Origin of the sequence: Nonomuraea sp. NPDC048882, from assembly GCF_040649755.1 — a bacterium.
Classification (GTDB): Bacteria; Actinomycetota; Actinomycetes; order Streptosporangiales; family Streptosporangiaceae; genus Nonomuraea; species Nonomuraea maheshkhaliensis.
This window is the reverse complement of the sequence record NZ_JBEZGB010000023.1, coordinates 54,893-138,317: the sequence shown is the minus strand read 5'-3', so window position 1 is coordinate 138,317 and position 83,425 is coordinate 54,893. Positions and strand designations below refer to the sequence as shown.

Genomic DNA, 83,425 nt, shown 5'->3' with positions numbered 1-83,425 from the left:
CCAGCCGCGATTACCAACCTCAGGCAAACCCCAGCAAGACGAAACCCCCGAACCCGTAGGTTCGAGGGTTTCCGATGTCCTGAGACATCACAATGGTGCCCCGGGTGGGATTCGAACCCACACTGTACGGGTTTTGAATCCGTTTCCTGCTGCCAGTTGGGATACCGGGGCTTAGATCCGGAAAATCCGGATTTGCCCATGATGCACGCACCTGAAGCTTAGCCCAACGTGGGGCCACATCGGTCCGGCGTGGATCTAATCTACCGGACGTCTGTACTCTTCTGCTCGTGAGTACGCAGCGGCGAGTAGTGATCGCGGAAGACGAGGCGCTGATCCGCCTCGACCTCAAGGAGATGCTCCAGGAGGACGGCTACGTCGTCGTGGGCGAGGCCGGAGATGGTGAGCAGGCGATCCGGCTGGCCGCCGATCTGAGACCCGATCTCGTGATTCTGGACGTGAAGATGCCGGTGCTCGACGGCATCTCGGCGGCCGAGCGGATCGTGGCCGACCGGATCGCTCCCTGTCTGATCCTGACCGCGTTCTCCCAGCGTGATCTGGTGGAGCGGGCCCGTGACGCGGGGGCGATGGCCTATCTGGTGAAGCCGTTCACGAAGGCGGATCTGGTGCCGGCGATCGAGATGGCGGTCAGCAGGCACGAGGAGATGGTCGCGCTGGCGGCCGAGGTGTCGAGTCTGTCGGAGCGGCTGGAGACGAGGAAGCTGGTCGAGCGGGCCAAGGGGCAGTTGATGACGCAGCACGGCTGGAGTGAGCCGCAGGCGTTCCGGTGGATTCAGAAGGCGTCGATGGATCGGCGGTTGAGCATGCGTGAGGTTGCTCAGATCGTTATCGACGACGCGGCGGAGCGATCGTGAGGGAACCTGCCGTCGTCAGCACGGCTCAGCGCAGTACGGCCGTGAGTACGTCGGCGCCCAGTGCCGTCAGGTCGGTGAGGTTGACGCTGTAGCGGACGTAGCGGCCGTGCCGCTGGGTCGTGAGCAGGCCCGCGCGGCGCAGGACGGCGAGGTGGCGGGAGACCTCCGGGGGCGTGAGTTCCCAGGCGTGGGCCAGTTCGCCGGTGGTGTGGGGGCCGCGGGCCAGGGTGCGGAGCAGGCGTAGCCGCACGGGATGGGCGAGTGCCTCCAGGCGCAGCGTGACGGTTTCCAGCGTGACCGGTTTCGGCGGGCTCGCCTCGGCGACGGGATACTGCACCACGGGCGGCCATCCGGGCGCGTGGATGGCCACCAGGTGCGGGCGGCCGAAGACGCTGGGCAGGAAGGTGATCCCGGTGTCGTGGGCGGTGGTGGCGTTGTCCTGGAGTTTGTCGACGACGATGTGGTGGCCGTCGGGTGTCAGGGTGAGGGCGTCGGAGATCGACGTGAGTGCGGCTGCGATGCCCTGGTGCCGCAGCAGGTCGTTCTTGACGCGCACGTCGGTGGTGAGCTGGGGGGCGACGCGTGCCCAGGTGGCGTCGAAGAAGGCTTCTGCGCACTGTTCGAGGGTGTGGCGCACCCGTGCCCGCACGGCGGCGGGGTCGGCGAGCAGGCGTTCCGCGAAGGTCTCTTGGAGGGTGCCGCGGGCCTGGGCCAGGTGCAGGGCTCGCTCGCGGGCGGTGGCGTCGGTGAGGGGTGAGGGTGCGGTGAAGTGCACCCGGTTGCTGCCGCAGGTGGTGACGAGTGCGGCGGTGACGTAGGTTTCGTCGTCGATCCGGTCCACGTCGTCGAGTTCTTCTGCGAGGGTGGGCCGGGGGTGGGCGGGGACGAGGAAGTCGGCTCGTGAGGAACGCCAGAGGAACTCGGCCTCCCGCAGCCGTTCGGCGAGTTCGGGCCGCAGCCCGGCCCAGACGTCGCCGGCCCAGCCGGCCACTTTCGGGTGGTGCCCGGGCTCGGCCAGGACGTGCAGCATCGCGGTCAGCTCGGCCAGCGGGGAGGCGGCGAACCGCAGGCGCCGCGGCGGCAGGCCGCTGATGTCGATCCTCAGCGTCACCCTCCCATCATCGCTGGTCGGAGGTGCGGTGGCGGCATCGGTTGACGGTCTCCGTCAATCGTCGGGGCTGGTCCGGCGGGCGGACGCACTGTTGACGCCATGGCTACCACCACCACGCGGGCCCTCGTCCGTGCCTCAGGAGGCCCCCGCTATGCCGTCGCCCTCGGGGTGGACGCGCTCGGCACGGGCCTGCTGCGGCCGTTTCTGCTGCTCTACGGGGTGACGGTGCTGGGGCTGTCCGCGCCGGCCGCCGGGGTCGCGATGACGGCCGGCGTCGTGACGGGGCTGGTGTGTGTGCCGGCGGCCGGGCGCTGGCTGGACCGGGGTGCGCGCAGCGCGGTCGTGGCGGCGTCGATGTTGGTACGGGTGCTGGGTGTGGCGTTGCTGGTGGCCACCCCGGTGGGGAACGTGGGGTTGTTCGCGGCGGCGGCGTTGTTCCTCGGCATCGGCAACCAGGTGTGGCCGGCGGCCCATGCGGCGCTCGTGGCCACGGTCGCCCGGGGGCGGGATCGTGACGCCGCCCTCGCGGCGGGCCGCGCGCTGCGTAACGCCGGGCTGGGTGCGGGGGCGTTGCTCGCCACCGCGTGCCTGGCGGGCGGCGCCACCGGGCTGCGGGTGCTGGCGGCCGGCACCGGGCTCGCCTATCTCGCCGCGGCGGCTCTGGCGTGGTCGGTGCGTGTACGCGCTCGTCCGGCCGCAACCACGGATGGGGGGGACGACGAAGCGTCCGGGATGCGGGTGCTGCTGGCCGCCAACGTGATCTACGTCTTCTGTCTCAACGTGCCCGAGATCGCGCTGCCGCTGGTCCTGGTGACGCAGTTGCACGCCTCGCCGGTCTGGCCGGCGGCCGTCTTCGTGGCGAACACGGTGTTGGTGATCACCTTGCAGGTTCCGGTCACGGTGCTGCTGTCCCGCTTCCGCCGGCGGACCGTGCTGGCTCTCGCCGGTGTGGTGCTCGCCGCGTCCTACCTGGGCTTCCTCGCCGCCATGTCGCTGGGGGACGGCTGGGGCGCGCCGGCCGTCGCCGTGGTGTCGGTGGTCTGCACTCTCGGCGAGATCGTCTATGCCGGCAGTGCCACCGCGCTGGTCACCGCGCGTGCCCCGGCGCGGGTCCTGGGACGTGCGCTGGCCCGTTTCCAGCTTTCGACGGGCTTCGGTCTCGCCGTTTCCCCGGCGGTCATCACGGCTCTGGCGCCGTACGGTCCTGCCGTGCTGTGGGGCGGGCTGGCCGGTGCGACGCTGCTGTCGGCGTCCGCCGTCGCCGTCGAGCCGGATCGGGGAGCCGGATCGGGAACCCGGGAGCGGTCCGAGCATGACCGGAGTTGACCGGGCCGGTCAGCGCCGGCGGCGCCGGTCGGCCTAGGCCGGGCCGGTCGCGGCAGGAGGTCAGAGTCGCTCGGGGGTCGCTCGGGGCTCGTGACCTCACCCTTTTGCGCCGGCGCCCTCAGGCGACATCCGCGGGTTGCGGCCGGGCCTGCTCGCATTTTTGTCTAGATCCGGAAATATCGGATCAGGTCATCCCATATCGGGGGGTGTCCGTAACTCTCATGAAACATATCATTACTATGGGTGTTTAGGACATTACGAATCGGCATAAAAGCCTCAGGAGAACTCCCCACAACCGCCCAAAAGAGGCATGCTGAGCTCGGAAAACTGGCGAAGGTGATCGTCACTTCGCTGAGATAGGGGGAGTCTCTTTCATGATGCGCATTGCTCCAGCGGGGCGCTTGCTGGCCGTCGCGGCCGCGGCGAGCCTGGCCCTGACGGCCTGTGGTGGTGGCGGCGACACGGCCGCCGAGCAGTCCGGCACCGCCGCGCCGTCCACGGCGGCCTCCTCGGCGCCGGCGGCTGCGGGCGACGGCACGCTGACCATCGGCACGGTGCTGCCCCAGACGGGTTCGCTGGCCTTCCTCGGCCCGCCCGAGTTCGCGGGCGTCGACCAGGCGGTCAAGGAGATCAACGAGGCCGGTGGCGTGCTCGGCAAGCCGGTCGAGAAGCAGCACACGGACTCCGGCGACACGACCACGAACATCGCCTCGCAGTCGGTGGACAAGCTGCTGGCGCAGAAGGCCGACGCCATCGTCGGCGCCGCCTCCTCGTCGGTGTCGGAGTCGATCATCGACAAGATCACGGGTGCGGGCGTCGTGCAGTTCTCGCCGGCCAACACCTCCGACAAGTTCAGCACGATCAGCGACAACGGCCTGTACTTCCGTACGGCGCCGCCGGACAAGCTGCAGGGCCGGGTGCTGGGCGACCTGATCGCGGCCGACGGCAACGACACCATCGGCATCATGGCGATGCAGGACTCCTACGGCTCGGGGCTGGCCGACCAGGTCACCAAGACGGCCGAGGAGGCCGGGGCGAGCGTCGTGGAGCGGGTGGACTACGACCCGAAGGCGGCCGAGTTCTCCGCCGATGTCGCCAAGATCAAGGCCAAGAACCCGAAGGCGATCGTGCTGATCGGTTTCGAGGAGGGTGCCAAGGTCGTGGCGGAGCTGGTCAAGCAGGGCCTGACCGCGGACAAGCACAAGTGGTACATGGTGGACGGCAACATGTCGAACACCAACTACCTGAAGATGCCCAAGGGCACCCTCAAGGGCGTCAAGGGCACGATCCCCGGCGCCGAGGCCCCCGACGCGTTCAGGAAGAAGCTCCTGGAGCTCAACCCCGAGCTCGACGACTTCACCTACGCGGCCGAGTCGTACGACGCGACGAACCTGATCGCGCTGGCCGCGGAGGCGGCCAAGGACGACACCGGCAAGTCGATCGCGGCCAAGCTGCCCGAGGTGAGCAAGGGCGGCGAGAAGTGCAAGAGCTTCAAGGAGTGCGCCGACCTGCTGAAGGCGGGCAAGGACATCGACTACGACGGTGTCAGCGGCCCGATCGAGTTCAACGAGGCCGGTGACCCGGCCGTGGCCACGATCGGCGTCTACGAGTACGGCGACGACAACAAGTACCCCGGCAAGGCGCTGGAGTACCGTACCGGCAACATCGAGGGCTAGGAGCCGAGCCCGCAGGCGGCCATCGCGTAGGCGATGAGCCGCTCCTGCAGCGGCTTGGGCGGCGTGACGATGACCACGCGCTCCTGCCCGCCGTCCACGGCGGCCCGCACCGGGAACTGGAAGGCCTTCTTGGCCTCGGCGAACGCGTGCGGGTCGCACCGGCCGGGGGTGAGCTCGACCGGCGCCTCCAGCCGTCGCGCGCCGGCTTTCAGCACGCCCATCGGCCTGTTTCGCGGGGTGGCGATGTAGTGGGTGGTGCCGCCCATGTCGTTCAATGAGACCTCGCCCGGCCCGCGCCTGGTGACCACCAGGCTTCCGCGCATGACCTTGCCCGACTCCTTCCAGTCCGGGCCGAACTCGATGCTCACCGCCTGCTTGATGAGGAACTCGGAGCATTCGTCGCGCAGCAGCCTGGCCAGCAGGGGGTCGGGGTGCGGCACGTCGAAGACGACCTTGTGCGGCTGCTGCGAGCCGGTGGCGACGTGGGCCACGACGGTGGCGGGGCGGAGCTCGGGCAGGTCGCCGGGGGAGCAGTTGGCGGCGCCGTACGGGATGGGCAGGTCCGTGCGCTCGGTCTTGCCGATGACGGCGTCGGCCCGTCGCGGCGGGAGGGTCTTGAAGGACTCCGTGACGAGCTGGACGTCAGCGAAATAAACACGTGTTTCACTCGTATTTCGGACAGCCACTTGAAGCACGTGCACCGGCTCGTCGGAACGCCATTGGGCCAAGGAGACCGATACGCCGGGAGGCGGTCCGGCCTGCGCGGGCGACGGCAGGGCAGAGGATCCCTGGGCCGAACCGCAACCCGCGGCGAGGACGGTCAGCGCCAGGAGGGGTGTAATGCGCTTCACCCGTCGCACATTAGGCGTCCTTACGCAGGTCCGTAAGTTGAGGAGTGATTACGACTCCGCATCCAAGTGCCGACAGTTCCCACGGGGACCTAGTTACAGTCCTTCACCATTTTGTACGTTTCCGTCATTCGATCGGGAACGCTCGGCGGTGCTGACGGATCCCGGCCTGGATTGAAGGAGACACTTCATGATCCGCATTGCTCCCGTGGGACGGGCGCTGGCTGTCGTGGCCGCCACGAGCCTGGCCCTGACAGCCTGCGGCGGTGGCGGCGGCGACACCGCCACGCAAACGTCCCAGAGCGCTGCGCCGGCCTCGTCCGCGCCCGCGGCGCAGGGCGACGGCACGCTCACCCTCGGCACGCTGCTGCCCCAGACCGGTTCGCTGGCATTCCTCGGCCCGCCCGAGTTCGCGGGTGTCGACCTGGCTCTCAAGGAGATCAACGAGGCCGGCGGCGTGCTCGGCAAGCCCGTGACCAAGTACGACACGGACTCGGGCGACACGACCACCAACATCGCCTCGCAGTCGGTGGACAAGCTGCTGGCGCAGAAGGCCGACGCCATCATCGGCGCCGCCTCCTCGTCGGTGTCGGAGTCGGTGATCGACAAGATCACGGGCGCCGGTGTGGTGCACTTCTCGCCGGCCAACACCTCCGACAAGTTCACCACCATCAGTGACAAGGGCCTGTACTTCCGCACCTCGCCGCCGGACAAGCTGCAGGGGCGTGTGCTTGGTGACCTCGTGGTGGCCGACGGCAACGACACGGTCGGCATCATGGCGATGCAGGACTCCTACGGCACCGGTCTGGCCGACCAGGTCCAGAAGACCGTCACCGACGGCGGCGCCGAAGTGGTCGAGCGCGTCGACTACGACCCGAAGGCGGCCGACTTCTCGGCCGACGTCGCCAAGCTCAAGGCCAAGAACCCGAAGGGCATCGTGCTCATCGGCTTCGAGGAGACGGCCAAGGTCGTCCAGGAGCTCGTCAAGCAGGGCCTGCCCGCCGACAAGCACAAGTGGTACATGGTGGACGGCAACACGTCCAACACGAACTACATCAAGATGCCCAAGGGCACGCTCGACGGCGTCAAGGGCACCATCCCCGGCGCCGCGGCCCCGGAGGAGTTCCAGAAGAAGCTGCTGTCGGTCAACAAGGACCTTGAGGACTTCAGCTACGCCCCCGAGTCCTACGACGCGGCCAACCTGATCGCGCTGGCCGCCGAGGCCGCCAAGAGCGACGCGGGTGTCGACATCGCGGCGAAGCTGATGGAGGTCAGCAAGGGCGGCGAGAAGTGCACCAGCTTCAAGGCCTGCGTCGACCTGCTGAAGGCCGGCAAGGACATCGACTACGAGGGCGTCAGCGGCCCGGTCGAGTTCAACGAGGCCGGTGACCCGGCCGTCGCCACCATCGGCATCTACCAGTACGGCGACGACAACAAGTACGCCACCAAGGCGCTGGAGTACCGCACCGGCAACATCGCCGGCTAGTCGGTCACCAGAACCACCCCAGGGGCCCGGTCGTCCGCGACCGGGCCCTTTCGCGTGCGCTCAACGCACGGCCCGGCCGCACATCGAGCGCACACGCGGCCCCACACGCGGCCCCACACGCGGCCCCACGTGCGCTCCTGCGGGCCTCAGCGGCAGCCGGCCACGATCCGGTCGGCCGCCTGCCGGTAGCGCTTCAGCAGCGCCACCTGCCGCTCCCTGGGCACGTCGTTCCTGGACAGGCCCGCGGTCGTCGTCCTGACGGTCTCCACAGCCTCCTGGAGCGAGCCGGGCAGCCTGGGGCCGAACTCCCGCGTCGTGCCGTGCACCTCCGCCAGGCGGCCCGTCAGGGCGTCCTCGAACGTCTGCCGCTCCTCCCGGCCGGCCGGCTCCAGCATGAGGCCCGCGTACCCGATGGAGGAGACCACGCGGGCGCACGGGCTGTCGGCGGGGTCGCCGCCGGTGCTGAACTTCTCGGCCGAGGAGGCGTCGTCCTGGCACCCGACGAGCAGGACGGGCAATATGAGCGCGACTGTCGCCAAACGTTTCACATCGGGTATTAAAAACAGCGAAGGGGCCCCTCGGGAGGAGCCCCTTCGCCTTCTCGACCGTTTCGTTACCCGCGAACTACCCGCGAACTACCCGCGAAACTACCGGCGAACTACCGGTGCACGCGGTCTTGCGTCATGCCTTGGCCAGCGTCCCGAGGTAGAGCTCGATGACCTTGGGGTCGTTGGCGAGCTGCTGGCCGGTGCCGGTGTAGGCGTTGCGGCCCTGGTCGAGCACGTAGCCGCGGTGGCAGATCTGCAGGCAGCGCCGCGCGTTCTGCTCCACCATGATCACCGTCACGCCGGCCTTGTTGATCTGCTGGGCCTGGATGAACACCAGGTCCTGCAGCTTGGGCGACAGACCGGCCGACGGCTCGTCGAGCAGCAGCACGGAAGGCTCGGTCATCAGGGCCCTGGCCATGGCCACCATCTGCCGCTCACCGCCGGACAGGGAGCCGGCGCGCTGTTTGCGCCGCTCCGCGAGCGCGGGGAACAGCTCGGCCACGAACTCGAAGCGCTCCTTGAACTTCCCCGGCACCTGGTAGGCGCCCATCTCGAGGTTCTCCTCGATGGTGAGGCTGGGGAAGACGTTGTTGGTCTGCGGCACGTAGCCGACGCCGCGGGAGACCAGCGAGTGCGCCTTCATGTTCGTGATGTCCTCGCCCTTGAGCAGGACCTTGCCGCTGCGGATGTTGACCAGGCCGAACATGGCCTTGAGCAGGGTCGACTTCCCGGCGCCGTTGGGGCCGATGATGCCGATCAGCTCGGCCTGCTTCACGTACAGGTCGGAGCCGTTGAGGATGTTGACGCCCGGCAGGTAACCGGCGATCAGCTCGTCGCAGCGCAGTACCGCGTCCTCGGCCCCGGCCAGGTGGGCGGAGCGGTCGGTGACGGCCGCCTTCGACTCGGCCGGCTCTTCGGCGTTCACTTCTGCGTCTCCTCCTCGATTTCGGCCTCCAGAGCGGCCTCAGCCTCCTGCAGCTGAGACTCCAGCTCGGTGTCCGAGAGCGGAGCGTCGTGGTGGGCGCCCAGGTAGGCGTCGATCACGCGCTCGTCCGACATGATCGTCGAGGGCGGGCCCTCGGCGATGACGGCGCCCTGGGCCATGACGATCACCCAGTCGCTGATGTCGCGGACCATGTCCATGTCGTGCTCGACGAACAGCACCGTCATGCCCTGCTCGCGCAGGTCCTTGACGTGACCGAGCAGCGACTGCGTCAGGGCCGGGTTGACGCCCGCCATGGGCTCGTCGAGCATGACCAGCTCGGGCTCGACCATGAGCGCGCGGGCCATCTCCAGCAGCTTGCGCTGGCCGCCGGAGAGCGATCCGGCGAAGTCCTCGCTCTTGGCGTCCAGCTTGAAGCGGACGAGCAGCTCCTCGGCGCGCTGGGTGATCTCGTCCTCCTGGCCGCGCCAGAAGCTGGGGATCATGGCCCGCCAGAAGCTCTCGCCCTTCTGCTTCTGGGCGCCCAGGCGCATGTTCTCCAGCACCGTCAGGCGCGACAGCGCCTTGGTGAGCTGGAACGTGCGCACCATGCCGTTCCTGGCGACCTTGTGCGCGGGGACGCCGTTCATGGACCGGCCGTTGAACGTCCACGCGCCGGAGTCGGCCGTGTCGAAGCCGGTGAGCTGGTTGAAGAAGGTGGTCTTGCCCGCCCCGTTGGGGCCGATCAGCGCGGTGATGGAGCCCCGCTGGATCTCGACGTGCTCCACGTCGACGGCGGTCAGGCCGCCGAAGCGGCGCACGACCTTGTCGACCACGAGGATGGGGTCGGGCTTGGGCACGCCCGGCTCGCGCGGCATGTCCTTGAACGCGGCCAGCGCGGACGCCTTCTTGCTGGCGGTCATCGTGTCATCGGGCATTGATGGCGATCTCCCTCTTGTCCCCGAAGATGCCCTGTGGCCGGATGACCAGCAACAGGATGAATCCGAGACCGACCAGGGCGTACCGGATGGGGCCTACCTGGGTGGTGGTCATGAACGGGATGAGCCCGTTGCGGACCAGCTCCGCGAGGGTGTTGCCGACGAAGACGAACAGCACCCAGAAGACCATCGCACCGACGACGGGCCCGAAGACGCGGGCCGCGCCGCCGAGGATGACGATGGTGTAGGCGAAGAAGGTCATCTCGGTGCCGAAGATGTCGGGCTGCACGGCGCCGTTGTAGAGGCCGTAGAAGAAGCCGGCCAGGCAGCCGATGATGCCGCCCAGCATAAGCGACTGCATCTTGTACGAGAACACGTTCTTGCCCAGGGCGCGTACAGCGTCCTCGTCCTCGCGGATGGCCTTGAGCACGCGGCCCCACGGGCTCTTCATCAGCAGGTAGACGACGAGGCAGCTGAGCAGCACCACGGTCCAGCCGACGGTGAGGAACCAGATGACGCGCTCGTCGAAGCCGAACGGGCCGACGCCGTAGTGGCCGGGCGGGAACGGGTTCATCGCGTAGAAGTCGCCGGTGAAGCCGCGCCGGCCGTCGGAACCGCCGAAGATGTCCTTGAAGTACACCGAGCGGAACACGAGCCGGACGATCTCCGCGGCCGCGATGGTGACGATCGCCAGATAGTCGGCGCGCAGCTGCAGCGTCGGGATGCCCAGCAGGAGCGCCAGGATCGCCGCTGCCGCCAGGCCGATCACGATGCCCATCCAGAACGGCAGGTTCATGACGGTGACGGCGACGGCCAGGCCGTAGCCGGCCACGGCCATGAACGCGGCCTGGCCGAAGTTGAGCAGGCCGGTGTAGCCGAAGTGGATGTTGACGCCGATCGCGGCAAGGCCGTAGACGACGGACTCCCAGCCGATGGCGGCGTGAACGGTGGTGGTGATGATCGTGAGCCAGTCCATGGTTACCCCCGTCACCCGATCCGCTCGCGGCGGCCCAGGATGCCCTGCGGCCTGAAGAGAAGCACGATGATCAGTACGGCCAGCGCGCCGACGGACTTCAGCTCCGGCGGCACCCACAGGGTGGACACCTGGATGAAGATGCCGACCACGAGCGAGCCGACCAGGGCGCCGAAGGCCGTGCCGAGCCCGCCGAGCGTGACGCCCGCAAAGATGAGCAGCAGGATGTCCTGGCCCATGGTGAACTTCAGCGACTGCGACAGGCCGAGCATGATGCCGGCCAGCGCGGCGATGGCGGAGCCCGAGGCCCAGATGATGCGGATGATGCGGTCGACGTTGATGCCGGAGGAGGCGGCCAGGGCCGGGTTGTCGGCCACGGCGCGCGCCGCCTTGCCGGTGCGGGTCTTCATCAGGGCGATGCCCACGACGATCAGGACCGCCAGCTCGATGCCGATGGCCCAGAGGTTCTTGGGCGCGGCGCTGATCGGGCCGATCTCAATGCCGGCCTGGGTGTTGTAGTCGGTGTAGCTGTCGGTCTGCGCGCCGAAGAAGAACTGGATGAGGTTGCGCAGCAGGATCGCCATACCGATCGAGATGATCATCATGGCGATGGTCCCGGTGCCGCGCTTGCGCAGCTGCCCCCAGAACAACCGGTCCTGGCCGTAGCCCAGGGCTCCCGAGACGATGATCGCGATGATCGCGGCCGGGATGAGCTGGAGGCCGAATCCGACGTTGAAGGCGTAGGCGATGACGGCTCCGAGCGTGATCAGCTCGCCGTGGGCGAAGTTGGTCAGGCCGGTGGTGCCGTAGATGAGCGACAGGCCGAGCGCGCCGAGGGCGATGATCAGGCCGAGGTTGACGCCCTCGAAGGTCAGCTGGGCCGCCTGCTCCCAGAACGTGCTCTGCCCGGTGTCCTCAGGGGCCGCCCCGGGAGCGGCCTTGGGCTGCAGCGCGAAGAGCACGGTGGAGCAGTTGTTCTCGTAGACGGTCGGCGTGCGGACGTTGCTGCCGCCGCGGACCTCCGAGTTCGCCGGCAGGCTGCTGGGGTCCAGGGTGACCTTGTACTTCCCCGGTTCGTCGACCTGAACGTCCCACGTGCCTTGTGCGTTACTCGTTACCTCCTCGACGGGTTGTCCGCCTTCGGTGGTGACAGAGATCTTGGCGCCGTTCACTGGCTGGCCTTGGAGTTTGAGTGTTCCCCTCAGTCCCTGACAGTCGGCCGGATCCGCATGGGCGGGCACGGCCAGCAGGAAGATGAGTCCACCCAGGAAGGCCGTGAACGCGATCACGGCTCTGCGCAATGGTGCTCCCTCGAAAGTAAGTCAAGGCGGGGTTGTACCCCTCCATCTCGACACGCGCATCGCAGGCACAACTGGGATGCAATGGCGGGAGCCTATTCTGGTGCCGCCCGTTTCAGTATCGTTCGTCACCAATTAGAGACATGTGTGTGTCACTGATGTGAGCAAACGTCGAGCCAGGTCAGGGGCTAAATCGAGCTTGACGCCTGGCGCTTCGACGGAACGAATCGGTAACGATCGCGGGGGAACGCGACGAGCCCGCGGGGTGGCCTTTGGGGCCGTGTCCGGTCTCATCCCTCTACGTGCGCGGAAGACCTCCGCGTACGCGGGGCCGGACACGTTTTCTACTAAGCCTCCCCGCGGGCTCTGGTGAAACAACCGTAGCGACCCGCGGGGGGCATGCGCAAAGGGTCGGTGAAAGTGACGTAAGGGTCAGCGGTCACGCAACATGCACGTGAGCCGCGCCGTGCAGACCCGCCGCCCCTGATCGTCGGAGATCTCGATGTCGTACGTCGCCAAAGTACGGCCTCCGTGCAGCCTGGTCGCGATCCCCGTGACGTGGCCCGAGGTCGCCGAGCGGTGATGGGTGGCGTTCAGCTCGATGCCTACGGCGATGCGGTCGGGACCGGCGTGCACGGCCGCGCCCACCGAGCCCAGCGTCTCGGCCAGCACCGCCGAGGCCCCGCCGTGCAGCAGCCCGTACGGCTGGGTGTTGCCCTCGACCGGCATCCGGCCCACGACCCGCTCGGGGCCGGCCTCGAGGAACTCGATGCCCATCCGGTCGGCCAGCGTGCCCTCGTGCAGGTCGTTGAACAGGGAGGCGTCGAGCGGATGGTCCAGGGGGTCGGTCTGCGTCAAGGGGACGCCTCCACTCTTTCGAGCTCAGGTTTTCTGTCGCAGACGCAGACTAGGCTGCGTACGTGCCGAAGAGTGAAGTGACCCCCAGCCGCCCGTGCCTGCTGCTGCTTGACGGGCATTCCCTGGCTTATCGCGCGTTCTACGCGCTCAAGGACGCCAACCTGATGACCACCGACGGTCAGCACACCGAGGCGGTCTACGGGTTCACCTCGATGCTGACCAACATCCTGCGCGACGAGCGGCCCACACACGTCGCGGTGGCCTTCGACCGGTCGGAGCCGACGTTCCGGCACGAGGAATACGCCGACTACAAGGCAAACAGGAGCGAGACGCCCGAGGACTTCCGCGGTCAGATGCAGCTCATCTACGAGCTGCTCGACACGCTGCGCGTGCCGCACCTGTCCAAGGCCGGCTTCGAGGCCGACGACCTCATCGCCACGCTGGCCGCCCGCGCCGCCGCCGAGGGCATGGACGTCCTCATCGTCACCGGCGACCGCGACGCGCTGCAGCTGGTCGACGAGCACGTCACCGTGCTGATGACCCGGCGCGGCATCAGCGACATGACCCGCTTCACGCCCGAGGCGGTCGAGGAGAAATACGGCCTGACCCCCACGCAATACCCCGACTTCGCCGCCCTGCGCGGCGACCCCAGCGACAACCTGCTGAGCATCCCCAGCGTGGGGGAGAAGACCGCGGCCAAGTGGGTGCGCGAGTTCGGCTCGCTGACCGCGCTCGTCGACCGGGTCGACGAGGTCAAGGGCAAGGTCGGCGACAAGCTGCGCGAGCACGTCGCCCAGGTGCTGATGAACCGGCGGCTGACCGAGCTGCTGCGCGACGTCCCGCTGGAGGTGGAGCTGGGCGACCTCGTCCAGGGCACCTGGGATCGCGAGGAGATCAACAAGCTGTTCGACACCCTGCAGATCCGCGGCGAGCTGCGCGAGCGGGTCTTCAAGGTGCTCGGCACCGGCGAGCAGGAGCCCGAGCAGGGCTTCGAGGTCGAGACCGTGCTGCTCGGCCCCGACCGGGTCCAGGGCTGGCTGGCCGCCCTGCCCGAGGGCCGCGCCGGGCTCGCCTTCAAGGGCGTCTACGGCAGCGGCACCGGCCGCATCGACGGCATCGCCATCGCCTCGCCCGACGGCACCGCCGCCTACATCGACCCCGTCAAGCTCACCGAGGCCGACGAGGCGGCCCTGAGCGCCTGGCTGGGCGACGAGATCAGGCCCAAGGCCGTCCACGACGCCAAGGGCCCCATCCTGGCCCTGTGGGCACAGGGCATGGAGCTGCGCGGGCTGAGCTGCGACACCGCGCTGGCCGCCTACCTCGCCATGCCGGGGCAGCGCACGTTCGCCCTCGAAGACCTCGCCCGCCGCTACCTCCACCGCGACCTGCGGGCCGAGGAGGAGCCGAGCGGGCAGGCCGCGCTGTTCGGCGACGACGAGGACGCCCCGGCCAAGGACCTCGCGCTGCGCGCCCACGCCGTGCTGGAGCTGGCCGAGAGCCTGGAGACCTTCCTGGCCGGGCGCGGCGGCACCCAGCTGCTGGCCGACGTGGAGCTGCCGCTGCTGTCGGTGCTGGCCGAGATGGAGCGCGCGGGCATCGCCGTCGACAGCGCCTACTTCACCGGCCTTGAGGCCGAGTTCGGCGCCGCGGTCAAGCACGCCGTGGAGGAGGCCCACCGCTCGGTCGGCGAGCAGTTCAACCTGGGCTCGCCCAAGCAGCTGCAGGAGATCCTGTTCACCCGGCTCAATCTGCCCAAGACCAAGAAGATCAAGACCGGCTACAGCACCGACGCCGACCAGCTCGCCTGGCTCGCCACCCAGACCGAGCACGAGCTGCCGACGATCATGCTGCGCCATCGCGACCAGCAGAAGCTGCGCACCACCGTCGAGGGCCTGATCAAGGAGATCTCCGACGACGGGCGCATCCACACCACGTTCAACCAGATCATCGCCGCCACCGGCCGGCTGTCGTCAGAAAAGCCCAACCTGCAGAACATCCCGATCCGCACCGCCGAGGGCCGCCGCATCCGGCAGGGCTTCACGGTCGGCGAGGGCTACGAGACGCTGCTGACCGCCGACTACAGCCAGATCGAGCTGCGCATCATGGCTCACCTGTCCGGCGACGAGTCGCTGATCGCCGCGTTCGAGTCCGGCCACGACTTCCACCAGGCCACCGCCGCCCGCGTCTTCGACCTGCCGCCCGAGCAGATCGACGGCGAGCTGCGGGCCCGCATCAAGGCGATGAACTACGGCCTGGCCTACGGGCTGTCCGACTTCGGGCTGTCCGGGCAGCTCAACATCCCGGTGGCCGAGGCGCGGGCGCTGAAGGAGGAATACTTCCAGGAGTTCGGCGGCGTGCGCGACTTCCTGCACGCCATCGTCTCCCAGGCGCGCACCGACGGCTACACCGAGACGATCATGGGCCGCCGCCGCTACCTGCCCGACCTCACCAGCGACAACCGCCAGCGGCGCGAGATGGCCGAGCGGATGGCGCTCAACGCGCCGATCCAGGGCTCGGCCGCCGACATCATCAAGGTCGCCATGCTCCACGTGCACCAGGCGATCCGCGAGGAGGGGCTGGCCTCCCGGATGTTGCTGCAGGTGCACGACGAGCTCGTGTTCGAGGTGGCGCCGGGCGAGCTGGAGACACTCAAGCAGCTCGTCCGCGACCAGATGAACGCCGCCTACACCCTGCGGGTGCCGCTGGAGGTCTCGGTGGGCGTCGGGCGTACGTGGGAGGACGCGGGCCACTGAGCCCGGGCCGCTGAGCCACTGCGGCGCGTAGGCGGGGTGCTGAGGCCGCGGTGGCACGGCGGCGGGTCTTCGGGGCGGGACGGCCGGGCGTGCGGCCTCTGCACTAGTCTGGAGCGGATTTCACCGATAGGCCGGGAGTTCTGTGCGGCTACCAGCTTCCCTCATGCGCATCATCGGGCTGGCGAACGTGGTGGTGATCTCGGTCGCCATCGTCGGGCTGAGCCTCTTACCCGGCGAGCCGCGGCCGCACGCCGAGCCCCGTGAGACGGCCACCGTCGGGGGCGGCGACGGCGGCGCCCGGCCGCCCGCCACGCCCACCCCCGTCGGCCTGCCGCCCGGCGTGGTCTCCACGCCGGAGTTCGCCCGGCAGGTGCACGCCAACGAGGCGGGGCTGGTGCCGGTGCTGATGTACCACCGCATCCTGGCCAAGCGGCTCGCCTCGCTCGACCGCACGCCCGCCCAGCTCAGGAAGGAGTTGGAGAAGCTGGCCAAGCGGGGCTACGTGCCGATCACCGCCAGGGAGTTCGTCCGCGGCGAGATCTACGTGCCGGCGGGCAAGTTCCCGGTCGTGCTGACGTTCGACGACGGACATCCCAGCCACTTCGGGCTGGACGCCCACGGCAACCCCCGGCCCGACACGGCCGTCGGCGTCATCCACGACGTCGCCTCGCGTTATCCCGGCTTCCGGCCGGTGGCCACGTTCTGGGTCAACAAGGAGCCGTTCGGGCTGCGTGACCACGACTCCCAGGCGGCCGCCGTACGGTGGCTGACCGAGCACGGCCACGAGGTGGCCAACCACACCTGGACCCACCCCAACCTGCGGATGCTCAAACGCAAGAAGGTCCGCGAGCAGATCGTCAGGATCGAACGGCTGCTGAAGAAGCTCGGCGCGCCGCCCTCGGAGACCATGGCCCTGCCGTACGGATCCATGCCGCGAGGCAAGAAGTCCGCCAGAAGCGGATCATGGGACGGTACGAGGTATGATTTCGCGGGCGTGTTCCTCGCGGGAGCCGAGCCGTCACTTTCGCCCTACGCGAAAAAGTTCGACCGTGGTGCGATCCAGCGCATCCAGAGCAACGGCAAGAAGGGCGAGTGCCGCAAGTGGTGCTCGCAGTACTGGCTCGACTGGCTGGACAGGCACCCTGGTGAGCGCTACGTCAGCGACGGCGACCCGGACCGGATCTCCATCCCGGAGAAACGGCGCGGTAATATCGTCGCCAAGCGAGGGCTCCAGGTCATCGCCTACTGAGTCCTCCCCGGATTGACCCAGTGGCGATGGTCTCATATGCTGATCGCTGCGCTGTGGGCTCGCGCGCGCCTCAGACGGAGCGGGCTCGCGCTCGGTCACGTCGATGTCGTAATTCCTCGGCTTGATGCGGAAGAGGGCCTGCCGCGCATCCGCCACATCGACATCCTGTCCGCGTTCGGAGCAATTCCACACATGACGTCCAGCACTGAGGCCACCTCGAGCACCCCGCAGGTAGCGGTCAACGACATCGGGTCCGAGGAAGCCTTCCTCGCGGCGATCGACGAGACCATCAAGTATTTCAACGACGGCGACATCGTCGAGGGCACCGTCGTCAAGGTCGATCGAGACGAGGTTCTTCTCGATATCGGCTACAAGACCGAGGGAGTCATTCCCTCGCGCGAGCTTTCGATCAAGCACGATGTCGATCCTGCTGACGTCGTGGAAGTCGGAGAGCACGTCGAAGCCCTCGTCCTCCAGAAGGAGGACAAGGAGGGCCGGCTGATCCTGTCCAAGAAGCGCGCTCAGTACGAGCGGGCCTGGGGCACGATCGAGAAGATCAAGGACGAGGACGGCATCGTCACCGGCACCGTCATCGAGGTCGTCAAGGGCGGCCTCATCCTCGACATCGGCCTGCGGGGCTTCCTGCCCGCGTCCCTCGTCGAGATGCGCCGGGTCCGCGACCTGCAGCCGTACGTCGGCCGCGAGCTCGAAGCCAAGATCATCGAGCTCGACAAGAACCGCAACAACGTGGTTCTGTCGCGCCGCGCCTGGCTGGAGCAGACGCAGTCCGAGGTCCGCCAGACGTTCCTCAACACCCTCCAGAAGGGGCAGGTCCGCAAGGGCGTCGTCTCCTCGATCGTCAACTTCGGTGCGTTCGTGGACCTCGGCGGCGTCGACGGCCTGGTCCACGTGTCCGAGCTGTCCTGGAAGCACATCGACCACCCGTCCGAGGTGGTCGAGGTGGGCCAGGAGGTCACGGTCGAGGTCCTCGACGTCGACATGGAGCGCGAGCGCGTCTCCCTGTCGCTCAAGGCCACCCAGGAAGACCCGTGGCAGCAGTTCGCCCGCACCCACCAGATCGGCCAGGTCGTGCCGGGTCGCGTCACCAAGCTGGTGCCGTTCGGCGCGTTCGTCCGGGTCGAGGAGGGTATCGAGGGCCTGGTCCACATCTCCGAGCTGGCCGAGCGCCACGTGGAGATTCCGGAGCAGGTCGTCCAGGTCGGCGACGAGATCTTTGTCAAGATCATCGACATCGACCTCGACCGTCGCCGCATCAGCCTCTCGCTGAAGCAGGCCAACGAGGGCGTCGGCACCGAGGTCGAGTTCGACCCGACCCTCTACGGCATGGCGGCCACGTACGACGACCAGGGCAACTACATCTACCCCGAGGGCTTCGACCCGGAGACCGGGGAGTGGCTCGAGGGCTTCGACAAGCAGCGCGAGGAGTGGGAGCGGCAGTACGCCGAGGCCCAGACCCGCTTCGAGGCCCACAAGAAGCAGATCGAGGAGGCCCGCAAGGCCGAGGCGGAGGCCGGCGAGGCCGCTCCCTCGTCCTACAGCGGCGAGACGCAGGCCCCGCAGGGCGGCTCCTCCTCGTCGGCTCCGGCCAGCGGCGCGCTCGCCTCTGACGAGGCGCTCGCGGCTCTGCGCGAGAAGCTCGCGGGCGGCCAGAGCTGAGGTCCCTGACCTCGGCCGCCTGAGGCACCGCTAGAAACGAAAGGCCCCGCATTCGTGCGGGGCCTTTCGCGTATTCCTGCCGGATCTTCTCTCGCGTGCCCGTACGGGAACGTGCCGAGCCTTTGCGTGCCTGTCGCATGCCTGTTGCGGTGCCCGCACGGGAAAATCCGCCGCGCGAAGACGGGTAACGCGGAAGCAGGCTTTCCGCAAGGTCTTCTACCGTCACCGGCATGAACGAGATCAAGCCCTTCCGTATCGATATCCCGCAAGCCGACCTCGACGACCTGCGCGAACGGCTGCGGCGCACCCGGTGGGCGGCGCAACTGCCGGGCGGCTGGAGCAGGGGCGTGCCCGTGGCGTACCTGCGGGACCTGGCCGACTACTGGGCCGACGGGTTCGACTGGCGCGCCCAGGAGACCAGGCTGAACGCGTTCGCGCAGTTCACCACCACCATCGACGGCCAGCCCATCCACTTCGCGCACGTGCGCTCACCTGAGCCGGACGCGCTGCCGCTGATCATGACGCACAGCTGGCCGAACTCCGTCGCCGAGTTCCTCGACGTCATCGGGCCGCTCACCGACCCGCGCCGGCACGGGCTCGACCCCGGCATCGCCTTCCACGTCGTGGCCCCGTCGCTGCCCGGCTTCGGCTTCTCGCCGTTCCCAGAACCCGCCGACGAACGGCCGTGGAGCATTGACCGCGTGGCCCGCACCTGGGCGGAGCTGATGCGCCGGCTCGGGTACGAGCGCTACGGCGCGCACGGCAACGACGCGGGCGCGCTGGTCACCCCGCGGCTGGCCGCCCTGGCCCCCGAGCGCGTGGCCGGCTCGCTCATCACGGCCGGGCTCGGCATCCCCACCGGCGACCCGGCGCAGCTGGAGGGGCTCTCCGACGAGGAGCTCGCCGAGCTGAAGGAGCTGACCGCGTGGATGGGGCAGGGCAGCGGGTACGGGCCGTACCTGGCCGCCAGGCCGCAGACGCTCGCGTACGGGTTCGCCGACTCGCCGGTGACGCAGCTGGCGTACCTGGTGGAGAGGTACAAGGAGTTCGACGGCTGGGGGCCGGGGACCGAGCCGATCGACCGGGACCTCGTGCTGACCAACGCCGCCCTGTACTGGCTGACGGAGACCGGCGGCTCCTCGTCGTGGACGTACTACGAAGGGGCGGCCGGGCTGCCCGCCGACCAGCGCGCCGTGCCCACCGGGGTGACACACGGAGGGCCCGCGGCGATGCGGCGGATCGCGGAGCGCGGGAACGACATCGTCTACTGGGGAACGGCGCAGAGCCCCAGCCACATGGTGGCCATGGCGGCACCCGGGCCGCTGGTGGACGGCATACGCGCATTTTTCCGGATAGTGCGCTGAGGGGTGGCGAGATTTTACCCACCGCTCTTTGCAAGGCTCTGACCTGCGAGGTTGTCTCCTGGGAGACTGTCGTCCTGCTGTTGGTCACGACTTTCTCGGGGGCTACGCGGTGGGTATGGTTCAGCGATCTCTCCGGGCAACACCCCTCCGGCCACTCCTTCTGGCGGCGCTGACGACGGCCCTGACGACGACCCCGGCAACGGCCCCAGCCACCAAGGTCACGGTCGGCACCGCCACGGCCACCACTGCTACGCCCGGCACTGTCACGGATCGGGAGCGTTCCGGACAGGTCGGGCCGTGGCTCATGTCGGTCGGAGTTACCGCCAATCGGGCGGAATCCCGGCAGGTGGGGCAGCGGCTCATGCCGATCGGGACTGGCACCGGTCACGGGGATTCCCGACAGGTCGGGCAACAGCCTGTACCGGCCGCCACCGTCGTAGCCGCCGCTCCTGCGGTCGGCACTGCGACGGCTGCGATTGGAACCGTCACAGCCGCCGGCACCGCCGGCACCGTCTCCACGGCCGGCACCGTCTCCACGGCCGGCACCGTCTCCACGGCCGGCACCGTCTCCACGGCCAGCACGGCCAGCGCCGCCACCACGGCCCCGCCGCCGACCTCCGGTGCGGTGACCCGCAATCACGGGTCTTCCGGGACGGGGGTTCGCGACCAGAGGCTCTCCAGTGGTGAGGTCCGGGACTACGGATCCTCCGGCGTGGGGGTTCGCGATCGAGGGTCCTCCAGCCGTGAGGTGCGGAACTCCGGGACCTCCGGCGTGGAGGTTCGCGATCGAGGGTCCTCCAGCGGTGGGGTGCGGAACTCCGGGACCTCCCGCGCGGAGATTCGCGATCACGAGTTCTCCCGGGCGGAGGTGCGTGACGTGGGGTTTTCCGGGCGGCAGGTGCGTGCCTCCGGGCTTGCCGGCATGCCCGTGGTGGCTGGGCTCGTTGGTGTGCCCGTGGTGGCCGGGCCTGGGGGAGCGCGGCCGTGGGTTTCTCCTTCGCCGCCGCCTTCGGGTCGTTTCGTGGGCGACGGGAGCGGGGTGGTGTGGCGGGACTGTGGTGACGGGTTGCAGTGCGCGAAGCTGTCCGTGCCTGTCGACTGGGCCGTCCCACGCGGTCCCCGTACCGAGGTCGATGTGGCCAGGATGTCCGCGCGTGACCCCGCCCGCAGCCTGGGCCCGCTGGTCGTGAACATCGGTGAGGACTCCACCGTCCAGGGTGTGCGTGCCAGGCCCGACACCGTCAGCGAGCTGGCGCGGTGGTTCGATGTCGTGTTCGTCGAGGGGCGCGGGTTCGGTGACCGGGGGAGCGCCGCCATGGTGCGGTGCTCCGTGCCGCCGCCCGATCCGCGCCGGATCCAGCTCGTTTCCGGCCCGGCCGCCTGGCGCGCCTACGCCCGCGACAACGCCGCCTACGACCGCAGTTGCCGGGTCGCCGCCGGTCCCGCGTACGCCGGCTTCACCTCCTGGCAGGTGGCGCACGACCTCGACGCCCTGCGCGCCGCGCTCGGTCAGGACCGGCTGCGGTACTTCGGCAGCGCGTACGGGGCGGTGTACGGGCGGGCGTACGCGGAGTTGTTCCCGCGCCGGGTCGGGCGGATGTACCTGGAGGGGCTGCCCGACCACCCCGGGACCGGCCTGGGACGGCGGCTGATCGCCCACGCCCGCGCGGCCGAACGCCGGCTGTCGGCCTTCGGCGACTGGTGCGCCAACCAGCCGGGCTGCCCCCTCGCGGACGACGACGCCGTGGCGGTGCTCGACGACCTCCTCGAACGAGCACCGTCGGCCGCGAACCCGTCCGGCCGGCTGGGCCAGGCGGGTCCGGGGCACGGGGTGGGTGTGGTGAGCGGCTACCAGGTGGTGGCCGCCGTGCTCGCCGGGCTCACCCCGCAGCGCTGGCCGGAACTGGCCCGGGTGCTGGCGGCGGCCGAAGCGGGTGACCTGCGCGCGCTGGCCGCGATGGCGTCCGTGTCACGCCCGGCGGAATCAGGGACGGTGGCCCGCTCGACGTGGTGTCACGACTTCATGCCGGTCGTGCCCGGCTACCGGCGCTTCCTGGCGATGGAGTCACGCCTGCGCGCCGTGGCTCCGCGCGTCGGCTGGCTGACCGGCCGCCACGAGCTCGCCCGCTGCCTGGGCCTGTGACCCCTCCCACCCCGCCCCGCGACACCGGCCACAGCGATGGACGACGGTCAGGGGAGTGCCACCGGGCGCGAGGACTCCACAGCGCGGGTGACGGCACCCGAAATCGAGCGCCCTACGGTGCGGGTGCCGGCCGGAGGCGACGGCTCTGCGGTGCGGCGGGTGACGCCTGGAGACGAGGTCTCCGTGATGCCGGTGACGTCTGGCGGCGAGGGGCCTGCGTCGCCGGGTGCGGCGGCTGAGGGTGAGAGATTCGTGGTGCCGGTGGTGGCTCTGGGGAGGTCGTCGGTGCTGGTCGGGATCGGCAGGCTGGATGCGGGCAACCCGCCTGCCGCCGCTGCCAGGGCCGCCAGGCGGATCCCCGGGGCGAGGGTGTTGTGGCACGGCGACGGTCAGGACGCGTACCTGCTGCAGGGGGCCGGCAAGCTGCGTGCCGCCTGCCTGCGTGCCCGCGTCCACGACTACCTCGTCAACGGCGTGCTGCCCAGGCCGCGCACCCTGTGCCCCGGAGAGCTCACGGCCGGGCGCTTCCACTGAGGTGAGCTCGCGGCTGGGCGCATCCCCCTGGGATAGGGTGCTGGACGTGGTGATCGAACGGGCGGTGGCGGCGGACGCGGGCGAGATCCTCACCCTGCAGCGGGCGGCGTACGTCAGCGAGGCGCAGCTCTACGGCGACCCCTACATCCCGCCGCTGGTCGAGTCGCTGGAGCAGGTGCGCAAGGTCATCGAGAGCGCGGTCGTGCTCAAGGCGCTCGACGGAACCCGGATCGTCGGCGCGGTACGCGGGCAGTTGTCCGGCGCGACCTGCCTGGCCGGCCGCCTCGTCGTCGCTCCCGACCGGCAAGGTCAGGGGGTGGGCACGGCGCTGCTGCACGCGTTGCATGAGCAGGTGCCGGAGGCGACGGCGTTCGACCTGTTCACCGGTCACCTGTCGGAGGGAAACCTGCGGCTCTACCGCCGTCTGGGCTATCGGGAGACGAGCCGCGAGCGGATGGACGACCACCTGACGATGGTCTACCTGCGCCGGACGCCGGATGGAGCCCTTCCATCGCGGTGACGTCGACCCAAGTCGCGCCCTTGATCAAGCCCTACGCTGCGGCGGCCTAAGCCGTCTGTGAGCGGGCCCTTTCGCCGCACCGACCACGGGCTCCACGCCGTCCGTGAGCGAGCCCTTCCGTCGTCGCAGCGATCACGGCCTACGTCGTCCGTGATCGACCCTTCGTGATGGACCCGTGTGCCCCGAGGGTGGATAGGCTGCAACAGTGCTGAAAATCGGGCTTACCGGCGGCATCGGCTCCGGCAAGAGCGAGGTGTCCAAGCGGCTGTCGGCCAAGGGCGCGATGGTGATCGACGCCGACAAGATCGCGCGTGAGGTGGTCGAGCCCGGTACGCCGGGCCTGGCCCGGGTGGTGGCCACGTTCGGTGAGGAGGTGCTCCGACCGGACGGCTCGCTCGACCGGGAACGGCTCGGCTCCGTGGTGTTCGCCGACTCCGAGCGGCTGGCGGCGCTCAACGCGATCGTCCACCCGCTGGTCGGGGAGCGGGTGGCGCAGTTGCAGCAGGAGGCCGACAACGACACGATCATGGTGTACGACGTGCCGCTCCTGGTGGAGAACAACCTGGCGCCGATGTACGACGTGATCATCGTCGTCGACGCGCCGGACGAGCTGCGTATCAGGCGGCTGGCCGAGTATCGCGGCATGCCGGAGGCCGACGCCAAGGCCCGCATCGCCGCCCAGGCGAGCCGGGAGGACCGGCTGGCCGCAGCCGACATCGTGATCCCGAACGACGGCCCGCTGGAGGAGCTGGACGATCGGGTCGAGGACGTCTGGGCCGAGCTGGTACGTCGAGCCGCCCGCGGTTGACCGGATCTGGGCCGGGTTCGCTGCACCGGGCCGCCTGCGCCGGAGCGAGTCTGGCCGTGCCGTCCGCCGGTTGACGGGATGACTTTCTTCCATGACCATCGGAAAGATCGTCCGACAAGGTTCGTGGAAGGACCCGCCGATGCCGCGCCCAACGCCCTGGCGTGCCGCCTTACTCGCCTTGACCCTCACCCTGAGCGTGATCGTCCCCGGGCTTCCGGCCACCGCGGCGACGCAGTCGTTCCGGAACCCGGTCAACCCGTCGGCGGACCCGAGCCTGATGTACCACGCGGGCAACTACTACGTGGCCACCACGCGCGGCGACCGCATCGGCGTCTGGCGCTCGCCCAGCCTGGCCACGCTGCTGGCCGCCCCCGAGCAGGTCGTCTGGCGCGACAGTGACGGCAGCCGCAACACCCAGATGTGGGCCCCGGCCTTCCGTCACGTCGGATCGCGCTGGTACATCTACTACACCGCCTCCGACGGCGTGGACGCCAACCACCGCATGTACGTGCTGGAATCGGCCGGCGACGACCCCATGGGCCCGTACGCGTTCAAGGCCAAGATCGCCGACTTCGGCGAGTACGCCATCGACGGCGAGCCCATCACCCACAACGGCCAGTCCTACTTCGTCTGGACGGGGCCGGGACGCGGCATGGGCGGGCCCGCGCAGCTCTACATCGCCAGGATGAGCAACCCATGGACGGTCACCGGCGGCCGGGTCGCGATCCCGGCCGACGGCGGCTGCGCGGAGGTGCGCGAGGGGCCGACGCCGCTCTACCGCAACGGCAGGACGTTCCTCACCTACTCCACCTGCGACACCGGCAAGCCCGACTACCAGCTCTGGATGAAGAGCATCGCCGACGGCGCCGACCCGATGGTGGCGGCGAACTGGCGGCAGCACGCCGGGCCGGTGTTCTCACGGAACGACGCGACGGGCGTGTGGGGGCCTGGCCACCACTCGTTCTTCCGCTCGCCCGACGGCACCGAGGACTGGATCGCCTACCACGGCAAGAACACGAGCACGTACACCTACGACTTCCGCACCACCCGGGTGCAGCGGTTCGGCTGGAACGCCGACGGCACCCCGAACTTCGGCCGGCCGCTCGCCGCGGGCGCCACGCAGCAACTGCCGTCCGGCGATCCCGGCGCGGCCACGTCGGTGATCAACGACTTCGATCCGCAGGTCGTCTACGCCGGCTCGTGGCAGTCCGGGTCGGGCTGCGGCAACCAGTGCTTCTGGAGCAACGACCACTGGAGCGGCCAGGCCGGCGCGACCGCGACGGTCAGTTTCACCGGCACCCGCGTGGCGCTGCTGAGCGTGCGCGACCGGGGCAACGGCATCGCGGCCATCTCCATCGACGGCGGCCCTGAGCAGCGCGTCGACTACTACAGCGGCATCCGGGTGGGCGAGCAGCTCAACTACCTGAGCCCGGTGCTGGCGCCCGGCGCGCACACGCTGCGGGTGCGGGTGACCGGCGAGCGCAACCCCGCCTCGGGCAGCACGGTGATCAGCATGGACCGCATCGAGGTCTTCTGAGCGTTCAGAAGAGGGGTTCTGAGCGCTCGGAAGGGGGATTCTGAACCCTCAGAAGGGGGAGTCGAGCGGCACCTGCCGCACCCCGGGCAGGTAGGGGTCGAGCTCGCCCAGCTCGAACCGCGACATCCCGACGACGTGCCAGAACTGCCCGGCGAAGTCGCCCTGCACCTTGTAGCGGCCGTCGGGCGCCAGGGCGGCCCAGCCCTCGGCCAGGCCGAGCAGGGTCGCCCGGCGTTCGCCGCCCTCCCAGAGGATGACCACGCCGTCGTCGCCGGCGCTGGCCAGCAGGTCGGACGCAGGGCTGTAGGCGACCGACAGCACCCGGCGGGCGTGCCCGGCCAGCGTGTGCCGGGGGCGGCCTGTGGCGGTGTCCCAGACGCGTACGAGCAGGTCGTCGCCCCCCGTGGCCAGGTGCCGGCCGGAGGCGTCGAACGCCACGCTCCACAACCGCCCGCCGGCATGGGTGAGCGTGTGCAGCAGGCGCGGCTGCCACGGCTGGCCGGGGCGCAGCTCCCACAGCAGGGCCCGGCCGTCGTTGCCCGCGCTGGCGAGGTGGCGGCCGTCGGGGGAAAAGGCCACGGAGTAGACCCGGTCGGTGTGCCCCTCCAGGGTCGCCACCCGGCCGCCGGAGGCGACGTGCCAGAGGCGGACGAGCTTGTCGTCGCAGCCGGTGGCCACATAGCCGCCGTCAGGGCTGAACGCGATCGAGCGCACCCGCCCCCGATGATCGGTGAGGTGGCCCGCCAGCCGCCCCGTCGGGCGGTACCAGATGCGCACGCTGTCGTCGTCGTTGGCCGTGGCCAGCAGGTCGCCGTCGGGGCTGAACGCCTCGGCCCACACGTGCTCGGTCTCGGCGTGCAGCTCGCGCTCGTAGTCGCCGGTGGCGGCGTTCCAGAAGTGCACGCCGCCGTCGTTGCTGGCGGTGGCCAGCGTCGGCCCCGCCGGCGAGAACGAGGCCGAGACCAGCCGGTCGGCGGTGCCGGTGAACTCGCGCAGCCGCCGCGCGGTGCGCGGCTCCCACAGGCGCACGATGCCGTCGTTGCCGCTGGTGGCCAGCATCGTGCCGTCGGCGCTGAACCTGACCGAGGAGATCCGCCGCCCGTGGCCGCGCAGCACCCGCTGGCACTGGCCGCTGTCGGGGTCCCACAGGCGCACGGTGCCGTCGTTGCTGCTGGTGGCGAGCTGGCGGCCGTCGGGGCTGAACGCGAACGGCCACACCGAGCTGCGGTGCCCGGTGAGCTCGATCTGCCGGCCGCCGCCGAGCCGCTGCAGGCGTACGGAGCCGTCGGAGTCGCCGGTCGCCAGCACCTGCCCGTCGGGGCTGAAGGCGACCTGGTAGACGGCCGCCGCGTGGGTGAGGTGCACGCCGCGGGACTCGCCCGACGGGTCCCACAGGCGGACGCTGCCCGCCGTGTCGCCGGTCGCCAGCAGCGAGCCGTCGGGGGCGAAAGCCACGCAGTAGACGCTGCCCAGGTGGCCGTGCAGCTCGTGCAGCAGGCGCCAGGTGGCGGTGTCCCAGAGCCGGACGGTGCCCGCCTCGTCGCCGGTGGCCAGCAGCGAGCCGTCGGGGCTGTGGACGGCGCGGTAGACGCTGCCCCGGTGCTCGCCGAGGGTCTCGCGCACCTTGCCCGAGCGCAGGTCCCAGACGCGCACCACGCCCGCCGAGTCGCCGATGACCAGCGACGAGCGGCCGAAGGAGGCGGTGAAGACGGGGGCCTGGTGCCCGGCCAGCTCGTGCACGAGCCGGCCGGTGGCGCTCTCCCACACGCGGACGACGCCGTCGCCGCCGCCCGCGGCCACCAGCTCGCCCGAGGCGTCGAAGCGGACCGGCCAGACGCCGTCGGGGTGGCCGCGCAGGCCGCGCAGGGGCTCGCCGGTCATCGCGTCCCACAACAGCACGTTGCCGTCGCTGGCGCCGGTGGCCAGCAGGCCGCCGGCGAACGTGACCGCGTACACCCGGCCCTGGTGTCCCTGCAGCGTGCGCACCGGAGCGCCGCCCGCGCACAGGAGCACGCCGCCGTCCTCGTTGCCGATCGCGAGCGTGGAGCCGTCGGGGCTGTAGGCGATCGGCTCGGGCAGGCGGCTGGTCTGGAAGTGGTAGCCGTACGGGACGCCGATGCCGGCCGGCGCGAACTGCACCTCGACCGGCTGCCCCGGCACCACTGCCGCGCCCGGCAGGTGCGGCAGCGTGCCGGTCACGTCGATCAGCGCGGCCCGGTGCCAGCGGGCGCCCTCGACCGCGGCGTCGCTCAGGTCGACCCGCGCCAGCCGCGCCCCCGACAGGTCGGCGCCGCGCAGGTCGGCCCCGGTGAGCTGGGCGCCGTCGAGCCGCGCGCCCACCAGCCTGGCCTCGCGCAGGGTCGCCCTGGACAGGTTGGTGCCCGCGAGCGTCGTCTCCGACAGGTCGGCGCCGGTGAGGTCGACCTCCCGCAGGTCTCTGGCCGACAGGTCCTCGCCCTTCAGGTTGGCGCCGCGCAGGTCGGTACGGGCGGGCGTGCGCAACCTGGCGGCGACCTTGACCGCGTTGGCCTTGGCCAGGTCGTCGGGCTGAGGATTGGCCACCCAGGCGCGCAGCGCGCGTACGTCGGCCAGGTCGCACAGGAACTCCACGGTCAGCGCCGACAGCGGCCGCAGCGACAGCAGGACCGGGTTGTCCAGGGTGGTGGCGATGTGGCGGGCGATCAGCCACTCCATCACCGACGCGTGGATGAACCCGAACATCCCCTCCTCGGTACGGACCAGCAGGCTGCCCGAGCCCATCCGGAACGCGGCGTGCGCGGCCGAGAGCTGCCCGTCGGCCAGGTCGGTCAGCGTCTCGCCGATCTCGGTCAGCTCGTCCACGCCCAGCAGCGCCTCGCCGCTCTCCCACAGCCGCACCGCCAGCGCCGTCACCACCCGCCACAGCTCCTCGACGGTCAGCGCCACGGCCGAGCCGGGGACGCGGGCGCGCCGCTCCTCGAAGGCCAGCCACGAGGTGAGGATCTCCTCGTACAGCAGCGCCGGGCTGATCGTGTGGCGGGCCTCGGCGACCGTGCGCAGCCGGTCGGCGTCGAGGTCGGCGATGAAGCTCAGCATGCGCGGGTTCTGGGCCAGCGCGAGCAGGTCCTCGATCTCGGCCATCAGCGACATGCGGGCGCCGGCCTCATCGCCCTCGGCGAACCTGTTGGCCAGGTAGGAGCGGATCTGGTCGTGCGTGAAATCCTCGACGCCCAGGACCCGCCGCTGCGGCAGCACGCCCACCATCTCGCCGAGCGAGGTCAGCACCTGGCTGTGCGACTTGAAGTGCTGGGTGCGGCTGGCCACCACGATCTTGGCTTTGTCGTCGGCCGCCGCCAGCAGCGTGGACAGGTGGTCGGCCGCGCGGTCGTAGGTCAGCCGGGTCACCAGCTCATCGAACCCGTCGAACAGCAGCACGATCCGGCCCTGCCGCAGCAGGTAGCGGAACGCCTTGAGGTCGATGACCTCCTCGCCGTGGCTCGCCAGATGGGCCGCGACCAGCGCGTCGACCGAGTGGGCCTTGTCGAGGGCGCGCAGCTCGATCAGGATCGGCGTCAGATGCGGCAGCTCGGCGGGGATGCGGCGGGCCAGCTCGCGCAGCGCGAACGTCTTGCCGTGGCCGAAGTCGCCCAGCAGCAGCAGGAACCGGCCGTGGTCGGCGGCCAGCAGGCGCATCAGCTCGTCGGTCAGGCCGTGCTTGACCTGGCTGCCGGGGCGGTCGAGCTCGCGGTAGCGCTGCGGCACGTACAGGTGGGGCGGGTAGCGGCGGTCGTTCGTCAGGCGGGCGGTCTGCTCGCTGACGTAGCCGCTCAGGTCGAGCAGCCCCTGGAACTCGGTGAAGCTGCGCAGCCGCACGCCCTTGCGCATCAGCTCGTCGCGCAGCGCGCGGGAGGCGGGCGGCCCCTGGTAGACCAGCTCGGCGGGCAGGCCGGCGGCGTGGGCGCGCCGGGCGAAGTCGTTGGCGGCCTCCTCGGCGGCGTCGCCCGCGTACGCGCCGATCATCGTCTGGCGGACGAACCCGTCTTCCGGGTGGGTGACCACCAGATGGGTGTCGAACCTGCGGATTCTGGCCCGCTCGTGCCGGGCCTCGCAGACCTCGGTGATGCGGTCGAGCAGCAGCTCCACCGGGCTCGGCTCGCGCTCGGCCGCCCTGGGCGCGGGCGCGGCGGCGGGCGGGCTCTGGCCGGTGAACGTGGTCCCGGCGGCCCGCCAGCGGGAGCGGAGCAGCTGGGGACGCCCGTCGGGCTGCCCGTCCGGCCGCCAGAGGCGCAGCCCGTCGGGGCCGATCTCGACGACCTGGTGCCGCCCTGAGCGCGGCGCGGCGATCCGGCCTTCGGCCCCCTCCCCGGTGCCGCCGTGGAGGAGCAGGTTGAGCCGGTGGCCCAGCAGCCGTTCGAACGTCTGGAGGTCGCGCAGCTCGCCCGGCGGATGGCCGAGCACGCCGAGACGCAGCCAGGCGTCCTCCTCGAACTGCCGCAGCCGCTCGGCGAACCACGCTGCCTGGCCCTCCCCGAGCAGCGCGTACGCGTCACGCTCCAGATGGCTCATCGCCATCGTCGAGTTGAGCCCCGCCACGACCACCTTCAGATCGGGGACCTCGAACAGCGTCCACGGCTGCGCGGCGTCGAACACCCGGTCGTCCAGCCCCTGGTAGACCTCGCCGAACAGGGTCGCGAAGTGGCGCCACTTGGGCCAGTAGGGGGGTTGCGGGCTGACGTCGTCGGCCTCGCACGTCATGAAGTACGCGCTCGCGGCGGCCTTGGTCACGTCGCGCGGGCCGGGCAGCAGGATCAGCCGGTGCGGCTCCAGCCCGATCAGCAGCCGCAGGTCGGTGATGAACCGGGTCGCCTGCCCGAACTGCCCGAGACTGCCCGACTCGGTCAGGTCGCCGCTGACGACCATGAGGTCGGGGCGGGGCATGCCGCGGTCGTACATGGCGGTCAGATCGGCCCAGATGCGCGCCTGCATGTCCTCTGGCGTGAACGGGTCACCGGGGTCGGGCAGCGCCCGGCCGAACCTGGGGCCGCCGATGTGCAGCACGCTGATCGACTCGCGCCCGCGGTCGTCGCCCGCCGCCGCCGGCGGGAACTTCGGCGCGGTGACCGGCGAGCGCCGCGCCCTGGCCCGCTCGGCGGGCGGCGGCAGCGTCGGCGGGGACGGCGGCACCCGGGAGCCGTCGGGGAAGGCCGGCGCGGCCTCCGGCTTGGCCCGGCCGGACATCGCCTCGCTGACCCGGCTGAGCAGCTGCGCCCTGGCCTGGCCTGGGTCGGTGACGCCGAGCAGGTCGACCCACGTGATCGTGGACAGCAGGCCCTCGACCTGGACGTCCTCCAGCCTGATCGTGACGAGCTTGTTGGACGGGTTGTCGGGGTCGGCGCGCAGCGCGGCCTGCCACTCCATCCGCCCGTAGCGGGAGCCGAGATAGTTGCGTGAGAGCACGGCCACGACCAGCTGCGCCTCGCTGACCCCGCGGTCCATGAAGTCGATGAAGTTGGTGCCGGGCACGAAGTCCCACGCCTGGATCATGGTCTTGTAGCCGGCCGCCTCCAGCTCCCAGGCGATCCAGGTCGCCCATGCCGTGTCGGCGGGGGAATAGCTGACGAAGATCTCGGTCGGCCTGCCGTCACGTGCCATCTGCCCAGTATCCCCCGGGGATGCGGGCACGGGATCGGCATTTTTCCCGGCGGTGGTGCTCGGGTGTCGCGGCCTCCTGGCGGTGTGCCGTCATCCTCGGGTATCGCGCCTCCCGGCGGTGTGCGATCATCGTCGGGTGTTGCGGCGTCTCGGCGTGCTCGACCTGGTCAGGGTCGGGCTGCTGCTTCTCGGTCTGGTCTTCGTGGCGACCGGGCTGCTGCCCTGGGCCGAGGCGGTCGAGAGCCTCACCGAGATCGGCCCGCTGCTGGTCTTCCTGGTCGCGATCATCCTGCTGGCCGAGCTGACCAAGGAGGCCCAGGTCTTCGACGCCATCGCGGCGAGGATGGCGGTGCTCGGACGCGGCAACTACGCCGCCCTCTTTTTTCTTTGTACCGCTTTCGCGTCTTTTGTCACGATATTTCTGAACTTGGACACGACGGCGGTCCTGCTCACCCCGGTCATGCTCGCCCTCGCCCCCCGGGCCCGCATCGCCGCCCTCCCCCTGGCCATGACCACGATCTGGCTGGCCAACACGGCCAGCCTGCTGCTGCCGGTGTCCAACCTGACGAACCTGCTCGGCATCAAGAAGATCGGCCTCGACGCCCAGGAGTTCGCCGCCCGCATGTGGGCCCCCCAGCTCGCCGCCATTGCGGTCACGATGGCGTTCCTGTGGGCGTTCTACTGGCGCCGCGGCGAGCGCCGCGACCTGCGCTACACACCGCCGATCCTGGAGCCCGTGGCCGACCGCGCGCTGTTCACCGCCGCCTCGGCCGGATGCCTGCTGTTCATCGCCCTGCTGCTGTTCAAGGCGCACGTCGCCATCGCCGCCACCGCCGCGGCCGCCATCGTCCTGGCGGCCTTCCTGCTGCGCGCCCGCGAGCGCCTGACCTGGAGCCTGGTGCCCTGGCAGCTGCTCATCTTCGTGACCGGCCTTTTCCTGGTCGTGCCCACGCTCAGCAACCACGGGCTGTCCGCCCTGATGAGCTGGATGATCGGTGTCGAGGGCGACCCCTACCGCGCCGCCGCGGTGGGCGCGGGACTGTCCAACCTGATCAACAACCTGCCCGCCTACCAGGCCGTCCAGCTCGTCATCCCGGCCACCGACCGGGACCTGCTGCTGGCACTGCTCGTCGGCACCAACGTCGGCCCGGTCATCACCCCGTGGGCCTCGCTGGCCACGCTGCTGTGGTTCGAGTCGTGCCGCCGCCACGGGGTCAAGGTCCCGATGCGGCGCTTCCTGCTCACCGGCGCCGGGCTGGCCGTCGTCGGCCTGCTCGTGACGGTGTGGACGCTGGTCCGGTTCGGCTGATACGGGTTCAGGCGGCGGCCGGCTCGTAGGCGACGGCGACCGCGTCCAGGGCCCAGCGCATCCGGCGCACGTACGTCTCGGGGTGGTCGCCGGCCTCCTGCGCCACGTACGCCGCGCACCAGGCCGGGTCGCCGCCGCACGCGCACAGCCGCTCGTCCACGGCCGCCCGGATCCGGTAGGCGGACAGCTCGTCGGACGGCTGCAGGGTGGTGGCGAAGAGCACCTGCGCCAGCTCGGTCGTGGTCATCATGTCGGGCTCCTCTCCGCGTGGTGCCGTTGGTGCGGCACTCTCTAATAAGACGTCGAACGGCGGCGGAACTCATCGACAAAAGGCACACATTATCCGTGCACTTTTCCTCACCCCAGAAGGGAGAGAAGTGCAGGCATGGTGCCGGGGTGTGCCGCGACGAAGCTGCGCGTCTGCGAGACGTCCACACACTCCTCGTACGGCCCGCCGTCCAGCTCCCGGATCTCGGCCCCGGCCTCCAATGCCAGCAGCGCCCCCGCGGGCAGGTCGACCACCCCGGCCCGGTAGCCCACGACGCCGTCGATGTCGCCGCGCGCCAGCATCGCCCACGCCAGCAGCGGCGCCCACAGCTGCAGCACCCGGCGCGCGTTGAGGTCGAGCGCCGTCCTCAGCCGCCGCAGGGTGGGGTCGTCCCTGGGGATACCGTACCCCTGGATCCAGGCCAGCAGCGGCCCCTGCGGGTGCGGCCGGTGCACGGCGGACAGGCGCGCGCCCGACGAGGCCACGGCGCCCCGCCCTCGCACGGCCGACCACGTGCACGCCGAGACCGGGTCGTGCACCACGCCGAGCTGAGGCAGTCCGTCGCGGCACAGCGCCAGGCCCACCACGTAGGCGGGCAGCCCGATCGCCACGTTGTTGGTGCCGTCGAGCGGGTCGACCAGCCACGTCCACTCGCCGCCCGCCGCCCCGACCAGCCCCGACTCCTCGGCGATCACCGTGTGCGACGGGTACGCCGTCAGGATCCGGTCCAGCAGCAGCCGCTCGGAGGCCAGGTCGAGATCGGTCACCACGTCACCCGCCTCGCCCTTGGCCCGCACGCCCAGCGCCCCCCGCGTGCCCTTCAGCAGCAGCGCGCCCGCCGCCTCCGCGGCCTCGACAGCGATCTTGCGAGCGTGGTCCAGGTCCATCGCAGTGCCCTCTCAGGTCAGGTGCGCGGTGATCAGGCGGACGGCCGCGGCCGTCTCGCCGGGGTCCAGCGGCTGCCTGGACACGTGGTGGGCGCCGCCGTCGAGCGGGCCCAGGGACAGGTCGCGGCTGCCGGGGCGGCCGCTGCCGAGCGCGATCGTGGCCGCCTCGCCGCCCTCCGGGACGACGCTGCTGTGGAAGAGGCCGGCGGCCAGCGTGTAGGTGTCGCCGGGGCCGAAGACCTCCACCAGGCCCGTCTCGTGGCGCACGGTGCGGGGGGTGGGCGAGATGCGGTCGCCGTCGGCCCCGCTGACCACCTCGTAGACCCGGTGCGTGGCGTCCGCGCGGGCGTCGGTGACCACCGCGTGCACGTTGCGCATCTGGCCGTAGAGCACGTGGCTGACCAGGTCCCAGCTGTGGCAGTGGATCTGCGACGTGGTGCTCTCGGCGTGCGCGAGCGAATCGGACCACAGATGGAGGCATACCCCCTCACCGCCGTCACGCTCCAGTGGCAGGCAGACGAATCCCAGCGGATGCCGCACCGCGCCAAGATCGGGCCGGGCCAGCACGTCGAGGGCCCACCGCCTGGCCTCCCCGGCGGCCAGGACGTCGCGTACGCCGGCGTAGCTCATGACCCGTAGGGATCGACGGCGCGCAGCGCCTTGCGGGCGATGTCGACGACGTCGCGGCCGTCGTACGACCTGGGCAGGGGCACCCCGATCCGCGCGAACAGCTCCTGCACCTCCTCGATGGTGGGCTCGTCGCCGAGCGGGACCTTCTTGTACATCTCCAGCGGCACCCGCCGCGCCTGCTCGAAGCTGAGCCGCAGCTCGGTGTCGCAGTTTTCGTAGTAGAACGTGTCGGCCAGCGCGGTCATCGCCATGTTCGGGTCTTCGACCGTCATGATCAGGCGGGTCGTGGACAGGTCCCAGCGGAACGTGGTCATCGTCGACGACAGGCCGACCTCGATGTCGAGCAGGCCGTAGCGCTGGCGGTGCCAGAAGGCGGCCAGGATGGTCGCGTACGACTCCTTCCTGGCCCGGTCGGTGGTCCACGACTCGCCGGTGGCGTCGGGATGGTCCTCCAGCGAACGGCGGTAGTGGGCGTACGTCTCGCACACCTCCAGGTTGGTCGGATCGATGACCTCGACCCTGACCGTGAGGTGGCGTTTGTCCCTGCGCGCGGCCGCCACGCAGGCCGGCAGCGTCACCGCGCGCAGATAGGTGCCGGTGCCGCCCTTGAAGCTCCACCTGGTCGTGTCTCGGCGGGCCTCGGCGTGGGACTGGGCGATCTCCTGCCTGCTGCCCAGCACCCGGACGAGTTCGAGCGCGTCGAGGGCCCGGCGCGTGCTGTGCGCCAGGCTCTCCAGCTCCTCCAGCCTGGCCAGGCGCAGCGGCAGCTCGGCCAGCGCGCCCGAGGTGATCGTCTTCTCCACGGGCGCCTGCCGGACGCGGTCGCGCAGCAGCGCGGTGGCCACCAGCGCCAGGATCACCAGGGTCGCGGCGGTCACGAGCTGGCGCTGGATGTCCTCGCCCTCGGGGCCGAAGATCTCGTCGGGCATGATGCCCAGCACGCCGACCACGATCGCCAGCCCGAGCGCGATGGCGCCGTCCGCGTTGTGCGCCGCCCATGGGGCGGCCCGCTTCAACGCCGCCATGAACCGTGCCATCGCTCGCCCCGCCGTCCGACGATCAGTCAGTTCCCGACGTCATGGTAACGACCGCGCCATGCGACTGCCAGCACACGCAAAGGAGCGATCTCCTGTCGGAAGGTGGTCCGGAATATTGCCTCGCCCGCGCAAAACCGGCGATTGTAGGATCCGGCGGCATGATCGAGGATCCCCGTGTCCTGCGTTACTACGAGCAGGGCGGCGAACTGACCAGGCTGCGGGAAGGGCGGGGGCGGCTGGAGTTCTGGCGTACCCGTGACGTGCTGCTGCGCACGTTGCCGCCGGCGCCGGCGAAGGTGCTCGACGTGGGCGGCGGCACCGGCGTGCACGCCGCGTGGCTGGCCGCCGCGGGCTACGACGTCGAGCTGATCGACCCCGTGCCGCTGCACGTCGAGGAGGCCGCGGCGCCGCCCTGCACGACAGCGTCCGCCTGGGCACGCTGCCGCGCGAAGGGCGGGTGGAGGTCGAATACCGCACCCTGGAGACCGGGGAGATCGTCTCGCCGCGAGAGGACGGCTTCCGCGGGTTCAGCCATATCCCCGAGGAGATCGTCGCCGAGTTCACCGAGGCGGGGCTGCCCCGGCCGAGCGTCTACGGCCTGGAGGGCGCGTTCTGGCTCTACGGGGACGTGGACGACTGGCTGGACGACGACGGGCGGCGCGAGCTGCTGCTCGACGCCGCCCGCCGGCTTGAGTGCGAACCGTCGCTCTTAGGGGTCAGCGGTCACCTGCTGGCCGTGAGCGTGACCTAGAACCAGCCGCGGTGGCGGGCCATCTGCTCCAGGCCGCGCTGCAGGGCCGCGTCCGCCGAGTTCGGCGGGTCGTCGTAGCGCACGGTGAAGCGGTTGTAGGCGTCGTGGCTGGAGCTGAGGAAGCCGCCCCGCTTGTCGGCCTCCAGGATGACGTCCATCTGCCGCGGCCCGGCGATGAACGTCAGCTCCAGCTCGTTGAAGTGCCGCCGCCACTGACCGCCCGCGTAGTACTCGATCTCCTGGAAGAACGGCATCGTCGAGCCGTACAGGGTGCCGCGTTCCAGGTCGGCCTTCTTGAACTGGAAGCCCAGCCGGTCGAGCGCGCCGAGCACGTGGTCCTGCGCAGGCAGCGGGCTGACGAACAGCGGGTCGAGGTCGCCCTTGTCGAGCGCCCCCGCCAGCGCCAGCTCCGTCTGGACGCCCAGCCGCATGCCGGGCAGCGGATGCCCCGCGATGGCGCTGATGGGCGTCTCCCACGGGACCGGGATCTCGAACGGGTGCTGGTGCTGCGCGCCAGCGGCGAGCTGGAACGTCCCCGCGACCTGCTGGCGCAGGAAGCTGTAGGACGTCTTGTACTCGTTGTCGCCCTGCTCGACCTCGACCACGGCGGTGAGGTCGATGTGGATGCCCTCGACCTTGTACTCGGAGTTGCCGCCACGGAAATGGACGACGCCGCGCAGCAGCTCGCCAGGGCGCACGCCCGTGTTGGTCAACACCGTGTCAACCTCGACGCCCGCGCCGAACGCGGCCATCAGCTTGCGGAACACCATGGGGTTCTCCTATGCGGAAGGTGTACGGCCGTTCACTTGATCCGTTCCCGTGCCCGAGATGCGGGGGAGCAGCTGGGCGAGCAGGAGGGTGGACAGCGCGGAGTCGGCCTGACCCTGCTGGGTGCGTACGACCAGCGGCTGGGGGGCATTCTCCGCCAGTTTCGCGCCCACGTCGAGGCGCTTGCGGGCCAGCTCGTACTGCAGCACGGCCCGGTTGTCCCGGTACGACTCGGCCAGGCGGCGCAGCGCCTTGGCCTCGTTCTCGGCGGCGGTGAGCTCGGCCCGGCCGCGCGCCTCGATCTCCCACGTCACCCGCTGCGCCTCGGTCTCCTGCTCCTCCAGCATGCGGGCGACGTCCTTGCGGGCCGTGTTGTGGGCGGCCTTGACCTCGACGACGCGGGCGTCACGGGTCTTCTTGGAGCGCTCGATCTCCATCAGCAGGGTGTCGATGCGGCGCTTGCGGGTCAGCTCCCACTCGCGCTCGTAGGCCGACAGCTCCTTGGCCACCTTCTCGCGGGTGGCCAGGTGCTGCTGGTACTGGTCGGGCAGCTGCACGTCGGGGATGTTGGAGCCGGTGACGCGCACGCCGTAGCGGCCCAGCTGGCGGTTGAGCGCGTCCTGCATGTCGCCGACGTCGGAGCCGCGCAGGTCGTACGCGCGCTCGGTGTTGACCCGGCGGCTGCGCTGCCTGATCGCGTCCTGCACCGCGCTGGACAGCACCAGGTCGAAGTTGCCCGCGCCGATCGTGCGGACGAACGCGACCGGGTCGACGATGCGGAACTTGAGGAAGAACTCGATCGACTTCAGCGGCACGTTCTCGGCGGTCGGGCAGGCCACGATCGGCGCCGAGTACGGGATCTCGGTGGAGGTGTCGACGACCGCGTCCACCCGGTCCCACGGCAGCCAGAGGTAGTGGCGGCCGGGCGGCAGCGTGCCGGTGATGGCGCCCCAGCGGCTGCGCACGCCCGTGGTGCCCTCCTCGATCTCGATGATGGCCTTGCGCCACATCGTGATCAGGGCGATGAGCAGGAAGAACAGCGAGGCGAGCGCCGCCGTGACGGTGAAGTCGCTCAGCGCCGCCATGCCGGCGAAGTAGAGCGCCAGGAAGATCAGCGTCATCCAGGCGAAGCCGCGCCGGTCCTTGGGGATGACGACGGGCACGAGCTGGCCCTGCTCGCCGCCGCGCAGAAGCTGGCGGATGTCGCCCCAGGAGGCGACCGATTCCTTGATCTTGGAGAAGTCGCGGCTCATCAGATCCCACTCCCAGCCTGTCCGTGATGCTTGCTGCCGGGCAGCAGCCGTTCGACGGTGGATTCGAGGTCGGAGTCGGGCTCCGGCACCTGCGGCGGCTGCTCCACGTCGGCGGCCGTCTTGGCCAGCAGCGCGGCGATCTCGCCCTCGCGGCCCCGTACGCGCTGGCCGATCTCGTCGAGCCTGGAGCGGATGGCGGCCATGTCCTCGGCGGAGAACAGCGCCGCTCCCTTGCCGCCCACGAGCTGCTGGGCCAGGGCCAGGAAGTCGATGTCGGTCTGGTCGCCCACCTGGACGACCTGCGGCAGCCTGGTGGCGACCGACTCCAGCTTGGTCAGCAGGTCCTGCTGGAAGCGGTAGTCGAGGATCTCGGGCGCTTCGGCGGCCGACAGCGCCCTGATGTCGAGCGCCTGGGCCTCCAGCAGCGCGGCGTTGGCGTTGGCCGTGGACTCGGCCTCGACCAGGCGCTGCCTGGCCTGCGCGGTGGCCTGGTGGGTGGCGCGTTCGAGGGCGGTGTCCATGCGGGCCTGATAGCCGGCGATCTCGGCCTGGATGGCGCTCAGCGTCTCCTGGAGGCCGGCCAGCTCCTTGATCAGGTCGCCCTCGTTCTGCTCCTTGCGCAGCTGGAGCTCGTACTCGTAGGTGTAGGCCTCCTTGGCGACGCGGACCATCTCGGGCGCGGCCAGGTCCATCCGGTATTCCTGGCTGGACGGCTCGGCGTGCGTGATGTTGACGTCGGTGAGCCGTACGGCGGGCAGGAACTGCTGGTTGAGGCTCTCCAGCATGCCGAGCGTGCTCTCGCCGACCAGGTCGTAGATCTCCTCGGCGCGCTGGGCGTAGATCAGGGAGCGGGTGACCTCGCTGATGGCGTTCTGCAGCTTGGACTGGAAGCCGCTGACCGAGCCGAGCACGAAGATGAACTCCGCCGGGTTCTCGATCCTGAACTGCAGGAACAGGTCCACGCTGGCCTTGACGCCCTGCTGGGTGGGCGCCTCGCTGATCGGCGCGTTGAACGGGTATTCGCGGGTGGTGTTGACGATGTAGCTGACCCGCTTCCACGGGTTGAACAGCGTCACCCGGCCCGGGTCCGCGATGTGCACCAGCTTGCCGAACTGGGTGATCAGGGCCTTGCAGCCCTCGGGGACCATCACCACGCTGCGCCGCCACCACAGGAACGCGGCCGCCAGCACCAGCACCACCCAGTAGTGCGGGCCGAACACCACGTCCGCCTGCGGGACGATGTTGCCGAGCGCGCCGATGAGGCCGAGCAGCACGAGGATGCCCAGCGGCACGATCACCTTGGCGGTGCTGCCCTTGGGGATCACCACGGGGGAGATGACGTGCATGCCGTTCTCGGCGAAGCTGCGGTTGACGATCTCGCCGGCCTCGTTGAGCGAGGCGGTGCGCGCCTCGATGAGGGTGCCGATGGACACACCGCCGTCGCGGGCCGCGGCGAAGTCGTGCGGGTTGAGCGTGAAGCCCTGGGCGGCCTGGGCCTGCAGCTGCCCGGCCTGGCCGGCCACCTGGCCCATGGCTTGGCCCACCGCCTGGCGTACGTCACCCCCCTGGGCCACCGTTCGGGCTATGCCCTGTCCTGCCTGGATCAGTGCCTCTCTGGGTCGTGACATGAAACCTTCCTCTTCCGCTACAGGCGAATTCGACCGTATCGGGTATGACTTACTGTTCGCTTGCAATGCGGTGTCACAGGTGTATTGCTGTTTGTCGCAGGTATGCTATGGATGTCAGAGCCCTGCTATCGGGGGGGTGCGATGAGAGGGGCTGGGAAGTCACGCCGTGATGAGCGAGAGCGTCCACAACCGGATCGCGCTGCTGCGCGCGGAGCGCAACGTGACCCGCAGGCAGCTGTCCGACGCCCTGGGGGTGCACTACCAGACCATCGGCTACCTCGAACGCGGCGAATACAGCCCCAGCCTGCACCTGGCGCTGCGGATCGCCGCCTATTTCGAGGTTCCGGTGGAGGTCGTCTTCTCCACCACGCCCTTCCCCCGGATCGGCGAGCGTCCGGCCTGACGCTTTCTGTCGGTGGCGCCACCTACAGTGGGCACCATGCGACCGGTCACTGATTTGCAGCGGAAGGTGGCGCCCTTCGAGGTCGTCACCGAGATGACTCCATCGGGCGACCAGCCGACGGCCATCGCCGAGCTGGAGCGCCGCGTCAAGGCCGGGGAGAAGGACAACGTCCTGCTGGGCGCCACCGGCACCGGCAAGACCGCCACCGTGGCCTGGCTGATCGAGCGGCTGCAGCGGCCCACCCTGGTCATGCAGCCCAATAAGACCCTCGCCGCGCAGTTCGCCAACGAGCTGCGCGAGATGCTGCCCAACAACGCGGTCGAATACTTCGTCTCCTACTACGACTACTACCAGCCCGAGGCCTACGTCCCGCAGAGCGACACCTACATCGAGAAGGACTCCTCGATCAACGACGAGGTCGAGCGGCTGCGCCACTCGGCCACCAACTCGCTGCTCACCCGCCGCGACACCATCGTCGTCGCCTCGGTGTCGTGCATCTACGGCCTGGGCACGCCGCAGGAATACGTCGACCGCATGGCCCGGCTGCGCGTCGGCATGGACGTCGACCGCGACCAGTTGCTGCGCCGCCTGGTCGACATGCAGTACACCCGCAACGACCTGGCCTTCACCAGGGGCACCTTCCGGGTGCGCGGCGACACCATCGAGATCATCCCGAAATACGAAGAGCTGGCCGTCCGGATCGAGATGTTCGGCGACGAGATCGAGAAGCTCGCCACCATGCATCCGCTGACCGGCGAGGTCATCACCGAGGACGAAGAGCTCTACATCTTCCCCGCCTCCCACTACGTCGCGGGCGAGCAGCGCATGGCCGCCGCCGTGGCCGGCATCGAGGTCGAGCTGGCCGAGCGGCTGTCTGAGCTGGAGCGGCAGGGCAAGCTGCTGGAGGCGCAGCGGCTGCGGATGCGCACGACGTACGACATCGAGATGATGCGCCAGATCGGCACCTGCTCCGGCATCGAAAACTACTCGCGCCACATGGACGGCCGCGAGGCCGGCAGCGCGCCCAACACGCTGCTCGACTACTTCCCCGAGGACTTCCTGCTCGTCCTCGACGAGTCCCACCAGACCGTCCCGCAGATCGGCGCCATGTACGAAGGCGACGCCTCCCGCAAGCGCACTCTGGTCGACCACGGGTTCCGGCTGCCGTCGGCGCTCGACAACCGGCCGCTGAAGTGGGAGGAGTTCCTGGAGCGCATCGGCCAGACCGTCTACCTGTCGGCCACGCCCGGCCCCTACGAGCTGGGGCGGGCCAAGGGCGAGGTGGTCGAGCAGGTCATCCGCCCGACCGGGCTGGTCGACCCCGAGATCGTGGTCAAGCCGACCAAGGGCCAGATCGACGACCTGGTCCACGAGATCCGCGAGCGGGCCGAGCGCGACGAGCGGGTCCTGGTCACCACGCTGACCAAGAAGATGTCGGAAGACCTCACCGACTACCTGCTTGAACTGGGCATCCGGGTCCGCTACCTGCACAGCGAGGTCGACACGCTGCGCCGCATCGAGCTGCTGCGCGAGCTGCGCTCGGGCGAGTTCGACGTGCTCGTCGGCATCAACCTGCTGCGTGAGGGCCTCGACCTGCCCGAGGTGTCGCTGGTGGCGATCCTCGACGCCGACAAGGAGGGCTTCCTGCGTTCGGAGACGTCGCTGATCCAGACCATCGGCCGCGCCGCCCGTAACGTCTCGGGCCAGGTCCACATGTACGCCGACAAGGTCACCCCGTCGATGGAGCGGGCGATCGACGAGACCAACCGGCGCCGGGCCAAGCAGATCGCCTACAACGAGGCCAACGGCATCGACCCGCAGCCGCTGCGCAAGAAGATCGCCGACATCCTCGACTCGCTCCAGCGCGAGGACGCCGACACCGACAAGCTGCTCGGCGGCAGCGGCCGGCAGCAGTCGCGGGGCAAGGCGCCCGTGCCCGGCTTCGCGGCCCGCCAGGCCGGCCAGCACGCCAAGGCCATCGCCGGTGAGATGCCTCGCGCGCAGATGGAGTCGCTGATCGAGTCGCTGACCGAGCAGATGCACCAGTCGGCCGCTGACCTCCAGTTCGAGGTGGCCGCACGGCTGCGCGACGAGATCAAGGAGCTGAAGCGGGAGCTGCGCGACATGCGCGAGGCGGGGGTCAAATAGACCATACCCCGCCTGACCTGGGCGAATGCTTTGCCAAGTGACGGGCAGCGTCCAGATATGAACAAGACGATCATCGGTGCCCTGGTCGGTGCGACGGTGCTCGCAGGCGGCTGCGGCACCGCGTTCAACGAGGTGGAGCGGCTGGCCGCCCAGCCCTCCCCCTCCATCGGCACCCCCACCTCGACCACCGCCCCAGGCGCCCCGGGAAGCCCGGGCGACTCGCCCTGCCCAGGTTGCCCGGGCGGGCCTGGCGGTCCAGGTGGCTCTGGCATGCCGGGCGGGTCTGGTGAGCCGGGCATGCCGGGTGGGCCGGGCAGCCCCGGTGGTCCCGGCCAGAACGCCCTCGAAGACCTGAAGCAGGCCGGCCAGGCGGCCCTGGCGGCGGTGCCCGGCTCCACCCTCATCTCGATCGAGACGGAGGAGGGCGGGCGCACCTGGGAGGTGCAGGTCGTCGCCAAAGACGGAACCGAGCACCAGGTGGACGTCGAAGCGGGCAAGGTCGTCAGCGGCCCCACCACCGAGAACGAGGACCAGTCGGACAAGACGAAACACCGGGACCGGGTGGCGGCCGCCAAACTCGACTACGCCCAGGCCGCCGACAAGATCGCAGCCGCGGTCCCTGAGGGCCGCGTCACGGAGCTCAACCTGGACACGGAGCAGGGCAAGACCGTGTGGGAGTCGGACGTGATCACCCCGAACGGCACCAAACACGAGGTAACCGTCGACGCCACCACCGGCCAGGTCATCCAGTCCAACAGCACCACAACCTGACCCTTCGCCCCCAACGATCGCCGACCAGGCCGGTGCGCCGCCGAGGGAGCGGTCGGCGATTGGTCGCGGCCGAGAACGCCGGCCGGTGCGGCAGCCCGGCCGCCGTCAGCAGGCAGGAGATCCCGGGCCGCGCCCGAACATGCCCGCCCTCGGAAGGGTCCGCTTCGGCGGGGTCCGGTTTGACGGGGAGTTGTCCTCGGGAGGGTTCGGCTGGGTGAGGTCCGGTCTGACGGGGTTCGGCGCGCCGCTGGCCCGTCGCGCCGTCGGTCCCGCCACGCGATCGGCTCCGCCACGCGATCGGCTCCGCCACGCGATCGGCCCCGTCGCGCCATCGGCCCCATCGTGCCCGTTGGCCCCATCGTGTTGCTGGCCCCGTCACGCCGGCGGTTCGCTGCGCCGCTGGCCCGTCGCGCCATGGGTCCCGCCACGCCATCGGTCCCATCGCGTCATCGGCCCTGTGAGCGCGCGCTCAGTCAGCAGCAGGGGTTGCCTGGAGTCTTCGATGGAGTTGGGGGATCAGGGGAGGAGGGTGCGCAGGGTGTGGGCGAAGGCTTCGGGGTTGTCGAGCATGATGTTGTGGCCCGACTCCGGGATGGCCAGCACCTGGACGCCTGCCTCACGTAGTTCTTCCGCCCCCTTGGGTGCGGAACCCTCGGGGTGCAGGTAGGCGCGGGGGATCGGCAGGCCGAGCAGCAGCTCGCGGGTCGTGGGGGTGGTGTTTCTGGCCAGGCTGACCGCCGTACGGTGCAGGCCGCGCAGGTCGGCCAGGCGCATCGTGGACCACCAGTGCGGCCCCACCCGGTCGCGTACGTCCTTCCAGCCCTCCGTCACGAACTCCTCCTCCTCGTAGTCGGCGATGCCGCTGGTGCCCGGCCGGACGGGGGACGGCGGGTAGGGGTCGAGGTTGGCGTCCACCAGGATCAGGCCGGCCACCAGATCGGGGTTACGGGCGGCCAGCGTCGTCGCCACCGCCCCGCCCATGCTGTGCGCGATCAGCGACGCGCCCTCGACCCCCGCCGCCCGCAGCGCCGCCGCCAGTGCGTCGGCGTGGGCCTCAAGCGTGTAGGAGAACTCCTCCGGACGGTCGCTGATGCCGAACCCGAGCAGGTCGATCAGCAGGGAACGGTTGCGCGGCAGCAGCGGATGGACGGCGACCTGGGCGTAGTAGGGGGCCGAGGTGGCACCGAGGCCGTGAACGTAGACGCGGGCGGGCTCGGCGCCGGGCAATTCCACCCAGCGCATGTGAGCGCCGCTGGGATGGACGATGGCATGGTGCATGGTGGGTCTCCTGTGCATCGGGCTCAATATACATCGGCTGCGATGTATAGTGGCATACATGTTGGAGCTGGCGATACTCGGGTTCCTCAGGGACCGGCCGTTACACGGTTACGACCTGCGCCGGCGCATCGCGGCCCTGATGGGGCACGTGCGTCCGGTGGCCGACGGCACTCTCTATCCGGCGATCAAGCGGATGGAGGCCTCCGGCTGGCTGATCAGGAAGGACGAGCCGGGCATCGCCGCCGCGCCCCGGCGCACGCTCTACCTGACGCCCGAGGGGCAGGCGGAGCTGGAGCGACGGCTGCGCGACCCGGACGATCTCGACATCAGCGATGAAAACCGGTGGTTCGTGCTGCTGGCCTTCCTGCGTCACCTCGACGAGCCCAGGGGCCAGGCGGCAGTGCTGCGCAGACGGCTGACCTTCCTGGAGGAGCCGACGAGCTTCTTCTACGACGACGGTGACCGGCCGATGGGTGCCGAGGAGTTCGGCGACCCGTTCCGGCAGGGCCTGCTGACCATCGCCCACGCCACCAGCCAGGCCGAACTGGCCTGGCTCCGCGCCACCATCGAAGCCCTGGAACACGGCGACACAGGTGTTGGAGCAGGCGGGGGCGCAGGTACGGGTACGGGTAGAGGCGCAGGCCCGGGTCCGGGGTAGAGGTGCAGGCCCGGGCACAGGACCGGGTGGGGGCATGGGCACGGGCCGTGTCCGCAGGAACCTGCCGAATCGTCGAGCCGGGAACGGGTGGCAGGGCGGTGGGGCGGGAGGCTGCCGGCCCGATCAGTCGGTGACCTTTCGCAGGTCGAGGTCGATGGCCACGTCGAAGCCGATATGGGTGTGCAGTCGCTTGCGGTGGATGCCGGTCGGGACGTAGGCCCTGGTCGCGGGCTCCAGATCGAAGGTGTACACGACAGGCGAGCCGTTGTCGTTCTCCACCCGCCAGAAATGCCGGATGCCGGCGTCGGCGTACTTGAGCGGCTTGGTCGTGCGGTCCCTTTCCATGGACTCGGCTGAGACCACCTCGACCACCAGGTGTACGTCCTCCGGCCGGAAAGTCGTGGTGTCCGGGCTGATCGTCGTCCTGGCGACCAGCATCACATCAGGCTCGGGGCGCTGGCGCGGGCTCGGCGTCAGCGTCATCTCGCGTACGGCCGTGAGGTGCTTCGGAGGCGGAGCGAGCGCTCAAGGAGGCGGAGTGTGAGCATGTGGAAGGCGGTCTGCGGTGGGCGCAGGACGAGTGCGCCGTCGATCAGCTCGACGTGCCGGGGCGCGTCGGGAGGAAGGTGGTCGAGCAGGTCGGCGGTCCAGCCGCCGGGAGGGCCGGGGTAGAACCACTCCGGCAAGGCTGTGCTCATGGACCGGCTCCTGGAAGGGTGACTGGCCGCGTCCATGGTGTCACAGCACGGCGTTACCGGGGGTGGTCTTTGCGTTCCTCCATCGTGCGGCGGTAGAGCTCGTCGATCTCGTCGAGCGGGTCCTTGACGGGGGCCTGGCGGCGGGCCTCGATCTCCAGGTCGGTGCGGGAGCTGAGGTCGGCGATGCCGGTCGCCGTGTGGGTCACCTGGTCGCCGAGCAGGTCGGCGCGGATGCGGGCGCACATGGCCGTCAGCTTGGCCTGGTGCTCCCTGAGCCGGTTGAGGGTGGCATGGTCGACATAGGGGGACACACGGCGCTGCTGGGCGTACATGCCGAGCTGCCCGTCGTGCACCTCGGCCTGGGCCGTCAGGTCGGCCAGCAGGTGGGGCAGCTCGCCCAGACCCCAGCCCTGGCGCTGGGCCTGCTCGACGGCCTGGCGGGTGAGGGAGACCTCGCGGCGCAGGTCGAGGCGCAGACGTTCGACCTCGGCGGCGTCGCCGGTGCCCATGGCGTTGACGTGTGTGGTGAGGCGGCTCGTGGCCTCCTTGGCCTTCACCGCGGCCTTCTTGCCCAGCTTGACCAGGAGGTAGATGCCCACGCCTCCCAGCAGCAGGAGGAACGCCAGGATCACCAGCACGATGACTAGGAACTCGCCGATCTCCGCCACCTCCCGTTGGGGTTGATGCCTTGAAGGATAGTCCGCCGGACGGGATCCGGCGCGCCCGACCAAGCAAGCCCTTGATCAGGGCAGAACGGTGTGTTTCAGTTCACATGATTCCTGAAACACCCCAGAAAGGGCAGCGCGTGCTGGACGGCAAAGTTGTGATCATCACCGGCGGAGCCCGGGGCATGGGGGCGGCCACCGCCCGGCGCTGCGTCGCCGCCGGGGCGCGGGTCGTCATCACCGACGTTCTCGTGGAGGAGGGCACGGCCACCGCCAAGGAACTGGGCGCCCGTTTTATCGAGCACGACGTGACGAGCCAGGACGGGTGGGCGGCGGTGGTCGCCGAGACCACGCAGGCGTACGGAAGGCTCGACGGCCTGGTGAACAACGCCGGCATCGCCTCCGTCGCGATGATCGAGGACCAGTCGCTGGAGGAGTTCGAGCGGGTGCTCCAGGTGAATCTGGTCGGCACCTTCCTCGGGCTCAAGTCCGTGGTGGGAGCCATGCGCGAGTCGGGCGGCGGGGCCGTGGTCAACCTGTCGTCGGTCGCGGGGCTGTTCGCCCTGCCGAGCACGGGCGGGTACGGCGCGTCCAAATGGGGAGTGCGCGGGCTGACGAAGATCGCGGCTCTGGAGTTCGGGCGCTATCGCATCCGCGTCAACTCCGTACATCCCGGGATGATCATCACCCCCATGACCGAGCCGCTCGGCGCCCGCTCGGGTGACGGCACGTTCCCGCTGGCCCCCGCCGGGCGCTGGGGCGAGCCCGAGGAGGTGGCGGAGGCGATCGCGTTCCTGCTGTCCGACGCCGCCTCGTACATGACCGGCGCGGAGCTGGCCATCGACGGTGGCTGGACGGCGGGGGAGAGCGCGCTGATGCCCCAGCTTGAGGGCCTCGCAAGGCCGGGAGAGCCGGAAAAGCAGGAGGGGAGCGCGGGGTAGATGCCGTACGCGGAGGTCGGGCCGGGCGTCAGGCTCTTCTACACCGACGACGGGCGGGCGGAGGACGACCGCCCCCCGTTACTGCTCGTCCACGGCTGGGGCGCCGACTCCCACCAGTGGTCCTGGCACATCGACGCGCTCGCCGCCCACCACCGCGTGATCGCCGTGGACCTGCGCGGCCACGGCTACTCCTCGGTCCCCGACACGGGCAACACCCCGCGCATGATGGCCGGCGACCTCGACGTCCTGCTCGACCGGCTCGGCATCCCCCGGGTGATCGCCGTCGGGCACTCCATGGGCGGTCAGGTGGTGTCCATCCTGGCCGTCGAGCACCCCGAGCGGGTGCGCGCGCTCGTCACCCTCGACCCCGGCTACGGCATGACGGCCGCCCTGGCCCGCGGCTTCCCCCAGATGATCTCCTCGCTGCGCGGCGACGACCCGCACGCCGCCGCCGAGTGCATCGACGAGTGGTGCACGAACGCCGGCACCCCCGACGTCATCAGGCGCTGGCACAAACGCCGGCTCCACGGCATGGCGCCGCACGTCCTCGCCGAGGCGTTCGAGGCGATGTTCACCGGGCCCGAGGCGATCGGGGTGCGCCCGGCCAGTGACGACTACCTGGCCCGCAGGCGCTGCCCGGTGCTGTCGATCTGGGCCGATCCGGGGCGGGCCGCCTGGGAGGCGGGGCTGATCGACGATCCCGCCTCTGTGGTGGTGTGCTGGGAGGGGGCGAGCCATCGGCTGCACGAGGAACGGCCAGAGGACTTCGTCCAGACGCTGGAGGGGTGGGTGCGCAAGCTCTGACCGCCGCGAAGCGGGCTTCAGGGATAGCCCTTGGCCGCCCGTTTGCGGGCCCGGCGGCGGCGTACGCGCCGCAGCACCCACCAGGCCAGCACCGCGAGCAGCAGCAGCGCCAGGATCACCAGCACGGGCAGGAAGATCGCGATCAGGCTCATGCCGAGCGCGCCGGCGTCCTCGGCCGTGCTCACGACCGGCGCGCCCGTCCCCGCCGTGCTCACGTTGACCACCGGCCGGGCGACGGTCTTGATCACGTGTACGACGAGCGCCAGCCCGATGCCCAGCACCCAGCCGGCCCACGGATGCTCGGTCATCCAGGTCGAGCTCTCGAACTCGGCCGCCGCGCTCGTGGCGGAGAAGACCACGCCGCCCGAGGCCGGGCGGATCACGGTCTGGATGGCGTCGTTGACGCTGTCGACGGCGGGCACCTTGTCCAGCACCATCTCGGCGACCAGCAGCACCGCGATCACGGCCAGCACGCCCCAGTTGGACAGCCAGGAGTAGGCCTCGGGCAGCTTCACGGCGTCGGTGAAGTTCGCGAGCACCCCCACGACCAGCAGCGGGATGTACGCGTTCAGCCCGGCGGCCGTGGACAGGCCCATACCGGTCAATGCGGCGAGCATGCCCCTAGTCTGCCCGGGTCGCCTCGTCCATGAGGCTGATCAGCCCGGAATGAGTGAATTCCGCCACCGCCCGCTCGTACTTCTCCATCCCCCACGACCAGAAGTCGAAGTCGATGGTGGAGTTGGCGCCGTCCTGGATGGAGGCCCAGAGTGTCCAGCCGTATTTCGACATGAGACCCAGCAGGCGGGCTCTGGCGATCTTGTGGCGCAGGCGGCGGCCGTAGTAGGCCGTGACGAGCTCCTCCAGATGGCCGAGCGGCAGGTCGGACTCGCTCCAGATGTTGCCCAGCTCGAAGCAGGGGTCGTTGTTGCCGGCGTACTCGTAGTCGATCAGCCAGAGGCGTTCGCCGTCGTCGAGGATGTTGCCGGGCAGCAGGTCGTTGTTGCAGGGCACGGTCCCCTCGTCGCGCACCGCCAGACATTTCTGGATCTGGGCGACGGTGGGCATGAAGTCCAGATAGTCCGGCGGCAGCCGGAAACCGCGTTCACGCACGATGTCCAGGTAACGTCGCTGCACGTCGAACATGTCGAAGTCGCGCACGAACCGCGGCCCGGCGTGCAGCAGGCGGCACGCCCGCGCCACCCGGGGCAGGTTGGCCGGATCGCGCAGGTCGGCCTCCGTGAACGTACGCGCCGGAACGTAGCCCACCACCAGCACCCCGAGCTCGGGCAGGTAGGCGTGCACCGGCGCCCCGACCCCCGCGCGCGCCGCCGCGATCGAGTCGGCGTGCTCGGCGTCCCTGTCGATGGCGAGCAGCGCCCCGTCGCTGGCCGACACGCGCACTACGTAGGTGCCGGCGGACGTGGTCACCTTGTAGTTGTGGTTGGTGAGCCCGCCGGGCAGCTCCTCCACGGAGCGCGGCAGGCCGGACAGCAGGGGGATGCGATCGAGGACCTCGGGCGCGGCCATGCTCGATGCTAGGCCGCCCCGCCGCGAACGGTCTAGACCTTTACCGGCGCGCCGGTTAGCCTCGCGACCATGAGCGACTCGGCCCGCATCGTGATCATCGGCGGCGGGGTGGGCGGCGCGTCCGTCGCCTACCACCTCACCCAGCTCGGCGAACGCGACGTCGTCCTGCTCGAACGCGACGAGCTCACCAGCGGCTCCACCTTCCACTCGGCCGGGCTCGTCGGGCAACTGCGCGCCGACCCCACGCTGACCCGGATGAACCAGTACTCGGTCGAGCTCTACCGCACCCTGGACGCCGGATGGACCGAGTGCGGCGGCATCAAGCTGGCCTCGACGCCCGAGCGCATGGAGGAGATCCGCCGCCAGATCGGCTGGGCGCGCACGTTCGGGCTGCCGCTGGAGGAGATCTCGGTGGCCGAGGCGGTGGAGCTGTTCCCGCTGATGGACCCCGAAGGCGTGGTGGGGGCGGCGTACCTGCCGACTGACGGCCAGATCGACCCCTCCCAGCTCTGCTACGCGCTCGGCACCCGCGCCCGCGAGGGCGGCGCGCGGCTACGCACCCGCACCCGCGTGCTCGGCGTCAAGACGGCCGGCGGCCGTGTCACGGGCGTGCGCACCGACCAGGGCGACATCGACTGCGAGATCGTGGTCAACTGCGGCGGCATGTTCGCGGCCGAGATCGGCCGCATGGCCGGGGTACGCGTGCCGATCGTGCCCATGTCGCACCAGTACGTCGTGACCGACGCCTTCCACGACCACGCCGGCCTGCCCACGCTGCGCGACCCCGACCTGCTCGTCTACTACCGGCAGGAGGTCCAGGGCCTGGTCATGGGCGGCTACGAGCGCACCTGCGCCCCCTGGACGGCCGCCACGAACGCCTTCGACGCCGTGCCCGCCGACTTCAACGGCCGGCTGCTGCCCGAGGACTATCCCAGGTTCGAGGAGATCTCCGACAACTCCCGGGTCAGGGTGCCCGCGATGGCCGACGTCGGCATCCGCAAGCTGATCAACGGCCCCGAGGCGTTCACCCCCGACAACGAGTTCTGCCTGGGCGAGACCGAGGTGGGCGGGTTCTACGTGGCGGCCGGGTTCTGCGCCCACGGCATCGCGGGCGCGGGCGGCATCGGCCGGATCATGGCCGAGTGGATCGTGGACGGCGAGCCGAGCATGGACGTCTGGCACATGGACGTGCGCCGCTTCGGCCGCCAGTACCGCTCGCCGTCGTACACGCTCAAGCGGGCGGTCGAGAACTACGAGACGTACTACGACATCCGCTACCCCGGCCACGAACGGTCGGCGGGGCGGCCGCTGCGCCTGTCGCCCGCCTACGGCTGGCACGCCGGACACGGCGCCGTCTTCGGGGAGAAGTCGGGCTGGGAGCGGGTCAACTACTACGCGTCCAACGAAGGGAATGGAACGGGCGAGCGGCCGCGCGGATGGGCCGGGCGGCTCTGGTCGCCCGCGATCGGCGCCGAGCACCGGGCCACACGCACGGCCGCCGGGCTGTTCGACGAGAGCTCGTTCGCCAAGATCGAGGTCACCGGCCCTGACGCCGCCGAGCTGCTGGAGTGGGTCTGCGACAACCGGGTCGCCCGCGAGGTCGGCGCCGTCACCTACACGCAGGCGCTCAACCGGCGCGGCGGCATCGAGTGCGACTTCACCGTCACCCGGCGCGGTGAGGAGGAGTTCCTGATCGTCACCGGCACCGCGTTCGGCTCGCACGACCTCGGCTGGCTGCGCAAGCAGGCCGCCCGCACCGGCGCCACGGCCCGGATCGCCGACGTGACCGGACAGTACGCCTGCTTCGCCCTGTGGGGGCCGCGCGCCCGCGACGTCATGTCCGGGCTGACGCCCGATCCGCTGGACTTCCCGTTCATGTCGGCGCGGGAGCTGACCGTGGGCGACGTGCCGGTGCTGGCGCTGCGGGTGACGTTCGTGGGGGAGCACGGGTGGGAGCTCTACTGCTCCACCGAGTACGGGCTGGGGCTGTGGCAGACGCTGTGGCGGGCGGGCGAGCCGTACGGGCTCGTGGCCGGCGGCTACCGGGCCATCGACAGCCTCAGACTGGAGAAGGGCTACCGGGTGTGGGGCGCCGACATCGGGCCCGAGACCACGCCGTACGAGGCCGGGCTGGGCTTCTGCGTCAAGAACGACAAGGAGTTCCTCGGCCGCGACGCGCTGGACCCGGCGCCGCCGCGCAGGCTGCGCTGCGTGACGCTGGACGACCCCGGAGCGGTCGCGCTGGGCAACGAGCCGGTACGGGTGGCGGGCGACGTGGTCTCCCGCGTCACCTCGGGCGGCTACGGCTACACCGCCCGCGCCTCCATCGCCTACGCCTACCTGGAGGCCGCCCCCGGCACACCGGTCGAGATCGAGGTGGAGGGCGCCTGGGTGGCGGGGACCGTGGTCAAGGGCCCGGTGGTTCCCTGACGCCGCTGCGCACCGAGATGCGCACCCGGTCGGGGCGGAACAGGTCGAGCGCGTACTCCACCGGGGTCCCGTCGCCGGCGTAGGCGGTGCGCTCGATCAGCATGAGCGGTCTGCCCGGCTCGATGCCCAGCTCGGCGGCCTCGGCCGGGCGGGCGATCACCGGGTCGAGGCGTTCGACCGCCGTACGCGGCTCCAGGTCGTAGCGGGCCGCCAGGAGCGCGTACAGGGAGCCGGTGAGGTCCTGGTCGAGCAGGCCGGGCAGGTCGGGGAAGTAGGAGCGCTCCAGCGCGACCGGCGACCGGCCCGCCGAGCGTACCCGCGCCACCTCGTGCACCGGCGCCCCGGCCGCGACGCCGAGCGCGGTGGCCGCGGCGGCGGGCGCGGGCACCGTCGCGGCCCGCAGCACCCGTGCCTCGGCCCGCAGGTGGGCGCGGCGCATCTGCTCGGTGAACCCGGCCAGCCCCGTCAGGTCGCACTCGATGCGCGGCTCGGCGATGAACGCCCCGCCCGACCTGCCGGGCAGCCGGAGCAGCACGCCGTCGCGTTCCAGCGAGGCCAGTGCCTGCCTGAGCGTCATCCTGCTCACGCCGAGGCGTCCGGCCAGCTCCCGCTCGCCGGGCAGCCGGTCGCCCGGCGCCAGCTCGCCGCCGGCGATCGAGGCGAGCAGCCAGCGCTCGATCTGCACGTGCGCGGGGACGCCGGTGCCGCGCTCCAGCTCAGGCGGGATCCCGACCACAGGCGCAGATTACCCTTTGCCGGACATCTTCCCTACGGGGTCCGCGCCCGGGGCCTCACCGGCTCTGCGCCGGGCCGCACCGAGTTCGCGCCCGGCACGCCGCGACTTCGCTGCCGGACCTGCCGCCGCGGTGAGACGCGGCGGCCGGTCCGACAGGCGCCGCATTCACTCCGACAGGCGCCGCAGGCGGTCGACCGCGTCGCCGAACTCGGCGATCATCTCGTAGACCACGTCCCTGGCCGGCCGTACCCGGTCGAGCTGGCCCACGACCTGCCCCACGAAGTAGTTGGCCAGCTCCAGCGCCCCAGGCTCGCCCTTCTCCGCCGCCGCCACGATGCGCCCCATCGCGCCCTCGGCCAGCAGCATCTGCAGCGGCATCCCCAGCGGCCCAGGGCTCTCCTGCCCGGCGTCCCACTCCTCGGTCCAGGCCGACTTGAGCTGCCGGGCGGGCTTGCCCGTACGGGAGCGGGACCTGACGGTGTCCAGCGACGAGGCCGCCAGCATCTTGCGCTTGACCGCGGGAGACGTCTCCGCCTCCTCGGTCGTGAGCCAGACCGAGCCGCACCACACGCCCTCGGCCCCGAGCGCCATGGCGGCGGCCATCTGCCGTCCCGACGCGATCCCGCCCGCGGCCAGCACCGGAACCGGGCCGACCGCGTCCACGACCTGCGGCACCAGCACCAGCGTGGAGATCTCGCCGGTGTGCCCGCCCGCCTCGGTGCCCTGCGCCACGATGAGGTCGGCGCCGGCGGCCACCTGCCTGCGGGCGTGCTCGACGGTGCCGACCAGCGCGGCGACCGGCACGCCCGCCTCCCTGGCCCTGGTCACCATCTCGGGCGGGGGCGGCCCGAGCGCGCTGGCGATCAGGCCGATGCGATGCTTGAGCGCCACGTCGATCAGCCCTGTCGCCCCGGACGCCGTCACCCGTCTGCCCATCTCGTCGGCCACCGGCGTCATCGGCCGGCCGGGGGCGCTGACGCCGTACTTGGCCAGCAGGTGCGTGACGAAGTCGCGGTGCCGGTCGGGCACGGCGTCCATGAGGTGCACGCGCCGGTCGTGGGCGGAAGGGTCGACCTTGCCGGGCACGAGCACGTCCACGCCGTACGGCCGGCCGCCCACCTGCCCGTCCAGCCAGGTCAGCTCCGTGTCGAGCTGGTCGGGCGAGTACGCGACCGCCCCCAGCACCCCGAAGCCGCCCGCGTTGGTGACGGCGGCCACCACGTCACGGCAGTGGCTGAAGGCGAACAACGGGAACTCGATGCCTAAACGCTCGCAAATGGCGGTCCGCATGCCCCCGACGCTAACGGTCAGAACCTTGTTCGGTCCATCCCCGCGCGGGTTCTCATGGGGTCACGCCTCACATGCGACCGCGTCCGAGAATGCTCATGTGGTCGCGTCCAGCGTGATGGGCGCGTGCCAGCCGAGCTCCGGCGTGTAGCCGCGGACCCGCCTGGCCGGCACGCCGGCGACCACGCTGTGGTCGGGGAACTCGCCGCGCACCACCGCGCCGCCCGCCACCACGCACTGCCGCCCCAGCGTGGTGCCCGGCAGGATGATCGCCCCCGCGCCCAGCCACGAGCCGGAGCCGATCGAGACCGGGCTGTTGCGGGGCCACTGCCGCCCGATCGGGATGTCGGGGTCGTCGTAGACGTGGTTCTGGTCGGTGATGTACACGTACGGGCCGGTGAAGACGTCGTCGCCGATGTCGATCGACTGGTGCGCCACGATGTGCGTGCCCCTGCCGATCGAGCAGCTCCCGCCGATGCGCAGGATCGCGTCGGGGCCGAGGTCGGGGCCCGGCATCATGCCGCAGGAGAGCGAGACCCGCTCGCCGATGAGTGTGTGGTCGCCGATCTCGATCCACCGCTCACCGAAGATCGCGCCGGGCGGGAAGGCGATGCTGACGCCGTCGCCGAGCCGGCGGAACCGGTAGCCGGATGGGCTGACCGGAGTGATCTCGCCGGCCCGGCGGATCGCCCGGTAGGCGCGGTGTACAAAAGCGCCCAAAGCCCGGCGTACAAGTGACATAGGGACCAAAGTTACCCGCTAGGTCATGCCGTTAGGGCATGTGAGGGGCGTTGTTTGATATCCTGAGAGCCCGTGGACACTTCGACCACACCTCGAGCCACGGGAGCCCCTTTGCGCAGCGCATCGCAAACCAAGCATCTGTTCGTCACCGGCGGTGTCGCCTCCAGTCTCGGCAAGGGGCTCACGGCATCCAGCCTCGGTCGCCTGCTCAAAGGGCGCGGTCTCAGGGTCACCATGCAGAAGCTCGACCCTTACCTCAACGTCGACCCCGGCACCATGAACCCGTTCCAGCACGGCGAGGTCTTCGTCACCGACGACGGTGCCGAGACCGACCTCGACGTCGGCCACTACGAACGCTTCCTCGACACCGACCTGCACGGCTCGGCCAACGTGACCACCGGCCAGGTCTACTCCAACGTCATCGCCAAGGAGCGGCGGGGCGAATACCTGGGCGACACCGTCCAGGTCATCCCGCACATCACCAACGAGATCAAGGACCGCATCCGGGGCATGGCCGGCCCTGACGTGGACGTCGTCATCACCGAGGTCGGCGGCACGGTGGGCGACATCGAGTCGCTGCCGTTCCTGGAGGCCGTACGCCAGATCAGGCACGAGGTCGGGCGCGACAACGTGTTCTTCCTGCACGTCTCGCTGCTGCCCTACATCGGCCCCTCGGGCGAGCTGAAGACCAAGCCGACCCAGCACAGCGTGGCGGCGCTGCGCAGCATCGGCATCCAGCCGGACGCGATCGTGCTGCGCTCCGACCGGCCCGTGCAGACGGCGATCAAGCGCAAGATCAGTCTCATGTGCGACGTGGACGAGGACGCCGTCGTCTCCGCCGTGGACGCGGCCTCGATCTACGACATCCCGAAGGTCCTGCACTCCGAGGGGCTCGACGCGTACGTGGTGCGCCGGCTCGGCCTGCCCTTCCGCGACGTGGACTGGAAGGAGTGGGAGCAGCTCCTGCGCCGGGTGCACCGCCCGGCCAAGGAGGTCACGATCGCGCTGGTCGGGAAATACATCGACCTGCCCGACGCCTACCTGTCCGTCACCGAGGCGCTGCGGGCCGGCGGCTTCGCCAACGACGCGCGCGTCAACATCCGCTGGGTCAAGAGCGACGACTGCGAGACCCCGGAAGGGGCCGCGCGCGAGCTCGACGGCGTGGACGGCGTGCTGATCCCCGGCGGGTTCGGCGTCCGCGGCATCGAGGGCAAGATCGGCGCCATCCGGCACGCCCGCGAGGGCAAGATCCCGCTGCTCGGCATCTGCCTCGGCATGCAGGGCATGGTCATCGAGGCCGCGCGCAACATGGCCGGCATCGAGGACGCCAACTCCGCCGAGTTCGACCCCGACACCAAGCACCCGGTCATCTCCACCATGGCCGACCAGGAGGACGTGGTCGCCGGCGAGCGCGACATGGGCGGCACCATGCGTCTCGGCAGCTACACGGCCAAGCTCGGCGAGGGCACGCTCGCGCGGCGGCTCTACGCCGGCAAGGCCAAGGCCGACGAGCGCCACCGCCACCGCTACGAGGTCAACAACGCCTACCGCGACAAGCTGGAGAGCGTCGGCCTGATCTTCTCGGGGCTGTCGCCCGACGGGCGCCTGGTCGAGTACACCGAGCTGCCCCCGGACCTGCACCCGTTCTTCATCGGCACCCAGGCGCACCCCGAGTTCCGCTCCCGGCCGACGCGGGCCAACCCGATGTTCAAGGGTCTGATCAGCGCCGCGCTCGAATACGCCGACAGCCGCGTCGCCGCCAAGGTGGGGCCGTGAACGGCGCCGGGGCCGAGGGCTCAGGTCCGTACGACGGCTCCGGCTCGGACGACGGCGCAGGTCGTCAGGACGGCGCCGGCGGCGGGCCGGGCTCGCCGAGGCGGGAGACGAGCGCGACCATGATCGCGGACACGCCCGAGTCGTGGGAAGTCGTCGAATCGAGACCCCGGTTCAAGGGCCACGTCATCGAGGTCGTCACCGACACCGTCAGGATGCCCCGAGACGAGGTCGCCGACCGCGACTACGTGGTGCACCCCGGCGCGGTCGCGGTGCTCGCCCTCGACGAGCACGACCGCGTCCTGATGATCAGGCAGTACCGCCACCCCACCCGCCGGCTCATGTGGGAGCTGCCCGCCGGACTGCGCGACGTGGCAGGCGAACCGCTGGTCGACACCGCCGCCCGCGAGCTCGCCGAGGAGGCCGGCTACCGGGCCGGCGTCTGGCACACGCTCGTCGACCTGCGCTCGTCGCCCGGCATGAGCGACGAGCGCATCAGGGTGTTCCTCGCCCGCGACCTGACCAAGATCCCCGACGAGGAGAACGGCTTCGTGCACCGGCACGAGGAGATCGACATGCCGGTCGAATGGGTGCTTCTCGCCGACGCCGTCGAGAAGGCGCTCATGGGAATGATCCACAATTCCCCGGCCGTGGCCGGTATCCTCGCCGCATATGCGGCTTCGGTCGAGGGGTACTCCTTGTTGCGCCCCGCCGACGCCCCGGAGGCGTGACGGAAGGACCAGTTCGTGGAGGCGGTGCTCTCCAGCTACCTCGCCCATCTCGCGGTGGAACGGGGCCTGGCTGCCAACACGCTCGCGTCCTACCGGCGTGACCTGCGCCGATACTGCGAGCACCTCCAGGCGCGGGGCCGCCTGGAGCTGGGCGAGGTGGGGGAGGCCGACGTGCTGGCCTTCCTCGCCGCGCTGCGCGAGGGCGACGGCGAGCACCCCGCGCTCGTGGCCAGCTCCGCCGCCCGCGCCGTCTCCGCCGTGCGCGGCCTGCACCGTTTCGCCCTGCGCGAAGGCGTGACGGCCCACGACCCCGCCCACGAGGTACGCCCGCCGCGCCAGCTCCGCCGGCTGCCCAAGGCCATCGCCGTGGACGAGGTCGAACGCCTCATCGCGGCCTCGGGCCCCGACGGCGCCCCGCTCACTCTGCGCAACCGCGCCCTGCTCGAAGTCCTGTACGGCACCGGAGCCCGCATCTCCGAGGCCGTCGGGCTGGCCGTGGACGACCTGGAGGACGACCAGGTACGGCTGCGCGGGAAGGGCGCGCGTACCAGGGTGGTGCCCTTGGGGCGCTATGCCCGTTCCGCCCTGGACGCGTACCTCGTCCGGGCCCGCCCCGGGCTCCTGGCCCACGGCCGCGGCACCCCCGCGGTCTTCCTCAACGCCCGCGGCGGGCGGCTGACCAGGCAGGGAGCCTGGGAAGTGCTCCAGGCCGCCGCCGAACGCGCCGGACTCGACCGGATAAGTCCCCACGTACTCCGCCATTCCTTTGCAACTCACCTTTTGGACGGCGGCGCGGACGTTAGGGTGGTACAGGAGTTGCTCGGCCATGCCTCTGTGACGACCACGCAGGTCTATACGCTGGTCACGGTCGACAAGCTCCGCGAGGTGTACGCGGCCGCGCATCCGCGTGCCCGTCAGTGATCTATAGTCTTTTGACACGTGCGCCACCCTCGGCGTGCCGCCTTGCCGCGTTAAGTGGTGACGCCATAGTGTCCGTCCGGACGGTCCGGTTCGGGATCGTCAGGGAGGTTCGAGCTGGTGACTGTGACGACCAAGGGTTCGACCCCGGGGACCCCCGACAACCCCTGGGGCGACACGAAGACCAACACGCCTTCCAACGGCGTCAACCTGGGCCCCACGCAGCGGCCCAGACCCGTGTTCCCCGAGCCGGTGCCACCGGCGGTGCACGGCCCGGCGCGTGTGGTCGCGATGGTCAACCAGAAGGGTGGCGTCGGCAAGACCACGACCACCATCAATCTGGGTGCCGCCCTGGTCGAATGCGGTCTCAAGGTGCTGCTCGTCGACTTCGACCCGCAGGGGGCGCTGTCGGTCGGCCTGGGCATCAACCCGCTCCAGCTCGACCTGACCGTCTACAACCTGCTCATGGAGCGCAACGTCACCGCCGAGGACGTGCTGCTCGAAACCGGCGTCGAGGGCCTCGACCTGCTGCCGAGCAACATCGACCTTTCCGCGGCCGAGGTCCAGCTCGTCACCGAGGTGGCCCGCGAGCAGGTGCTCGGGCGCGTGATCAAGCCGCTGCTGCCCCACTACGACGTGTGCCTCATCGACTGCCAGCCCTCGCTTGGCCTGCTCACCATCAACGCGCTGACCTGCGCGCACGGTGTGATGGTGCCGCTGGAGTGCGAGTTCTTCGCCCTGCGCGGCGTGGCGCTGCTCATGGACACCATCTCCAAGGTGCAGGAGCGGCTCAACGAGGATCTTGAGATCGAGGGCCTGCTCGCCACCATGTACGACGCCCGCACCCTCCACGGGCGCGAGGTGCTGGCCCGGGTGGTCGAGGCGTTCGGTGACAAGGTGTTCCACACCGTCATCAACCGCACCGTGCGCTTCCCCGACGCCACCGTGGCCGGCGAGCCCATCACGACGTTCGACCCGTCGTCCCTCGGCGCCAACGCCTACCGTGAGCTGGCCCGCGAGGTGCTCTCGCGCTGGCCGGCGCCTGCCACAATGGCCAGGTGACCGAAGAGCAGAGCACACCTGGAGGCTTCCAGGTCCACCTGGACGTCTTCGAGGGCCCGTTCGATCTGCTCCTCGGCCTCATCGCCAAACACAAGCTCGACATCACCGAGGTCTCGCTCTCCAAGGTCACCGACGAGTTCATCGCCTACATCCGGGCCAAGGGGCCCGAGTGGGACCTCGACCAGACCAGCCACTTCCTGCTGGTGGCGGCCACCCTGCTCGACCTCAAGGCGGCCCGGCTGCTGCCGTCGGGCGAGGTCGAGGACGAGGAGGACCTGGCCCTGCTGGAGGCCAGGGACCTGCTGTTCGCCCGGCTGCTGCAGTACAAGGCGTACAAGGAAGTGGCGAAGATCTTCGCCGGGCGGATGGCCGCGGAGGCGCTGCGCTTCCCGCGTACCGTGCCGATGGAGGAGCAGTTCGCCAACCTGCTGCCCGAGCTGATCCTCGGCATCGGGCCCGAGCAGCTGGCCCGCATCGCCGCCAAGGCCTTCACCCCGAAACTGCCGCCGACCGTCAACGTCGGCCACATCTACCAGCCGCTGGCCAGCGTCAAGGAGCAGGCGGCGATCCTGGTCATGCACCTGCGCCGGCTCCGGCGGGCCACCTTCAGGGCGCTCACGTCCGACTGCGAGGGCACGTTCGAGGTCATCGCGCGGTTCCTGGCCGTGCTGGAGCTGTTCAGGGAGTCGGCGGTGACGTTCGAGCAGGTCGAGCCGCTCGGCGACCTGCACGTGACCTGGACGGGGACGGACGACGGGGACGTGGCGGTGGGCGACGACTACGAGGAATCCGCGGAGAAGCCATCCCATGACTGACGACAACCCCCTGCCCAACCCGCGCAGGTCACCCGACTCCGACCCGCCGCTGCCCGCCTGGATGACGCTGCCGGGCTCCCTCGTGCAGCCGGGCGCGCCCGCGGTGGAGGAAACGGACGCGGACCTCGGGGCGGAGGAACCTGACACGGCTCCCGCCGATCCCGCCGCTGCTTCCACGGAGACCGCGCCGGACCTCGGGGCTTGGGACGGTGCGTCCGGCGCGCTCTCCGAGGAGGTCGAGGAGGGTTCCCCGCCCGCGGGTTCCGGACCGGTGGAGCCGGATCCGGCGGACGATGCCGAGCCGGAGCCCGTTCCGGACGCGCCAGAGGCGGGTGCGGTGGAGCAGGGCGAGCCGGAGCCGGCCGTGGCGGAGTCGGGTGAGGTCGAGCAGGGTGTGGCGGGGGAGCCGGACGGGGGCTCGGGGGGAGGGCCGACGCTTGCGGCGGCGTTGGAGGCTATCCTTCTTGTAGTCGACGAGCCCGTCGCCGAGGTGACCCTCGCGCAGGTGCTGGAGCGGCCCACACACGAGGTGGGTGCCGCTCTGCGCGGCCTGGCCGCGGAATACACCGCTTCGGGGCGGGGTTTCGACTTGCGAGAGGTCGCGGGCGGCTGGCGTTTTTACACGCGTGCCGACTGCGCACAACTGGTCGAGCGGTTCGTACGCGACGGCCAGCAGTCGCGGCTGACCCAGGCCGCGTTGGAGACACTCGCGGTGGTGGCCTACCGGCAACCGGTGAGCCGCGCCCGAGTCGCCGCCGTGCGCGGCGTCAACAGCGACGGCGTCATGCGGACGCTCGTCGCCAGGGGACTGGTCGAAGAGGCCGGCTCCGACCCGGAGAGCCAGGCAGTGCTCTACCGGACAAGCTCATACTTCCTTGAACGTCTGGGACTGCGGGACCTGAGCGAGCTTCCCGAGCTCGCGCCCTTCCTCCCTGACGACTTGGAGAATCTCGAGGAGACGACAAAGTGATCAACAGGCGCAGCACCCCGTCCGGTGATGGACGCGGTCGTGGACGTACCGGCGGCTCCGGCCGCAGTGGGCGTCCCGCCTTCCGCTCCGACGACAGCCGCGGCGGTAACCGCCGCGACAACGACTCCCGCGGCGGTTACCGCGGTGACAGCGACTCCCGTGGTGGCTACCGCGGTGAGAGTGACTCCCGCGGCACGTCCCGGGGCGACAACGGCTTCCGCGGCGGATCCCGCGGCGGCGACGACAACCGCGGCGGATCCCGCCGCGACGACTTCCGCGACCGGCCCGCGCGCGACTCTCTCCGCGCCGACCGTGGCGGATCCCGCGCCCGTTACGGCGACGGCGACCGCCCGAGCCGCTTCCAGCGCGAGGAGCGTTCCCCAGGCGGCGACCGCGAGGCCCGCTTCGGCGGCGACCGCCGCGAGAGCCGTCCGGCCGGTGGCGACCGTGGCGCGAGCCGCTTCGGCGGCGGTGACCGTGGCACCAGCCGTTTCGGTGGTGGTGACCGTGGGACGAGCCGCTTCGGCGGCGGTGACTCCCGTACCGGCGGCGGCGACCGTGGTACGAGCCGTTTCAGCGGCGGTGACCGGCGTGACAGCCGCTTCGGCGGCGGGGACGACCGGCGTGAAGGCCGTTACGGCCGCGACGAGCGGCCGCGCGACGGCGACCGGGGCGGTTACCGCCCCGAGGGCCGGGACGACCGGTTCGGCGACTCCCGTGGCGACCGGCGTGACGGCGGGCGTGGTGACTTCCGTGCCGAACGACGTGACGGCGGGCGCGGCGACTTCCGTGGCGACCGGCCTGACAGTGCGTATGACGGCGCGCGTGACGGCGGGCGTGACAGGGGGCACGACGGCGGGCGTGACGAGCGCGGCGCCGGGTTCAGGGCCGGGCGGAGCGGGCGTCGTGAGGACACCGCTCCCAGCGGCACGAACTCGACCCGTTCCCGCTACGGCAGGCGCGACGGCGACGACCGCGGCGGCAGGCCCGGAGGCGACGCACGCGGCGCCGGGTACAGCGGCGCCGGGTACGGCGGCGCAGGGCGCGGTGCCGACAGGCGCGGCGGTGACGGGCGCAGCGGGAACGGGCGCAGTGGTGACGGGCGCGGGGCGCGTACGTCCCGGCGTGATGAGGTGCAGACGCTCGGCGGCGGCGGCGGACGCGACGGCTACCGTGGCTCCCAGCGTGGTCGTGACGGCTTCGCCGGCTCCGGGCGCGGCCGGGAGGGCTTCGGCGGCCCCGGGCGCGGGCGCGACGGCTCTGAGGGCTCCTCGCGCGGGCGTGACGGCTCCGGCAGCCCGCAGCGCGACCGGGTGAAGGCCGCCCGCCAGCCGCTCCGCGACTACGACTTCTACCCCGAGGGCTACACCGACGAGCGCGACACCACCGAGGTGCCGGGCGGCGTACGGCTGCAGAAGGTGCTCGCGCAGGCGGGCGTCGCCAGCCGCAGGGCCTGCGAGGAGATGATCGGCGAGGGCCGCGTCACCGTCAACGGCCAGGTCGTACGGAGGTTCGGCGCCAAGGTCGACCCGGCCGCCCAGGTCATCCACGTGGACGGCAAGCGCATCCCGACCGCGCCCGACCTGGTCTACTACGCGCTCAACAAGCCCATCGGCGTGGTCTCCACGATGGACGACCCGCAGGGCCGGCCGTGCCTGGCCGACTTCGTCGAGGAGCTGGCGCCGAGGCTGTTCCACGTGGGGCGGCTGGACACCGAGACCGAGGGCCTGCTGCTGCTCACCAACGACGGGGAGCTGGCCAACCGGCTGACGCACCCCAGCTACGGCGTGCAGAAGAAGTACTGGGCCAAGGTGCCGGGGCCGATCCCGCGTGACCTGGCCCGGCGCCTGAAGCAGGGCATCGAGCTGGAGGACGGCCTGGCCAGGGCCGACTCCTTCGCCGTCGTGCACGAGCACGGCCAGCAGGCGCTGGTCGAGGTGGTCCTGCACGAGGGCCGCAAGCACGTGGTCAGGCGGATGCTAGAGGAGGCGGGTCACCGGGTGATCGACCTGGCCAGGATCGAGTTCGGGCCGGTGAAGCTGGGCCGGACCAAGCCGGGCACCGTCAGGTCGCTGAGCCTGAAGGAAGTCGGCGAGCTGTACGCGGCCGTGAAGCTGTAATCTGGCCGGACGCAGGAGCCCGTGCGAACCTCCGCACGGGCTCTCCGGTATAAGAGGGGGACGAACCACATGGTGCGGGCGATCCGCGGGGCGATCCAGGTGGACGCCGACGACCGCGACTCGGTCATCTCCGGGACGACCGAGCTGGTCAGTGCGATCATGGAGCGTAACCGGCTGACCCCGGACGACGTGATCAGCGTGCTGTTCACGGCCACGCCCGACCTGACCTCCGAGTTCCCCGCGCTCGCGGCGCGTAAGCTGGGCTTCCACGATGTGCCGCTGATCTGCTGCACCGAGATCGACGTGCCGGGCGCGCTGCCTCGCGTCGTACGCCTGATGGCGCACATCGAGACCGACCGCCCGCGGTCGGAGATCCAGCACGTCTATCTGCGCGGGGCGGTGGCATTGCGCCAGGACATAGCCCAGTGAACGCCGACGCCGGCGGACGCCGTTCCCCGTGAGCGGCGCCGCCGGTGAGGCGGCGGTGCCGAGCAGGGCGGCAGGGTCCGGTCGGCGGGCACGCAAGTGTCCGGCAAGCCGGACGCGCGACACTCCACATTCCGTATAGCCCGATAAATCAGGACATCGAGATGGAACTTCGTACCGTGCTCGTCGTCGGCACCGGTCTGATCGGCACCTCCGCGGCGCTGGCGCTACGCAAGCGGAACGTGCGCGTGCTGCTCGCCGACCGCGATCCAGGAGCCGTACGGCTGGCACGGGAGCTCGGCGCGGGCGAGGACTGGACCCCCAACACGGCGGCCTCCGACCCGGCGGACCTCGCGATCATCGCGGTGCCCCCCGCGTACGTGGCCACCGAGCTGCTGGAGCTGCAGCGGATCGGCGCGGCCCGGTTCTACACCGACGTCGCCAGCGTGAAGGCCGAGCCCATCCACCGGGCCGCGCAGCTGGGCTGCGACCTGGCCAGCTACGTCGCCTCCCACCCGCTGGCCGGGCGGGAGAAGTCCGGGCCGGGGGCCGCGCGCGACGACCTGTTCCTCGGCCGTCCTTGGGCGCTGTGTCCCACGGAGGAGGCCGACCCCGAGGCGAAGGCGGCCGTGCTGCGGCTGATCGACCTGTGCGGGGCCAACGCGGTCGAGGTGAGCGCGATGGACCACGACCGCGCGGTGGCCGTGGTCTCCCACGCGCCCCACGTGGCCGCCTCCGCCGTGGCCGCCCGCCTGGCCGACGCCACGGACGTGGCGCTGGGGCTGGCCGGGCAGGGCGTGCGTGACGTCACCCGGATCGCGGGCAGCGACCCTGGGCTGTGGCTGGGCATCCTGTCCGGCAACGCCTCCCCGGTCGCCGAGGTGCTGGAGGCCGTGGCCAACGACCTGGCCGACGCCGCGAGCGCGCTGCGTGCCATGGCCGAGGGCGACGGCACGGCCACCGGCGAGCTCACCCAGCTGCTCAAGCGCGGCGTGGTGGGCCACGACCGCATCCCCGGCAAGCACGGCGGCCCCGCCTCCTCCTACGCCGCCGTCCAGGTGGTCATCGGCGACAGCCCCGGCCAGCTGGCCCGGCTGTTCAGGGTGTGCGACGAGGTCGGCGTCAACGTCGAGGACGTGCGCCTCGAACACGCGCCCGGCCTGCCCCTGGGCATCGCCGAGCTGGCGGTGCAGCCCGACTCCGCCGCCTCGCTCACCGACGCCCTGCGCGAACGCGGCTGGCAGGTCCCGTAGCCCGGGTGCTCTTGCCCGGCTTTTGCGGTCTGTACGATTCCGCGTGCGCCAAGGTCCGAAAAGTTTTCCCCGGACGATGTCACGCCCGCGCCTCCTCGATCCGTCTTCAGGTCAGAATCGAGGAGGTAAGGACAATGGAGTGAAATTCTGGTCCTGGGCGGGGGCTACGCCGGCATGATGGCGGCCATCAGGGCCGCCCGGCTGACGCGCAAGACAGGCGGCAAGGTCACCCTGGTGAACGCCTCGCCGACGTTCACCGAGCGGCTGCGCCTGCACCAGACGGCCGCGGGGCAGCCGCTGGCCCCGCGTTCCCTGGCGGAGTCGCTGGCCGGCACCGGCGTCCGGCTGGAGATCGGGCGGGTGACGGCGCTCGATCCGGCACGCGGGCAGGTGCGCCTCGCCGACCCGGACGGCGGCGAGCGGGTGCTCGGCTACGACAAGCTGGTCTACGCGCTCGGCGCCGTCACCGACACCTCCGTCCCCGGCGTCGACGACCACGCGTACACCTATGACGACCACGAGTCCGCCGTACGGCTCTCGCGGCGCCTCGACGACCTGACGCGCGGCACGGTGGTCGTGGCCGGCGGCGGGCTGACCGGCGTCGAGTCGGCGGCCGAGCTGGCCGAGACCCGCCCCCACCTGCGGGTGGTGCTGGTGACCAGGGGCCGGCCCGGCTCCATGATGGGCGAGAGCGCCCGCGCGTACCTGGACGCGAGCCTGGAGCGGCTCGGCGTAGAGGTGCGTTCGGGCGCGGCCGTCACCAAGGTGCTGCCCGACGGCGTCGAGCTGGAGGGCGGCGAGCTGATCCACTCCGACGCCACGCTCTGGACCACCGGCATCAAGGGGCTGTCCATCGCCACGGAGTCGGGGCTCACCGTGGACGCCCAGGGCCGGATCGTGGTGGACTCCGCGCTGCGCTCGGTCTCCCATCCCGACGTGTACGCCGTCGGCGACGCCGCCGCGATCACGCAGAAGTTCGGGGTCATGCACGGCACCTGTCAGGGCGGAATCCCGGCGGGCCTGCACGCGGCCGGCTCGCTGGCCGCCACGCTCCAGGGCAAGGAACCGGCCGCCTTCCGGTTCGGGTACGTGCATCAGCCCACCAGCCTGGGCCGCCGCGACGCGGTCATCCAGTTCACCCACCAGGACGACACACCGCGCAGGTGGTACCTGACCGGGCGGGCGGCCATCAGGTACAAGGAGGTGCTGTGCGCGAGCTCGTTCCCGACGTTCAAGCTGCTCAAGCGGGGCCTGGTGCCCGTCTGGATGTTCCGCCTCACCGGCATCTGACGAGCGGGCGGGCTTCTGACGGGTGGGGGCCCATCCACATACGGGCGTTACGACGAACGATCGACGAACGACGAACGGCGGGCGGGGCCAGGAGGCCCCGCCCGCCGCGCTTTTGTGTCCGGTTCAGCGTCTGTTGATCGCCTGGCTGACGGCGTTGGGGCCGTCGTACTGGCGGTCCGGCATGGCCTCCAGGGCCTCGATGATGTCCTCGTCGGCGTCCTGCTCGCGCGCGGCGTCGATGAGGTCGTCTTTGCTGGCCGGATAGTCGACCATGCTCAGGTGCCGCTGCAGGTCGATCGGGTTAGGTGCTGTGCTCATAACTCTTTGCTGCCCATCCATCACGATAGGTAACCATTGACGAGCCGCGGGGGAGGGCGTACAAAGAAGGGGTAACAGCGTTACCCGAGAGAAACGGCGTTACCAGGATGACGGTCACCGCGTATCAGCAGGCTCAGCGGCAGGGACAGGGCGTCGTCAGGGACGTCATCCTCGACGCGGCCAAACGGCTGCTCATCGGCGAGGGGCCGGGCGCGCTGACCGTGCGGCGGATCTCCGCCGAGGTCGGCTGCTCCACCAAGGTGATCTACACGCTCTTCGGCGGGAAGGACGGGCTCAGCGAGGCGCTCTGGCTGGAGGGGTTCGCCCGGTTCGAGCGGCGGCTGCTGGCAGTGCCCGATCACGACGCCCCGCTGGCCCGGCTGCACGAAGGTCTGGCCGCCTACCGCGACTACGCCCTGAGCGAGCCCGACTACTACCGGGTCATGTTCCAGAGCGCCATGCCGGGGTTCAAGGCCGGCGAGGATGCGGTGCGGGTGGCCAAGCGCACGTTCGAGCTGCTGGTGCGCGGAGTGGCCGACTGCCTTGAGGCCGGCGTGCTGCGCGGCGGGACGGCCACGGAGATCGCCGACGTGCTGTGGATGGCCATACACGGCGCCGTAAGTCTCGAAATCTCGGATTTCTTCGATCAGGGCGAGGCCGAGCAGCGCTACCGGTTGCTGTGCGCCTCGGTGCTCACGCCGTTCCTGGCTTCAGCAGAGAAGGACGCATCATGACGACCACTCCCTTCCAGCACGGATTCGCCCCGGTGACCGAGGAGGTCACCGCGTTCGACCTGGAGGTCACCGGGCGCATCCCGGCCGAGCTCAACGGCCGATATCTGCGTAACGGCCCCAACCCGCTCAGCCTCGACGACCCCTCCGCCGGGCACCTGTTCCTCGGCGAGGGCATGGTCCACGGCGTGCGGCTGCGCGACGGGCGCGCCGAGTGGTACCGCAACCGGTGGGTGCGCAGCGCCGCGGTCGCCCGGCGGCTCGGCGAGCCCGCCAGGCCGGGGCCCGTGCACAGCAACATGGACTTCGCGGCCAACACCCACGTCATCGGGCTGGCCGGGCGCACGTTCGCGACCGTGGAGGCGGGGGCGCTGCCGTACGAGCTGAGCTACGAGCTCGACACCATCGGCGCCTGCGACTTCGACGGCGGCCTGCCCGGCGGGTTCGCCGCCCACACCCACCTCGACCCGGTCAGCGGCGAGCTGCACGCGCTGGCCTACTTCTTCGGCTGGGACCACCACCAGCACGTCGTCCTCGACGCCAAGGGCACGGTGACGCAGGTCAGGGACATCCCGATCGCCGACGCGCCCATGGTGCACGACTTCGCGATCACCGAGCGGTTCGTGGTCATCTACGACCTGCCGGTCACGTTCAGCATGCCCCACGCGGAGAAGGGCAGCCAGCTCCCGTACGCGTGGAACGAGGCCCACCCCGCCCGCGTCGGGCTCCTGTCGCGCGAGAGCGGCGAGCTGCGCTGGTTCGAACTGCCGTCCTGCTGGGTCTTCCACACGCTGAACGCCTACGACGACGGCGACGAGGTGGTGGTCGACCTGGTGAGCTATCCCAAGGGGTTCGTGGACGCCCGGCTCGACCTGGGCGGCATGCCCACGCTCGACCGGTGGCGGATCGGCCTGACCACCGGCCGCGTCCGCGTCAGCACGCTCGACGACCGGATGCAGGAGTTCCCGCGGATGGACGAGCGCCGCACGGGCCGGGCCTACCGCTACGGCTACACCGCCGCCACCCGCGACATCCACGACGTGGTCGGCCCCGGCCGCAGCGAGATGGAGGACCTGCCCGACGAGTCGTTCGACAACACGCTCATCAAGCACGACCTGCGGCTCGGCACGCAGGAGTCGCGGCAGTTCGGGCGCGGCGCGTACGTGGGCGAGCCCGTCTTCATCGGCTCGGGGGAGGCGGAGGACGACGGCTACGTGATGACGTACGTGAACAACCCGGCCAGGGGAGCGGCCGACCTGGTGATCCTGGCCGGCCAGGACTTCACCGGCGAGCCCGTCGCCACCGTCCACCTGCCCGCTCGCGTGCCGCTCGGCTTCCACGGAAGCTGGATCGCCGACTGAGCGGGAGGCGGTAGCCTTCTCAGGTTGGGAAAACGTGAAGAAGGAGAGGCCGTGACCGCTCTGGTCGTCGCGATGGACGGGCCTTCGGGGTCGGGTAAGTCGAGCGTGTCGCGCGGGGCGGCCCGCGCGTTGGGCCTGCGCTACCTCGACACCGGGGCGATGTACCGCGCGATGACCTGGTGGATGCTGCGCCAGGGCGTCGACCTGACCGATCCCGCCGCGGTCGCGGCCCGCTGCGGCGAGCCCGCCGTCGTCTCCGGCACCGACCCCGACGGTCCCGCGATCCACGTCGACGGCGTCGACGTGGCGGGGCCGATCAGGGAGTCCGAGGTCACCGGCGCGGTCTCCGCCGTCGCCGCCGTGCCCGAGGTGCGGGCCCGGCTCGTCGCGCTGCAGCGGGAGGTCATCGGCGACGGCGGCATCGTGGTCGAGGGCCGTGACATCGGCACGGTCGTCTGGCCGGACGCCGCCGTCAAGATCTACCTGACGGCCAGCCCCGAGGCCCGCGCCCGCAGGCGCAGCGCCGAGCTGGCCGGCTCCACGGTGGAGGCGCAGCAGGAGGCCATGGCCAAGCGCGACACGCTCGATTCGACACGGAAGACCGACCCGCTCTCGATGGCGGTGGGCGCCGTCGAGCTCGACACCTCCGACCTGACCCTGGAAGAGGTCATCGCCGAGGTGCTGAGGCTGGTCGCGGAGCGAGAGGGCTCGGCGAGCGAGTCCTTGAGCGGCCGCATACACGAGCGCACCTGAGCCGAACTCAGGTGCGGTACTCACAAAGGATGAAAAATCGTGACAACGGGGGATTGGGTCGAGGCTGACCTCGACGACCTTGAGATCGGCGAGCACGAGCAGGCGGTGCCGCTGCCGGTCGTCGCCATCGTCGGACGGCCTAACGTCGGCAAGTCCACGCTGGTCAACCGCATCATCGGCCGCCGCGAAGCGGTCGTGGAAGACGTTCCCGGGGTCACCCGCGACCGCGTCACCTACGACGCCAACTGGCGTGGCCGCCGCTTCACCGTCGTCGACACCGGCGGCTGGGACCCCGACGCCACCGGCATGAACCTGCGCATCGCCGAGCAGGCGCAGGTCGCCGTCGAGCTGGCCGACGTGATCGTGTTCGTGGTCGACGCCACCGTGGGCGCCACCGACGCCGACGAGATCGTGGGCTCGGTGCTGCGCCAGTCCGGCAAGCCGGTCATCCTGGCCGCCAACAAGGTCGACAACCAGCAGCTTGAGCTGGAGGCCGCCGCGCTGTGGTCGCTCGGGCTCGGCGAGCCCTACCCGGTCTCGGCCCTGCACGGCCGCTCCAGCGGCGACCTGCTCGACGTGATGCTCGACAAGCTGCCCGAGACTCCGCAGGTCACCTTCGAGGCCGAGCGCGGGCCGGCCCGCGTGGCCCTGCTCGGCAAGCCCAACGTCGGCAAGTCCTCGCTGCTCAACAAGCTCGCCGGCGAGGAGCGGGTGTTGGTCGACCCCATGGCGGGCACCACCCGCGACCCGGTCGACGAGCTGATCGAGCTCGGCGGGCGCACCTGGCGCTTCGTCGACACCGCCGGCATCCGGCGGCGCGACCGCGAGCTGCAGGGCGCCGACTTCTACGCCGCCATGCGCACCCGCGCGGCACTGGAGCGCACCGAGGTGGCGATCGTGCTCATCGACGCCAGCGAGCCGCTCACCGAGCAGGACCTGCGCATCATCGGCCTGGTGATCGAGTCAGGCCGGGCCATGGTGGTGGCCTTCAACAAGTGGGACCTGGTCGACGAGGACCGGCGCTACTACCTGGAGAAGGAGATCGACCGGCAGCTCGTACGCACCCCGTGGGCGCTGCGGGTCAACATCTCCGCCAAGACGGGCCGCCACGTCGACCGGCTGGTCCCGGCGCTGGAGAAGGCGCTCGACTCCTGGGCCACGCGGGTGCCGACGTCCCGGCTCAACGCGTTCCTGACCGAGCTGGTGCAGCAGACGCCGCCGCCGGTGCGCGGAGGCAAGCAGCCGAAGATCCTCTTCGCCACGCAGGCGTCGATCGAGCCGCCCAAGTTCGTGCTGTTCACCTCGGGCTGGCTGGAAGACACCTACCGGCGCTTCATCGAGCGGCGCATCCGCGAGGAGTTCGGCTTCGCCGGCTCCCCGATCGACGTGTCGATGAAGATCCGCGAGAAGCGGGCCAAGAAGGACAAGTGATAAGCTCCGCGGCAACGCGTTGACGGAGACGAGTAACCAGCGGGGTCCACGGCCCCAGAGAGCCGCCGTACGCTGCGAAGGCGGCGCCGTGGCCCGCTGGTGAAGACACTCCCGAGTGCGGGGAGGAAATGCCCCGCCGGTCTGACCCCCGTCATCGGGTCGTGGAGGCCGCCCTCGCACGGGGCCGGCGAAAGTGCGGTGGCACCGGGAGCTCCCTTCTCCCCCGCACTCCCAAGGGGTCATGCACTTCCGTTGAGGAGCTGTGATGATCTCTCGTGTCATGTCGGCGGAGCTCGCTGAGCACGCCGGGCAACGAGTGACGATCGCCGGTTGGGTCCATCGCCGCCGGCAACTCAAATCCGTGTCCTTCCTGGTCGTCAGGGACCGTACGGGGCTGACCCAGGCGGTGACCGGCCCGAACCCGCCCGCGCAGGACCTGTCGGCCCGGGACCCGCGCGCCCGGACCCTGCCGGCCCAAGAGCTGCCCGCTCGTGAGCTGCCTCCTGAGGAGAGCGTCGTCGCGGTCACCGGCACCGTGACGGCCAGCCCGCAGGCGCCCGGGGGCTACGAGCTGGTCGCGCCGGAGGTCGAGGTCCTGGCCGAGCCGGGCGCGGCGCCGCCGTTCGACCTCTACCGGCCGATCGTCGGGGCCACGCTCCCGACCGTGCTCGACCACGCCCCGGTCGCGCTGCGGCATCCGCTGCTGCGGGCGCCGCTGGAGATCTCGGCGGCGAGCGTGGCCGGGTTCAGGGAGACGCTCGACCGGCTCGGCTTCACCGAGATCCACACCCCGAAGATCGTCGCCTCGGCCACCGAGTCGGGCGCGAACGTCTTCGGCATCGACTACTTCGGCCGTCCTGCCTACCTGGCGCAGTCGCCGCAGTTCTACAAGCAGGCGATGACCGGGGTGTTCGAGCGCGTCTACGAGGTCGGCCCGGTCTTCCGCGCGGAGCCGCACGACACGGTGCGCCACCTGGCCCAGTACACCAGCCTGGACGCCGAGCTCGGCTTCATCGAGGACCACCGCGACGTGATGGCGGTCCTGCGCGAGGTGGTGGCGGGCATGCTGGAGTCGGTACGCCGCCGCGCCGCCCCCGCGCTCGACCTGCTCGGCGTCGAGCCGCCCGCGGCGCCCGCCGAGATCCCCGCGGTGCACTTCACCGAGGCGCAGCGGCTGACCTCGTCCGACGAGCCCGACCTGGCGCCCGCGCAGGAGCGGTGGCTGGGGGAGTGGGCGCGGCGCGAGCACGGGTCGGAGTTCCTGTTCGTCACCGGCTACCCCATGTCCAAGCGGCCCTTCTACACCCACCCCGACCCCGCCAGGCCCGGCCACTCCAACGGCTTCGACCTGCTCTTCAGGGGCATGGAGCTGGTCACGGGCGGGCAGCGGCTGCACCGGTACGAGGACTACGTGCGCGCGCTGGCCGCCCGGGGCGAGGGGACGGAGGCGTACGAGGGTTACTTGCAGGCGTTCAAGTACGGGATGCCGCCGCACGGCGGGTTCGCGCTGGGGCTGGAACGGTGGACCGCGCGGCTGACGGGCGCCGCCAACGTCCGCCAGAGCACCGCCTTCCCCCGCGACCTGCACCGCCTGTCGCCATGACCCCGGCGTAGCCGACGCCCACGCCGTCCCGGCCAGGGGCCGGGCGGCGGGCCATGTCGTCCCGTCCCGCAGCCGGGCGGAAGTTCCCGCCGTCCCGGCCCGCGACGGGGCGCAGGCTCATGCCGTTCCGGTTCGCGGCCGGGGCGGCATGAGCACCGCCACCGCCGCGCCGAGCAGGCAGATGAACGCCGTGACCAGGAACATCTCGGTGTACTCGGTGTGCAGCGCCGCCTGCACCTTCGCGGTGTAGTCGGCCAGCCTGCGCTGGTAGGTCTCCGCGTCCACGCCGAACGGCAGCGGCGTGTCCAGATGGGCGGTCAGCGACTGGAACCGGTAGAAACCCCACGCCGACACGGCGGCGATGCCGATCAGCATGCCCATCATCCTGGCCACCACGACCGCCGCCGACGCCACGCCGTGCTGGGCCGCCGTACTCACCCGCAGCACCGCCGACGACACCGGGGCGATCACCAGGCCGAGCCCCAGCCCGGCCACGACCAGGTCGAGGTCCACGACCAGGCCCGCCCCGGCCAGGTCGAGCGGCCAGCGGCTCATCAGCCAGTAACCCACCGCCGCCAGCAGCAGGCCGCCGACCGCGACGGGCCGGTCACCTAGCCGGCGCGCCAGCAGCCCGCCGAGCAGGGCGCCGACGGTCAGGGCGGCCAGGAACCTGGCCAGCACCAGCGCCGCCCCCAGCGCGTCCGCGCCGAGCAGCGTCTGAGCGGTGAACTGGACGAACACCATCGTGACCAGCAACGCCGCCCCGGCCAGGAAACTCACCGCCAGGGTGGCGAGCAGCGGGCCCTTGCGGGCGCCGGTGAGGTCGAGCAGGCGTACGGGGGAACGGATCTCCCACCAGACGAAACCGGCGGCCGTCAGCACCCCGGCGGCGATCACCGGTGGACCCCACGGCGGGAGCACGGCGACGGCCGGATCCGGGTTGTAGAGCCCGACGACGAGCAGACCGAGCGCCACCGCCAGCAACACCCCACCGACGACATCCACCCGCCCAGCCTTAGGCCCATCACCCGGCCCGGTCCCCGATTCGACCACCGGCCTGCCGGCCGACCCAGTGACCGGCTCGGCGGCCGACCTGGCGACCGCTTCGGTCACCGGCCTGGTGACCTGCCCACCGGCCTGCCCACCGACCGGCCCGGCGACGGGTTCCGCATGTCGCTCGGCGACCGGTTCGGCGCTCGGGGTGGCTGCGACGGTCGTTTCGCCGTCCGAAGCGAGCGGCCGACCGGCCGGAGCGTCCGGGAGTGCCGTGTCGTGGCCTGAGATGGTCTCGGTCGCCGGTTCGGGGTGGGATGCGGTGGCGGCGGTGCTGGTCGGGAGGGTCACCTGCGACGCGGCGCCCAAGTGGGGCGGGAGGGTCGCCTGCTGCGCCGTGCTGGAGCGGGGCGGGAGGGTGAGGTGGACGGCGATGGCGGCCAGGGCGGCCAGGGGCAGGTTGATCCAGAAGATCGCGTGCCATTCCCCCAGCTCCACCCCCGCCACCACCGTGCTCGGGATCAACGCCACCAGCCCGCCGTACAGGGGCCCGAGCGCGCTGCCCAGCTCCTGGGCCGCTCCCACCGCCCCGAGGGCCACCGGCCGTTCCCGTTCCTCCCACAGGTCGCCGATGAGCGCCATCGTGATCGGCAGCAACGCGCCCCCGGCCACCCCCTGGACGGTCCGCCCGGCCACCACCATGACCTCGCCGGACGCCAGCGCCGTCAGGACGGAGCCGAGCGCGAAGGCCGCCAGGCAGGCGTGGATCAGCGGCCGCCGCCCGTAGCGGTCGGACAACTGCCCGAGCAGCGGCATCGCGGCCACGTACCCGAGCAGGAAGCCCGTGACGATCGGGGTCGCGCGCTCCAGGTGGTTGAGCGGGATGCCGACGTCCTCGGCGATGTCGATGAGGACGGTCACCACCACGTACGCGTCGAGCGCGGCCAGCAGCACCACCGCGCCCCCCGCGCCGAGCACGACCCGGCGGGCGCGCCTCATTTCGCGGGCCTCATTTCGCGGGGGGCGGTGTGATCGTGACGGGCGCGTCGTAGTCGCTGAACGACACCGTCACCGTGCCGTCCTTCAGCGGCAGGCTCGCCTTGGTGAGCCGGCTGGTGGCCTGGTCGAGCCAGACCTTGCCGTTCACGCCCTGCGTGACGCCGGGGATGATCTGGCCCACGACGTTGCCGGGGAAGGTGGTCGCGACCCGGTAGGAGCCGCTCTCGACGCCTTCGACCCTGGGGTCGGTGGCCTGGGCGAGCAGCTGCGCGATGCCCTTGGTGGGTTCGAGGATGACCGACGGGTCGTAGAACTGCGCGAGCTGGGCGCGCGTCATCTTCTGGAAGCCGCCGGTCGGCCCCTTGAAGTGCACGGTGTCGCCGATCAGCGCGAAGTTCACCTCTTGCAGGGTGCCCAGCACGTCGAGAGTGATCGTGCCGTCGGCGTCGCCCTCGGCGGTGAGCCGGCCGTCGGCCTTCTTGACCGGAACGTTGGGCTTGCCCTCGGTCGCGATCGAGAAGCCGGCCGACTTGACGACCTTCATGGCCTCGGAGGCCTTCTTCATCAGATCGGGGCCGGCGGGCAGCTCGGCCTCGCCGCCCGCCGACGAGCACGCCGACGCCAGGGCGAGCACCGCCACGATCACTAGCTTTCTCAGCATGACCGGGATGCTAGCGACCGGTCGGGAACGCTGTGAGGCTTCCCCGGTATCGGTTGGATGTCAGCGCGACGGCGCCGGTCGCCCCGGAGGTCAGCGCAGCTTCTTCAGGTGCTCCACGATCGGCGCGTACGCCGCCTCGATCGCCTCCAGCTGCTCGTCGGTGAGCCGGTCGACGAAGTGTTCGCGCACGCCGCCCACGTGGACCGGGGCCACCCGCTGCGTCGTCTCCCATCCTTCGTCGGTCAGCACGGCGTACGTGCCCCGCCGGTCGTCACGGCAGTCCTCCCTGGTCACCAGGCCCTTGGCCTCCATGCGGGAGATCTGGTGCGACAATCGGCTGCGTGACTGGATCGTCGCGTCGGCCAGGTCGCTCATCCGCATCCGGCGGCCGGGGCTCTCGGAGAGGTTGACGAGGATCTCGTAGTCGTTCAACGAGAGTGAATGCTCCTGCAGCTCGCGGTCGAGCCGGTGCATGAGCAGCTTGTGCAGCGCCAGGTGTGTACGCCAGGCACGCTGTTCGGCGGGGGAAAGCCAGCGAGGCGCGCTCATGATCTCCAATCTAGCGCACGTGGAGTGAAGCGCCATGGACGAGACGTCGGGCGGCAGTCTGACCACCGTACGCCTCATCCGGGCGAACCTGTCGCCGGTCATCGGCCCCGCGGCGCCCCCGCCGCGCCCCCGCGGCGACCCCACGCCTACCCGTCGCCGCCGAGCTCCGGGATGGGCGCCCGGCTCGCCGGGGTGTCGGTGACGACGGCCACCCTGATGTCCGGGCCCGCGCTCCACTCCAGCAGGTGCCGGCCGGTCAGGTCGTCGCCGCCGTCGCCGAGCTGGTCGAGCGTCAGCTCGCCGCGCTTGATCAGCGCCTCCTTGCGGGTCCAGTGGCGCATCAGCTCGTCGTTGCCGGTGACCAGCGCGCGCTCGCGCGGCGTGAGGACCCGGTCGGCCAGCATCGTGTCCAGCGGACCAGGACGCACCCGCTCGGCGTCCACCCCGACCTTGCCGGGGCCGGCCGCCGCGCACACGTAGCCGCGCGTGTGGCTGAAGCTGACGCCCAGCTCGGGAGCCTGTTCGAGGTACGGCCTGCCGTGACCGGGGCCGTGCAGGTCGCAGACCTGCAGCAGCGTCAGCCCGGCCGGGTCGGCGTCGAGCACGGCGGCGGCGCAGAGCCGCACGAGCAGGTGGGCGGCGACGAAGGAGGCGCGGTCGTGCTCGTACAGGAAGCGGGCGGCCCGCTCCTTCTCCACCTCGGTGAGCCAGTCTTCGGGGGCACGCACCTCGTCGGGGTGCCCGCCCATCGCTAAGGGGCCGATCGTCAGTCCTTCTTGTCCTTGTCGCCGTCGAGGGAGTACTGGTCCTCCGAGGCCGCGCCGAGCGTGGTCACGTCATGGATCTTCCAGCTGCCCTTCTCCTTCACAAGACTGATCTTAAGGTGCGAATCCCTGACCGAGCGGATCGCTTGCGAACTGTTCACCTGCTGATCCACGACGACGATGGCGTGCGCGGTGGCCTCGTCCACGTCGGCCAGGTAGACCTCGCGCACGGTGGCCTGCGAGGTGGCCTTGAGCTTGACGATGACCTGCGCCATCGTGCCGCCGAACGCCGTGTCGTAGGTGGCCAGGAAGTCGCCCGTGGCCTGGGCGGCCAGAGTGGAGCGGGTGGTCTGCAGGTCCCGGTAGTCGTAGCTGAGCAGGGCCCGGCTGAACGCGCTCGCCGCGCCGGACACCTCCAGGCGCAGCGCGCGCTCCGACTCCAGGGCGGCCCGCGCGTCCTGGGCCTGGGTGGCGGCGACCCACTGCAGCACGGCGGTGGCGGCGACGGCGGCCACCAGCATGGCGGCCAGCGCACCGAACACCTTGGCCCGCCAGAACCGCCTGGCTCCGCGCTCTCCTGATGACTCGGTGGTGGTGTCCGTGTCTCCGCCGGTGCCGGTGCCGGTGCCGGGGTCGGTGTCGGTGGGGGCCTGCTCGGCGAGATCCGGTTTGGCGGTCAAGACGACTCCTCACGGCGGCGGGCGGCCCGGCCCGCCGCGATCCAGCCCACGATGCCACCACTCGCCACCACGGCGAGGAACATCGCGGCAATCAGCGGGACGGTGTTGATGGGGGTTCCGGACGCGGCGCGGGTGCCGGCCGCGTCCGCCGGTGAATCGGTGGCTCGCGGGGTCCCGTCCGTTCCATCCGTCTCCTTCCTGTTCGTGCTGTCCTCCTTCGCGCCGGGTGTGCCGGCGCCGGGACGGTCGTTCGCGGAGGCCGGGCCGCCGGAGTCGCGGGGCCGGGCGGCGACGTCCTGGCGCTCGCCGCCAGGCCGCCCGGCGGCGTCCGGGTGGGGATCCGAGTCGGGGCCCGCGCCGGGGTCGGGTTCGGGGGCGCGGTCGGGGCAGGCGCGGAGCTTGGGCACGGAGGGCGGGCCGAGCGGCCCCGCGTACTCCTCGGCCGGCTGGGGCCCGCCGGGCACGCTGAAGACGAACGCCGCCTTGCCGTACACCGTGTCCCCGCGCCGGTCGCTGATGTCGTCGGACAGGCTCAGCGCGGTCGGCACGATGCTCAGCAGATGGTGCACGTTCCGCTCGGTCGCGGCCGAGAACGCCGGCCGGTGCGGCAGCCCGGCCGCCGTCAGCAGGCAGGAGAACCCCGGCCGCGACTTCCTGACGGCGTCGTCGAGCTGGGCGAACACCCCGGGCCCGTGGTCGAGGATGGCGTTGAGATCGGTACGGGACTCCCGCAGCGCGGCCGTCACCGCGCTCAGGTCCGTGATCCCCGAGGCCAGTTGCCCGCGCTTGCCCGCCAGCGTGTGCGTGAGCCGGGTGAGTTGCACCGCCAGGTCGTCGAGCACCTCGGTGTTGTCGGCGAGCGTGCCGGTCAGGGTGTGGGCGTCCTCGATGATGCGTCTGATCGCGGGCGCCCGCCCGTCCAGCGCGACGGCCAGCTCGTGCACGATGGTGTCGGCGTCCTTGGGCGGGACCGCGTTCAGCAGCTTGCCGACGCCCTCGAACAGCTTCTTGTAGTCGAGCGGCACCGTTGTCCTGGCCAGCGGGATCGTGTCGCCGGCGGCGAGGACGGGCCCGGTCACGCCGGCGGCGGGCGGTGAGAGCTCCACGTACGGCTCCCCGATGGCCGACTTGCGCCGCACCTCGGCGGTGACGCCCTTCGGCAGCCGGATCTCCCTGTCGATGTCCAGCCCCACGACGATCCTGCCCGGCGCCAGCCGTACGTCACCGATCTTGCCGACCCGGACGCCCAGGTAGGCCACGTCGAACCCGCGGATCAGCCCGGGGGAGGAGACGAACTCGGCCGAGACCCGGTACGGCCGCTCGATCGCGTCCAGCTTGATGATCGTGCTGAACGCCCAGACCGTCATGACGATCCCGAGCAGCACGAAGAAGCCGAGGTTGAGGTAGATGCGGTGTCTCATCGCGGCGGCTCCAGCAGCATGCGGACGTCCTCCACCGGGTTGCGCACGGGCTCCTCGCGCACCGACGGCAGCACGCCCTTCAGCCAGACGTAGATCATCACCTGGCCGTTCACCGTGATCGGCGGCGCGTCGATGAACTTCTGCAGCTTGGCCACCAGCGCCTTCAGGTCCTCCTTGCCCCGCTGCATGGACGAGGAGATGGCCTCCAGCTCACGCAGCAGCGTGCGCAGCCGGGCGGCGTGGCGCGGGTAGACGGTGAGGTTGGCCTGCTCGGCCAGTTTCGTGAGCGCGACGATGGTCTTCTTCACGTGGCCGCGCCCGTGCGCGAGGCGCTCGGTGGCCGCGGCCAGAGTGCCGGGCAGCCGGTCGAGTTCGGCGCTGCCCTCGGCCAGGTCGTCGCCGAGCCTGGCCAGGGCGTCGATGCTGGTGCCGAGGTCCCTGCGGGCGGCCGCGTAGGCGTCGGTGACCTGCGCCGTCTGCCTGATCAGCCGGTTGACGTCGTCGCCCTGCCCGTCGAGCGCGGTCGAGGCGGCGTCGAGTACGGCGTTGACGTCCTGCGCGCCGAGCGCCTCGATGAGCGGCCCGGCCTTGGCGGTGACCTGCTCGATGTCCGGTTCGACCGAGGTGTCGGCGATGGTGGCGCCGTCCTTGAGGTAGGGGCCCGAGGCCAGGTCCTTGCCCGTCGGCGGGCTGAGCAGCACGTAGTTCTCGCCCAGCACGGACGTCTTGGCCACGGTGGCGGTGCTGCCCTGGGGCACCCGGTGCGCGGACTGGACCGACATCGTCACCTTGGCCCGGTATCCCTGCAGCCGGATGTCGGTCACGGTGCCCACCCGCACGTCGGAGATCTGCACGCTGTGCCCGGCGACCAGGCTCTGCACGTCGTCGAAGACCGCGTACAGGGTCATGTCGCCGGTGGTCGCGCCGAGCGTCTGCAGCGAGCAGCCCGCGGTCAGGGCCAGCGCCGCCAGCACGGCCGGGAACCTGGTCCTCATCGCCCGCCTCCTCTCCGGGAGAAGGGACAGTTGCTCAGCCCGGCGGGCAGGCACGGCACCTCGCCCAGGTTCAGCGCGTCGAACAGCGGCGCCAGCCACGCCCTGGTCATCGCGTTGAGCACGATTCTGATCTTCAGGACGTGCTGCTCGCGGTCCCAGGAGTCGATCAGGATGTCGGCGAAGTCGGCCGCGCCCTTGACCGCCCGCGCCATGGAGTCGCTGTTGGCCCGGACGGTCAGCACCAGCTCGGCCAGCGTGCTCGCGGCCTGGGGGAGCCGTTCGGCGTACTGCTCGATGAGCACGTCGCCGCGCCGGACGAACCCGGCCATCGACGTGACGAAGCCGCGCAGTCGCCGCCGTTCCTCCGCCAGCATGGCGCTGGCCTCGGAGAAGGCGTCGATGGCGCCCGTCACCTGGCTCTCGCGCTCGTTGAGGCTGGTGGCCAGGTCGCTCAGCCCCTTGGCCAGGTCGATGAGCCGCTGGTCCTGCGCGGCCAGGACGCCGGTCAGCTCCGAGGTGTCGGCGATGGCGTTGTTGATCGTCTTGCCCCGGCCCCTGACGCCGTCGGCCAGGTCGCCCGCCACGTCGCCGAGCCGCTCGTCGTCGAGCGCGTCGGTGAGCTTGGTGAACGCGTCGAGCGCGTCGTCGATCTCCACCGGCAGGTCCGTGCGCTCCAGCGGGATCGTCGCCCCGGCGGCGATCCGCCGGTCGCCGGGCTTCCACGGGGGGTAAAGGACGACGTTGCGCTCGCCGAGCGTGTTCTGCGGCGCGACCACGGCCTTGACGCCGGCGGGCAGCGGCACCTGGGGATCGATCCGCAGCTCCGCCCGCACCTTGTCCCCGTCGATCCTGATGGTGTCCACGTAACCTGCGTCGAGGCCCATGACCTTGACCCGCGCCTCCTCGTACAGGGAGGGTGCGGCGCGGAAGATCGCCACCAGCCGGTACGGCTCCGCCCCCGTCACCGAGCACCCGGACGCCAGGAGCGCCCACCCCAGCAGCACCGCCACGAGCCGTGTCATCTGTCGCTCTTCCTGTCCTTGGCGATGGCCCCCAGCACCTCGGGGTTGATCGGCCCCAGGCCGGTGGCGATGGCCTCCAGCCACGGCCCCTGGCCGCCCATCGTCGACAGGCCGGAGAACGTCGGCCCAGCCCACGCCAGCAGCGAGTTGAGCCGCTCGTTGCTGCCGCTGAGCCGGGTGGTGATCGCCGCGTTGTCGTCGAGGACCTGGACGAGCGACTTCTCGTGCTCGTTGATCAGCCGGGTCGTGCTCTGCACCAGGTCACTGCCGTCGCCGAGCAGCGTGCGCAGCTCGGCGCGGCGCGCGCGCAGCTCGTCCAGCATGACCTCGACGGCGTCGATGAGCCGCCCGAGCTGCGCGTCCTTCTTCTTCAGCACGTCCATGATCCGGGTGCCGTTGTCGAGCAGCCGCTGGAGCTGCGGCTCGCTCTTGCTGATCGTGTCGGACAGGTCGCCGATGTTGTCCAGCAGCCGGGTGACGCGCCCCTTCTTGAAGGTGTCCAGCTTGTCCAGCTCGGCGAGCAGGTCGTCCACGGCGTCGGTGTCGAGCCGCTCGACGAGCCGGGTCGCGTCCTTGATGGCGTCGTTGATCAGCGTGGGCACGCCGGTCCGCTGCACGGGGATGCGCCGCCGGTCCTCGGGCAGCTGGTCCAGGTACGGAGGTGTGACCGGTCCTGTGAGCTTGACGTACCGGCCGCCGAGCAGGTTGGACAGGGCGACGTCGGCGCGGGTGGCCCGGCCGAGACGCACGCCGTCGTCCACCCTCCAGGTGACCACCACGTGGCCCTGCGCGTAGTCGGCGCGCACCTCGGTGACCTCGCCCACCCGCACCCCGGCCACCCGCACGTCGTTGCCGGTGCGCAGCCCGCCGGAGTCGGTGAACACGCCCGACATGGTGTAGCCGCCCTCCAGCAGGCCCAGGCTGCCGACGAGGAACGTGGTGACGAGGATCGCGCCGAGCACGGCCAGCGACACCAGGCCGACGGCGTGCCGGTTGCGGTCCCTGAAGGATCCGACGCGGAACGACTTGAGCGCCATCAGCGGCCCACCAGCAGCTTCCGCAGGTCCTTCTCGCTCTGGATCCTGGTGTTGCGCAGCGGCGGAGGCGTCTGCATGCCGTAGGGGCACGGGGCGGCGTTCAGCGCCACGCAGGGGACCGCGGTGATGAAGTAGTGGCCGCGGTTGACGCTCGAGTACGCCCGCGCGAACAGCGGCTGGAACGTGCTGACGGTCTTGTCGATCTTGCCCACGTTCCGCCTGATGCCGCCGGTCAGCCCGGACAGGTTGTCCACCAGGCGGCCGAGCTCGCCGGCGTTCTTGCCGAGCACCTCGTTGGAGGTGTGGACGGTGGCCGACAGCTCCACCAGCGCGTCGTCCACCAGTTCGCGGTTGTCGGCGAACGCCTCCGTCAGCGTGACCAGGTTGTCCACCAGCCGCTCGATCTGCCGGTCCCGCCTGGCGACCACGCCGGTGACGGTGGCGTAGTCCTTGAGCAGCTGTTCGATGGTCTTCTTGCGCTCGTTGACCGTGGTCGTGATCGCGTTGACGTTGTCGAGCAGGCGCGGGATGTTGTGCTGGTTGCCCTTGAGCGACTTGGCGGCGGCCGTCAGGAGCTGGTTGATCTGGTCGGGATCCAGGCTGCGGGTGAGCGGGCCGAGGTCGCTGATCAGCTCGCCGATGTCCACCACGGAGGAGGTGCGCGTGAGGCGCGCCCCCGGCGGCAGCCGGCCGGGCGCGGTGCCGGGCAGCAGGTAGACGACGCGCTGGCCGACGGCGTTGCGCCAGCGTACGGCGGCCTCGGTGTCGGTCGGCACCCTGACCGCGTTCTGCACCTCCATGGTCACTTCCGCCCGGCCGTTCACGACCCTGATCGTGTCCACCTGGCCGACCGGAGCTCCGGCGATCTTCACCTGGTCGCCCTCGTTCAGGCCGGACACGTCGTCGAACACGGCGACCAGGCGGTAGCCGTCGCCCGTGCTCACCCGCTCGATCTGCACCGCGATCACCACGATCAGCGTCAGGGTGAGGCCGATGAACAGCGCGAACCGCACGAGGGTCCAGCGGCGGCGCAGGCGTTCCACGTCAGCGCCTCCCGTCGGTCGGGCCGCAGGCGCCCACGATCAGCTCGCAGACGTCGGTGGCGATGAACGCCTCCACCTGCAACTGGCGGTTGCCGCCTGGACCTGGCGCCTCGATCAGCTCGTTGAGCAGGTCGACCAGCCGGTTGAGGCCGCGTACGCCGTCTCCCGCCAGGCCGAGCTGGGCGTAGATGAGCGCGGCGACCCGCTCGCCCGAGTGCACCCCGGCCCGCAGGTCGCCCCGGTGCTTGGCCAGGCCGTGGGAGACCTGCCCGGAGACCGAGGTGACCTCCTGGAGCAGGGCGCGTACCTTGTCGGCCCGTTTGAGCAGGTCGGGGGTGATGACGTTGACGTCGGAGGAGATGGAGACGAGCTCGTCGCCCTTGTCCGACAGCGCCGTGCCGAGCAGTGCCGCGTCGTGCAGGAACCGTCGAGCGTTCGCCCGGTGCCGGTGCGCGACGCCGACGACCGTGCCGGCGTCGCCGATCAGCTCGCGCAGGTTCTCGCCCTCGCCCTCCAGCCCCTTGGCCAGCGTGTGCACGATGACCGTGACCTCGCGCGGGTCCACGGCGTCCAGGCCCCGGTAGGCGTCGCCGAGCGTGTCGGACAGGTCCAGCGGCTCCTCGGTGTCGGTGATGACGGCGCCGGCGGACAGGTACGGGCCGGTCGTCTCACCGGAGCCCGGCCGCAGCTCGACGAACTTGGGGCCGAACACCGACGCCGGCTCCACTGAGGCCACCGCGGTCGTGGGCACCCTGACCCCAGGATCGACGTGCATGGTCACCACGGCCCTGCCCTTGGCGTCCAGCGCGATGCCCGTCACGTCGCCGACCGTGATGCCGCGGATCTTGACCGGCGAGGCGGTGTCGAGGCCCTGCCCGGCCCGGCCGAACACGGCGTCGATGCGGGTGCCGCGTAACTCGGTGGTGGTGCGCACCACGTACAGGGTGGCCGCGGCCAGCACCGCCAGCACGGCGAGCGCGATGCCCATCCGGGCGGCGAGGGGAAGTTCAGCTCGG

Annotated in this window: 74 protein-coding genes, 1 tRNA gene and 1 pseudogene (1 of these 76 only partly in view); 38 read left to right on the top strand and 38 right to left on the bottom strand. The window is 70.8% G+C overall.

What is annotated here, in order from left to right:
- Positions 1-93: 93 nt before the first annotated feature.
- Positions 94-171: transfer RNA gene (locus AB0C27_RS49025), tRNA-Leu, on the bottom strand.
- 116 nt (positions 172-287) lie between these two features.
- Here AB0C27_RS49025 and AB0C27_RS49020 point away from each other — a divergent pair.
- Complete coding sequence (locus tag AB0C27_RS49020) at positions 288-872, top strand: response regulator (protein WP_245956065.1); 585 nt, start codon at positions 288-290, stop codon at positions 870-872.
- Positions 873-897: 25 nt separating this feature from the next.
- On the opposite strand, the gene AB0C27_RS49015 is transcribed toward AB0C27_RS49020, so the two are convergent.
- Positions 898-1,983, bottom strand: coding sequence for a DUF5937 family protein (locus tag AB0C27_RS49015; RefSeq protein WP_357860689.1), 1,086 nt, complete (start codon positions 1,981-1,983; stop codon positions 898-900).
- A gap of 99 nt (positions 1,984-2,082) precedes the next feature.
- Between AB0C27_RS49015 and AB0C27_RS49010 the strand changes: the two genes are divergently transcribed.
- Both AB0C27_RS49010 and AB0C27_RS49005 read left to right on the top strand, forming a co-directional pair.
- Positions 2,083-3,309: an MFS transporter gene (locus AB0C27_RS49010; RefSeq protein WP_357860687.1), complete on the top strand. Its 1,227-nt coding sequence runs from the start codon at positions 2,083-2,085 to the stop codon at positions 3,307-3,309.
- Between the two features lie 374 nt (positions 3,310-3,683).
- Positions 3,684-4,985 carry an ABC transporter substrate-binding protein gene (locus AB0C27_RS49005; protein ID WP_357860682.1) on the top strand — a complete coding sequence of 434 codons (1,302 nt, stop codon included), beginning with the start codon at positions 3,684-3,686 and terminating at the stop codon, positions 4,983-4,985.
- Here the strand turns inward: AB0C27_RS49005 and AB0C27_RS49000 are convergent.
- On the bottom strand, positions 4,982-5,671 hold the full coding sequence (locus tag AB0C27_RS49000; protein WP_357860679.1) for a hypothetical protein: 690 nt from the start codon (positions 5,669-5,671) through the stop codon (positions 4,982-4,984). The two genes, AB0C27_RS49005 and AB0C27_RS49000, sit on opposite strands and share 4 nt — an antisense overlap.
- Before the next feature lie 352 nt (positions 5,672-6,023).
- Between AB0C27_RS49000 and AB0C27_RS48995 the strand changes: the two genes are divergently transcribed.
- The gene (locus tag AB0C27_RS48995; protein WP_357860676.1) at positions 6,024-7,319 is read left to right on the top strand and encodes an ABC transporter substrate-binding protein; all 1,296 of its coding nucleotides are present in this window, start codon (positions 6,024-6,026) and stop codon (positions 7,317-7,319) included.
- A 146-nt stretch (positions 7,320-7,465) separates the two neighbouring features.
- Here the strand turns inward: AB0C27_RS48995 and AB0C27_RS48990 are convergent, their stop codons facing one another.
- The 6 genes from AB0C27_RS48990 to AB0C27_RS48965 form a co-directional block, all read right to left on the bottom strand.
- Positions 7,466-7,867, bottom strand: a complete 402-nt coding sequence (locus AB0C27_RS48990) for a hypothetical protein (RefSeq protein ID WP_357860672.1) — start codon at positions 7,865-7,867, stop codon at positions 7,466-7,468.
- Positions 7,868-8,000: 133 nt separating this feature from the next.
- Positions 8,001-8,792, bottom strand: a complete 792-nt coding sequence (locus AB0C27_RS48985) for an ABC transporter ATP-binding protein (RefSeq protein WP_346109917.1) — start codon at positions 8,790-8,792, stop codon at positions 8,001-8,003.
- Positions 8,789-9,712 carry an ABC transporter ATP-binding protein gene (locus tag AB0C27_RS48980; protein WP_357860719.1) on the bottom strand — a complete coding sequence of 308 codons (924 nt, stop codon included), beginning with the start codon at positions 9,710-9,712 and terminating at the stop codon, positions 8,789-8,791. Before AB0C27_RS48980 ends, AB0C27_RS48985 begins: the two co-directional genes overlap by 4 nt.
- A 4-nt stretch (positions 9,713-9,716) precedes the next feature.
- Positions 9,717-10,703, bottom strand: a complete 987-nt coding sequence (locus tag AB0C27_RS48975) for a branched-chain amino acid ABC transporter permease (protein WP_357860668.1) — start codon at positions 10,701-10,703, stop codon at positions 9,717-9,719.
- Positions 10,704-10,714: 11 nt separating this feature from the next.
- Positions 10,715-12,001 (bottom strand): branched-chain amino acid ABC transporter permease, encoded by a 1,287-nt coding sequence (locus tag AB0C27_RS48970; protein ID WP_357860665.1) that lies wholly within the window; start codon positions 11,999-12,001, stop codon positions 10,715-10,717.
- Between the two features lie 429 nt (positions 12,002-12,430).
- Positions 12,431-12,814 (bottom strand): hotdog fold thioesterase, encoded by a 384-nt coding sequence (locus tag AB0C27_RS48965; protein ID WP_357860716.1) that lies wholly within the window; start codon positions 12,812-12,814, stop codon positions 12,431-12,433.
- A 104-nt stretch (positions 12,815-12,918) separates the two neighbouring features.
- On the opposite strand from AB0C27_RS48965, the gene polA reads away from it, so the two are divergent.
- The 9 genes from polA to AB0C27_RS48920 all read left to right on the top strand — a co-directional run bounded on the left by polA (position 12,919) and on the right by AB0C27_RS48920 (position 25,441).
- Complete coding sequence (polA, locus tag AB0C27_RS48960) at positions 12,919-15,609, top strand: DNA polymerase I (RefSeq protein WP_357860662.1); 2,691 nt, start codon at positions 12,919-12,921, stop codon at positions 15,607-15,609.
- 163 nt (positions 15,610-15,772) lie between these two features.
- Positions 15,773-16,858 carry a polysaccharide deacetylase family protein gene (locus tag AB0C27_RS48955; RefSeq protein WP_357860659.1) on the top strand — a complete coding sequence of 362 codons (1,086 nt, stop codon included), beginning with the start codon at positions 15,773-15,775 and terminating at the stop codon, positions 16,856-16,858.
- Between the two features lie 192 nt (positions 16,859-17,050).
- Complete coding sequence (rpsA, locus tag AB0C27_RS48950) at positions 17,051-18,535, top strand: 30S ribosomal protein S1 (protein ID WP_357860713.1); 1,485 nt, start codon at positions 17,051-17,053, stop codon at positions 18,533-18,535.
- Between the two features lie 230 nt (positions 18,536-18,765).
- Complete coding sequence (locus AB0C27_RS48945; RefSeq protein ID WP_357860656.1) at positions 18,766-19,899, top strand: epoxide hydrolase family protein; 1,134 nt, start codon at positions 18,766-18,768, stop codon at positions 19,897-19,899.
- 1,021 nt (positions 19,900-20,920) lie between these two features.
- On the top strand, positions 20,921-22,042 hold the full coding sequence (locus AB0C27_RS48940; protein WP_357860653.1) for an alpha/beta fold hydrolase: 1,122 nt from the start codon (positions 20,921-20,923) through the stop codon (positions 22,040-22,042).
- A gap of 87 nt (positions 22,043-22,129) precedes the next feature.
- On the top strand, positions 22,130-22,576 hold the full coding sequence (locus AB0C27_RS48935; RefSeq protein WP_357860650.1) for an alpha/beta hydrolase: 447 nt from the start codon (positions 22,130-22,132) through the stop codon (positions 22,574-22,576).
- Between the two features lie 49 nt (positions 22,577-22,625).
- A complete protein-coding gene (locus AB0C27_RS48930) occupies positions 22,626-23,096 on the top strand; it encodes a GNAT family N-acetyltransferase (protein WP_357860710.1) in 471 nt (156 codons plus the stop codon).
- 205 nt (positions 23,097-23,301) lie between these two features.
- Entirely contained in the window at positions 23,302-23,904 is a 603-nt protein-coding gene (gene coaE, locus AB0C27_RS48925) for a dephospho-CoA kinase (protein ID WP_357860648.1), read from the top strand.
- 139 nt (positions 23,905-24,043) lie between these two features.
- Positions 24,044-25,441, top strand: a complete 1,398-nt coding sequence (locus tag AB0C27_RS48920) for a glycoside hydrolase family 43 protein (RefSeq protein ID WP_357860645.1) — start codon at positions 24,044-24,046, stop codon at positions 25,439-25,441.
- A 48-nt stretch (positions 25,442-25,489) separates the two neighbouring features.
- Here AB0C27_RS48920 and AB0C27_RS48915 read toward each other — a convergent pair whose 3' ends face one another.
- Positions 25,490-31,072, bottom strand: a complete 5,583-nt coding sequence (locus AB0C27_RS48915; protein WP_357860642.1) for a TIR domain-containing protein — start codon at positions 31,070-31,072, stop codon at positions 25,490-25,492.
- A 136-nt stretch (positions 31,073-31,208) separates the two neighbouring features.
- On the opposite strand from AB0C27_RS48915, the gene AB0C27_RS48910 reads away from it, so the two are divergent.
- Positions 31,209-32,381: an SLC13 family permease gene (locus AB0C27_RS48910; protein WP_357860639.1), complete on the top strand. Its 1,173-nt coding sequence runs from the start codon at positions 31,209-31,211 to the stop codon at positions 32,379-32,381.
- 7 nt (positions 32,382-32,388) lie between these two features.
- On the opposite strand, the gene AB0C27_RS48905 is transcribed toward AB0C27_RS48910, so the two are convergent.
- From AB0C27_RS48905 to AB0C27_RS48890, 4 genes are all read right to left on the bottom strand, one after another.
- Positions 32,389-32,631 carry a hypothetical protein gene (locus AB0C27_RS48905; RefSeq protein WP_357860636.1) on the bottom strand — a complete coding sequence of 81 codons (243 nt, stop codon included), beginning with the start codon at positions 32,629-32,631 and terminating at the stop codon, positions 32,389-32,391.
- A gap of 107 nt (positions 32,632-32,738) precedes the next feature.
- A complete protein-coding gene (locus AB0C27_RS48900) occupies positions 32,739-33,536 on the bottom strand; it encodes an inositol monophosphatase family protein (RefSeq protein WP_357860633.1) in 798 nt (265 codons plus the stop codon).
- Between the two features lie 12 nt (positions 33,537-33,548).
- Positions 33,549-34,166, bottom strand: coding sequence for a hypothetical protein (locus tag AB0C27_RS48895; protein WP_357860630.1), 618 nt, complete (start codon positions 34,164-34,166; stop codon positions 33,549-33,551).
- Positions 34,163-35,203: a hypothetical protein gene (locus tag AB0C27_RS48890; RefSeq protein WP_357860627.1), complete on the bottom strand. Its 1,041-nt coding sequence runs from the start codon at positions 35,201-35,203 to the stop codon at positions 34,163-34,165. The genes AB0C27_RS48895 and AB0C27_RS48890 overlap by 4 nt, the downstream gene beginning before the upstream one ends.
- 41 nt (positions 35,204-35,244) lie before the next feature.
- Here AB0C27_RS48890 and AB0C27_RS48885 point away from each other — a divergent pair.
- Positions 35,245-35,592, top strand: a pseudogene (locus AB0C27_RS48885) (methyltransferase domain-containing protein); the annotation flags it as partial.
- A gap of 68 nt (positions 35,593-35,660) precedes the next feature.
- Entirely contained in the window at positions 35,661-35,954 is a 294-nt protein-coding gene (locus tag AB0C27_RS48880; protein WP_357860721.1) for a hypothetical protein, read from the top strand.
- On the opposite strand, the gene AB0C27_RS48875 is transcribed toward AB0C27_RS48880, so the two are convergent.
- The 3 genes from AB0C27_RS48875 to AB0C27_RS48865 are packed head-to-tail and all read right to left on the bottom strand — an operon-like array spanning position 35,951 to position 39,603.
- The gene (locus tag AB0C27_RS48875; protein WP_357860624.1) at positions 35,951-36,724 is read right to left on the bottom strand and encodes a sporulation protein; all 774 of its coding nucleotides are present in this window, start codon (positions 36,722-36,724) and stop codon (positions 35,951-35,953) included. The genes AB0C27_RS48880 and AB0C27_RS48875 overlap by 4 nt on opposite strands.
- 9 nt (positions 36,725-36,733) lie before the next feature.
- Positions 36,734-37,975: an SPFH domain-containing protein gene (locus tag AB0C27_RS48870; RefSeq protein ID WP_357860621.1), complete on the bottom strand. Its 1,242-nt coding sequence runs from the start codon at positions 37,973-37,975 to the stop codon at positions 36,734-36,736.
- Positions 37,975-39,603: an SPFH domain-containing protein gene (locus AB0C27_RS48865; protein WP_357860619.1), complete on the bottom strand. Its 1,629-nt coding sequence runs from the start codon at positions 39,601-39,603 to the stop codon at positions 37,975-37,977. The genes AB0C27_RS48870 and AB0C27_RS48865 overlap by 1 nt, the downstream gene beginning before the upstream one ends.
- Before the next feature lie 169 nt (positions 39,604-39,772).
- Between AB0C27_RS48865 and AB0C27_RS48860 the strand changes: the two genes are divergently transcribed.
- Genes AB0C27_RS48860 through AB0C27_RS48850 form a run of 3 tightly spaced genes read left to right on the top strand, consistent with a single transcriptional unit; the run spans position 39,773 to position 42,925 of the window.
- Positions 39,773-40,006 (top strand): helix-turn-helix transcriptional regulator, encoded by a 234-nt coding sequence (locus AB0C27_RS48860; RefSeq protein WP_106244753.1) that lies wholly within the window; start codon positions 39,773-39,775, stop codon positions 40,004-40,006.
- 36 nt (positions 40,007-40,042) lie between these two features.
- Positions 40,043-42,154, top strand: a complete 2,112-nt coding sequence (gene uvrB, locus AB0C27_RS48855; protein WP_357860616.1) for an excinuclease ABC subunit UvrB — start codon at positions 40,043-40,045, stop codon at positions 42,152-42,154.
- Between the two features lie 57 nt (positions 42,155-42,211).
- Positions 42,212-42,925 carry a PepSY domain-containing protein gene (locus tag AB0C27_RS48850; protein ID WP_357860613.1) on the top strand — a complete coding sequence of 238 codons (714 nt, stop codon included), beginning with the start codon at positions 42,212-42,214 and terminating at the stop codon, positions 42,923-42,925.
- A gap of 516 nt (positions 42,926-43,441) precedes the next feature.
- On the opposite strand, the gene AB0C27_RS48845 is transcribed toward AB0C27_RS48850, so the two are convergent.
- Positions 43,442-44,221, bottom strand: a complete 780-nt coding sequence (locus AB0C27_RS48845; protein ID WP_357860610.1) for an alpha/beta hydrolase — start codon at positions 44,219-44,221, stop codon at positions 43,442-43,444.
- 40 nt (positions 44,222-44,261) lie between these two features.
- On the opposite strand from AB0C27_RS48845, the gene AB0C27_RS48840 reads away from it, so the two are divergent.
- Positions 44,262-44,861 (top strand): PadR family transcriptional regulator, encoded by a 600-nt coding sequence (locus AB0C27_RS48840; protein WP_357860607.1) that lies wholly within the window; start codon positions 44,262-44,264, stop codon positions 44,859-44,861.
- Positions 44,862-44,984: 123 nt separating this feature from the next.
- Here the strand turns inward: AB0C27_RS48840 and AB0C27_RS48835 are convergent, their stop codons facing one another.
- The 3 genes from AB0C27_RS48835 to AB0C27_RS48825 are packed head-to-tail and all read right to left on the bottom strand — an operon-like array spanning position 44,985 to position 46,227.
- Positions 44,985-45,344 (bottom strand): Uma2 family endonuclease, encoded by a 360-nt coding sequence (locus tag AB0C27_RS48835; RefSeq protein WP_357860604.1) that lies wholly within the window; start codon positions 45,342-45,344, stop codon positions 44,985-44,987.
- Positions 45,341-45,559, bottom strand: a complete 219-nt coding sequence (locus AB0C27_RS48830; protein ID WP_357860601.1) for a hypothetical protein — start codon at positions 45,557-45,559, stop codon at positions 45,341-45,343. The genes AB0C27_RS48835 and AB0C27_RS48830 overlap by 4 nt, the downstream gene beginning before the upstream one ends.
- Before the next feature lie 53 nt (positions 45,560-45,612).
- A complete protein-coding gene (locus AB0C27_RS48825; protein ID WP_357860598.1) occupies positions 45,613-46,227 on the bottom strand; it encodes a hypothetical protein in 615 nt (204 codons plus the stop codon).
- Positions 46,228-46,364: 137 nt separating this feature from the next.
- Between AB0C27_RS48825 and AB0C27_RS48820 the strand changes: the two genes are divergently transcribed.
- Positions 46,365-47,165 carry a glucose 1-dehydrogenase gene (locus AB0C27_RS48820; RefSeq protein ID WP_357860595.1) on the top strand — a complete coding sequence of 267 codons (801 nt, stop codon included), beginning with the start codon at positions 46,365-46,367 and terminating at the stop codon, positions 47,163-47,165.
- On the top strand, positions 47,166-47,969 hold the full coding sequence (locus tag AB0C27_RS48815) for an alpha/beta hydrolase (protein WP_357860592.1): 804 nt from the start codon (positions 47,166-47,168) through the stop codon (positions 47,967-47,969). It begins immediately after the preceding gene.
- A 17-nt stretch (positions 47,970-47,986) separates the two neighbouring features.
- On the opposite strand, the gene AB0C27_RS48810 is transcribed toward AB0C27_RS48815, so the two are convergent.
- Entirely contained in the window at positions 47,987-48,586 is a 600-nt protein-coding gene (locus AB0C27_RS48810; protein ID WP_357860589.1) for a DUF4126 domain-containing protein, read from the bottom strand.
- A gap of 4 nt (positions 48,587-48,590) precedes the next feature.
- Positions 48,591-49,496 carry a phosphotransferase gene (locus AB0C27_RS48805; protein ID WP_357860586.1) on the bottom strand — a complete coding sequence of 302 codons (906 nt, stop codon included), beginning with the start codon at positions 49,494-49,496 and terminating at the stop codon, positions 48,591-48,593.
- A 69-nt stretch (positions 49,497-49,565) separates the two neighbouring features.
- On the opposite strand from AB0C27_RS48805, the gene AB0C27_RS48800 reads away from it, so the two are divergent.
- The gene (locus AB0C27_RS48800) at positions 49,566-51,926 is read left to right on the top strand and encodes an FAD-dependent oxidoreductase (protein WP_357860583.1); all 2,361 of its coding nucleotides are present in this window, start codon (positions 49,566-49,568) and stop codon (positions 51,924-51,926) included.
- Here AB0C27_RS48800 and AB0C27_RS48795 read toward each other — a convergent pair.
- The 3 genes from AB0C27_RS48795 to AB0C27_RS48785 form a co-directional block, all read right to left on the bottom strand.
- Positions 51,904-52,662: a GntR family transcriptional regulator gene (locus tag AB0C27_RS48795; protein WP_357860580.1), complete on the bottom strand. Its 759-nt coding sequence runs from the start codon at positions 52,660-52,662 to the stop codon at positions 51,904-51,906. The genes AB0C27_RS48800 and AB0C27_RS48795 overlap by 23 nt on opposite strands.
- A gap of 165 nt (positions 52,663-52,827) precedes the next feature.
- Complete coding sequence (locus tag AB0C27_RS48790) at positions 52,828-53,952, bottom strand: nitronate monooxygenase family protein (RefSeq protein WP_346109175.1); 1,125 nt, start codon at positions 53,950-53,952, stop codon at positions 52,828-52,830.
- 93 nt (positions 53,953-54,045) lie between these two features.
- Positions 54,046-54,690: a DapH/DapD/GlmU-related protein gene (locus tag AB0C27_RS48785; protein ID WP_357860576.1), complete on the bottom strand. Its 645-nt coding sequence runs from the start codon at positions 54,688-54,690 to the stop codon at positions 54,046-54,048.
- A gap of 111 nt (positions 54,691-54,801) precedes the next feature.
- Here AB0C27_RS48785 and AB0C27_RS48780 point away from each other — a divergent pair, with 111 nt between their 5' ends.
- From AB0C27_RS48780 to AB0C27_RS48735, 10 genes are all read left to right on the top strand, one after another.
- Positions 54,802-56,466 carry a CTP synthase gene (locus tag AB0C27_RS48780; RefSeq protein ID WP_357860573.1) on the top strand — a complete coding sequence of 555 codons (1,665 nt, stop codon included), beginning with the start codon at positions 54,802-54,804 and terminating at the stop codon, positions 56,464-56,466.
- Between the two features lie 119 nt (positions 56,467-56,585).
- Complete coding sequence (locus tag AB0C27_RS48775) at positions 56,586-57,194, top strand: NUDIX hydrolase (RefSeq protein ID WP_357860707.1); 609 nt, start codon at positions 56,586-56,588, stop codon at positions 57,192-57,194.
- Positions 57,195-57,209: 15 nt separating this feature from the next.
- Positions 57,210-58,115: a site-specific tyrosine recombinase XerD gene (locus AB0C27_RS48770; protein ID WP_357860570.1), complete on the top strand. Its 906-nt coding sequence runs from the start codon at positions 57,210-57,212 to the stop codon at positions 58,113-58,115.
- A 117-nt stretch (positions 58,116-58,232) separates the two neighbouring features.
- A complete protein-coding gene (locus AB0C27_RS48765) occupies positions 58,233-59,174 on the top strand; it encodes a ParA family protein (RefSeq protein WP_357860567.1) in 942 nt (313 codons plus the stop codon).
- The gene (locus AB0C27_RS48760; RefSeq protein WP_346109166.1) at positions 59,171-59,989 is read left to right on the top strand and encodes a segregation/condensation protein A; all 819 of its coding nucleotides are present in this window, start codon (positions 59,171-59,173) and stop codon (positions 59,987-59,989) included. The genes AB0C27_RS48765 and AB0C27_RS48760 overlap by 4 nt, the downstream gene beginning before the upstream one ends.
- 394 nt (positions 59,990-60,383) lie before the next feature.
- Positions 60,384-60,959: an SMC-Scp complex subunit ScpB gene (gene scpB / locus AB0C27_RS48755; protein WP_346109182.1), complete on the top strand. Its 576-nt coding sequence runs from the start codon at positions 60,384-60,386 to the stop codon at positions 60,957-60,959.
- Positions 60,956-63,079, top strand: coding sequence for a pseudouridine synthase (locus AB0C27_RS48750; RefSeq protein ID WP_357860564.1), 2,124 nt, complete (start codon positions 60,956-60,958; stop codon positions 63,077-63,079). Before scpB ends, AB0C27_RS48750 begins: the two co-directional genes overlap by 4 nt.
- 69 nt (positions 63,080-63,148) lie before the next feature.
- The gene (gene aroH, locus AB0C27_RS48745) at positions 63,149-63,508 is read left to right on the top strand and encodes a chorismate mutase (RefSeq protein ID WP_106244778.1); all 360 of its coding nucleotides are present in this window, start codon (positions 63,149-63,151) and stop codon (positions 63,506-63,508) included.
- Between the two features lie 161 nt (positions 63,509-63,669).
- Positions 63,670-64,758 carry a prephenate dehydrogenase gene (locus AB0C27_RS48740; protein ID WP_357860561.1) on the top strand — a complete coding sequence of 363 codons (1,089 nt, stop codon included), beginning with the start codon at positions 63,670-63,672 and terminating at the stop codon, positions 64,756-64,758.
- Positions 64,759-64,902: 144 nt separating this feature from the next.
- Positions 64,903-66,048, top strand: a complete 1,146-nt coding sequence (locus tag AB0C27_RS48735; RefSeq protein WP_357860704.1) for an FAD-dependent oxidoreductase — start codon at positions 64,903-64,905, stop codon at positions 66,046-66,048.
- A gap of 123 nt (positions 66,049-66,171) precedes the next feature.
- Here AB0C27_RS48735 and AB0C27_RS48730 read toward each other — a convergent pair whose 3' ends face one another.
- Complete coding sequence (locus tag AB0C27_RS48730) at positions 66,172-66,366, bottom strand: DUF2795 domain-containing protein (protein WP_357860558.1); 195 nt, start codon at positions 66,364-66,366, stop codon at positions 66,172-66,174.
- Positions 66,367-66,473: 107 nt separating this feature from the next.
- Between AB0C27_RS48730 and AB0C27_RS48725 the strand changes: the two genes are divergently transcribed.
- From AB0C27_RS48725 to aspS, 5 genes are all read left to right on the top strand, one after another.
- On the top strand, positions 66,474-67,100 hold the full coding sequence (locus AB0C27_RS48725) for a TetR/AcrR family transcriptional regulator (protein WP_357860555.1): 627 nt from the start codon (positions 66,474-66,476) through the stop codon (positions 67,098-67,100).
- The gene (locus AB0C27_RS48720; protein ID WP_357860552.1) at positions 67,097-68,458 is read left to right on the top strand and encodes a carotenoid oxygenase family protein; all 1,362 of its coding nucleotides are present in this window, start codon (positions 67,097-67,099) and stop codon (positions 68,456-68,458) included. Before AB0C27_RS48725 ends, AB0C27_RS48720 begins: the two co-directional genes overlap by 4 nt.
- Positions 68,459-68,530: 72 nt before the next feature.
- Entirely contained in the window at positions 68,531-69,211 is a 681-nt protein-coding gene (gene cmk / locus AB0C27_RS48715; RefSeq protein WP_357860702.1) for a (d)CMP kinase, read from the top strand.
- Between the two features lie 39 nt (positions 69,212-69,250).
- Positions 69,251-70,642 (top strand): ribosome biogenesis GTPase Der, encoded by a 1,392-nt coding sequence (gene der, locus AB0C27_RS48710; RefSeq protein ID WP_357860549.1) that lies wholly within the window; start codon positions 69,251-69,253, stop codon positions 70,640-70,642.
- Between the two features lie 265 nt (positions 70,643-70,907).
- Entirely contained in the window at positions 70,908-72,245 is a 1,338-nt protein-coding gene (aspS, locus tag AB0C27_RS48705) for an aspartate--tRNA(Asn) ligase (protein ID WP_357860546.1), read from the top strand.
- 117 nt (positions 72,246-72,362) lie between these two features.
- On the opposite strand, the gene AB0C27_RS48700 is transcribed toward aspS, so the two are convergent.
- The 11 genes from AB0C27_RS48700 to AB0C27_RS48650 all read right to left on the bottom strand — a co-directional run.
- Positions 72,363-74,237: an MFS transporter gene (locus AB0C27_RS48700; protein WP_357860543.1), complete on the bottom strand. Its 1,875-nt coding sequence runs from the start codon at positions 74,235-74,237 to the stop codon at positions 72,363-72,365.
- 10 nt (positions 74,238-74,247) lie between these two features.
- The gene (locus AB0C27_RS48695; protein WP_357860540.1) at positions 74,248-74,898 is read right to left on the bottom strand and encodes an LppX_LprAFG lipoprotein; all 651 of its coding nucleotides are present in this window, start codon (positions 74,896-74,898) and stop codon (positions 74,248-74,250) included.
- Positions 74,899-74,988: 90 nt separating this feature from the next.
- Positions 74,989-75,447: a MarR family transcriptional regulator gene (locus AB0C27_RS48690; protein ID WP_357860537.1), complete on the bottom strand. Its 459-nt coding sequence runs from the start codon at positions 75,445-75,447 to the stop codon at positions 74,989-74,991.
- A gap of 146 nt (positions 75,448-75,593) precedes the next feature.
- Entirely contained in the window at positions 75,594-76,196 is a 603-nt protein-coding gene (locus AB0C27_RS48685; protein ID WP_357860534.1) for a 4'-phosphopantetheinyl transferase superfamily protein, read from the bottom strand.
- Between the two features lie 17 nt (positions 76,197-76,213).
- Complete coding sequence (locus AB0C27_RS48680) at positions 76,214-76,891, bottom strand: hypothetical protein (protein ID WP_357860531.1); 678 nt, start codon at positions 76,889-76,891, stop codon at positions 76,214-76,216.
- Positions 76,888-78,312, bottom strand: a complete 1,425-nt coding sequence (locus tag AB0C27_RS48675; protein WP_357860528.1) for an MCE family protein — start codon at positions 78,310-78,312, stop codon at positions 76,888-76,890. Before AB0C27_RS48675 ends, AB0C27_RS48680 begins: the two co-directional genes overlap by 4 nt.
- Positions 78,309-79,307: an MCE family protein gene (locus AB0C27_RS48670; protein ID WP_357860525.1), complete on the bottom strand. Its 999-nt coding sequence runs from the start codon at positions 79,305-79,307 to the stop codon at positions 78,309-78,311. The genes AB0C27_RS48675 and AB0C27_RS48670 overlap by 4 nt, the downstream gene beginning before the upstream one ends.
- A complete protein-coding gene (locus AB0C27_RS48665; protein ID WP_357860522.1) occupies positions 79,304-80,329 on the bottom strand; it encodes an MCE family protein in 1,026 nt (341 codons plus the stop codon). The genes AB0C27_RS48670 and AB0C27_RS48665 overlap by 4 nt, the downstream gene beginning before the upstream one ends.
- Entirely contained in the window at positions 80,326-81,366 is a 1,041-nt protein-coding gene (locus AB0C27_RS48660) for an MlaD family protein (protein ID WP_357860519.1), read from the bottom strand. The genes AB0C27_RS48665 and AB0C27_RS48660 overlap by 4 nt, the downstream gene beginning before the upstream one ends.
- Positions 81,366-82,409, bottom strand: coding sequence for an MlaD family protein (locus tag AB0C27_RS48655; protein WP_357860516.1), 1,044 nt, complete (start codon positions 82,407-82,409; stop codon positions 81,366-81,368). Before AB0C27_RS48655 ends, AB0C27_RS48660 begins: the two co-directional genes overlap by 1 nt.
- Before the next feature lies 1 nt (position 82,410).
- On the bottom strand, positions 82,411-83,425 hold the 3' portion of the coding sequence (locus tag AB0C27_RS48650) for an MlaD family protein (protein WP_357860513.1). 5 nt of this gene lie beyond the right edge of the window; the window shows 1,015 of its 1,020 coding nt (coding positions 6-1,020); its start codon lies off the right edge, out of view; its stop codon occupies positions 82,411-82,413.

What these genes read in the sequence shown, in the direction of transcription:
- AB0C27_RS49010 (WP_357860687.1), top strand. Translation starts at nt 2,083, where the DNA reads ATGGCTACCACCACCACGCGGGCCCTCGTCCGTGCCTCAGGAGGCCCC.
- AB0C27_RS49005 (WP_357860682.1), top strand. Translation starts at nt 3,684, where the DNA reads ATGATGCGCATTGCTCCAGCGGGGCGCTTGCTGGCCGTCGCGGCCGCG.
- AB0C27_RS48995 (WP_357860676.1), top strand. Translation starts at nt 6,024, where the DNA reads ATGATCCGCATTGCTCCCGTGGGACGGGCGCTGGCTGTCGTGGCCGCC.
- AB0C27_RS48980 (WP_357860719.1), bottom strand. Translation starts at nt 9,712, where the DNA reads ATGACCGCCAGCAAGAAGGCGTCCGCGCTGGCCGCGTTCAAGGACATG.
- AB0C27_RS48975 (WP_357860668.1), bottom strand. Translation starts at nt 10,703, where the DNA reads ATGGACTGGCTCACGATCATCACCACCACCGTTCACGCCGCCATCGGC.
- AB0C27_RS48955 (WP_357860659.1), top strand. Translation starts at nt 15,773, where the DNA reads ATGCGCATCATCGGGCTGGCGAACGTGGTGGTGATCTCGGTCGCCATC.
- rpsA (WP_357860713.1), top strand. Translation starts at nt 17,051, where the DNA reads ATGACGTCCAGCACTGAGGCCACCTCGAGCACCCCGCAGGTAGCGGTC.
- AB0C27_RS48945 (WP_357860656.1), top strand. Translation starts at nt 18,766, where the DNA reads ATGAACGAGATCAAGCCCTTCCGTATCGATATCCCGCAAGCCGACCTC.
- AB0C27_RS48920 (WP_357860645.1), top strand. Translation starts at nt 24,044, where the DNA reads ATGCCGCGCCCAACGCCCTGGCGTGCCGCCTTACTCGCCTTGACCCTC.
- AB0C27_RS48915 (WP_357860642.1), bottom strand. Translation starts at nt 31,072, where the DNA reads ATGGCACGTGACGGCAGGCCGACCGAGATCTTCGTCAGCTATTCCCCC.
- AB0C27_RS48905 (WP_357860636.1), bottom strand. Translation starts at nt 32,631, where the DNA reads ATGATGACCACGACCGAGCTGGCGCAGGTGCTCTTCGCCACCACCCTG.
- AB0C27_RS48900 (WP_357860633.1), bottom strand. Translation starts at nt 33,536, where the DNA reads ATGGACCTGGACCACGCTCGCAAGATCGCTGTCGAGGCCGCGGAGGCG.
- AB0C27_RS48895 (WP_357860630.1), bottom strand. Translation starts at nt 34,166, where the DNA reads ATGAGCTACGCCGGCGTACGCGACGTCCTGGCCGCCGGGGAGGCCAGG.
- AB0C27_RS48890 (WP_357860627.1), bottom strand. Translation starts at nt 35,203, where the DNA reads ATGGCACGGTTCATGGCGGCGTTGAAGCGGGCCGCCCCATGGGCGGCG.
- AB0C27_RS48875 (WP_357860624.1), bottom strand. Translation starts at nt 36,724, where the DNA reads ATGGTGTTCCGCAAGCTGATGGCCGCGTTCGGCGCGGGCGTCGAGGTT.
- AB0C27_RS48870 (WP_357860621.1), bottom strand. Translation starts at nt 37,975, where the DNA reads ATGAGCCGCGACTTCTCCAAGATCAAGGAATCGGTCGCCTCCTGGGGC.
- AB0C27_RS48865 (WP_357860619.1), bottom strand. Translation starts at nt 39,603, where the DNA reads ATGTCACGACCCAGAGAGGCACTGATCCAGGCAGGACAGGGCATAGCC.
- AB0C27_RS48860 (WP_106244753.1), top strand. Translation starts at nt 39,773, where the DNA reads ATGAGCGAGAGCGTCCACAACCGGATCGCGCTGCTGCGCGCGGAGCGC.
- uvrB (WP_357860616.1), top strand. Translation starts at nt 40,043, where the DNA reads ATGCGACCGGTCACTGATTTGCAGCGGAAGGTGGCGCCCTTCGAGGTC.
- AB0C27_RS48850 (WP_357860613.1), top strand. Translation starts at nt 42,212, where the DNA reads ATGAACAAGACGATCATCGGTGCCCTGGTCGGTGCGACGGTGCTCGCA.
- AB0C27_RS48845 (WP_357860610.1), bottom strand. Translation starts at nt 44,221, where the DNA reads ATGCACAGGAGACCCACCATGCACCATGCCATCGTCCATCCCAGCGGC.
- AB0C27_RS48840 (WP_357860607.1), top strand. Translation starts at nt 44,262, where the DNA reads ATGTTGGAGCTGGCGATACTCGGGTTCCTCAGGGACCGGCCGTTACAC.
- AB0C27_RS48835 (WP_357860604.1), bottom strand. Translation starts at nt 45,344, where the DNA reads ATGACGCTGACGCCGAGCCCGCGCCAGCGCCCCGAGCCTGATGTGATG.
- AB0C27_RS48830 (WP_357860601.1), bottom strand. Translation starts at nt 45,559, where the DNA reads ATGAGCACAGCCTTGCCGGAGTGGTTCTACCCCGGCCCTCCCGGCGGC.
- AB0C27_RS48815 (WP_357860592.1), top strand. Translation starts at nt 47,166, where the DNA reads ATGCCGTACGCGGAGGTCGGGCCGGGCGTCAGGCTCTTCTACACCGAC.
- AB0C27_RS48810 (WP_357860589.1), bottom strand. Translation starts at nt 48,586, where the DNA reads ATGCTCGCCGCATTGACCGGTATGGGCCTGTCCACGGCCGCCGGGCTG.
- AB0C27_RS48805 (WP_357860586.1), bottom strand. Translation starts at nt 49,496, where the DNA reads ATGGCCGCGCCCGAGGTCCTCGATCGCATCCCCCTGCTGTCCGGCCTG.
- AB0C27_RS48800 (WP_357860583.1), top strand. Translation starts at nt 49,566, where the DNA reads ATGAGCGACTCGGCCCGCATCGTGATCATCGGCGGCGGGGTGGGCGGC.
- AB0C27_RS48790 (WP_346109175.1), bottom strand. Translation starts at nt 53,952, where the DNA reads ATGCGGACCGCCATTTGCGAGCGTTTAGGCATCGAGTTCCCGTTGTTC.
- AB0C27_RS48785 (WP_357860576.1), bottom strand. Translation starts at nt 54,690, where the DNA reads ATGTCACTTGTACGCCGGGCTTTGGGCGCTTTTGTACACCGCGCCTAC.
- AB0C27_RS48775 (WP_357860707.1), top strand. Translation starts at nt 56,586, where the DNA reads ATGATCGCGGACACGCCCGAGTCGTGGGAAGTCGTCGAATCGAGACCC.
- aroH (WP_106244778.1), top strand. Translation starts at nt 63,149, where the DNA reads ATGGTGCGGGCGATCCGCGGGGCGATCCAGGTGGACGCCGACGACCGC.
- AB0C27_RS48740 (WP_357860561.1), top strand. Translation starts at nt 63,670, where the DNA reads ATGGAACTTCGTACCGTGCTCGTCGTCGGCACCGGTCTGATCGGCACC.
- AB0C27_RS48730 (WP_357860558.1), bottom strand. Translation starts at nt 66,366, where the DNA reads ATGAGCACAGCACCTAACCCGATCGACCTGCAGCGGCACCTGAGCATG.
- AB0C27_RS48725 (WP_357860555.1), top strand. Translation starts at nt 66,474, where the DNA reads ATGACGGTCACCGCGTATCAGCAGGCTCAGCGGCAGGGACAGGGCGTC.
- AB0C27_RS48720 (WP_357860552.1), top strand. Translation starts at nt 67,097, where the DNA reads ATGACGACCACTCCCTTCCAGCACGGATTCGCCCCGGTGACCGAGGAG.
- cmk (WP_357860702.1), top strand. Translation starts at nt 68,531, where the DNA reads ATGGACGGGCCTTCGGGGTCGGGTAAGTCGAGCGTGTCGCGCGGGGCG.
- aspS (WP_357860546.1), top strand. Translation starts at nt 70,908, where the DNA reads ATGATCTCTCGTGTCATGTCGGCGGAGCTCGCTGAGCACGCCGGGCAA.
- AB0C27_RS48700 (WP_357860543.1), bottom strand. Translation starts at nt 74,237, where the DNA reads ATGAGGCGCGCCCGCCGGGTCGTGCTCGGCGCGGGGGGCGCGGTGGTG.
- AB0C27_RS48695 (WP_357860540.1), bottom strand. Translation starts at nt 74,898, where the DNA reads ATGCTGAGAAAGCTAGTGATCGTGGCGGTGCTCGCCCTGGCGTCGGCG.
- AB0C27_RS48690 (WP_357860537.1), bottom strand. Translation starts at nt 75,447, where the DNA reads ATGAGCGCGCCTCGCTGGCTTTCCCCCGCCGAACAGCGTGCCTGGCGT.
- AB0C27_RS48685 (WP_357860534.1), bottom strand. Translation starts at nt 76,196, where the DNA reads ATGGGCGGGCACCCCGACGAGGTGCGTGCCCCCGAAGACTGGCTCACC.
- AB0C27_RS48675 (WP_357860528.1), bottom strand. Translation starts at nt 78,312, where the DNA reads ATGAGACACCGCATCTACCTCAACCTCGGCTTCTTCGTGCTGCTCGGG.
- AB0C27_RS48670 (WP_357860525.1), bottom strand. Translation starts at nt 79,307, where the DNA reads ATGAGGACCAGGTTCCCGGCCGTGCTGGCGGCGCTGGCCCTGACCGCG.
- AB0C27_RS48665 (WP_357860522.1), bottom strand. Translation starts at nt 80,329, where the DNA reads ATGACACGGCTCGTGGCGGTGCTGCTGGGGTGGGCGCTCCTGGCGTCC.
- AB0C27_RS48660 (WP_357860519.1), bottom strand. Translation starts at nt 81,366, where the DNA reads ATGGCGCTCAAGTCGTTCCGCGTCGGATCCTTCAGGGACCGCAACCGG.